The sequence below is a fragment of the Paenibacillus sp. EB106-06-01-XG199 genome, assembly GCF_058791575.1.
In genome coordinates, this window is record NZ_JBYTDQ010000003.1 from 893,783 (window position 1) to 1,009,125 (window position 115,343).

The following is a 115,343-nucleotide window of genomic DNA, read 5'->3' on the forward strand; positions in this document are numbered from 1 at the left end:
CGTTTTCCCCCGGTGTACCCAGCGCTCCCCCAGGAATTGGCTCTACCCGGGTGTCTCCTTTGTAAGCCACAATCATCGGAAAGGTCCATTCCTTGGCCTCCGGATTATCGTAGTCTACTGCTGACGACAGCAGCAGCTTATCCTCATTCTGCTCAAAAGACTTGACCTCAACGCTCTTCATTCCCTCTATGCCTAGCGGAAAGTTCTGCCGCTCCGTAGAACTGCTGTTCAGCGGCAGCTCCTGCTCCGCCTGGCTTAAAGCCCGCACAGCCGATGCAGTCAGGGTAACCTCGGCTTCATCCTTCCCGGGTGTCCAGTCACTTTCAAAGTACCCGTTGTACAGCTGTTTCTCTTCATCCCACTGCTGATAGCTGTACTCTCCCCCACTGCTGTTACCCTGCTCATCCTTAAGAGACATCCCTTTGACACCCCAAATCTCTGTATCCGCCCCTTTACCGACATCCATGCTGTACAGGATCACTGTCCGGTTATCATCTACGAGAGCTGTGTGCAGTGTCAGCGTTACTCCGTCTCTGGTTATAGATTGCTCCAACGACTGCCCGAGATTCTGGTCCAGCGCAGCCTGAACACCGTCCCTGTAACGGAGCAGATTACCCCAGTCATACTGTATTGCGGCATATACTGGAGCGGCCGCCAGCAGCGCACTGAGCGAGGCGGCAATTGTAATTCTGCGCCAGTTTCTACCGCGTTGCCCGCCCCGGAGGTCCGCTGTGCTCATCCTTACCGGAGAGGTATCTCCAGCCTGCTCCAGCCTGCTCCACATATCACCAAAATCAGGATAAGGTACAGCTTGTTCATCATTTAGTTGATGCTTCAATGTATTTTCCAGTTTGTTCATAATATTCTTTCCTCCGCTCTTCGTCTTCAAAGCCAGCTTCCTGCAGAATGTCCTTCATCAGCTTCAAGCCTTTATGCAGTCTTGATTTGGCCGTACCGACCGGAATGGACAGTGCTTCCGAAACCTCAGCCAGGCTGAAATCATGCATATATCTCAGTGTCAGCACAGCTCTGATCTTCGCAGGCAGCCCTGACATATAGCCGCCCCATTCCCGCGCCGTTTCTTTCTGCTCAATCGTCCGTTCCACCGTTGTTTCTGTCTGGTTTTTCCATAAATCCAGATTTCCGGTCACCTTCTTCTGCAGGCTGCGCGAACGCTTCAGATGATTCAGGCAGTTATTGACCGCAATTTTCATAATCCATGCCCGGGGATATTTAACATCCTCCCATTTGCTGCGGAATACGGTGATGAACACCTCCTGGCACAGGTCCTCGGCATCGGCGGCATCATGCACCATGTAATAGCAGGTACGGTACACATCCTTATTGTAGGTTTCAAATAACTCCCGATTGCTCTGCACATGTCTCCCTCCTTTCTTGTGTGATCTGTCTATTTAACAATCCGGCTCATCAAAAGGTTCATTTTCTGAGCATAAACAATAAAAGCTGCTGGCGCATCCTTTTATTGGAGAAATTGATCACAATAAAAAAGCATGAATCCCGGAAGGTCCATGCTTGCTTAAAACTATATTTACAGGCTTTGCGTCCCCAGCAGAAATTTCGCCTCCAGCTCCTCCGGCGGCAGCGGGCGGCTGTAATAATAGCCCTGCACCTTTCTGCAGCCGCTCTCCACTACAATATCCAGCTGCTCTTTGGTTTCTATACCTTCGGCAATGACCTGCATATTCAGATGCCTTGCCATAGTAATGATAGTGGACACTATGGCCCGGTCATCGCTGCTTGCGACAATATCCTTGATGAAGGAACGGTCAATCTTCACTTTATGAATGGGATATAATTTCAAATAACTGAAGGAGCTGTAGCCTGTTCCAAAGTCGTCAAGGCTGATACGAATTCCGTTCCGGGTCAGATTGTTCAGAATTCCGGCAGATGCAGAAGCATTCATCATCATACTTTCCGTAATCTCCAGTTCAAGATACTGCGGAGCAAGCCCGCTCTCCTCCAGAATCCCCATGATCTCCCCATGCAAATTGTACTGGTGGAACTGCCGGGACGATAAATTCACCGCCACAGGAATTAGCGGACCGCCTGCATCCTGCCATAGCCGCATCTGGCGGCAGGCTTCGCGCAGCACCCAGTTTCCGAGCTCAACAATCTGGCCCGTCTCCTCCGCATGCGAAATGAACAGGCCAGGCGGCAGGAGCCCTTTGTCCGGATGCTGCCACCTGATCAGCGCCTCTACTCCGATAATTTCATTGTTATCCGTCCGGATTTGCGGCTGGTAGTACAGAATAAACTCGCCGCGCTCCAGCGCTTTCCGCAAATCGCCTTCCATTTCAATCCGCTGGAGCAGCTGCTCATCCAAATCGTCTGAGAAAAACTGGTAATCATTTTTACCGTTTTTCTTAACCTCGTACATGGCAGTGTCCGCATTCTTGAGAAGCTGTACCTCATTTTGACCATGGCAGGGAAAGAAGGCGATTCCGATGCTTACCGTAACGTAAAAATCCTGCTCCTTCAGACGATACGGCTGCTCAATCGCTGCCACCATCTGCTCCGCAATGGCTGTTACATTCATGTTCTTCCGGGAGAACCGGCACAACATCGCAAACTCATCTCCCCCAATCCGGGCCAGCGTCACATTCTCGTTCACCACACTATGCCGGATACGGCTGCTCATTTCCTGGAGGAACAGATCACCGTACATATGCCCCAGTGAGTCGTTGATGATTTTAAACCGGTCAAGATCCATAACCATAACAGCAAACGGCTCCATCGTTTCACTATGCGCTTCAATGGTTTGCGACAGCAGCTCATTGAACATTCTTCTGTTCGGCAGACCGGTCAGCTCATCGTGGAAAGCAAGATAATGATTTTTCTCCTTAGCCCGCTTTTCTTCCGTCACATCTCTGGCAATTACATAGGTTCCGACCACCTGTCCGTCGACCATAACCGGAGCGTTAACCACACTGATCTCGACCCGGTGCCCGTCCTGATGGATGATCGCTGTTTCATAGCTCAGTTCCTCTCCGGCAAAAGATCTTGAGAACAGCTTCTGCATCCGCTCCTGCTCCTCCACAGCTACAATCGAGAGAATGAACATCATGTTCTGATCCTTGAAGACCTTTGAGCTGATTCCCGTGATTCTTGATGCTGCAGGATTAAATCCGATAATGCGCATGTCCAGGTCAATCGAGATAATGCCGTCCTGGTTATTTTCATATAGCGACCTGTACCATTTCTCATTAACCAGTATCTCTGTGTCCTTGTTCAAGAACCGGCGGGAAATGAACATTCCGGCACCAGATAACCACAGCGTGAACAAAGTCCCGCCTGCAATGACATAGGCAAGCCATTTCTGATCCAGGACAACGCCGGTAATCCGTGCAGCATGATGCCATGGTTCAAAGTGTACTGCCAGCATACCGGTGTAATGCATGCCTACAATTGCAGTTCCCATGATCAGGCCGCTGCCCAGCTTCCTCCAATATTTGTCTTCTTCGCCATGACCGATAATACAGGAAAATAACCCGAGCGCTGCATAGGATGCAACAAAAGCTATCACGATGGACAGGATTACATATCCGGGAGTATAGGTCACATTAATTTGCATCGCTGACATGCCGATATAATGAATCGCTGAAATTCCAATCGCAGAAAATACGCCAGCTCCAAGAAATTGAAGAATACCCGTCTTGCAGCGGCTAATCGCAACAAGGGCGATAAAAGAGGCAACGACAGAAACCCCTACTGACAACAATACAGTGTTCAGATTATAAGCAACCGGAAACGGCAATGATATGGCCAGCATTCCGATAAAATGCGTTGACCAGATCCCCATGCCCATAATTACTGCACCGCACACCAGCCATAGCCAACGTTTCTTCCCTTTGGATCTGCCTACTGCCCCTGCCAGACTTAAGACCGTATATGAAGCTGCTACCGCAATTACATATGAAAATAATACAAGTACCCTATCATGAGTACCATAGATATGCTCCACTTAAGTACCCCCTCTCTGTCTTTTCTAAGAACTCCCCTGATCTTCTCCCGATAGTAAATATTTTAAATTTGCACTATTTCACTATTATTATCGACATAAATAGACCTGAATCGACAGATCAGAGAGTGTTTTTATAAAAAAAATTTACACTATAACTGAGCCTTCTCAGACTCCTTGTTAGACGCCGTGTAGAGAGGTGCAATCCTATGAATGGAATCCTATGAAATGAAAGTTTCCCGCTCCCGGAATCCGCTCCCCGCCTCCATTTATTGTGCGTATACAAAAAAGGGCCCCGCCAGCAGCTGGCGGGGTCAAGGTATGTAATAAGGGGGGTATGTGTCTAATATACAGTCCCAAGCTTAAAACAGTATTAAGTCCTCCTAAAGTTTTACTTAAATCTTCAGAAGCTTAGGTCCTGCTCCGGATTCTTCAGCAGCACCTGTCTATTCCGCAGCAGCTCCCGCAATCTTGCCTTCATTGCGCGCCCGCAACAGGGTATGACGGTTCATCCGGATGAAATGCGCTTCCTGCAGACTGCGGCGCAGCAGATCAGCATCCACACCAAGCTCTTCCAAGGTGGAGGGTCCATGTACAGTACGCAGCAGACCTCGCAACATTTCCGGTGAAGGAAGTCCGCTAATTTCCTTAAGCACCTGCGCCCACTGCTCCTTGTCCGCCAAACCCTGCGTATCCGCCAGCTCATGGTACAGCGCGGAAATTTCCGCACAGGCCACACCGACCTTGGCGCCATGCAGCAGTTGTCTGCGTCCGGTGCGGATGTACTCCATCTCCCAATAATGGGACAGATGATGTTCTGCACCGGATGCCGAATGGGATTGCCCAAACAGCAGGATCGCCAGACCGGATTCAATCAGCGCTTCGGTCAGTACACGGATTCCCAGTTCGGTATGATTTCCTATCTCCTCTGCATGATTTACACAGGCCAACAGCGCCTTTTCGGTAATGGCGGCAACTGCCGGAGCATACGGCTCGTCAGCCGTCAGGCGGCCGAATTTCCAGTCGAACAACGAGGTGTATTTGCCCAGCATATCGCCAAAGCCTGCCGCCACCATGGGAGCCGGCGCCTTGCGCAGCAGCTCTGTATCAGCGAAGATAGCGGCTGGACCGGCCGCAGGGATCGTTATCTTATTGCCGCGGATAATCAGCGGCGAGCCGTTCGAGGTGAAGCCGTCTACCGAAGGAGCCGTTGGGACCGACACAAAGGGAATGGCAGCTGTATAAGCCGCATAACGCGCCACATCATGCAGTGTGCCCGAACCTGCCACGATGACGGAATCTGCTTTAACTTTTTGAATATCCAACAGCACCTGCACTACAGAGGCTTCATCTGCAATAACATCGCCCTGCGCATTGGGCAGCACCAAGGTGGTGTGGACCGAAATCCCGGCTTCCCTGCATGCCAGTTCCAGACTTGCTCCCGCTACTTCCAGTGTATGTTTATCTGCCACAAGCACCGGCCTTTCCCAGCTCTGTGCGGCCACATAAGGAATGACCTGCTGCAGGGCACCCGGTTCTACATGAATGACCTGCGGAAGAGCAAAAGCTGCCCCTCCTTCTATTTCAGCCGCGGCTGCCTTTATATTATCCAGTATGCTGCTCATATCGAATTCCTCCTAAAAGTTATGTTAGCAAAGGCTTCCTTATACATTTTATCAGAAGTCCAATATACAGGAAGAAACGGACGTACCGCACTCTGAGCGAGCGCGGTACCCGTTTCTTGTCATCACACGAATATAGAGAGAACTAGAGCAGCTTCCAGGCGATATCGTTCAGGCGCAGTTCATTGCGGAAGGATCGTGTATTGGTATCTTTGTCGATGACTACACATTCGATGCCGACCATTTCGGCGAAATCAATCAACTGCTCTGTAGTCACCACATACGAGAATCCGGTATGATGTGCGCCGCCGGCCAGAATCCAGGCTTCCACGCCTGCCTTCAGGCTTGGCTGCACTTTCCACAATACGCGGGCAACCGGCAGGTTCGGCATAGCTTCGGTAGGCTCAACGCCATCCACTTCGTTCACAAGCAGGCGGAAACGGTTACCCATGTCGATGATCGAAGCATTCAGTGCTGCACCAGAACGTCCGTTGAATACCATACGGGCAGGGTCTTCTTTGCCGCCGATACCGAGCGGATGCACTTCAAGCTTCGGCTTGTCGACAGCAATGGTCGGGCAGACCTCCAGCATGTGCGATCCAAGCACCAGCTCATTGGCCGGATCAAGGTGATACGTGTAATCTTCCATGAAGGAGGTGCCTTTGTTGCCGGCGATAATCTTCATCAGGCGGACAAGTGCCGCTGTCTTCCAGTCACCTTCTCCGGCAAAGCCGTAGCCCTGCTCCATCAGGCGCTGTACAGCAAGTCCCGGAAGCTGCTTCAGTCCGTGCAGATCTTCAAAAGTAGTAATGAAAGCTGTATATCCGCCTTCTTCCAGGAAAGCTTTCATCCCCAGCTCAATACGGGCCTGGTAACGGATGGATTCACGAACAGGTCCATCCTGATCTCCGCCTTGGGCAAAGTCATACGCCTTCGCGTATTCTGCCATCAAATCGTCGATCTGCGCTTCGGTAACGGCATCCACACGTTCCACAAGGTCACCTACACCATAGCCGTCAACGGTCCAGCCCAGCTTGATTTGTGCTTCTACCTTATCACCTTCAGTTACAGCCACCGAGCGCATGTTGTCGCCGAATCTGGCAACCTTCAGCGTTTGGCTCTCATTGAAGGCAGCAGCGGTGTTCATCCAGCCGCCGATGCGGCCTCTAACTTCACTGTCTTCCCAGTAGCCGACAACCACTTTACGGGCAATGCCCATGCGCGCGCCAATGAATCCGTACTCGCGGTCGCCGTGTGCCGACTGGTTCGTGTTCATGAAATCCATGTCGATGGAATCCCATGGAATATCACGGTTAAATTGGGTTGCCAGGTGCAGCAACGGCTTGCGGAGCTGCGACAAACCGGCGATCCACATTTTGGCAGGGGAGAAGGTGTGCATCCAGGTGATGATCCCTCCGCAGTTCTCATCACTGTTCGCAGCAATTGCCAGCTTGCGGATTTCGTCCGCTGTAGTCAGAACCGGTTTGAATACTATTTCAAAGGGAACCGTGTCGTCCGAGTTAAGGCCTGCGGTAATTTGGCGGGAGTGCTCCGCTACTTCCTCAATCGTTTCAGGGCCATACAAATGCTGACTTCCGGTTACGAACCAGAATTGATAAGGTTTAATGGATAACATGTAATTACCTCCTAAAAGTGTTGTAAGCATAATTTCACTGAATGATTCCGTACTATACTAACTTCGAATGTATCAACGTACTATTCCGTAACATCCTCTTTAATCGCCTTAAGATGCTTCATGACATTGTTCTCGCCCCGGCCGAAATAGTCATGCAGTCTGGAATATTCCTGATACAGCTTTTCGTAGACTGCTACGTTTTCCGGAATTGGAACATAGGATTCTTCGCGGATACGGGCCATTTTTTCTGCCGCTTCTACGATCGAATCGTAGCCGCCTTTTTGAGCACCGGCTGCAACTGCTCCGAACATTGCCGCGCCGAGCGCAGGCGTCTGCTTGCTTGCTGCCACTTTAATTTCACGGTTGGTAACGTCAGCGTAGATCTGCATCAGCAGGCGGTTCTTTTGCGGAAGTCCGCCACAGGCATAAAGTACATCAACGGCTACACCATTCCCGTGGAATGCATCCACAATCTTGCGTGTGCCGAAAGCTGTAGCTTCAAGCAGCGTGCGGTAAATTTCTTCCGGTTTGGTCAGCAGCGTGCAGCCGAGCAGCAGTCCGGTCAGGTTCGTATCCACGAGCACGGAGCGGTTGCCGTTCCACCAGTCCAGTGCGAGAAGTCCGGTTTGGCCCGGCTTGTAGGCCGCAGCCCGTGCTTCCAGCCAAGTATGGATGTTTACGCCTTCTTCCGCCGCAGCTTCTTTCGCATAGGCAGGGACCGCTTCTTCCACATACCATTCAAAAATATCGCCAACAGCGGATTGTCCAGCCTCATACCCGTAATATCCCGGAATGATTCCGTCTTCCACAACACCGCACATGCCTTCAACTTCTCGTTCGGTATCACCCAGCACCATATGGCAGATTGAGGTACCCATGGACATTACCAGTTTGCCCGGGGTAACTACACCTACAGCGGGTACAGCGGCATGCGCATCGACGTTGCCGACGGCCACGGCCGTACCTGCCACAAGGCCGATTTGCTGAGCCATTTGAGCAGTCAGTTCCCCGGCTTTCGTGCCCAGGGGAGCGATATCCCCGCGCAGCTTCGTCTCGGTCAGGTTCTCGAGGCGCGGATCAAGCGCTTTGAAGAACTCCTTATCCGGATATCCGTCCGCTTTATGCCAGATGGCCTTATAACCGGCCGTGCAGCTGTTGCGTACAATGTTGCCGGTCATTTGCGAGATTACCCAGTCGGTAGCTTCCAGGAACTGATCAGCCGCATCATAGATTTCAGGTGCTTCGTCCAGGATTTGCCAAACCTTAGCCATCATCCATTCGGAGGAGATTTTGCCGCCGTAGCGCGGCAGCCATTTCTCACCGCGTTCAGCGGCGATGCGGTTGATTTCATTCGCTTCATGCTGTGCGGCATGATGCTTCCACAGCTTCGTCCAGCTATGCGGGTTCTCCTGATATTCAGGAAGCAGGCAGAGCGGCTGTCCTTGTTCATTAACTGGAAGCATCGTACAAGCGGTAAAATCTATGCCTAGACCCACGACATCCGCAGGATCAATGCCGGACTCACGGATTACCTCTGGCACCGAACGCTTCAATACTTCAATGTAGTCTGCCGGATGCTGCAGCGCCCAGTCATATTCCAGTTTTTTGCCGGTTCCCGGCAGAATCTCGTCAATCACGTGATGCGGATAAGGCGTTACATGATCCGCGACTTCCGTTCCGTCGGCCAGATCTACCAGCACAGCGCGTCCGGATTGGGTTCCGTAGTCGACGCCGATTGCATATTTTTTACTCATGTACGAATTCTCCTTTATATATAGTAATTAGCTTTGGCCGTAATAGGCATTTGCTCCATGCTTGCGCAGGAAGTGACGGTCGAGCAGCGTCTGGCTCATCGGCTGCACATTCGGGTTCAGCTGGAAGGTCTGTGTTGCCATCTTCGCAACTTCCTCAAGCACAACGGCGTTATGAACCGCATTATGCGGATCCTTCCCCCAGTTGAAGGGAGCATGGCAATGTACAAGCACACCCGGAATCATGTCCGGATTCAGATCCTTGAATGTCTCCACGATCACATTGCCGGTCTCCAGCTCATACGCACCTTTGATTTCCTCGTCTGTCATCGGGCGGGTGCAGGGAACTTCACCGTAGTAATAGTCGGCATGGGTGGTTCCGAGAGCCGGAATGCCTCTGCCGGCCTGTGCCCAGCCTGTTGCCCATGGCGAATGGGTATGGACAATGCCGCCGATGTTCGGAAATGCCTTGTATAGCACCAAATGAGTAGCTGTATCAGAAGAAGGGCGGTAGCTGCCTTCAACAATATTGCCTTCCAGATCAAGCACAACCATGTCGTCCCGGCGCAGCTTATCATACTCCACACCGCTCGGCTTAATAACCACCAGTCCCTTGTCCCGGTCAATGCCGCTGACATTCCCCCATGTAAACGTTACCAAGTTGTAACGGGGCAGGTCAAGATTGGCTTCCAGTACCTCTTGTTTCAATTGCTCCAACATTCGTAATCCTCCCTATGGTCTTAGGTATGATCGTTCTTTTGCTTTGCCACCTCATTATACACTTGTACGTACAATTAATCTATAGTTTTTTAATAAAACGGTAAATAGGTACATACAAATAAAAAAACAGGCTTCATCATCCTAGTATCGGATGATAAGAGCCTGTTTAGCCGCAATGAACGGATCCAAGCAACGGTTTTCTTCCCCATTGTTTATTCTGACCTGGACAGCAAATACAAAAAATAAGGTGTACTCAGCATAGTGATGATGATCCCCGTCGGTATATCCGTTCCGAAACTGACCGTCCGGGTAATGGTATCCGCAATGAGCACCACCAGCATCCCGGTCAGCGCCGAGGCCGGGAGAAGAAGCTTGTGGTTCGGGCCAACCAGCTTGCGCGCCAGATGGGGGCTAATCAGACCGACAAAGAAAAAATTGCCGCCCAATGCCACACTTCCGGAGGAGAGCGCCACTGAAGCCAGAGTAAGTCCCAAAAATTCCGGTTTTACCGCAAGCCCTAAGCCCGTCGCTGTCTCATTGCCAAGATTGAGTGTATTCAGAACCCGCGACTTGTAAACCGTATAGCCCACCAGCAGCAATGTCCATGGGGCCAACACCGAAATATATTTCCAGTCATCACCCCAGAGGCTGCCCGCCATCCAGCGCTGGGCAAATTCGAACTGCGTATGATCCAGCCGGAGTGTAATCATCAGCGACAGCGCTCCATAGCCGCTTGACATGGCTACCCCCGTAAGGATTAATCCAGTAGGTGATATCTCCCTGCCCCGGCGGAAGGACAGCAAGAAGATCAGTACTGCTGCAGTCATGCCTCCGATAAAAGCCAGCACCGGCAGCGCAATCGCCGAGGAAACACCTTTAACGGAGAAAATCGCGATATAGATGAGCACAAACAACCCGGACCCGGAGCTGATACCCAGCGTTCCCGGACTAGCCATGTCGTTCCTCAGCAAACTTTGCATGATAGACCCAGCAACGCCCATTCCGATGCCAACCAGTATACAAAGCACGATCCGCGGCAGCCTGAATTCGAAGACAATCAGGTTCTGCTTGTCTGTTCCTTTCAGCAGCAGTACACGCAGCACCTCCATGGGAGACAGGTTCATTTGGCCCGAATTCATTCCTATCACCACAATCAGAATGACCAGTACTACTAGTAGAAGGCACAAACCAATTCCCCGGGAAACGGTATAAGCTCGCTGCTTCATCCTAATTCCCCCTTTTGCCGGCGTGACAGATAGAGGAAAACGGGAACGCCGATGATTGCAAAAATAATCCCTACAGGTGTTTCATTTGGGCGGTTAATGAGCCGGCCGAACAAATCAGCCCCCACCATGAAGGTCGCTCCATAAAGCCCGGACAGCGGAATAATGTAACGGTAATCTACACCCGCCATATAGCGGACTACATGCGGGATAATCAGGCCCACGAAGCTGATGGGGCCGACGATCAATACCGACAATCCGGTCAGCACCAGCACAATAAGTGTGGAAATCCCCTGGATCCGCCCGGTTGGCAGCCCCAGCCCTGACGCAACATCATCTCCCAGACTTAGCAGCGTAACCGAAGGGGCCAAAGCAATAGCAGCCAGCACGCCGACGGCAAACAGCGGCGAGATAATGCTTAGCTCTTTCCAGGTGGCACTGGCTGTGCCTCCGGCAGTCCAATATGCGAGGGCCTGTCCGATGTTGTATTTAATGGCGACAAAGCTGCTGAACGCGGCAAACAGTATGGATACCGACATTCCCGCCAGTACAAGCCGCTGCGGGGTCATCCCCCTTTTGCTTAAAGAAGCGACTCCATAGGTCAGCCCGGTTGCTGCACCTGCCCCAAGACAGGCATACAGCATAGTCTGTGCATAAGTACGGTCCGGCAAAAAAGCCATGCAAAGCGCCATTGCCAGTCCCGCTCCAGAGCTGATGCCCATCAGTCCCGAATCGGCCAGCGGATTTCTGGTAGTACCCTGCATAATCGCTCCTGTCATCGCCAGGCTGCAGCCGACGATAACATCCGCAACCGTACGTGGAAACCGGAGGTTGTGAATGATCTGGTGCTCCGTTTTAGCGGGATCAAATTTAAAAATCGCCGCCCAAGCTGTATGCAGCTGCATATCAGCAGATCCGAAGGAAATGGAAGCAGCCACAACCAGCACGAGCGCCAGGAATCCTGCGGCCATCAGCAGTGAAAAGGGCACTCCCCTTTTTTTTCCATATGTACCTGTATCCACATCTTTCATCATACCCTTCGTCCTTCATCAGTAATTTAGGCTAAGCTGTTATGACTGCGGTGAATCCAGCAGTGCATTTACAATAAAGTTAACCTGCGCCTTAGCGGAATAAATGTCGGTATAATAGCTTAAGCCGAATTCCATCTCGATCAGATGATGGTTCTGGATAGCCGGCAGAGAGCTCCATACCTGATTTTGGCTCAAATCATCCATGCCATCATAGGTATTGCGAATGATATAATCCCCTGCATATTCGGGAAGCACCTCGAGGGATACCGATTCTGAATAAGTGTTCTTATCGATAATTCCCGTTTGCACACCTTTTGGCGCTTTCAGTGAGAGCACATCGTAGACAATTCTGCCCGCTCCGAACAGCTTGCCCATGACTGTCATGGAATCATTACCGCCTTCAAATACAGAAATCGTTTTATCAACAAAGCCGGCATCCAGCAGCTTCTGGACAGATTCTTTTACATTCTGATCATAATCCGCAAGCACCTGCTCGGCTTCCTTCTCTTTATTGAGTGCTTGTCCGATCAGCCTTACTCTTTCTTCCTGGGTAATCTCCCCGTAAGGCACATAGATAGCCGGAGCGATTTTGGACATCTCCTTGGCCTGCTCCTCACCAGCCGTGATAATCAGATCAGGGTCCAGCTTCATGACGGCTTCCATATCCCACTCTGCCCAGTGCCCCAGATCGGTGCTTTCCTTTACCTCTTCCTTAAAAGCCGCACCCTCATACGCCTCAGAAATTCCAACAGGCTGCACACCCAGAGCAATCACATCACCCATCAAGTATTGGACCAGTACACGCTGCGGATTGGCAGGCACTTCTACATCACCAAGTACAGTGCTTATTGTCCGTGTTCCGGTGTCCGCCACAGCCTCAGGTGCAGAAGTAGCGGATCCGCCGCTTCCCGCCCCCTCCAGCGCGTTCCCTCCAGTTGTTGCATTACCCGTGGCTGCCGAACCGCCTGAGCAGGCGCTAAGCAGCAAGGTCATACACAGCATTGCTGTGGCAGCCATTGTTTTTTTCTTTTGTCTCATCTGAAAATGATCCCCTTCCACCTGTTGATTATGATAATCATTATCAATATAAGACCAAAACTCATCCTTTTGAATGGCATATCCTTGCTCCGGGGATGGCATATCTTCATTTACGGCTGTCTGAAGCCCTTCAGATCTATACTTGGAGGGCGAGATACCCATATGCTTTTTGAAGCTGCGGCTGAGCGTATAACCATCCGGATAACCCACACTTTCGGCAATCCCCTGCAGATTCGCTTCTGTTTTGAGCAGCAGCTGCGACGCTTTCTCTACCCTCACACGTGTTAAGAAACGCATAGGACTTTCACCCACCTTGTTTTTAAACAGCTTCGATAAATGTCCCTGACTGCATCCGAGAGCCAGAGCGGTGCTTTTCAGTGTTACCGAGTGTCTATAATGTTCAAGAATATAACGCTTGGCCTGCTCAGCCAGATCCGTTTTGGCCAAAGTGTGCTTCGTGAGTTGAAGGTGCTTCAGCAGCTCATAAACGAACCTGTAGAGCAGCGACTTTACGTACAAGCGCCCCAGACTGTCATTGGACTGCCATGCGGCCTCCATCTCCCTAGCCGTGTTGAACAGCATCAGCTTGCGGGTGTTCTGCACGCCATACTCCCGCTGAAAGGGATTGCTGTGCACCATAATTTCCTGGATATCTTTCCTCCCGGGTACGGGAATCGCGGCTTTGTATAGGATCAGATAATATTCAAACCTTGCCCCTCTTTCTGCCACGATGTCTAGACGCATACCCTTGCCTGCATGAAGAACATAAGAACTGCTGACCGCGAGGAACGTTCCTTCAATACATATTCTCGCTTCTCCTTCAATGACATAGATAAAAGCACTGGCAGGCAGGCGGTAAGAATACAGTTCTTCCTCTTCCCCTATTCTCACCCGGCGAACATCCATCACTTTGACGGACGCATGGTTCCACACCAGCAGATGTTCATTCCATTCCATTGATTCCGGCACTTCCTTTGATATGGTCATTTTAAACCATTATAGTGATAACCATTCTCAACAACAACCCGCACACATATATTCCTTAAATTCCAGATAACTAAAACGCGAAAAAAGCCCGCACCCTGTGCGGACTTCCGTTACTGTTATTCAACTGCGGTCTAACTGTTCCAGCCGTTTCGTTGAGCTTCTCAGAACCAGCTCCGGCTTATAAATCCTGTCCTTCGGCGGCTCAGCACTTTTACGCTCAATCATGTCAATCAGCATATTGGCTGCCTCTATACCCATAAGCTCTTTCGGATGTTTAAGGGTGGTCAGCTTCACTTCTGTCGCCGTCGCCAGCGTTGAATCGTCGAAGCCGATAATTGACAGATCGTCGGGCACGCTTAATCCCGTCTGGCGCGCGGCCTCCAGCAGCAGCACTGCCAGCTCGTCATTGTAGCAGACGAAGGCTGTAGGCCGCTGGCGTCCCTGCAGCATTTTTAAGGCCGCTTCATAAGGCACGCTATGCTTCTGTTCGCTCGTATAATGGGTCACGGTATCCGCTCCCAGAGGAAGGCGGTGTTTGTGCAGCGCCCGTGTAAAACCCTTTAACCGGTTGGCTCCCTGGAGATCGTCTGTCTTGAAAAATCCGGCAATCTCCCGGTGGCCCAGCTCAATCAGATGCTCCGCAGCCATAAATCCACCTGCTTCGTCATCCAGCTTCAGGCAGGGACAATGCAGCTCGGGATACCGCTCATTGATCATAATGAACGGAATGCGGTGGATTTCAAGTGCCAGAAACAGCGGCAGATTAGGATTACCCTGTGCGCTTTTGGTCGGCTCAATAATCAGTCCCTTAAACGGCTGGCCCAATAGCATCTCCAGGTTCTCCCGCTCCTTATCCTTGTCATTGTCGGTGCTCGACAGCATCATGCTGTATCCGCTGCCGCGAAGCTGCGCTTCTGCGCCGCGTACAAGATGAGGAAAGATATAATCGGAAATATGTGTCGTCATCATGCCAATCATGCTGCTGGTCTGCAGCGGCCGCGTTTCCTGCCGGGCAACAAAGGTTCCCTTCCCTTGCAGGCGGTACAGCCATCCTTCCTTCTCCAGTTGGCCAAGTGCCTGGCGAACTGTCTGTCTGCTCATGCCGAACTGTACGGCAATTTCATTCTCGGATGGAATCTGGTCATCCGGCTTCAGCCGTCCGGACTCCATCCAGGACAGCAGTTCACCCTTTAGCTGCATATATTTCGGTATCGGTTTATCCGTCATGGTACACCTCAGGCTACTTATATAGAGTAATACAAGTCATTATAACATAAGCCACTTGTATGTACATGTTATGTCTTTACTTTTTTGAATCTTCAGCCTCTCTTTTATCCATTTGGTTTAACCGGGGGATTCCGGAAAGCTGCTGTTTCACGCAAAAATGCCCCACACTGGTGGGGCATTCGAATGGAACAGTTTGGCCTTTCATTTCGCTTCATTTAATAAGCCGGTACTGCACCCCTGTCAGCTATTCCTTCTTCAAAATTTCGTGCAGCTGACGTTTATCGGCTTCCTGTGACCGCTCAAGCGCCTCCAGATCATCCTGATCCGCTTCCGCCGCCGAGAACTCCACATCCTCAAATTTAGCTTCGAAGAGCATCTTCTGCTTGTCTGTTTTAGAGAAGATCTTTGAGTTTTCTCTATCCATTGGTTGTCCATCCTCCTGATTTGTATTGATGTGTCAAGACTTAGACCATTCCGCCGGCCTCTTCAATTATGGTCAATGCCTGATTATAGGAATTCTCGTCCACGATAACTGTCAGCAAAATATTCCGGCCTGTCGGTCCGCCGTCACCGCCGTGACTCATGCCGCTGCCGCTTGTATGCGCTGCAGACAAAATACCTGCATGCGGGCTGACAGAGGTCATGGAATCCATACTTGCCAGATTGCCGGTCACCGGATTCACACCTGCCTGCAACCCATTTCCGCCAAATCTGCTGAAACGGTCAATGGACAGCTCGCTGACGCGCAGCGCCTGAAGCTTGCGGGAGACGCCCTCGGCTTCCTCAGGAGCCTTGAAGTAGGCTAATATAGATCTCTCCGACATTATATCCCTGCTCTCGCCTTTAATTTATAACTCTGGATGCTTGGTTAGGTTGTCTCAGGCAAGCCTATTTTATGCTTCTGCTGTTATTAATTCTACTATCCGGCTGGAATTTAAATGCGCTGTTAACTTCACCATAATATGGTTCAAAAGTGCTATATTCTATTTCGGATTAAACCTGTAGAATAAATGTAATTTTCATTTATATTCCATTTTTTAGAAGGAGGACAGCAATCACACGGCAGTTAAATTTATGTTTGGGAGGATGAAGCTATTTTGAAACAACCATTTAGGCATTCTATTCAAAGATTTGGTATTGGCGCAGCTAGTTTCAGCTTGGCCGCTTCTCTATTGTTTCCTGTTTCCGCCTTTGCGAACTCATCCCTTGAGTCATCCTCAGGGCTATCTGCCCAAACAACCCTAGAACAGGCCCGGAAGGTGATCCCGCAAAATTATGCGGGAGTAAATGCCGGATCAGCTCCTGTTACAGTGATTGTTGAACTGACCCATAAGCCGGTCAATGTATACGAAAGTGAAGCCAAAACCTCGGCTGCGCGTTCCTCCACCTCTCAACGAAGCAAAATTCTTACCGAACACAACTCATTCAAAACTGCAGCGAGACAGCTCGGAGCTGCTATTGAAAATGAATACAGCGACATATTTAACGGATATGCAGTGACTTTGCCGGGAAATCAGGTCGACAAACTGCTCAAGCTGCCTGGAGTGGCGGCTATCTATCCGAATGATGAAGTCCACGCGCTTGCAGACAGCACTGACTCTGCCACTCTTCCGGCAACTCGCAGCTACTCTGATACCGGAGAACTGATTGGAGCAGATAAGCTTCATGAGCTGGGTTACACCGGCAAAGGCATTCAGGTTGCCGTTGTTGATACCGGTATTGATTATAAGCACCCGCTCCTGAAGGATAATTATAAGGGCGGCTATGATGCGGTGGATAAGGATAACGATCCATACGAAACAGAGCCTGATCCCACCAAACCGCCCAAGGGCACCAGCTCTTATGATACCTCGCATGGCACACATGTATCGGGCACCATTCTTGATATAGCGCCTGAAGCGGATTTATATGTGTATCGTGTGCTTGGTCCATATGGCAGCGGCACAACAGCAGATGTCATCGCCGGCATCGAACGCGCCGTTCAGGACGGTGCGGATGTCATCAACCTTTCACTGGGCTCAAGCATGAACCAAAGTTACTCCGCCGATTCGATTGCGATTGACAATGCCGTGAAATCCGGTGTAGATGTCATAATTGCTGCCGGTAATGCCGGTCCGGACGAATCGACGCTCGGCTCCCCTGGCGGCGCACAGCTGGCGCTTACGGTCGGCGCCTCCACTGTTCCGGTCACCATTCCTTTCTTTGATATTGGTAATCTCAAAGATATCCCTGGCCTGATTTCCACATACTCCCCGGAGTTGACTGAAGACATCTCGGACTTAACGATCGTTTATGCCGGCCTGGGCACTGAAGCTGACTTTGCAAATGTCGATGTTACCGGCAAGGCAGTACTAGTGGACCGCGGACAGATCAACTTCGGCGCGAAATCGCTGAATGCCAAAGCTGCCGGTGCCAAGGTACTATTGATTGCCAACAATACCACCGGTGAATTGAACGCCACTTTAGGAGCACCCGGAGACTATATTCCTACTTTCGGCATCAATCAGGAGAACGGCAAAAAGATTAAGGATGAGCTGAACGCGAGCAGAAATTCAATTAGCTATGTTCCCGTAGCGGAGAAGAATCAGCTGGCCGATTTCAGCTCTACCGGTCCTGGATTGCCAGACTATTTGCTGAAGCCGGATGTAGTTGCTCCCGGTGTAAGTATTAATTCCACCGTACCTATTTGGGAGAGCACGGACGAGACGTATGATAACGCCTTCGGTCTGAAGCAAGGAACAAGTATGGCAACTCCGCATGTGGTTGGAGCCGTTGCCCTGTTATTGGGCAAATACCCGGATCTTGCACCGGACCAGATCAAATCACTGCTGATGAATAATGCTGATCCTATATTTGCCCGGGGCGGCAGCTCTTATTCCCTCTATCAGCAAGGAGCAGGTTTAATCAATCTGGTGAAATCAGTTGAAGCAGGCTCTATCGCCAAGGTAGGAGAGATTTTTTACAGCGGCCTTCCAGGCTCTGCCGAAATTCCATACTATGCGGGTTCCCTGTCCTTCGGCCTGCAGCCGAAAGGTGCAAGCGTGACGAAAGCCGTCTATGTGGAAAACTTCAAGGACAGCGGAAAGAGCTATAATCTTTCTCTTGAATGGCTGACCAACAAGCCTAGTGACATCTCGGTATCCACAGCACCTAATGTCATTACCTCCGGAAGCGGAGACAGCAGTTATATTCCCGTTGTGCTGGGCGTTTCCGCAACAGCACAGGACGGAGCCTATGAAGGCATTCTGAAGCTTACTTCCGGAACCGAGGTTCTGCGTCTACCGCTCAACGTTCTGGTAGGCGACAAATTCAATCTGGATCCAGTAAACCAGCTCAGCCTGGATGATGCCGAAATTTCACCAAATGGAGACGGGCTGTTCGATAAGACAGGCTTTTACTTCTCGGTGAACAAAGATCTGCAGAATATCCGGTTTGCCGTAACAGCCCAAGATGCGCCGGCTACGGTAATCGGTGATGTGTATTCCGCCCAAGGGACCCTCTACCGGGGAGCGCATGAATTCCTGGATTGGGGCGGAACGGTAACAGATCCTGCAACCTCTAAAGTAAGTGTGCTACCGGACGGACACTACAATATCACGCCTGTTTTGCAAGGAAACATTTGGCTTACCGATCAAGCCATTCCATTCACAGTAGATACTGAGAAGCCGCTCTCTTCCGGATATGCAGTCGGGGAATATGAGCTGGAGTCACCTGATGATGCAAGAGTGGCCAATATTAGTGCAACCATTGACTCCGACCTTTTGGCCGATCTGATTTCCACCTCCAGACCTGTGTCTTCTCTCTTCAGCGTGTATGCACTTGCCGAAGATGAAAACGGAGAAATATCAGCCTACCCAGGAGTTATCGCGCCTGACGGTTACTTCGAAATTGATGTGCCGGTCAGTGAAGGCGTTAATGATTACATTGTTTATGTGACCGATGCCCTGGGCAATGGTGCTGCTGAAGAGGATTACAGCCAGCATCTGGTATACAACACCAATGGCGGTGTTCTTGTTGCTCCTAAACTCTCAGCACAGACCATTGAAACCGGTCAAACGGTTACGGTAGATGTGTATTTCTCGGCAACGGATGCGGTCTATGGTGTGAACGGCGCTGGAGTCAACATCGTCTACGATGAAAAGCTGGCTGCACCGTCAATTACACCGAGCGTACAGCTCGCTACGTACCAGGAGCAAAAGTTCCCGGGGGTTCCATTATTACAAACGGATACGACTACCCCGTCTGCCGACGGACTGAAGTTGACATCTTATGCAGTTCAATTAGAAGGAGGAGCATATAGTGGTACCGGCTCACTGGTACAGTTCACCTTCACTCCAAAGACTGCCGGGATCTATTCCTTTGAACTGAATGATTTGCTTACCTGGAATGAGAAGAAACTGGATAACGTTCCGTCAAGCTATTCTACAGTGACGGTGACCGTTAACGATCCGGTTAAACCAACCGATCCGGAAACACCGACCAATCCGGAGACACCAACCAATCCAGAGACACCAACCAATCCGGAAACACCAACCAATCCGGGCTCACCAGCTAACCCGGGCTCACCTGCCTCTACACCGGCTCCGGCTGCCGGCACATCGCTTAAGTCCGGGCAGCTGGTAGAAAAGGCTGATCCTGCGGGCGGCAAGCCAACGGCTGTGCTCAGTATTTCCGAGGCAGCTTTGACTGCCGCCCTGCAAAACGCATCGGAAACAGCCGTTTCACTTGATCTCAGCGATGTGGATTTTGCGAAATATGGTCAAGTGAGTTTTACCCTTACTGCAGCTCAGGCTGAGAAGCTTAAGTCTTCAGCCAAAGCGCTAAGTCTCGCAGGTACTGGATTTACACTGCTCGTTCCGGCACCTACACTTCCCGGCTTCATTTCCGGCAGCGGGCTTACTATGAGCCTTAGTCTTGCCGAAGGCGCCGATACGGGTACCCTGGCGGGAAGCACCACAGCCATTGACCTGAGCTCTGCTACTCTGATTCTCAAAAATGGCTGGACTACCGGAAAACCTGTCATTATACAGCTTGCCCTCAATAAAGACGGCCTAAAGGATGTCCGCAAGACAGCGGTCTATCAGCAAAAGGCTGACGGAAAATGGGCTTATCTGCAGGCAGGCACACTTCCTAAAGAAGGGGTACTGCAATTTACTATTACCGGTGATGGTACCTACAGCGCTGCCGTACACAATACAAGCTTCAAAGATATCGGCGCACACTGGGCCAAGGAAGATATTGAAATTCTGGCCGCTCACGGCATCGTAGCCGGCAAAGGCACTGATGGCAGTTTCAAGCCATCCGATACCTTGAGCCGGGCCGAATTGTTGACACTCTTCGACCGCTTGCTTGGCAAGGGAGATACCTGGTCGTCCCGCAGCAAGGAGAGCGGATCTCGTGAGGTATTGACTCGTGAGGAGGCTGCAATCATCGTTGCAGAGGCCATCGGTGCAGACGGCACTTCCAGCACCGCCTTAACCTTCAAGGACACAGGCAAGATCTCTGGAGCCGCCGGCAAGGGTGCAATCGCCTTTGCGGTAGACAAGGGCTACCTGAAAGGAGTAGGGGCCAACACCTTCAATCCTGAAGGTACCCTGACCCGCGCGCAAGCAGCATCCATTCTGCAACGCGTGCTTGAGGATCTGCGCTCTTAAGATCACCATCCACTAAAAAAAAACGGCTGCACCCTCCTGAAACTTCAGGAGGTACAGCCGTTTTTGTCTGTGCAAGTGAAGTCTCAAGCACTCCATTCATTACAATAAAATAGCCCCCTAACCTCCGCACAGCGGAAACAGGGGGCTATTAAGGTTATCATGAGTGAATAAATCAGTCCCCGCGGAATGCACGTTTCACACGGTCAAAGAAGGATTGCTCCTGCTCATGTGTGTTCTCTCCATTGTAAGAAGCGAACTGGCGGAGCAGATCCTTCTGCTCTTCACTTAGTTTGCTTGGAGTGACTACGATGACACGGACATGCTGGTCACCTGTTCCGTTGCCGCGCAGGCGTGGCACACCTTTGCCCTTCAGACGGAAGAAGGTGCCGGTCTGTGTTCCGGCAGGAATCTTAAGCTTTACTTTTTCCGTCAAGGTAGGAATCTCGATCTCGTCGCCAAGCGCTGCCTGAGCGAACGTAAGCGGAACCTCGCACATGATGTCATCATTCTCACGCACGAAGAAATCATGGGTCTTCACGCGGATCACAATGTACAAATCGCCGGCAGGGCCGCCGCGTGTGCCGCCTTCGCCTTCTCCGGTCATGCGCAGCTGTGCGCCGTCATCGACACCGGCCGGAATGCGCACATGAATCTTACGCTGCTTCTTGACCTTGCCTTGACCTCCGCAAGTAGTACATTTTTCCTTAATGATCTTGCCTGTGCCGCTGCAATGGGAGCAGGGACGGCGGTTGCGCATTTGTCCAAGCGGTGTATTCTGCACGAATTCCTGCTGGCCGCTGCCGTGGCATACGGAACAGGTCTCCGGTTTGGTACCGGGTTTAGCCCCGGAGCCGAAGCAGGTATCACAGGACTCTGTGCGTGGAATGGTAATGTCGGTTTCTTTACCGAATACCGCTTCCTTGAATTCAATGGTCATCGTGTATTGCAAATCGCCGCCGCGCTGGGGAGCATTCGGATCACGCCGTCCGCCTCCGCCGCCGAAGAACATATCAAAGATATCGCCAAGTCCGCCGAAATCTCCACCTCCGCCGAAGCCGCCGCCCATTCCCTGGTTAGGATCAATATGACCATACTGGTCATAACGCGCCCGTTGCTGGCCGTCGCTCAGCACGTCATAGGCTTCCTTCACTTCCTTGAATTTCGCCTCGGCGTCACTGGCTTTGTTAACGTCAGGATGATACTGTCGCGCCATCTTGCGGTACGCTTTTTTCACTTCTTCGTCTGAAGCATCTCTACCGAGGCCCAGAACCTCATAATAATCGCGTTTGTCTGCCACTGCTTTCACCTCCGTACATCAATTTCCATAATCCCTGTAACATGTTAAAAGGAAAGCCAAAACACGGGATGCCCCGGTTTTGACCTTCCCTTCTTACAGAAATACATTTATCGTATAAGGTTACCCTTGATTCTTCTCGTCGTCAACAACCTCGTAATCGGCATCAACAACATTATCTTTCTTCGCACCCTCTGGAGCACCTTCAGCACCCTGTTCAGCCTGTGCAGCCTGCTCATACAACTTCACGGACAACTGCTGAACAATCTCTGTCAGCGCTTCTGTAGCTGCATTGATTTCTTCCAGGTTGTCAGTTTCCAGTGCCGCTTTGAGCTTATCCTTGGCTTCGTTTGCTTTCTCAACTTCGGAAGCATCCACTTTGTCGCCGAGGTCTTTGATCACTTTATCTGTGGAATACACGAGCTGGTCAGCGGAGTTCTTGGCTTCTACCAGTTCTTTACGCTTGCGGTCTTCCTCAGCGTGCAGTTCGGCATCCTTCATCATTTGTTCAACTTCCGCGTCGCTCAGGCCGCTGGAGGAAGTGATCGTGATCTTCTGGCTCTTGTTCGTGCCTTTATCTGTTGCGGATACATTTACGATACCGTTAGCGTCAATATCGAAGGTTACTTCGATTTGCGGTACGCCGCGCGGTGCCGGTGGAATCTCGTTCAGCATAAAGCGTCCCAGCGTCTTGTTGCCGTTCGCCATTTGGCGTTCGCCTTGCAGGACGTGAATTTCTACGCTCGGCTGGTTATCAGCAAAGGTCGAGAACACTTGCGATTTACTTGTAGGAATCGTAGTGTTGCGCTCGATCATCTTCGTGAACACGCCGCCTGCAGTTTCAATACCAAGGGACAGTGGAGTTACGTCGAGCAGTACAACGTCTTTCACGTCGCCGGTCAATACGCCAGCTTGAACAGCAGCGCCGAGGGCTACTACTTCATCCGGGTTAACGCCTTTGTGCGGCTCTTTGCCGGTAAGCTTCTTGATGGCATCCTGTACAGCAGGAATACGTGTGGAACCGCCGACCAATACGATACGGTTAAGATCAGCCGGAGTCATGCCAGCATCGTTCAGCGCTTGACGGGTAGGTCCCAGTGTGCGTTCTACCAGGCTGGCAGTCAGCTCATCGAATTTAGCACGGGTCAGGTTGATCTCCAAGTGCTGAGGCACTCCGTCAACGACAGTGATGAATGGAAGTGATACTGTAGTTGTCAGTACGCCGGAAAGCTCTTTTTTCGCTTTTTCCGCAGCATCCTTCAGACGTTGTACAGCAGCTTTGTCCTTGCTCAGGTCAATTCCTTGCTCTTTCTTGAATTCTGCTACGAGGTAATCCATAACCAATTGGTCGAAATCGTCACCGCCGAGACGGTTGTCACCGCTGGTTGCTTTTACTTCGAAGAAGCCATCGCCCAGCTCAAGGATGGATACGTCGAACGTACCGCCGCCAAGGTCATAGACGAGGATCGTTTGGTCTTCGGATTTCTCCAGACCGTAAGCAAGCGCCGCTGCTGTCGGCTCGTTGACGATACGCAGCACTTCCAGACCGGCGATTTTGCCCGCATCCTTCGTAGCCTGACGCTGACTGTCATTAAAATATGCAGGAACTGTAATAACCGCTTGGGTTACTGTCTGGCCCAGATATGCTTCTGCATCGGATTTCAGCTTCTGAAGAATCATCGCCGAAATCTCTTGTGCGGAGTAATCTTTGCCGTCAATGCTTTCTTTGTGGCTCGTACCCATGTGGCGTTTAATCGAAGCAATTGTACGGTCAGGGTTCGTAATCGCCTGGCGTTTCGCTGTTTCGCCGACGATGCGCTCGCCGTCTTTCTTGAAGCCTACAACCGAAGGGGTTGTACGCGCGCCTTCCGGATTCGGAATAACAACGGCTTCGCCGCCTTCCATAACGGCAACGCAAGAGTTGGTGGTTCCAAGGTCAATACCGATAACTTTACTCACTGTAATGTGCCTCCTCAAAAATGATATGGAGCCCTAGCTCCTATAATAGTTATTTATTTATTATGATCATGCAGCAGGGTGATACCCGGCTATATAGACAGGACTACATGCTGACTTTGACCATGGCGGGACGAAGAACTTTATCTTTCAGGAGATAGCCCTTTTGGACCTCCTCCGTCACGATACCTTCCTCGTGCTCGTCGCTCTCCACCTGCATAATGGCCTGATGATATTCAGGGTTAAAAGGCTGTCCTACTGTTTCCATGGCTGTAAGTCCTTCGGACTTCAATACCCCTTCAAGCTGGCGGAAAATCATGTTCACACCTTTGCCGAAGGCCTCGGATTCTGTACTTGCCGAAGCCGTGGCGAGTGCACGCTCGAAATTATCCAGTACAGGAAGCAGTTCACCGACCAGCTTGGAAGTGGCATATTGCGCCAGCTCTTCCTTCTCCTTCTGCGTACGGCGGCGGAAGTTGTCAAAATCGGCTTGCACACGCAGCGTGCGCGCTTGATATTCCTCAGCCAGCTCCTGCAGGCGCTTAGCAGCTTCACCGCCGCCCGAAGCCTCCCCGCTGGTCTCTTCCCCCGTAAACGAACCGGTCTCCTGTGCTGCTTCTGCTTCATCGGCTGCCTGGTTCTCATTTATAGCCTGATCTTTAATTTCATTTGAATCTTGCACTTGATCCTCTTTCAAGTTGTCTTCACCTCCTTAAAATCAGTCACGTTAATCTTTAACACTCTGTTCACTTATACCAGTGTGCCAGCATTGCTGTCAAATCCCGGGACAGAATCCCCAGTATGCCCATTACTCGTGCGTATTCCATCCGGGTCGGGCCAAGGATGCCAATGCTTCCCAGCGGCTTGCCGTCGAGCGAATAAGTAGCGGTAATCAGACTGCAATTGGCGAAGGCCTCATGCTTATTCTCGGTACCAATCCGCACCTGCATACCGGTTCCGCCGGATGCGGGGGCCAGCATTTTGAGCAGGGTCGGCGTTTCCTCCAGTAAATCCAGAATATTCTTGACCTTGTCAACGTCCTTGAACTCCGGCTGGGTCAGCATATTCGTCGCCCCGCTGAGATAAATGCGCTGTTCATGATCGCTTTCCAGCGCCGTGTCCAGTACCTTCATTAATTCTTCATAATGGGAGATGTGGCGCTGCATTTCCTCCCCAAGCTCGGAATAGAGCTGGCTCTTCAGCTTGTAGAGCGGTACGTTCACCAGCTTGCTGTTCAGCAGATTAACCACTTTCTCCATTTCGGAGAGGGAAATCTCCGGAGGGATCTGAACCGTACGGTTCTCGACCTGTCCGGTGCTTGTAACGATGATCGCCACGGCGTTGTTATCATCGAGCGGAAGCAGCTGAAAATGGCGCAATGATGTATGAAAAACCTCCGGTCCCAGCAGGATGGAAGTATAATTCGTCATATTGGAAAGGATCATTGCCGCATGTTGGATTACCTGCTCCGTCGCATTCAGCTTCTCAGCGAAAAAAGCGCGGATCGTGCCCATTTCTGCCGACTCGGCGGAATTCCACGGCACCAAATGATCCACATAATAGCGGTAGCCTTTATGGGAAGGAATTCTTCCTGCCGATGTATGGGGCTGCTCGAGATATCCTAAATCCTCCAGGTCGGCCATTTCGTTGCGGATAGTAGCAGGACTGTAGCCTACATCCCCCCGTTTGGAAATGCTGCGCGAGCCCACTGGCTCAGCGGAAGATATATAATCATCAACGATAGCGTTAAGTATCATTCTCTGGCGTTCGGTTAACATGTAATTCCCTCCTATCGGCTGTGGCTCCGATTCGTTAGCACTCTGGTCAGATGAGTGCTAACCACTAATACAAAAATACCAAACTGACCTTGACATTGTCAAGTCAGTTCAGCATAAGGTGTGCAATCCAGGAATGAGTACTTAATATCAGCTTCTATATTTATGTTACAGGCTGCTTGCAGCCCGGTTAATTCAGCATCTTAAGCACGGCGATTTCGTCGCAGGCATTCTGCTTCTTGCAGTTAACGCAATCGGTCCATACCTTCTCGGGGAAGATTTCTTTCTCTACGACAGTGAAGCCGTTTCTGAGGAAAAAATCAACCGCATAGGTCAAGGCCATAATCTTCGGAATTCCCTGACGCCTTGCTTCTTCCGTCAGCTTCTCCAGAATCATTGAGCCTACTCCCTTTCCCTTGCCCTCATCACGCAGACCGAGGGAACGAACCTCGACAAGATCATTGCCCAGTCTGAAAAGCGATCCGCAGCCGACAAATGTGCCGCCGATTTCAGCGATCACAAACTGATCAATCTGGCGGGCCAGCGCTTGCCTGGAACGGGGCAGCATGATACCGCTCTGAGCGTATTCTTCAATCATTAGAAACAGCGGCTCAACATCCTCCACTGTAGCATTTCTGCATATCACCTTCTGGTCTCCTGCAGGAACCGAATGGCGGATCATTTCCGTTTTGACAAGCACTTTGACTCACCCCTCGTTGTTAATATGAATAAATATACAACAGAGTGAATTACAATTCAAGGGGTATTTTAAAATTAAACCTCTGTCAAAGCACCGACAAATTCACCAAATACATCATTCCCGAACAGGATTCCCTGCTTGCTCAGACGGTAGACGTCCCCATCCTGCTCAAGCAGCCCGGCATACAGCATTTTATGCAGTGAGTCCGCAAAAACAGTCTCCAGCGATTTGCTGAACTGAGACTTAAACGCCCGGTCCGACACGCCTTCACGCATGCGCAGACCGACCATCATGAAGTCCTCCATCGCCTCCTGTTCGGAGATCGGGAAGGAATCCAGCCGCGGCAGCCCGCTGCGCGAAGCCTCGATATAAGGATTGACACCCTTAATATTCATATGCCGCTGCCGTTTCACATATCCATGCGCCCCCGCGCCCAGGCCGTAATAATCTTCATTGCGCCAGTACGTAATATTGTGGCGGCTTTCCATTCCCGGCTTGGCGAAGTTGCTGATCTCATATTGTGTGTAACCCGCAGCCTCCATCGTTGACATCAGCAGCAGGTACATCTCCAGCTCATCCTCTTCACTTGGCAGCGGAAGTTTGTTCTTGTTAAACAGCGTGTGGAACAGCGTGTTCTCCTCCACCTTCAGGCTGTAGATGGAATAATGGGGCAGGTCCAGCTCCAGCGCCTTACGGATGCTTTCTCTAAGCATATCCACCGTCTGGTTCGGCAATCCGAACATCAGGTCAACAGAGAGATTATCCAGTCCGACCGCGCGTGCGTTTTCCAGGCTGCGGTATACATCATCCACATTATGAATCCGTCCGATGCCGCTAAGCAGCTCATTCTGGAAAGCCTGGACACCAAAGCTGACCCGGTTGACCCCGCCTTCTTTCATTACCATTAGCTTATCCTTGTCCGTAGTTCCGGGATTTGCCTCCATCGTGAACTCGATATTCTCATCCCACTGCGGGAAATGCTTGCGTACTGACTTCAGAAAATAGGCCATTTCATCCGGCTTCAGCACCGTCGGTGTTCCGCCGCCGACAAAGATCGTCTTGATAACACCCGGAGGGGTGTTCTTCACCGTCAGTTCCATCTCCCGGTCCAGGGCATGCAGATAATCCATCACCGGCTGGTCCTTCAGAACATAGGAATTAAAATCACAATAAAAGCACTTGTTCGTGCAAAACGGGATATGAATATATACGGCCTCAGGGGGACGGCCATTGTTTACTGTGTTCATAGCTGTCTCCTTACTATACTAAAGTCGTCAGCAAAGCTGACTTGATTATAGAAAAATCTTGACGCCTTTATATTGGAAAGGCCTTGATCTTCCCGATATCCATACTTCACTTATCACAAAAGGGAAGCCTGACGGCTTCCCTTGCAGAGCAATCACTTGCCATTGACATCCTTTAAGACGGTTTACTCGTCAATCTTCAGCACGGCCATGAACGCTTCCTGCGGCACCTCAACGCTGCCGACCTGCTTCATGCGCTTCTTGCCTTCCTTCTGCTTCTCCAGCAGCTTCCGCTTACGCGAGATGTCCCCGCCGTAGCATTTGGCAAGAACGTTCTTGCGCATCGCCTTAACGGTCTCACGGGCAACAACCTTCGTGCCGACAGAGGCCTGAATCGGCACCTCGAACATTTGCCGCGGGATGATGCCGCGCAGCTTCTCGCAAATGATCCGCCCGCGGTTGTACGCGCGGTCGCGGTGGACGATGAACGATAGGGCATCGACCTGCTCTCCGTTCAGGACAATATCCATCTTCACAAGGTTGGACTGGCGGTAGCCGGAAATTTCATAATCGAAGGAAGCATAGCCCTTCGTGCCTGACTTAAGCTGGTCGAAGAAATCATATACGATTTCCGACAGCGGAATCTGATAAGTAATCGTCACCCGATTGGAATCGAGATACTCCATGTTAACGAATTCACCACGTTTATTCTGGCACAATTCCATTACGGTACCCACGTAATCATTCGGGACGATTATCGCGGCCTTAACGTACGGCTCTTCCACGTAATCAATAGTACCAATCTCCGGATAATGCGACGGATTATCGATCTGAAGCATTTCACCGTTGGTCAGCATAATCCGGTAAATAACGCTCGGTGCTGTCGTAATCAGCGGCAGATTGAATTCGCGCTCAATCCGCTCCTGAATAATCTCCATATGCAGCAGTCCGAGGAAGCCGCAGCGGAAGCCGAAACCGAGCGCGCTTGAGCTTTCCGGCTCAAAGCTGAGCGACGCATCATTAAGCTGGAGCTTCTCCAGCGCTTCGCGCAGGTCGTTGTAATCCGATGTTTCGATCGGATATAGACCGCAATATACCATTGGATTGATCTTACGGTAACCAGGCAGCGGTTCCGGGGTTGGATTCTTAGCATCCGTCACTGTATCCCCGACACGGGTGTCGCCTACATGTTTGATTCCGGCTACGATAAAGCCGACATCGCCGATGTTAAGCTCATCGACAATGGCCATGCGCGGCATAAACGCCCCGACTTCAATAACCTCGAATACCTTCTCGGTCGCCATCATCTTGATCTTGGAACCGGTACGGATCTTTCCGTCCATAACACGGACATAGACGATAACGCCTTTGTACGGATCATAGTGAGAGTCAAAGATCAATGCCTTCAGCGGTTCTTCAGAGTTGCCGGTTGGTGCAGGAACCTGTTTGACGACCTGCTCCAGAATTTCCTTGATGCCGATACCGGCTTTGGCAGAAGCAAGTACTGCTTCACTGGCATCCAGTCCGATCACATCCTCAATCTCCTGCTTAACCCGTTCCGGGTCGGCGCTTGGCAGATCGATTTTGTTGATAACCGGCAGAATCTCCAGGTTGTTGTCCAATGCCAGATACACATTAGCCAGCGTTTGCGCTTCAATTCCTTGCGCCGCATCCACGACCAGCAATGCGCCTTCACAGGCGGCAAGGCTGCGGGAAACCTCATAGGTGAAATCGACGTGTCCCGGTGTGTCAATCAGGTTGAGCAAGTAATCCTGGCCGTCGTCAGCACGGTAGGTGAGACGCACAGCCTGCAGTTTAATTGTAATCCCGCGTTCGCGCTCCAGATCCATCTGGTCAAGCACCTGCTCTTGCATTTCGCGCGAGCTAAGTGCACCTGTATACTCAAGAATACGGTCAGCCAGTGTCGATTTACCATGGTCTATATGTGCAATAATCGAGAAATTGCGGATTTGTTGTTGTCTTTTCTGAACGTCAGTCATTCCTTACCCCCACAGACAGCCTAATGTTAATCCACTTATTATAACAGTACGCGCTTCCCCCATCAATCCCGTCCCCCGCAGGAAAATAAAGAAAAGACATCCGGTTGATGTCTTTTCATATAAGGCCTATGTTATAAAGGCTCTTCCTGGCCTTTACAGCTGCAATGAATAAACCGGATGCATTCTTCGTGCGGGGTGCCTGTCACTCTTCGACAGAGTCAAACAGGGAGACTACCCAGCGGATGCTTTTTTGCGAAGCCTGCTGCAGCAGGCCTGCCGTCTTATCCGCCAGCACATCCACTCCCCTGTTTTGCTCCTCCGGAATCAGAATCTGCTCCGGGGTCAGCGTGCTGTAATCCTTCACTTCCTGCTGCGGGAGCTGCCCGGTGCCATTAGGTACCACGGTTTGCGTGTGGACCCCCGGAAGCACCGTGTAAGCACCTGTTGCCGGATCTATAGCAACGGGCACATAAACGTAGGCCTGCCCACCCTTAACGGCTCCCGCCCCTGTTCCAGTCATGGCGGATGCTCCTGCTGCTTGTCCGGTCTGGGGGGTCCCGGATATTCCGTTCCAGCCCGGCAGCACCGCGGAGTTCTTAGCGACGCTGCTGCCAACGCCTCCAAACTGCATACCAATTAATATGCCGATTCCCGCCCAAATTCCGACTATCGTCAGTTTTTTCCCGAACCGCGACATAGCTGTCACTCCTTTTAATACTTGCTGATACTTGCTGATACTTGCTAATGCTTGCTGTAAAACCAGCCCACTTAAATAGCACTTTATGAATTAAGAAACGCCGCCTGTGCTTTTTGCTCCCTGGACGCCCTCAGCTCCGCTTTCCTGCGTCTGAATATCGGCGCTTTTGCCCGGGACGGCAGCTTTTTCGGCGTCATGGCTGCTCCAGTACACATCGGCGATGGCATCGGCTAGAACGTCTGCTGTACGTTTCAGCTCCTCGGCAGTATTGTCAATTCCGCCCACCTCAATCAACACGCTGTTTGGTGAAAGACTCTGGTTATACTCCCCGTTGTTTCCGTTTCCGGACGACTTGCCCCAGATGCCCCGTGAGAGACCCGGATAGCTTTTCTCCAGCAGCTGATGAATCTCGTTGGCGAAAGCCTCATTTTTCTTCCAGTTCTTATTCGCATGGCCAAGAATGAAATAGACCTGGGCGTAGCTTTTGCCTCCGATTTCTGCAGTCGTTTTGCCATGGCGCTGTGAATCTCGGTGTATATCGATCAGCTCAGTCATTTCCTGATTCCCGGCAAGCGCTGACTTAATGGTCATCCGTGAATATTTATAGGAAAAATTCCAGCTGTAATCCGGTACCTTCGTCGCGTAATCCTCCTGTGCATGCACCGTTCCAATTCCCCGCTTTTCCAGCCGCTTTGTTATATATGATCCTACCAGCATTACATTTTTGGAAGGCACGCCGGAGCTTGGATTGTCGCTTTGCACCCCCAGCAGAGGATTGTAAGCCTCGCGGGGATGGGAGTGGTAGACCAGAATGCGTTTAATTGATGTATCCTGCACATTCCCCCCGTTATCACCCGGGCTGCTGTTGCCCCCGTTTTCTCCGGTCTCGGAAGAGTCAGGCATCGCCGTAGCCTCAGGCTGCGGAGACGCCTCTGTGTCCGGGTTGTCTGTGCCTTCCGCCGGAGATGGACCGTGTTCATCCACCATACCCTCTGCGCCAGTCCCTGTTCCGCCGTCCGAGGCCAGCTCATCACTGCCCGGATGATAATCAGCCGGTGCTCCCGTAGCGCCGCCTGAGCCTTTACGGAGCAGGAAAGGATCATCCGCTGCCAGCCCAGGCACCTCACGCGAGAGCAGACTCTTCGGATCACCGGGATCGACGCTTGTCAGCAGCCGGAACACGAAGGAGGTGACCTTTGGGCCCGAAAATGCCGAAGGCTCGTCCCCTTTAGGCAAATGCGGAACCTCCATGCCCAGAAGCTCCATAAAGAATCCGCTGGAAAGCGAAGCAGCCAATCCTTTCATAGAAGGAATGGGTGAAGAGTTCAGCTTCTGTCCGGCTAATCCACCGGCTCCAAGCAGCATGAAAAACACAAGTGAACCTCCGGCCAGCAGCAGCATTGTTCTCCCCAGCGACAGAACATCCAGCAGCTTTCCCCGCAGCCGGCCGATATTCCACAGCTGAAACCATTTTCTGTTCATTATTGTTATGTCCTCCTCCAGCCCTCTGTAATCTCTTATATTTCAAATCTATGAGCCAGGGAGGAATACTAGAACCGAAAAAGAGATAAGTAGAAACAGCAGCGGTGGAATCTGCCAGCCGGTAACAGAAGAAAACCCGCACAGGCTTTGCCGTTCGGCAGCCTGTACGGGCTCTATATTCAGGTGAAAATTAATGCGTGTAGGCTCCGACATTGCCTGGATCCACGGCTTCATGCAATGCAGCATTCAGCCCGCTGGCAACGATATTGGCAATTTCCTCAATAAACTCATCGATTTCCTTAGGGGTAACAATCAGATCATGTCCCAGCGGCTCAAGCACTTCCTTGACCAGCGCAAGCCGCTCCTGCTCGGAGATATCATCCAGCATACCCATGATTTCTTTCGTATGGGCTGCCCCGTCTCCAACCTGTGCAAAGTGATTCTTCATCATCTCCAGCACATTATTGACGATGGTGGACGCGTAACAAACGGTAGGAACGCCGATAGCAATGCAGGGAATCCCCAGAATCTCCCGGGTCAGTCCACGCCGTTTATTGCCGATTCCCGAACCCGGATGAATCCCGATATCGGCAATTTGAATCGTCGTATTGATCCGCTCAAGTGAACGGGAGGCCAGTGCATCAATCGCAATAATGACATCCGGCTTCGTGCGGTCTACGATCCCTTGCACAACCTCGCTCGATTCAATGCCGGTCAGTCCGAGCACACCCGGGGCAATCGCACTCACATTGCGGTAGCCGGGAGAGACCTGATCCGGAACCAGTTCATAGAACTGTCTCGTAACCAGCGCGTTCTCCACCACCAGCGGACCGAGCGAGTCCGGAGTTACATTCCAGTTGCCCAGTCCCACTATTAGCACGGAGGAGTCTTTGTTGATTCCGATCCGGTTCAGGAACTGTTCAAATTCGCGGGCAAACACGGTGGACACCTTCTGCTGCAGACCGGTATCTCCGCCGCGAAGCGCCGGAACTTCCAGCGTCACATAATTTCCGATCGCACGCCCGATAGCCTGTGATCCTGCATTATTAGCTACTCCAAGCCGGGTTACCTTGATTCCGCCCTCTTCTTCCACCTCTTCATTCACACCGGGAATCGGCGTTTTTTGCGGTCCCTGGGCCATTTCCTTTGCCTCTACCGCCAAATCCGTACGTACCGAATACAGCTGAAGATCCAGTTCCATTGATAGTTCAGCCTCCTTATAATTTAATGAGCATTAGCTTTTGCTTTTTGTCGATAGTGTGCGAGAGATAGCTATGGTTTATTCAGGGCAGCAAGGTTTAATTCAAATTCAAAATAGGTATCACATTTGAAGCTAATTCAAAAGCTTTAAGTGTTGCTTTTTGCTAACGGTCATGCTAAACTATTTTAAGTTGTGAATCATATGATGATTTCGAATGTCTTCCAGGAGGTGAATGCAATGCCAAATATCAAATCCGCGGTTAAACGTGTCAAGACGACCGAAAAACGCCGTGCACTGAACGCTTCCCAGAAGTCGGCGCTTCGTACAGCTGTGAAAACTGCTGATGTAGCACTGACAGGAACGGAAGTTGAAACTGCTCAAGCTGCTTTCCAAGCTGCTTCCAAAAAGCTGGACAAGGCCGTAAGTAAAGGTCTGGTTCATAAAAATGCGGCTGCCCGCAAAAAATCCCGCTTGGCGAAGAAATTGAACGCTCTTAAGGCAGAAGCCTAAGCCAAGGGCGACATTCATAATGAGCATTCTAAGAACCTGACCGCTATGCTGCATACGGTTAGGTTTTTTTGTGCCCATTTCCCCCTTTATAATAGTAGGAACTGCAAAAGCCTGCCCAGTGATATTACGCAACGGGGCAGGCTTTTTTGCAGTATGTTCTATGAATGGTCTTGTTCCGGTTCAAGCGCCCAGCTGCAGCATAAACATCTCCAGCCCAAGCACCTTGTCTATGGCTCCTGTCTTCATCTTGTAATCCAAATCGGCCAGGGTGCTCAGAATACTCCGCAGGCGCTGGCTTTCAAATTTACGGGCCTGCTCACCAGCCAGCTTGACGGCATAGGGATGCAGTCCAATTTGCGAAGCAATCTGCCCCTGTGAGTAGCTGAGGGCGGACAAATCCTTAACCTGCAGAATGATCCGGAACTGCCGGGCGATCAGCGCGGCAATCTTGATCGGTTCCTCGCGCTGCTTCAGCAGCTCGTAAAGTGTATTAAGCGCCTTGTCAAGGCGTAAGTTCGCTATATCCTCCACCAGGGTGAACACATTCTGCTCAGCGCCGCGGTGTACCAGACTCTCCACTGCTGCGGCATCCACGGTTCCGCCCTTACCTGCGAACAAGCACAGCTTGTCCATCTCTGCTGACAACCCCTGGAGCCCTGTCCCGGCACTGGCTACCAGCGCCTCCGCTGTTCCAGACGCTGCGCTGCAGCCACGCTCACGGAAGCCCTTCTCCACCCAGCGCAGCAGCTCTTCCGCACCCAGCGGATTGAAGGCCAGCACCGTGCCTGCGGCTTTGGCCGCTTTGACGATTTTTTTACGTTCATCCAGCTTGTCATTATTGACCATAAATACGATTACACTGAAATCAGCCGGCTGCTGCATATAATCGCTAAGCATTTCTACACGATGCTCAATCTTTGCGTTCTCTTTCCCCGCCGTGAACAGGGAAGCATCTCTCACCAGCAGCAGCTTCCGCTCCACCATAAACGGCACAGTCTCCGCTTCTTCTATAACGGCCTGCACAGGCGTCTCCGAGAGATCGAAGGGGATCACCGCAAAGTCACGGTCCTCTTTGGCAATCAGATGCTCCTCCAGAAAGGCCGCAAATTCATTCATCCGGAACTTCTCACTGCCGTACAAAACATACAGTGGTGAAATATTCCCCTGCTTGATGTCCTTGGCCGCCGTTTTGGCATCCATCCCGCCACTTCCTTTTCCATTGCATTCCTCAACGCTTAGTATGAATCCAATACATTTTTATATTTTAACAAAAAAGCAGCTATAAACATAGGCGTCTTTCTCTCTAGCCGTCCAAGTTTTTCTGCAGCATGACATGCAAAAACGGAGCAACTTCGGCAGCGTTGACCAAAGTTGCTCCGTTTCAGCGGCGCATCTATATAAACGACGGAAGGAAAAGCTCTAGAAACTTCCCTTCCGGCGGTCATACCGATGAAACTCGCAAATCCTGAAATTCCTGTCCTCTTACCATAGCATATTCCACTAGCTCTCAAAAAGTTCCACTCTGCAATTATTTATTGGACGTTGCCGCGTCCGGGGTAACAGCAGGTGAAGCTACCGGCGTAGAATCCGGTGATGCTGCGGATGATGCTGCCGAAGAGGGAGAGACACCGGCTTCAGGAACTGTATATACATTGGCTACTTCAGCGCCGTTCTGCTCGGTCACATAGGAGAACTGCAGTCCGTCAGCCGACCAGTTACCGGAAACCCACGCTCCTTCCAGTGGAAGTGAGGTCAGGACCGTCCGTTCCTGCTCTGGCCCGTTTGAAGGAAGCTTATAAATTACCAGCTGCTGTTCGGCCAGTTCAGCTGTGTAGAGGCCATCGGGTGAGGTCCACGAAGCTTGGGCTTTGAGAGCAGAAAAGCCCATATTTCTATCTTCCCCCGCCCCGGGCTCATGAGAGGCATCCAGAGACTCCTGGCTGTCGGCTGCTGCAGGATCCCCGCCTTCGTCCAATCCCATCCCCTTCATATCGTTATTGCTGCTTTTGGAGTCCATATCCGCAGCTCCGGGTGCCGGAGTTGCTGTTCCGGTAGTGCCTTTCCTACTTGAAGACCGCTTATCTGATCCAGACTTTCTCGTCATGGCAGGAGCTTTATCCGTTGCTTTTGCGGTTGGAGGAGCAGAAGTCTCTGCCGGTGCGGTACTGCCGCCGGTATTCTGGCCCCCGTCAGCGGAAGTAGGATCTACCTTCTCGGAGTTCTTCACCTCTTGCTTGTTCTCACCCGGTGCAGCATCCTGAGCGGAACCCGAAGCATCCGAGGACATTATGCTCAAGGCCTCTTTGCTGGCGTTGTTCTCAGCTGTCTGTTGCAGCGATTGCTCCACATCCGCCGTCGGCATGCTGCCCGGCATATTAAACATAGCAATAAGCAGGATAACCGCTGCCGCAGCAGCTCCTATGCCTGTCCGCGCTGCCAGGGAAGCTCCCTTGGAAGCTTTGCCATGGGTGCTTTTGCGGGAAAAAGGCACGACCTTTGATTCTTCTTCAGGGCTTACCGCATCTGCGCTTTTCCCCTGGACGTTTAGGTCCAGTTGATCAAGCTGAGGCAGGATTGAGTCAACCAGACTGAATGGGGGTTTCACGTCCGGCAGCTGCTCCAGTTGCTGGGAGAGCAGCTGAAGCCGGTCAAAGACTTCCGCGCAGGAAGAACAATCATCAATATGACGGAACATTTCAATCATCTCGTCCTGACTGAGATCATGATCCAAATAGCGGTGCATCCATTCCATCACCTCCGCGCATTTCATCCTGATACACCACCTTTCTGGTACTCCTGAAGTCTATTCTGCAGCTGCTGCCTTGCCCGGAACAGGTAAGATTTCACTGTATTCAAAGGCAAATCTAAGCAGTCTGCTATCTCGTTGTAAGAAAAATCCTGCAAATACCGCAGTACAATCACGGTGCGGTGATGCTCAGGGAGTTGGTCAATCGCTTCGCGGATATCCTCCTGCAAATAGGCGGACATCACTTCGCGCTCCACATTATGTTTATTGTCCTGAAACACCATTTCGTGTTCATCAATTGAAACTGTAGGTTTTGTTCTTCTGAATTTGTCGATGCAAATGTTGGTAACGATCCGCTGAACCCATGTTTTGAACTGTGCCTTCTCTTCATATGAACCAATTTTGGTATACACTCTGATGAGTGCCTCCTGTGATGCATCCAGAGCGTCCTGTTCATTATGCAGAATATAGAAGGCTGTTTTATATACATGTCCCTCAATTTCTCGCAATAGGGTGATTAGAGCGTCGCGATCGCCCGCTTGAGCGGCTCTGATGAGTCCCTGCTCCACCACGAAGGTTCCCCCTCTCTATGCAATCTTACTGACGCGCAAGACTGCGGATTTGTTGCAAGCCTGTAATCATTATTTTTAGGGTACCAAACTTTGTTTATTACGTCTTTCCGGACGCTAGGGTTTCAGCCCTTAGTTTCACCGGAACGGTCTATAATCCTTACTAAGCATACAGGGGAAGCACTGAATCTTCAAATACTCTTTTATAGAAGTTCGTTACAAAATTGAAACTAAATAGCCCCACGGAGTGGGGCTGACAGCTAAATCTATGTATTTGGCAATCATTCATCCTATTTATACAAGACAGTTTGGCACAGCATTAAAATGGAATAGTTGTCTTTCTGCTCATCATCCACAATATAGATTTCACCGCCCACAAAAAGCTGCGGGTTGTTGTAGTTTCGCTCCAGCCTGTAAATCTGGCCCACCGTCACCTTGCAGCCATGCTTGCTACATTTAATACATATATACTGCGCGTCATCCTCAGTAGCTGGGCTTAGCAGCTTATTGTTATAGGCAGACATCCAACTCACTCCCGGCAAACTAAATTATAACGCCGCTTTCTACTCTACAGTTTATTGTTTTTGTCCCTGTTCTATACAATGAAGCTTTGAAAAGAACGGCAAAAGCCGTCCGGCCGGCAAGTACCCGGTCGAACGGCTTCTGTCCTGTAACATTTGGGATTCAAGGTTTATACGCCCTTGATCTCCTTGAACTTGGCTACATACTGGGCAGCCAGCTCGGTGATTTGATCATAGCGGCCATGCTTGGCGGGGGCGGTAAGGTTGCCGCCAATGCCTACAGCGATGCAGCCGTTTGCAATCCACTTCTCCATATTGTTCAGATCCACGCCTCCTGTCGGCATGATGTTGACATGCGGCATCGGACCTTTGACCGCTTTGATATAATCCGGTCCAAAAGCGCTGCCCGGGAACAGCTTCAGAACATCCACACCCAGCTTGAGCGCCTCCTTCATTTCATTCAGCGTCAAGCAGCCTGGCATGTAGGGAATCCCATATAGATTACACATCTTCGCCGTCTCTTCTTCGAAGGACGGGCTGACCACAAATTCCGAACCTGCGAGAATAGCGATTCTTGCGGTAAGCGGGTCGAGCACCGTGCCTGCACCAATCACAGCACGGCCTCCAAAATCAGCTACCAGCCGTTTAATTGCCACATCGGCATCCGGTGTAGTAAAGGTTACCTCAATGTTGTTCAGTCCGCCTTCAATACAGGCGGCAGACATCCGATAAGCATCATCGGCATTGTCCGCACGGATAACGGCAACTACGCCAACGGATGTGATGTTTTGCAATACTTTTATTTTCTTCATCGGTTAACTCCCTTTCTTTATTCGAATATAGGATGTAAGAAATACTTCTTTAGATAAACTAATTTATCTAATTTACTAACATCAGCTCAAAACCTTATATGAAAATAGTAATAACAATGCTGTCTACAGTCAATATATATTTATGTGAATAACGAGTTAATTCTTAGCTTCAGTCACAAAACGCTTATAAATAAAGGATTTATGTTATATACAATATTAAATTCTCTATACAGGCTACGATGAAAGCGTAATAACTTATTGTACAAAACCGATTTATATGATAATTTCAAATTACAAATCATTATACAGGGCTTAGATCATTACCCTGAGGAGGAATTATCCATGAGCAAATCATTAAACGCAGTCACATTCGGGGAACCGATGGCGATGTTTTATGCCAATGAAGCCGGACCGCTGCATGAGGCCACTTCATTCTCCAAGGCGCTTGCCGGGGCAGAGAGCAATGTAGCGACCGGGTTGTCGCGCCTGGAACACAAGACCGGCTATGTCACCAAGCTTGGTGAAGACAACTTCGGCCAATTCATTGCCTTAGCGCTGGAGAAAGAGGGAATAGATACGGAGAGTATTACGTACACCAAGGAATTCCCGACCGGCATGCTGATCAAATCCAAGGTACTGACCGGTGATCCGAAGGTGGAGTATTTCCGCAAAAATTCCGCAGCCTCCAAGCTGAGTCTGGCCGACTTCAATGAAGAATATTTCACTTCCGCCGGTCACTTACATGTCACCAGCATCTCTTCTGCACTTTCAAAGACCTGTCATGAGTTCTCCCTGCATGCCATGGAATTTATGAAAAAGAACAGAAAAACCGTCTCTCTTGACCCTAATCTGCGCCCCACGTTATGGCCGGATAAGGAGACTATGGTTAGTACAATCAACGACTTGGCGACACGTTGTGACTGGTTCCTGCCAGGGCTTGGGGAAGGCAAGATTCTGACCGGACTGGACACACCGGAAGATATTGCCGGATACTACCTGGATCGGGGCGTATCCCTGGTCGTGATCAAGCTGGGACCTGAAGGCGCATATTATAAAACCTCCGGTGGAGAAGAAGGTTATGTCGATGGCTTTAAGGTAGAAAAGGTTGTTGATACCGTAGGTGCAGGTGACGGCTTCGCCGTCGGCGTAATCAGCGCGCTGCTGGAGCAGCTGCCGGTAGGGGAAGCAGTGAAGCGGGGCAATGCCATCGGCGCTTTGGCTGTAATGTCGCCAGGTGATATGGACGGACTGCCAACACGGGACGGGCTGGAAAAGTTTATGAACGCTAACGTGTAATTAGGCAAATACTCACTGACTGTAAAATAACTGTATGAAAAGCCCTACACAGTTTTAAAGGGACTGTGTAGGGCTTTTCATTGTGAGGCTGAACAGATCAAATTGTGATTAACAGTGCTTTATAAACCGTTTTATTTAGCCGGTGCCTGAACGGACTGCCCCTGCTGGAGTGCGGGAGGAAACCGGTAGGTGATCGGAACGGAAGTATCCTCGTTCTCAATTAAAGACAGCATGATTTTGGCTGCCTGCATCCCCATCTCATAGGCCGGCTGCCGGATGGTCGTGATATCCGGGTTATAAATCCGTGCAAACTCGGCATCGTCAATGCCGATGACGGACAACCGGCCGGGAATGGCAATGGAGTGGCGGTTGGCGTACTTGAGAATTTCCCCAAGCACAAGGTCATTGGCTGCAAGCAGCGCTGTCGGCGGCTGCGGCAGAGCGAGCAGCGCATCCAGGGCCGAAGCGATTTCATCCCTTGGGACGCTGCGCATATACTGTTCGTTCAGCGCCAGCCCGGCATCCTCCATCGCCTTCCTGAAGCCGCTCATCCGTTCCCTGCGCGGCGTAATGGCATGCTCTCCAAGCGGCAGCGAGAGCAGGGCTATCGCCTCATGGCCATGCCGCACCAGCTCCTTGACTGCGGTCTTCACCGCCATTTCGTTATCCAGCAGCAGGCTTTGCGTAGTGACCCCTTCCACCAGCCGGTCCATAAATACGAGCGGGTAATGGGCTTCGATAAGCCGGGTATAGGCGGAAGGATTGTCTCCTGTCGGGAAGATGATGAGGCCGTCCACCTGGCGGGCCACTAGCGTCTCCACGTAAGTATTCTCCTTATCGGCATTTTCGTCGGCATTACAGATAATGACTTGTATCCCGTGGCGCTGCAGCTCATTCTCAATCGCCCTGATGCATTGAATCGACAGCGAATAATCTATATTGGCCACAATGACACCGACCATAAACGTGCGGTTCTGCTTCAGGCTGCGGGCCAGCCCGTTCGGCTGATAATTCAGCTCTTCAATGACGGAAGCAATCCGGTTTTTGGTAGCTTCGCTCATATATTTAAACCGTTTATTCAAAAATTGCGAGACCGTGCTTTTCGACACTCCCGCCTTTTGGGCAACATCCTCTATGGTCAGCTTCTTCATCTTTTCCGCTCCACTCTTTCTTATAGAAAAAATACTTGTATTCACGAACAGTCAGAGAGCAGCAGCAAAAAAGCCATACTTTCTGATATTATCAAAAAGTATAGCTTTTTTTTAGTAAATTATCTAGTAACCGATTGAGCAGATAGATGAAGAAGGTATATTTTTATCTCCAGGGATCTATATTTATCCCATATTCTTGTTCCATCCAATCAAATAACCATTGTTCTCCTATCGGCAAAGTGATTTCCGTTGACCGTTTCTCACCCTGCACTTCATAATGAGCGGTCAATATCAATCTCTCCTTTAACGTATTGATGTTGCTATCCATAAAAGATGTGTTAATTTTGGCATCAGTAACTTGTTCATCCGTGCTGATGGTGCCTTCCAGAACCTGTACCTTGCCTGTCTCGATATCATAAAGCCTATTGTGGGCAGTATAACCTCCCTTTCCATCTTCAACATAATACAATAGCAGTACCTCTTCCTCCTGCGGGTTGACAGCGATAAAAGATTTGGACTCAGCAAATTCGTTTTTCAAAGTCAATAGTTCCCAAGGCTCTGCAGCCCTCCCGTCAGCCGCCTCTTTGACGTTAATTACAGACAGCTTGGCCTCGGATTGCAGCCCTGGTTCACCTACTGTGTATGTGCGGTTCACCATCAGGATATAGTCTCCGGCTCCATAGATTCCGGCCAGTTCATAATACGACTGCGCACCACCGGCGTAGAGCGGGAAAGTGTATATTCTTCGAGCTGTTGCAGCCGACAGCTCCGCGTGGCCTTTAGGCGTCAAATAGAGCGTGTACGGCTCCGTGTTGTGTGTATACTTCGGTTTAGTATAGTTCACCATTGGCGGTGGCGGTGACCAAATGATTCCCTGCGAGGTTTCGGCTGCGTAAGCCAGTGCTTTGTTCCGGTCCATCGGCAGGGGCATGTAATACTTCTGGCCGCCAATTTCAAACTCTGCAGAGCCTATAGGCGGATTAAATCCCTGTGAAGCCGCTGAAGGAGAAGCTGAAGCTACAGCTGATGGCGGCAATTCAGCAGTTGTGCTGCTGCTGAACAGAGAGGATACCTGATCTATGTATCTCCCCGTGCCCGATTCGCTGAACGGCCAAACCAAAACCCCGAGCAGCAGGATTGCAGCCAGTCCCGCCAGGCCAAGGCTTTTGCCGGAGCGGAAAATCCAATTGCCCGCTGATTGATTATCTGCCGCCTGCTGTATCCGGGCCATCAGCTCCGGTGTGAATCCGTCGTCCTGAAAGGGAATGCGCCCGGCCTTTGCGTACCAGTCCTGTGCCCCGAACATGACATTTCCCTCTTTATCTGAGTGCTGACTTTTCACAGTTCTTCCTCCTTTATCGCCGCTCTTACTTTCTCTCTGGCCCGGGACAAGCGGGATTTGACCGTTCCCTCCGCTATACCAAGCATTCTGGACATTTCAGCAATCGACAGCCCCTGCTGGATATCAAGCACCAGGACCTCTCTGTGCTTATCAGGCAATTCCATAACAATCTCCCAAATCCGGCTGACATACTGGTTGCCCATTGCTTCCTTTTCCGCAGAACGCGCCTGGCCTGGAGTATGCTGCTCGCCCAGCGGAATGAACCTTCGCCAGAAGTTATTCCTTCTCCAGCTGAACGCCGTATTTCGGGTGATGGTCAGCAGCCAGGTCTTTAGCGTCGAGTGACCGCGATATTTGCCTATATTTCGATAGGCTTTCAAGAAGACCTCCTGACTGATATCATCCGCCTGCTCGCGGCTGCGTGTCAGAAAAAAAGCATAGTGCCAGACATCGGACCCATAACTCTCCATCATTTCCCGCAGCGTCATTGACGGTGTACACGCCATTGTATAGGACAATTTCTCGCTGTGCATCTTTGTTATCACCTCTCGCCAATAAGACTCTCCAACTCGCAAAGGGTTCCATCATTTTCCTCTGAAATTAATAATTTGCTGCTGCTTGCTTTATTCCTTTATAAGCCCCCCTTAAACTCAGGAAAATCATCGTTTCTCCTTCTCCGGTGTTGGCTGTTCCTCCTGAGCTGCCCTAAGCTTATGGCGAACTGCAATCTCCTCCTGTTGCACCTTCAATTGAATTTCCCCATGCAAATCAGTCCGGTATACCGCAGTATTCGATTCCGCCAAACGTCCCAATACGTCGGCATTTGGATGCCCGTACAGATTGTTGACGCCTGCTGAAATTACAGCAAAAGCCGGCCTCCAGAATTCCAGCCATTCGGCTCCGGTCGCAGTCTTGCTTCCGTGGTGGGCAACCTTCAGTACATCGATCTTTGCACCACTGTCTAGTCCACTCTGTTCTGCTGCCAGAATTACCGCCTTCTCCGACGCTTTATCCATATCTCCGGTAAACAAAAAATTACGTCCGTTCATCTCCAGCCGAAACACCACCGATTCGTGGTTCTGGTCTTCCACTGCCGGAAGTACAGACTGCCCGTCAGTTTGCGGCGGCTCCGGCCACAGAAAAAACAGCTTCGTCTGATCATCCGGAGCCAGCGTCTGCCCCTGCTGCACAGCGTACAGCCGGGCCTTCTTCGCAATAGCGGTCCTCATGAGCTTCCGGTAAGGCTCACGCTCAGCCAGCGTGCCATTGAACAGCACAGCCGACACAGGCATTCCCTCCAGCACTGCCTGCAGTCCCCCGGCATGATCCTGATCACCATGCGTCAAAATAACGGCGTCCAGGCGGTGGATGCCGCGCTGCTTCAGCAACGGGAGCAATGTCTTCGCTCCAACCTCAAAGGGATCACGGCGGATGCGCCACTCCTCCTTGTTCCCAAAGCTCAGTGTCCCTCCTCCATCGACAAGAATATGCGCCCCTCCGGGGGTTGTAATCAGGATGCTGTCACCTTGCCCCACATCCAGATAACTGATGGCTCCCGCACCCTCAAGGCTCACTACATGGTAGCCCCTGTAGAGCAGCAGCACCAGCCCGGCAGCACATATCAGAACCGCAGATCCGGCCAGTCTAATTCCGCCCCGGGGCTGGAAGGATAACGCCAGGGCATCGCGTTCACGGCTTCTTCCTTTGCCTTTGCCGTTGCCTTCCGGGGCCAGTTCAGCCAGCGGCCTGGTTTCATCCACCATGTATTGCGGAATCTCCCGTACCTGTGCCCCTGCCCGCTGTTTCAAGGCGTACAGCAGCCCGTACAGCAGGAGGTAATAGCCGCAAATCCACAGCAGTGAAGGTGAGCGCCAGATCAGCACCCCACCGGAGAAGCCGTTAACCCATTCCACCGCTCCAAAGGTGGCATTATTCAGCAGTTCGGCAGCATCTGCGACAACACCTGCACCTGCTTCCCAGAACCAGCCCAGCAGGAGAGCCAATGTTCCCAGCGGCAGTACCAAAAAAGTGATGAAGGGCACCAGCACCAGATTTGCAGCAAAGGACAGCAGCGAAAACTGGTTAAAGTAATAAATCGTCAGGGGAAAAGAAACCAGCTGGGCGATCAGAGTTACCGATATGGAACTTCCCAGCCAGCCCGGCAGACGCTTCATCAAAGGATTGGCAAGCGGCACATAGACCATCAAACCTGCCGTCACCAGAAATGACAGCTGAAAGCTGACACTCAGCAGCAAATACGGGTTCCAGACCAGCATAATGAGTGCCGCAGCGGCTAGAATATTCAGACCGTCCTTGAGCATCCCAAGCCGCGCGGCAAGAAGCGCGATCATGCCCATCAGTCCCGCCCGTACAATTGACGGCCCTGCCCCGGATAACAACACATATACCGGAACCAGAAGTAGTGTAACAGTCAGCGCCGTTTCTCTTGTTACCCGGCAATGCCTGAGGATAAATAAAAGCACGGCGACATACACCGCCACATGCATGCCTGATATCGCCAGAATATGGGTCAATCCCAGCTGTGAGAACTGCCGGAAGGTCTCCGGGTCCAGGTCGTCCTGGATCCCGATCACCAGCCCTTTCATATATCCCGAATGCCGGTCCTGGAACAAGCGGTCCATTTCAGCCCCAAGCACAATACGCGCCGCATCATTCCAGCGCAGCAGGGTTGAAGCTCCCCAAGACTCTGGAGGCGTAGCCTCCACGCTTCCGGCCCCGCTTCCTTTCAGGAGCCAGTGGATTCTTTGGGTATGCAGATAAGCACGGTAATCGAAGCCTCCAAAATTACGCGCCTCCCCCGGCAGTACCAGTTCACCCGTCAGCACCACCCGGTCTCCTCTTGCCCAATTGGCGGCCACGGCAATTTCCGCTTCAGCTTGGAGTTTGATCTGAACGGCGACAAGTTCCCCCTTCACCTGTGCTGCAGTCTGCCCTGCTGCATTGCTCCGTATCTGTGACAGCTTCAGCGTAAAATCCACCCGGTCCCCGTCCCGTTCCACAGGAGACACAATCATGCCTTCGGCTTCCACATTACTCTCCTGCTGCTCTGCGGGTTGCGAGGCAAGCACTTCTGGCAGCTGACTGACATTGCGGCCTTCATTCCACTCCCAATACAGGGCGGCGACAGCAAGTGATATTGCGAATACTGCAAGCTGCTTCCAGCCCAATCTCCCACAGGCTGCATAGATCGCGAGCAGCAGCAGACAGCCTGCCCACAGAATCAGCAGCTTGTAGCCCGAGAACAAGCAGGCTGCAGCACTTCCTGTGATCCAGCAGACTGTAAACCCTAACAACGGCCTTCCCTTCATTTATTCCCCTCCTTCTGAAATAACCGGACAACAAAAAGAACCCCAATATACGCGTACATCCGCGCATACAGAGGTTCTTCCCCTTTACTCATTTAATTTCGCATGGATTCTGTTACTCCGAGACGGTGATCATCGTTTCTGCCGGTGGCTCATAATTCTCCAATTGGCGGAATATGATCCCTTTGGTAGTCAGCATATTCTCTACCTTCTCCATATCCTTGCGGTACGGGCGCAAATAGACAATCTCCACAATACCGCTGTTGGCCAGCATGTTGGCGCAGGTCCAGCAAGGCTCATCGGTGACGTAGACCGTACTTCCTTCCCGGTCGCTCCGGTCAGTGAACAGCAGCAGATTCTGCTCGGCATGAATTGTGCGGATGCAGCGCTGCTTCTTCACCATCGTTTCCACACCGTCTACGATCTCCCGCTCATATTGTTCGGAGACCATGCAGCCCGCCTCCGAGCAGTCAGGAACTCCCATGGGCGCTCCGTTATACGCGGTACCCAGCAGCTTCTTGCCCTGCACCAGCACAGCACCGACATGGCGGCGGTTGCAACGCGAACGCGTAGAAACCATGCAGGCAATATCCATAAAATATGTATCCCAGTTTTTGCGATAGGCCACACTCATCAGTAATCTCCGCTTTCTCTTCAATAGTTGTTCACTATTGTAGCATATTGCAGCCTGCTTTCACTAGGAGAACAGTCTCCTCATCTCCGGAAACGGCATCTCCCGTTTCAAAACAGTACCCGAGGCTCAAGCTTTTCCAGCATCCTTGGCCCAATCCCCTTCACCTCTCCTAGTTCGGACAAGCTGCGGAAAGCCCCCTTGCTGCTGCGGTAATCAATAATCGCCTGCGCCTTCTTCTCGCCGATTCCCGGCAAATCCATAAGCTCTGCGGCTCCGGCGGTGTTCACATTGATTTTCCCTTCCGTCTTCTCATTAGCTTGTGCCGTGGAAGCTGCGCCTTGTGCCGATGGGATACCCTCTCCGCCTGCCACTGCGGGGGTCCCAGCTGTTTGTGTGCCCGCCGTTGCCGCCGCCTTGCCCCCTCCGGTCCCGCTATTATCCTGAGATGCGGCCCCTCCAGCCGGGTCAGCAGCATTTGGACCGCTGTCCGCCCCGGCTCTAGTAAACGCAGTATTACCAGCCTGTGCTGCTACTCCGGCTTTTTTGGCTCCTCCGTTTACTTCAATCCCCTCTTTACTGCCTTCACTCTGCAGCGCAGCTGACTTGCTGCTCTTACCAGCGGGGAGTGTTTCCTCTGTATTCGCTCCGCCAACCGCCAGCGCCATAGAGGTGTCCATCGTCTCCCACCCGGAGATGCCGCTGTCTTCTTCCCGATCCGCAGCCCAGACCAGCCCTCCTCCCAGCAGTACTGCTACAATAACACTGACCATCATTCTCTTATTCAAGTACCTGTCCTCCTCTACAATTTGCCCTGATTATTTATGCAATCCTTATGCAAAACCAAATATGACGCAACTTCTGGAATTTTATTCAAAAATGCGGGCGAAACCTGTCATGTGTCCAAGTGTACACTGCATACATTTAACGAAGAGTATTCCTGCAAGCCCAGCAACTCAGGGAAAGGAGGTAACCACAGAATGAAAGTGGGATTTATCGGAACAGGCAGCATGGGCAGTCTGCTCATCGACGCCTTTCTTTCTTCAGGAGCACTTGATGCATGCGACGTGCTGGCCAGCAACCGCAGTTCAACCCGGCTGATTCAGCTTCAGAAGCACCACCCTGGTATCACCATATGCGGCAGCAACAGGGATACCGCGACTGGCAGCGACATTGTATTTTTATGTGTCAAACCTTTGGAATTCAAAACGCTGACGGATGAAATTGCACCCTGTCTGAATAGTGAGCAGATTGTCGTATCCATTACCAGTCCGGTCCAGCTGTACCATCTGGAATCGGTTCTGCCGTCCAAAATAGCCAAGGTCATCCCCAGCATCACCCACAGTGTCAAAAGCGGAACTTCACTATGCATTTTCGGCAGCAGAATTAATAAAAAAGACAGGCTGTTGCTCCTGAGACTGCTGTCTTTCATAAGTGTTCCGGCGGAAATCCTGGAGAACCATACCCGAATTGCTTCGGATTTCTCCAGCTGCGGTCCTGCATTTATCAGCTATTTCATCGAACGCTGGATCGCCGCAGCAGTGGAAGCCACTGGTATTGAAGAAGCCTTGGTCAGCCGTCTGGCCGGAGAAATGCTGCTCGGGACAGGCAAGCTGCTGACAGAAGCAGACTTCACCCCGCAGGAGCTGCAGGAACGTGTCGCTGTCCGCGGAGGCATTACAGCAGAAGCCTTGAATCATCTGCGCAGCAGTCTGGAAGGCGTATTCGAGCGGCTGATTACCACAACGCATGATAAATACGATGAGGATGTCGACAGGCTTAATTCACTCTTCGGCCGGGACGGTATTGTGCAAGGCCCTTTGGATCGCTAGAAGCCTGAACGGATTGAGAAAAAGCGGGCCTCCGAGCTGCATTGGAACATCCATGAATTTTGAACCTTAACAAAAAACCCGCAGCACGGAATACTCCGTAGCTGCGGGTAAAAATGCGTTCTTCGCTTAACCCACTACAATATTTACAAGCTTTCCGGGAACCGCAATGATCTTGCGTACGGTTTTGCCCTCTACAGCCGCCTTCACACTAGGAAGAGCCAATGCATGATTCTGCATGTCTTCCTGCCCCATATCCTGCGGGATCTGTGCACGCCCTACAATCTTGCCGTTAACCTGTACAACGATCTCCACTTCTGCATCCACCGTCAAAGCTTCATCATAAGCTGGCCATGATACATAGCTGATGCTGCCTTCGTGGCCCAGCAGCTGCCAGAGCTCCTCAGAAATATGCGGTGCCAGCGGCGACAGCATTTGTACGAAATGCTCTGCCGATTCACGGGACAAGCTGTCCTGCTTATAGGCATCGTTGATGAAGATCATCAGCTGGCTGATCGCCGTATTGAAGCGCAGATTCTCGAAGTCCTCGGTAACCTTCTTCAGTGTCTTGTGCCAGGTGCGTTTGAACTCGTCTGTACCGCCATCCACGGAAATCTTGGCACTGAGGCTGCCGTCCTCGTTCACGAACAGGCGCCATACGCGGGAGAGGAAGCGGTGAATGCCTTCCACACCTTTTTCATTCCAAGGCTTGGTTGCTTCCAGCGGCCCCATGAACATTTCATAGACACGGAGTGTATCTGCGCCAAAAGCTTCCACAATTTCATCCGGGTTGATGACATTGCCGCGTGATTTGCTCATTTTTTCGTTGTTGTTGCCCAGGATCATGCCCTGGTTCACCAGCTTGTGGAACGGTTCCTTGGTATCCACTACACCGATATCATACAATACTTTATGCCAGAAACGGGCGTACAGCAGGTGAAGCACTGCATGTTCAGCTCCGCCAATGTACAGATCAACCGGCAGCCATTCCTTTTGCTTCTCCGGCGAACACAGCTCCTTGTCATTATGCGGATCAATATAGCGCAGGTAATACCAGCAGCTGCCGGCCCATTGCGGCATTGTGTTCGTCTCGCGGCGGGCTTTCATCCCGGTTTCCGGATCAACGGTTTCCACCCACTCGGTGACGTTGGCCAGCGGAGATTCGCCCGTACCCGAAGGTTTGATCGCGTCCACATCAGGCAGCACCAGCGGCAGCTGATCCACCGGAACAGTCTTCATCGTGCCATCTTCCAAATGAAGAATCGGAATCGGCTCGCCCCAGTAGCGCTGGCGGCTGAAGAGCCAGTCACGCAGGCGGTAGGTTACCTTCCCTTGGCCGCTGCCCTTTTCCTCCAGCCAGGCAATCATCTTCACGATGGCTTCGCTGTTATCCAGACCGTTCAGGAAATCGGAATTCACATGCGGGCCATCGCCGCCATAGGCTTCTTCTTCCACATTACCGCCCTGTACTACTTCGACGATGTTCAAGCCAAATTGCTTGGCGAATTCCCAGTCGCGGGTATCATGTCCCGGAACCGCCATAATAGCTCCGGTTCCGTAACCGGCCAGTACATAATCGGCGATCCAGATCGGCACCTGTGCTCCGTTGACCGGGTTAATAGCGTAAGCGCCGGTGAATACGCCGCTCTTCTCCTTGGCCAAATCCGTACGCTCCAGATCGCTCTTGCGGGCAGCTTTGTCGCGGTATTCCGCGACCGCAGCACGCTGAGCTTCTGTCGTGATGGCATCTACCAGTTTATGCTCTGGTGCCAGCACACAGTAGCTTGCGCCGAACAAGGTATCCGGACGGGTTGTGAACACAGTCAATGCTGCGTCATGTCCATCAATCGCGAAATTGACTTCCGCTCCGGTTGATTTGCCGATCCAGTTGCGCTGCATATCCTTGATGCTTTCTTCCCAATCCAGCTCTTCCAAATCCTCCAGCAAGCGTTCGGCGTACTCTGTAATTTTCAGAATCCACTGGCGCATCGGTCTGCGGACGACGGGATGACCGCCGCGCTCGCTTTTGCCGTCAATAACCTCTTCGTTGGCCAGCACCGTACCCAAAGCTTCGCACCAGTTCACCGATACCTCAGCTACATATGCCAGGCCGCGGTTGTACAGCTGGATGAAGATCCATTGTGTCCATTTGTAATAGCCCGGATCGGTTGTGCTGATCTCGCGGTCCCAGTCATAGGAGAAGCCCAGCGATTTGATCTGGCGGCGGAAATTGTCAATGTTCTTGAAAGTGATGTCACGCGGATGTTGTCCGGTATCCATCGCATACTGTTCTGCCGGAAGTCCAAAGGCATCCCAGCCCATTGGATGCAGCACGTTATAACCGCGCATCCGCTTGTAACGGGAGACAATATCCGTCGCCGTGTAACCTTCCGGGTGGCCTACGTGCAGCCCTGCACCTGACGGATACGGAAACATATCAAGGGCGTAAAATTTCGGTTTACTTGAATCCTCACCTGTCTTAAACGTTTTGTTCTCATCCCAGAACTTCTGCCATTTGGGTTCAATGCTCTGGGCGCGGTAGCCGGCCCCAGCTGGGGTGCTCACTTTGTTTTCGCTCATCTTATGCTCCTCCTTGGAGTGTCGCTTACTTAGTTAAACCTGCTGTTCTTAAAAGAAAACAGGGAATAAAACTCCGCTGCAAAAAAGTTTTGGGCTTCCGCCCGCTGTTATACTCGGATTTCTGATCTCACACTAAGCGGTTGAAATCCGAGTATAAAGGCGGCCACTGACATTGCTCCAGCTCCAAAATTTTTCTCCGTTCCGCTTCCCTGTAACTCTTAAAAATCTCATCTGTTTTGCCTGACGGGCAGCAAAGTCCAAGAACCAGCTCAAGACTCGCTGCTCCGCTGGGAGATGTCTGCCTTCGATCGTCTCAGGCAGACTTGTTGTTTACCGGGGCATAAGCCCAACTCCGCAAAAAAACCTCCCATCCCTAGCGTATGATCGCTAGGGACGAGAGGTTTGAATTCCCGTGGTACCACCCTAGTTAGCGGCTGAACATGCTTTATTCTGCCACTCACTTTGACACCCTTTAACGGAGGTGAGGCGACGACGGTTCACACACTGGCCTTTCGCAGCATCTGCCCTGCGAAACCTGCGGCTTGCGCCGTTACTCGGAGGTGAGTTCATTCCGTTCCGTTAACCGGCTTGCACCAATGCACCGGCTCTCTGCTATAACGTCGCGTGAGTTAATACTCCTCTTCATCGAACTGCTATTCATCACAACATAATCGTAATATTACACAACATTATAACCAAAAACGTTGACTATAGTCAACGTGGAATTATCCGAAATATAAGCTGTAGAGCGACAGAACGCCAATCAGCCACGGTATATCTCTTCCTATCCGTACGATCTTAACCACTCCGGTGGCTATCAATAACAGACAGAAGATCAAAATAAAATGCGCTATGCCCGGAAGAAACAATAAAGCAACCGGCCAAGGGAGCAGCAGCATGGGAATACCGATCAGTACGGCAATCGGAAGTACAATATTGATTAAGAGTAGATTCATAGAACGGATGTAGCGCTGTGGCTTGGTCAACTGTTTTGTATTTTTCCATTTAATCAATGCGTACAAGGACCACACATATAAAATAACAAACAATAACAGAACAGCATTAATAGTTATGTGTATTTTATGATAATGAGGCAGTTTATCTACAGAAGCCACCTGCTTGATTTTGCCAACGAATGCTGCTCTGTTTCTGCGAGGCTAATAGGGTGAGTATTCAAGGCGGACCTCCATTATGATGTGAATGTACCGCGGTTGCATTCAGTCTATCATCCTATGCAGAGGGTGTCCGCTCCGGTACGTTCAATAAGTAACAGTGTAGGGTTGGGTGCTGTCGTTGGACGGATTACAAGCGTTGGGATTCAATGATCCACTCACTCGGATTACATCCGAACCTCTCTCGGAAGCTAGCTGCAAAATGGCTCGGGTTGGAATAGCCCACCATAAGCGCGGCTTCACACACATTGATTCGTTCCATTTCGAGCAGTTCCTTCGCCTTATCCAGCCGCTTTTCCTTTAAATATCCGAAGACGGTAGTGCCGAATAGTTCCTTGAAACCGGCTTTCAGCTTGGAATCGCTGATTCCGGCCAGCTTGGACAATTCCAGCAATGACGGCGGCTGCTCCATCCGCTTCTCCAAAATCCCGAACGCCTCGCGCACTCTCGCGATATCCTCTTTACGCAGCCGAATTCTGCCCCGCTGTGCGGGTACTTCGTCTTCAAACAAGGTTTGCTGGAGCCAGAGGGCAAGCAGCTCCAGAGCTTTTCCTTCGAGGAACATTTTTCGCATCGGTCCGGTAAAGGGATGGGAGCGTAGATCCTGCAGAATGGCCTGCACCTTGGGCAATATGGAGTGATGAAATATGAGATTCTCCCGTCCACCAAGAATCAATGAAGAGCTGTAACGCACGTGTCCAAGTTCATCCATTAATTCATCAAATAAAGCTGTAGACAAACGAATTTCACAGATGGCTATTGGCATCCCTGCCGCATATTTTAGTTCAAGCTGCTGCTCCAGGCCAAATGTAAGGTGGCCAAGACCGGGGAAATCTGCTCTTGTATTCCTGAATGAAGGATTTCAATATAGTCCTGAATCCAGAAGGTCAGATCGACCATTGGAAGAACGCTGCGAAGCTGCATGGTATGGTCGTCCTTAATCTGGAAGTCAGCCATGATAACCTCCATACCGGGTCTGAGACGTGTCCGGCTGATGCTACCGCTTCCTATGGATTCAGGCAGAAGGATCCGGTCGGTATATCGATCGTTTGAGCTGTAAGGGAGAAATGGAGACAAATACCTGTTGTAATGGGAATGAAGCTCTTCATACTGCAGGGATTGCAACGTTTGCATGCGTGTTCCCTTTCTTAATGTTGTAGTGTGGGATCCGATGGTATCTCCGGCTAAACCGGCTTTCGCTTAATATAATAAGCCATTATGTGCTGAATTACGACTTTTCCGGCTGCAAAACACGGGACCGCCAGAATAAGGCCAATCATTCCAGCCACCTCTCCGCCGACCAGCAGGGCAAAAATAATCAGCAGCGGATGCAGATGCAGCCTCCGTCCGACCACCTGGGGCGAGATCACATTGCTCTCCAGCATCTGGCATAGCGTATTCACTACTGCCACCAGCAGGACAAGGCGCAGGGACAGAGTTGAGGCCATCACAATGGCCGGAGCCGCCCCCAGGAACGGGCCCATGTACGGAACGATGTTGAACACAGCGACTACACAGGCAAACAGCAGCGCGTAAGGCATCCCGATGATGGCATAACCGATATATGCCAAAACGCCGATAATAATACAGACGAGGAACTGTCCGCGGATATAGTTTCCCAGCGCTTCATCAATATCCTTGAGCAGCTTCACAATCGTTTTGCGGCGTGAGCGGGGCAGGCAGGAAACCACGGTCCGCTCGAACACGTCAAAGTCCTTGAGAATGTAGAACACGAGAAACGGAACGATAAATGCATTAAACAGCACACCTATCGTTGTCCCGATATTGTCGAGGAAATGTGATATTCCTTTTGCCAGGCGTTCCTCCAGCTGAAAAAACCAATTGTTCATCCCCATCTCAACACCGGGCGGGATCAGCCGGGAATTCATATTCTTCATGAGGCCTTGCGCATGCAGTGTCATCTCCGGCAGATGTTCGTTCAGCTCCTCAAGCTGCTCGATAAACATCGGTATGAGATTGATGGCAATGACCGCAATTGAAGTCAGAAATACGGCGTAGATGAGAAGAACGGCAACGCTGCGCGGCATCTTCCGTCCCGCCAGCATACTGACCACCGGATTCAGTACATAAGAAATGATCATGGCCGCCAGAAACGGCGCAAGAATCGCTTTTAGAAACTGGAATATCCCCTGCAGCATCGGACGAAGCTGCCACACAAAATACAAAATGATCAGGGCGAGCAGCACTCCGATCATCCAGCGGAACCATTTACTTTGGGACCATTGCTCCATGAGTGCACCCCCTAGCGGTATTACTGGACTGGCTTCGTAAATAAGTATATGTATGCCTGCCGCAAAATAACCGCTGAACGTAAAGCCAAGCAAAAAAAGCGCCAATAACCCTCAGCAAATTGGACGCTGAAAGGAAACTGACGCTTGTTTTTAAAAATATGTACCCGCTGCTAGCCAGTGCGAGGACTTATATCAGGAGGATGCATGGATTTGGGGGAAATCCTGGGCAATTTCTTCCCCGAAGAACAGATCGTCAAGCGAACTGAGCGTGCCGTCTTCTTCAACCTGATAAACCGACATTTTCTCGCCGTTAACCGTAAGTTCGATGAAACAGCCCCAGCAATAGAACTGGTGGGAACCGATCTTGCCGATATCCTTGGAGTTGCAGTTTGGACACTTCATATAATACATTCCACCTATCCGTTAACAATATTAATGGCTTTTTGGAGCCGTTCTTCGCTCATCGCGGGAACCAGTACGGAATCCTCCCCAATGGACATTTCTTCAGAACAAGGCAGCCATTTGCGGCCTTCGATCAAATCAGTTACAAGCCCGTCACTGATTTCCAGCGCTACTATTGTGTTTCCCAACTTCTGGTCAAAATAAACATCGGATATTCGTCCAAGTATCGTTCCGGATGCAGTCAGTACCTGCAAATCCTTCAATTTCTTCTTTCCTAAAAGAAAAGTATAGGGTATATGGTCAGTGTCGGCCTTTAATATCGACTGTTTACTGCGAATCATGACAGCATCTTCGCCATAAGCGACAATATCTTCCCATGCCACAACTTTCACATGACTGGAAAAAAAAGATTTGCTTTCCAGTTCAATACCCGTAATATTCCAGTTTGAATCCAGTACAACATCGACAATTTTGCCGATTTCATTACCTTCTTCAACTTCATATACAGCCAGGCCGATCATATCTTGAAGTTTCATGGCTGCTTTAGTCCCCTCGCTTTGAGTGTACTTTCAAGTCACTTTTGGTTAAAGAGCCAAATACCGAAACGGATACGAGACCGAAAAAATTCCTAGTCTACACTACGCAACCGTCTCAGGATGGTTTCAACTTTTTCTGCAACAAGCTTTATTTCTTCATTAGTATTACCCAATCCTGTGCTAAAACGAATCGCCGAGTCCAAAACTTCTTCCGGAAGATTCATCGCTTGCAGAACATGCGAAACCTCCAGTGAACCAGAGGTGCAGGCTGAGCCGCTGGCAGCAGCAATCCGCTCCATATCCAGGTTCATCAGCATCACATCGGTCCGGGCTCCCGGAAAACTTACATTCAGTATTCCAGGTAAAAAATGCTGCCCGTTTCCGTTAATCACATAGTTCTGCCGCCCGATACGGCTGTCCAGCTCCTGCAGCAGCACATTCCGCAGCTCAAGCGCTTTATCCTGCCGCCCCGGAAGCCCCTGCACCGCCAGTTCCACCGCTTTGGCAAAACCTGCTGTGCTCGCAAGACTCTCCGTTCCGGCCCGTCTGCCGCGCTCCTGGAGTCCTCCGTGCTGTCTGGAATGCAGCGGTGCACCGCGCCGTACGTATAGTCCACCGATGCCCTGCGGGCCGTTTATTTTATGGGCAGAAAAGCTCATATAATCCACGGGAAGCTCACGAAGTGTGATGGGAATCATCCCGAGAGCCTGTACAGCATCGACGTGGAATAAAATGCCCCGCTCTGCAGCGAGACGGCCAATCTCTTCTATAGGCTCTACTGTTCCTACCTCATTATTCGCAAACATCACACTGATCAATACCGTATCATCTCGCAAAGCGGCTGCCACATCTGAAATCGAAACGAGGCCTGTCGAATCAACCGGAAGATAGGTAACATCATAGCCCTGCTTCTCCAGTTCTACGCAGGTATGTTGAACGGCATGATGCTCAATTGCTGTGGTGATGATATGTTTGCCCTTCTCCGTGGTAGCAGCTGCAGCTCCAAACAACGCCAGATTATCGCTCTCCGTGCCTCCACTGGTGAATACCCATTCATCGGGAGCACAGCCTAAAAAGCCCGCGATGGTATCGCGTGCCCCGTTCACAATCTTTTTGGCGGAACGTCCGAACGTGTGCACACTGGACGCATTGCCGTATTGTTCAAGCAGCATATTGTACATAACCTTGGCCACCTCCGGATGAACCGGGGTTGAGGCGGCGTGGTCCAAATAGATGGGTTTCATGACTAAATTCTCCGCTTCTTGAAATTTAGGATTTTCTTACAGGACTACTCGATTATACTGCTGAATGCCGCCTTTTACCACCTGTGAATAAACACAATATTGTAACAACCTTTAGGGGGCTGTTAGTGGGATTTTCCGCTAAGCCACTCACTTTCCAGCACGTGCCAAAGCTTCCAGCCTGGCAGAGAGCTGCTGCTCAGAAATCACTTCAATACCGTTTCTTCTTAGCAGAGCAGACGTTACACCTTGACCGGGAATTTTCACACCGGCAAATTGTCCGTTATAGATCATCGCACTGCCGCAAGAAGGGCTGTTTTCTTTGAGCACTACGGTGCTGGCTCCGATCTCCCGGGCTTTCTCCAGCGTTTCATAAGCCCCTTTGAGGTACATTTCGGTTACATCATTTCCTGAACGGTCCATTACCCTGGCTGTCCCCTCCAGCACCTCCTCCCCGCCGCCGCCGATAATTTCCGCCGGTTCCCTCGGTGTCGAGAATCCGCCAAGTAATTCTGGACATACAGCAACTGCCTTGTTATTATCCAGCAGTTTTTGAAGGCTTGTATCGAGACAATCCGTGCCGTTGTATCTTACTTTCAATCCTGCGAGACAGGAGCTTACAATAATCATGCGGGATCCTCTCCTTCGTTTCGCTATCGTCCGATTCTTCATTTATAATAATATAAAATACTCCGAGCATAGCATGAGGGCTACAGCGCTGTAAACAATCTCAGACCACATCATAAATGAACCGGGAGGCTAAATCAGCATGTGCGGAAGATACACAATTACCGTAACCATGGATGAGTTGATGCTGCGTTATTTTACGAATGACACCACCATTGTCCACTATGCCCCAAAATATAACGCGGCCCCGATGCAGTATATCCCGGCAGTTATTCATAATGGCAAGCATAACAAACTTGGAGAACTGCGCTGGGGACTGGTCCCGTCCTGGGCCAAGGATGACAAAAGCGGCAGCAAAATGATCAATGCCCGAGCAGAATCCCTTCTGGAAAAAGCATCCTTCAAAAACCTGGTGAGCTCACGCCGCTGCGTGATTCCTGCGGACGGCTTCTACGACTGGAAGCCGCAGGAAGGCGGCAAACAGCCGCTGAGAATTACGCTGCGTGACGGAAAACTTTTTTCCATGGCCGGCTTGTACGATATTTGGATGGATCAGAGCGGCAATAAGCTCAGCACCTGCACAATTATTACTACAGAATCCAACAGCCTGATGGCCGAGATTCACGACCGTATGCCGGTTATCCTCACCCCTGAAGCGGAGACAGCGTGGCTTGACAGGCATAATCATGACATCCCCTCTCTTATGAAGTTATTGCGGCCTTATGATACAGAGCAGATGCGGGCTTATCCCGTCTCACCGGCAGTGGGCAACGTCCGCAACGATTATAAGGAGTTAATTAAAGAAGCATAGCGAAGAACCGCAGCAATGACCCCGAAGTCCACGCTCCACCATAACCGCCGCCGTATCCATCAACATTTTCACTTCATGTTCATATCTTTACTACCGAGTTGTATCCATCCTCTATAAATAATTAGGTATCCGACCAAGCTTAACCAGCATATGGTCTATAGAGATGATAAGGAGGGATATTATGTCTGACATGTTTGTCGCTCGGTCTCTGGAAGAGATCAGTTTTTGGTCAAGAATTATGAAAGAACATTCCTTGTTTCTAGGATTGGGGTTCCGGGCGGAAGATACAGTCCTGAAACAAGAAGCTAATCACTTTTACCGGATTTTCGAAGACATTGAGAGACGGGTGCATGCTTTTTCCCTTGATACAGACCCTGCAACGATTCACCAATTTAATCAGGAGGTTCATACCGCAGTATGTCACATATGGGCGTTCAAAAGAAAAGTACTTGGCTTAATTCTATGTTGCAAGCTCCCTGGACAAACGAATTTTCCACTTTTAGTGGATCATGTAAGTAGAGAAGCAAATTATTTTAGAAATCGGCTGGAAGAGCTAAACCAGGGCAAATTAGAGCCATTATATGATGCTATTATTGATGAAAATGTATTTTTCTTAAGAATTATGGCCGACCATGCCAAATTCATAGGTCATCTATTAGATCCTTCAGAACGAAAACTTGTCGAGCAGGCCCGGGAATTCAGTCAAGATTTTGATCAATTATTATTTCAGGCTAGAGATATTGAATCCATGCGGCCTCAATCGCAAACCGGTCCTATCTTAAACCAGTTTCTTGATCAGAATAGGGTATCAGTAAAATCATTAAGGGATTTTAAGAAAACAGCCCGGGATTTAATCGAACAATGCAAAATTAAAAGCATCATACACCCGTTGCTCGCGGATCACGTTTTCCGTGAAGCAGAGAGATTCTTGGAGATTATTGATATGTTCGAAAACTCTTTAACCGGGAAAGGAAATGCATCAATGATCCACCATTAGCTCCTTTTTGGTACCAAGTACTTCAGGCTTCGATAGAGCTTTAAATTTCTTTACATACATCATGGGCTTACTGACAGTTAATGTCCCGGTTTTCCGACAATCACCACCCTCCCATTCATTAAACAAAACGTCCTGCTACCATCATGGTAGCAGGACTTTGCTATGACTAAGTTACAGCCCATCCTCCTGTCATGAGATCCATATAAGATTGGTTTTTCACCTATCATAATGAGCACTTTTAACTAAAACAACTGGGTTGATCTCACTGAATACTTTAAAGAAGCGCTTATTGATTCAAAAAGCAAAGGGTGTTAAAATAATTAAAACATCGTTTTAAACATTGTTTTAATTATCGTTTACGAAGGGAGGGAGAATAAGCAAATGGACAAAAGCAATGAGACCAAAGAAATCATTCTTCAAACTGCACTCGAGATGATCAAGCAGGAAGGATTCGAGAAGATCACAATCCGCAAAATTGCGGTACGTTCGAATACGAACGTTTCGCTGGTGAATTATTACTTCGGCTCTAAGGATAAGCTGATTAGCGAAGTGATCCGGATCATGCTGTCGGGTTTTCAGGAATCTTTTGATGTGCTGGAAGATCTGTCTCTGCCGTCGGAACAGCGCTTGAAGCTTTTTCTGCTGCATTATGTACGGAGGGTGGAGCAGTATCCGGAGCTGTTGTCGCGGATCATTACGATGGATACCGGCTTATTCGCGTCGCAGCGGGAGTACGGGGAGTTTATGCGGATCATTGGATTCGATAAAGTCAAGAGTCTGCTCATGGAACTGACGAATGAACAGGATCAAGAACTTTTAATGATGATGGTGATGCAAATCTTTGGAGCCGTGTTCATGCCTGCACTGATGAGGCCGACTCTTGAAGCCGGAGCTGGCGTCGAAATGAAGCCGGCCGAGCGTCAGATTGACCTGCTGCTGGAGCGTTACTTAAACATCCACTAAGTGCCGAGGAGAGATGATTCATGAATATTTTGCGCAAATACTGGCCTGATCTGGGGATGCTGGTCGCGGCGGTGACAGCGATCGGAATTGTAATCAATCATCGTTCCATGTCTGAACTGAATATGATTTTATGGCTCAGCTTCATCGCGATCCTGGTGCATCAATTTGAAGAATACCGCTGGCCCGGCTATTTTGGCGGTTTGTTCAATATCGTTATATTTAAGAGTGAACAGCCGGAGCATTATCCGTTGAACCCGCAATCGGCAATGATTATTAATTTGGTCATCGCCTATGTCTTTTATCTGCTTCCGGTCTTCTTCCCGAACATAATTTGGCTGGCGCTGGCTCCAATCTTTATGGGCTTTTTCCAGTTTATCTGGCATGGCATCTTCGCTAATATCAAAGCCAAAACATGGTATAATCCCGGCCTGTTCGCTGTGCTGGTTTTCCATTTCCCGATCGGAGGATGGTATCTGTACTACATCACGGCGCACCATCTGGCAAGCACGACGGACTGGATCATCGGATCCGTCTATTTTGTGATCGCAGTATACGTCCTAATTATTAAAGGAAATATGTGGCTGAGGGATATCCATTCGCCGTTTAATTTCTCAGACAAACAGATGGGGCCTTATTTGAACAAATAACTCCATAAACAAAAAACAGGACCTTCCCAACATTTCTAAAAAAAGACCTTCAGTGAAACTTCATCCTTAAAATGACCAAAGAACGACTCCTGCGGCGCATTATCCCGGCAGTTTGCTCGTCTGGGCATGAATTGCCCAAGACCCATATGTTTCACTTTCTTCTGAAAATCTGGATGGGTGTAGTGGAACCTTGATCGGAATGAATGAAGCCGTGTTTGTGCGAGACACCCTATAGAGAGACCTTTTTAAAGTGTCTGCTCTATAGGGTACAGTTTACACAAGCCCGGCGGGGTTATTTATGCAAGCTTCTAAAATCCGTTTCAAGCTACCTTTCAAGTGTTGACAGTGAAACCATTACCCATGGAGCAAATTTATTCGACAGTTCACCCTTAGGATTGTGTATCCGGAAAAGAAAGGCTTCCCCCGCTTGATTCTTCCACACCATATAATCCTCTATTCCCTTATCACCGGTAGCCTGCAGATATAAATCTGCAAAACCTAGAGGATGCTCAAACAGTTCACCGCTATGGTCGCTAGCCTTACCCATTGCGGAAAGCTCAGTTTGCCCCTGTTGCTTCAGAGCGGTGAGATCGTAACCGGATGGCAAGTGTTCAATTTCGGCATAATAGGTGGGGTCCTCAGTGAGTGTTAACCGGCCAGACTGTTCATCGAATGTGAAATCATCAAAGACATACAGGGAATATCCATCACCTTGCGCAAGTGTACCTTCTTGCCCTGAGACCCCTCCCTCCTGTTCACCAAATGCCTGGGTCTCCGGACGTTGGGATGTCTGAGGATCAGTAGCGTCCGGACTGGCGGACACCTGCGCCTCCGTGGCTGCGGCAGTAGCAGAAGGTTCAGGAGTGGCTGTAGCTTCAATAACAGGCATAGTCGCTGCACTTGACGCTGTAGGCTCTGCCTCGTCTACTGTGTCATTGTTACTGCATGCACCGAGAATTGAGGCAGACAGAAGAACACTGGTAACTGTAGCAATCAATGTTTTATTCATTTTATACCTCCTCATCTGAATAATAGTTATTACCCAAATGTCCAACACCCCCACACCATGCCTATTCATGTAACCCGTCATTTTATCTACTGTTCCACCTCCTCGATTTTGTCTATTCGCTTATGAGCCTGCTTGGTTGACTCTTCACCCCCTCGTCACTCGCTCTGTCAGCACATCAAATCTCCTTACCTGGTCCTTTAACTCAAACCGGACATCCTCAACGCCTCCCCCCGCTCTCTCCTTCAACGTAAAAACCCCCGGATCGGCTCCGAGGGCAAAATAAAAACACGTCCAATGCAGACGCGTTCTCTATGTGCTATTCAGTTCCTGCATGCCAGAGCCTAGCCTCCCTTGCTGCGCAGTATGGTCCTTATGAACTTTGAAAATTATTACTTATAGACTTCATTTGCTAAAATAATAACTTGTTCTTCATTTGAGGACTTCCCTATTTGTTTCGTATTTTCAACCAGTCGAAAAATATTATCACAACATTGCTTGGCACCCATTACTAATAAAGGAACACCAATAAAATCAATTTTTAATCCTCTTGAGAAGAACCCTCCGATTGACATCAGGATGGGTACCGTGGGTGAAGTATTAGAAAATATTATTTTTTCTTCAAAATGATGTTTACTTTCAAGTAACAAGCTTAGGTCTCTTAATGCTGGGACTACAAGCTTTGATGACTTCCTACCGATTGTATAAACGGAGTCTCCATTTTCATCAATTCCGTGAAAAATAATCTTACCAAAATCATTTTTCGTCAACTTATTGAAAAATTTAACATTCAGTATTTCCTCTGTAGTTAATTTTCTCTCAGACTGAGTAATTTGTTTTAAATGATAAGCCGCTGCCAAAGATGTTGTATGTGTCCCACCATAATCATTATAGATATAAATCATAATATCATCCTTCATATTTTTTCTATTATGATTATATCCATTTTTTTATGATGTAATTCGTCTATTTAATTTTAACCCAAATTACACCGTATGGTCCTACCTCCCTTTATAATACCCTATCTACAAAAACCTATCATCGTATGATGTCTGGTGCAAAATAAAAGCTTAATTGACTCTGACCCAACTGAAGATGCCGTAATCCCAAAAGATAAAAAAGTAGCGAGAAAAAAGGGAGAGAAAAAACAAGTCCTTCCCAAATTTCTTGAGAAGGACGAATTAAAATTTTCTTCAATTGTGCCGATTGATACTAACTACTAACCTATGGGCTTTGTTCGTCGTATCAGCCACAAAAGCAATTTCAAAGTAACCGAATTGATCCTATCTCCATGTAACAAATCAACGGAATTTCAGTTCCTGTTAAATATAGAACATGTAGTTGTCAGCCTTGCTTTCTTCCTTATAATTGATTAAGTCGGACAATGTGGTGGAATCCAGCACATCGGCAATGCTGTCGCGGATGCGCAACCAGAGGTCGCGTTTTGCCGGATCATCTTCTTCTGTAAAATCAACTGGCGATATGGGGCCTTCCAGCACACGGATAATATCGCCGGCTGTAATGGTAATGGATTCGCGTGAAAGGATATAGCCGCCGTAAGCACCACGAATACTCTTCACAAGCCCTGCGTTGCGCAGTGGGGCAATGAGCTGTTCCAGATAATGCTCGGATAGTCCGTTTTTTTCGGCGATGCTTTTAAGTGAGGTTGGACCTTCGCCAAATTTCAGGGCAAGCTCCATCATAATGGTTAATCCGTAACGTCCTTTTGTCGATATCTTCAAGGGGCACCTCTTTCGGTTTAGTTGCTGATAGAATCATAATTCATTGTTACGACATGAGATATGTCATATCAAGGTATTCCGATGTTTGCTCTCAGCTTATGTTATCATATTTATGGACATATTTGGAGCCAAAAAAGTAACTTTTCACATGAATGTTCGCCAGTGGTGGACAAATTGTCAATTTTCTCGTCTTTTCTGCTGCATTTTCCCGTCCTCACGGGCAGTTTGGGCTAGACAGGTGTGTTATAATACAAAATGAGCCGGGTGTTTGTATCAATAACCGGTATTTTTTGCATAGAAAATGGTGATTACGATGACAAAGGCAAACCAGGACACACGTGTCGTCGTCGGCATGTCCGGAGGAGTCGATTCCTCCGTTACGGCACTTCTGCTGAAGCAGCAGGGCTATGACGTCATCGGTATCTTCATGAAGAACTGGGACGACACCGATGAGTTTGGCGTATGCACGGCCGAGACTGACGCAGAGGATGTCCGCCGCGTGTGTGAGCAGATCGATATTCCTTACTATACCGTTAACTTCGAGAAGGAATACTTTGATAAAGTCTTTTCCTATTTCCTCGATGAATATAAGGCCGGACGCACACCAAATCCGGATGTGATGTGCAACCGCGAGATCAAATTCGGAGAATTCCTGAATAAGGCACTACAACTGGGCGCCGATTACGTGGCTACCGGGCATTATGCGCGGGTCATTCAGGAAGACGGCAAGTTCAAGCTGCTGCGCGGCGTGGACAGCAATAAAGACCAGACCTACTTCCTGAACGCGCTGAACCAGTACCAGCTTTCCAAAGCGATGTTCCCGATCGGACATCTGCCAAAACCTGAAGTACGGAGAATCGCCGAGGAAGCCGGATTGTACACTGCCAAGAAAAAAGACAGCACCGGTGTCTGCTTCATCGGTGAACGTAACTTCCGTGAATTCCTAAGCCAGTATCTGCCTGCCCAGTCCGGAGACATGGTCGATATCGCCACAGGCGAGGTGAAGGGCCGCCACGAGGGCCTGATGTATTATACACTGGGCCAGCGCCAGGGTCTGGGAATTGGCGGCTCCGGCAATGGTGAGCCGTGGTTTGTGGCTGAGAAGGATCTGGACCGCAACATCCTGTATGTAGTCCAAGGGGACAAGCACCACAGCCTCTACTCCACCAGTCTGATCGCCTCCGGTGTCAACTGGATAGACGGCCTTACCCTTACAGATGCACCGCTGAAGTGCACCGCCAAGTTCCGCTACCGCCAGCCTGATCAGGGCGTAACACTGAGAGCACAGGTAGACGGTACCGTGCATGTTGCCTTCAATGTGCCGCAAAAGGCGATCACACCGGGTCAAGCTGTTGTCTTCTACCTGGACGAGGAATGCCTCGGCGGAGGTACGATTGAAGCTGCAGAGAAGGTAATACCGCAGCCGCAGCAGCAATAAGAACCGAATGAACGCACCTAAAAACGGCTGCTGACCCCACCAAGGCCGGCAGCCGTTTCTATGTGGCTAAAGCGATTTAGCCCTATGAGTATACAAAAACCTCCTTGCAGCTGCAAAAGCCGCAAGGAGGTTTTGTATATTACAGGTTGCTAAATCCCGGAAAGTTACTGTGCAGCAATCCCCTTGTCGGCGGACAGTGCAAGCTCATTTCTGTAAATACCCGTTCCATCGCCAATAGCGTAATTCAGAACGCGGTTATTTACCGGAACGAGTTCTGCACGATAGAGGGTTGGGAATACAGGGATCTCGTCAACCATCAGCTGCTGCCACTCTTTGTAGATTTCCTTGCGCTTCGCTACATCAAATGCTGCTTCCGATACGCCTTCTTTCATTAGGCGGTCGCTTTCTTCACTTGCGTAACGCGGGAAGTTGTAGATAGCGTCGCGGCCATACAGTCCTTGTGGATCCACGTCAATACCGACTGTCCAAGCGCCTTGGTATACATCAACAGAAGGATCATCTTCACCATTGGAGCCTACGCGGTCATAGAAGGTGTTGAACTCCACCATTTCCAGCGTTACATTCAGACCGACGGCTTTCCACGACTGCACATAATATTGGGCCAGCGGCTCAGCGATATCCGAACCTGTCATGGAGATGAAATTGATCGTCAGCGGCGTGCCGTCCGGATTGGTACGGAATTCTCCGTTAAGCTTATAGCCTGCATCATCAAGTGTTTTCTTTGCTGCTTCCTGATCAAACGTTACTCCCGGATTGCTGGCATCGTGGAATTCGGGATGGGATGGCGGAATCAGCGTAGTCGCGTTCCAGCGCAGACCATGATAGAATTTCTTGCCGACGGCATCATTATCCACCGCCTGCCACATCGCTTTACGCAGAGCTACATTGCCCATCTTTGCCTTCGGATCTGGAGCCACCACTTTTTTGGTCGCATCCCATTTACCAAGCTTGAAGCCAATATAAGTATAGGCACGGTCAATGGCTCCAAGGTATTCAACGTTGGACAATTTAGAGTTATCAGGGAACTGGTCAATCGGGAAGCTGTCAACCAAATCGATATTTCCGGCTTTTAGCTCCTGCACAACCGTAGTCGGTGGAATTACTTTCAGGACAACCTTATCCAGCTTCGGAGCCCCGCGCCAGTAGTCGTTATTCTTGACATACACTACCGATTCACCTGGCACAATACTTTCCACTTTAAAAGGACCGAAACCAATTGGTTTTTGACGGACCTCAGGGGAAGCGGAGATTTTGGCTACATCCATATTTCCGAAAATATGCTTCGCCAGCGGATAAATCCAGATGCTTCCTGTCAGCAGGGAAGGAGTGGCTTTCACATAAGTGATTTCCAGCTTTTTCTCACTTAGTACTTTGATCCCGGAAATCGTCTTGGCTTTGCCGGCATGGTAATCTTCCATCCCTACAATGTTGGTGAAGTCAGAGCCGTAACGAGGGCCGTCATAGGCCGGATTACCGATAACTTCATGGGCAAACAGCCAATCTTCGGCAGTAACGGGCTTGCCGTCGTGCCAGTTTACATTGTCGCGGATGGTAAAAGTGAAGGTACGGCCATCTTCAGAAACTTCATATGTTGCCGCCCCGTCATTGGTATAGACATAGTTCTTATCCCAAGTCAGCAAACCTTCGTCAAACCACTCAAGAACCTGAGAATCCGGAACACCGGAGGAGAAGTTAAAATTCAAAGTTCCTTCAAAGGGAGTGTCAGATACAAGGCCAAAGTTGAGTGTGCCGCCTTCAATGGCTTCACCCTGGTTCGTCTTAACATTGCTGAAATCTGCGATGTTGTACAGCCCGTCTTCTGCTGCCGGTGCTGCAGTTGGAGCAGTTGTAGCAGCTGCATCTGTCTTGGCTGTTGCCGAAGGCTCAGCCGCTTCATTGTTGCCTGAGCCGCAGGCCGTAACCGCAAGCGTCAGGACAAGCATCAATGTGAAGAGCATGGTCTTGCCAGAGTTTCTTTTTCTCATTCTTGTTTCTTCCTCCCTTATTATCCTTTTCTTTGTCTTGCATCCGTCGCACGCTTAATCGCCTGACCGACATTATTTATACTCAACATCAACACCAGGATCAGCAGTGATGCGGGTAACCATATCCACCATCTCGATTGCAGCGTCTGCGGATTCCGGGCATAGCTGACCAGCGTCCCCAGACTAGGTGTGCTTTCAGGAAAACCGAAGCCGAGAAACGAGAGGCCCGACTCCAGACCGATGTTGGCGGCCAAATTCAGCGTCATCGTAACGATAATGATGGAGCTTAAGTTCGGCAGCACTTGTTTGAACATAATCTTAAGATGAGAGGAGCCCAGCGTTCTGGAGGCCTGGACATATTCCAGTTCCCTCTCCTGCAGTGTCTTCGAGCGTATTAGCCTCGCGATGCCCATCCATAGAAATGCCGTCATGATCAGTGAAAAGGACAAGGTATTATATTTGGGAACCGCCGTAACAAACGCGATGACAATCATCAGCATCGGCAGGATCATAAAAAAATCCACGAAACGCATAAAAATATTATCGACGAATCCACCGAAATAGCCGGAGATCAGACCTACTAGAATGCCGATAACACCCGTCATCAGAGTGACCATAATTCCGATACTCAGCGAGTTGCGGGTACCGATAATGAGCTGACCGAACACATCGCGTCCGCCGTAATCGGTGCCCAGCCAGAATTTAGCCGAAGGCTTCTCATATAAGGCGAACAGATCGACGGTTACAATCTGCTTTTGATCCAGAAACAGGGCGATGCCAAATACTCCGCATACAACTACACCTAGAAAAACCAGGGAGACCAAAGCCAGTTTATCTCTGAAAATCTCCTTCCAGAGGATTCTCCATCCGGATGGGCTCTTCTCCATATCCTGCGGGAGCGACAGCTCAGCGCTTGATTTTGCCATTACATTCACCTCAACAAGTTCTGATCATTATTTAATCCGGATACGGGGATCAACAATGCCTAATATGATATCCGAGAGCAGGGATCCGATGATTTGAGCAATCCCATACAGCAGCACAAGTGCCGTTACAACGGTGAAATCGCGGATAACGATGGAGCTCAGGAACAGCTGGCCCATGCCGGGATAGCTGAAAATACTCTCTACAAAGATGGTGCCGCCGATCAATCCCGTAAGCTCATACCCGAAAAAAGCGGCAATCGGCAGGAGGGAGTTGCGTAAGATGTGGCGGTTGTACACCCGTGATTCCGAGGCGCCTTTTGCTCTTGCCGTAAGGATAAAATCCTTCTGCTTCGTATCAATGATTTCGTTCCGCAGATATTGGACCGTCCCGACGGTAGTAATCAGCGCAATGGATATGGCCGGAAGCAGCAAATGATATAACTTGCTCAGAATGTAACTCATCGTCCCGGGGACCTCGCCCGGTGATACACTTCCTCCGGTAGGGAACCAATGAAAGTAGAAACCAAACATCCAGAGCATAACCAGGGCTACGATAAACAAGGGGGCCGCAAAACCGACATAGGTATATCCTGTAATCAGCCGGTCGCCCCAGGTGTCATTGAAACGTCCGCTAATGATGCCAAGCGGTATTGCAATTAAATAGGTAATGACCAGAGTCGTCACAGATAACCACACCGTGTTCATCAGCCGCTGGCCAATCAGCTCAGTTACCGGCATCTTAAAGCGGAAGGACTGGCCCATGTCTCCCTGCAGGGCATTAGTGATCCAATCCCAATACTGGATGTACCACGGATCATTCAGGCCGAGCCGTTCCCGCATCGCTTCAATGGCGGCCGGATCAATGTTCGGATCGAGCATACCGGTGAGCGCATCTCCGGGCATGGCTTTGGCCATAAGAAATACCAGAATGCTGAGCAGAAATACTTGAGGGATCATAATCAATATTCTTCGTACAATAATCTTCCACATACGTCTCAACCTTTCTCGGGCATGGCCACCAAATGGGTATCGGAAATGGGTTGTAAAGGATAAGCTAAACCGTCATTGTCAAAATAGTTCCGGTAGGCTCCCTCGTACTCCTCACTTACGGACTTGCGGAACCGGGTCCGTTCGTCACGCTGCAATGGGTCAATGTCCGGGATTGCGGCAATCAGACGTTTCGTATAAATATGGCGCGGATTGTCAAAAATATCCTTAGGCGTCCCCTGCTCAACATGACGTCCCTTGTACATAATGCCGATATGATCGCACATATGTCTGATGATTCCGAGATCATGACTGATAAATAGGTAGGTTAAATTCAATTCCTTTTGAATGTCCCGTAAAAAGTTAAGCACTTGTGCCTGAACCGAGACATCCAGCGCGGACACCGGCTCGTCGGCGATGATCAGCTTGGGCTTCAGCGCAATCGCCCTGGCGATTCCGATCCGCTGACGTTGTCCGCCGGAAAATTCATGCGGATATTTATAAATGTTGTCCGGACTCAGGCCGACCTGCTCCAGCAGCTCCTGAACTCTCCGTTTCTCTTCCTGGGGGGACTGTTTGTCGAAATTGCGCAGCGGTTCGGCAATGATGTCGAGCACACGCTTCTTGGGATTGAGCGATGAATAGGGGTCCTGAAAGATCATTTGAACGTCGCGGCGGACATTGTTCAGCTTGCGTGAGTTCTTCAGGGCTAAATCGGCGCCTTCAAAAAGAATGCTGCCGCCTGTAATCTCGTTCAGCCCGATAATCGCTCTTCCTGTCGTTGTCTTACCTGAGCCTGATTCACCGACTAATCCGTAAGTCTGCCCGGCCTCAATGATGAAATTGACCCGGTCGACCGCCTTTACCTCACCGACCGCTCTGCTGAATATGCCGCCTCGAATCGGGAAATGAACCTGTAAATCCTTAACTTCAAGCAGTGCCATGGCTGTCAGCCTCCTCAACGCTCTCGGGGAAATGAAAATGTCTGTAGCAGGTGCAGCGGACCAAATGACCCGGAGCAATTTCGTGCAGCTGTGGATTCTCCTCATGGGCTGATTCATCAATCCATGGGGTTCTGGCGGAGAAACGGCAACCCGTACGCGGCAAATTTTTGAGCGACGGGACGATTCCCTGAATCACATGCAGTCTGGACTTCGCTTCCTTGACCGTAGGTATCGAATTAAATAAAGATCTTGTATAAGGATGCTGCGGGTTGGAGGTCAGCGTATAAATATCAGCAATTTCGACAATTTGCCCGGCGTACATAACAGCTACGCGATCTGCCATTTCACTGACTACGCCCAAATCATGGGTAATGAGGATAATTCCCGCTTGCATATCATTTTTGAGCTTCTTGATCAGTTCAAGAATTTGCAGTTGAATCGTTACATCCAGTGCGGTTGTCGGTTCATCGGCGATTAGCAGCTGTGGTCCGTTGGCGATTGCGATGGCAATCACTACCCGCTGCCGCATGCCGCCGGATAATTCATAAGGGTATTGCTGATATGTATGCTCGGGACGGGGAATTCCAACCTTAGTCAACAAATCGATGACCTTTGCTTTTCTTTGTTTCTTGGAGAGGCCGGAATCATGAAGGAGAAGTACCTCTTCAATCTGCCGTCCGATAATCATAAGCGGATTTAGTGCAGCCAAGGGGTCCTGGAAAATCATCGACATTTCCTTGCCGCGGACCTTATTCAGCATACCTGGGGACATTTTGACAATATCCTGACCTTTGAAATACACATGTCCATCAATTTTTGCTTTGGTGTGCAGCCCTATTATTGAGAAAGCCAACGCACTTTTGCCTGATCCGGATTCTCCTACGATGGCGAGGATTTCGTTCTTCTTCACCGTGAGCGTCACATCATCGACCGCAGCGTAATAATCGTCTGCAATCTTGAAGGATGTCGTTAAATTCTCAATATGCAGCAAATCTTCACTCAAGTTCATCACCCTAACACTAGGATTTTTTTAGCAAGGAGCACTCATGTTATATACAGTAACCCTATCTATCAACTACGAATTTCCATTTAGGATTATATTGGAATTAATCCCTGAATGTTAGAGTTTATTCTAATTGACTTATGGTGAATTATCAATGATTTTTCCATAAAAATTTTTTACGGTGTTAAGTAACATGACAAATACGACAAGATTCGACGCATCTATTTGATTTTTTTGTCACATATTTTCACAGTTTCGCATATGAAATGTGATATTAATAACAAAGCCGCAAATGTCCCGGAGTATTGGGGATTTGCGGCTTTTCATTTTACCTTCTACTACACTTTTAAGGCTCTAATCCCCAGACCAGCGTTCCATTCAGGTAGAGTGGTACACGTGCCCAGTCAGTGAACGAGGTTTTGGCCGGGTCGTAAGAATAATCGCCGGTCTCGTTAAAATTGCTCCAATCGGTTTTGTTGATCCGCAGCTGAATTTCACCGGTGCTGGCTCCGGGAGCAAGGCTGCCCGCACCCGCAGTGAAGGAGATCTCCACATAATAATCTGCCTCTGTCACAGAGGGAGCCAGCTTGACGAATGTTCCCTGCACATTGCCGCTGCCTATAGCGGCATAGTCTACATTGAACTGCTGCGCCTTCTCGCCGTCTATCGTGTAGTAGTAGCGCAGCTTTACATCCTTAAGTGCAACCGAAGTATCCCCGCTGTTCACAATCCGCAGCTGCGGACGGAACTGGGCATCGCCCGGATTTGTATCATTGGTCCGATACTGCACGATCAGATCCCCCACAGGCGGCTCGGGAGCCGCTGCCGGCTTAGCGCTGACCTCGGGTGAATTCGGGCTTGTTCCTACTTTGTTAGCCGCACTGACGACATAAAAGTAGGTCGTTCCATTGACTACAGAGGTATCGCTGTAAGTGGCCTGGGTAACTACTGATACATCGCTGTAAGGACCTCCGCTGACAGTGGCCCGCTTCACCGTATAATTGTCGGCAGTAGTTACATTGTTCCAGCTAAGCTGTACAACACCGTCGCCGGCAACAACAGCCGGTTTGGAGGGCGCTTTCGGGGCAACGGGCTCGACCGGACCGCTGCTGTTGTTGATTAACCTGTCATATTCGGCATAGGCCGTGGCCATATCCACTTGGGACCAGAAGCGGTGATACGTAAATTCAGGGGCTCCATTCTCCCATTGCTTGGTGGCCGTATTATATGACGAATTATATTTGTTAAGCAGGTACTGCCAATCGGGATCATTCACAATATCCGGCCGGATGTCAGTATAGCTGGCGTAGACACCGTTTCCGCCTTTGGCAGGATCGGAAGGTACTGTGGCTGTTCCCGGAATGGTATTACCTTGTCCAAAGGTACCCGTCCAGCCGCTTGGGAAATAGACCTCCTTGGTGAAGTAACGGGCATAATCGCCACGGCTCTCCTTAGTTGCTATACCGACACCATCATTATATCCCCAAGCTGTATCCAGCAAGGATTTAGCCAGCTGCTGTGCCTTCCCGCCAAGCGCGGTATAACTGCCGTTTTCTGCCTCAGTACCTGCGGCAAAGAAGGTGAGCGCTTTGATATAGCTGCCGAGTACACCGGTATCCTGGCTCGGGCTCTTGGTGACTGACTTTAAATTGCCGTTGCCGTCACTGCTTGCAAAACCGGTCCAGGTATCCGGTTTCCCCTGCCATTCCACATTGCCCGGAATCCAGAATTCTCCCGGAGCAGCAACTGTAGCCACTTGGGGATTATCACCGCCGAGAATGCGGTTGCCCTGGCTGTCCAGATAATAGCCCTCTGCATCCGTAACCGGCCGGCTGCCTGCAAAGACATAGTCCGTGGACCAGTCCACCCAGTTCTTCACCACCTGCTTGGCCATCTGGAAGTTCTCGGAGGTTGTGTCGCCGCTTGCAGCCAGAATGTAATACAGCTCGGCCACCCGTTCAACACTCCAGGCCTGCATTCCGAACCAGTTGTTGGACGGCGGATCATGGTAGACAGGCGCGTCATCATATGCCATGCCGTAGAAGGTGCTTGTGCCGGCAGGATAAGCCTTATAAGCACCTTCGTAGCTGTTCGTTGCTCCGCCGGCAATCGCGCCTTCGGCAGATTGCAGCCAGGTGTAGAACTCCAGCTGGCGCTTCAGCGAATTGCTCCAGTCCTGCCCTGCTGTTGCTGATGCCGGAACCAGACCTCCGTCCGGATTGGAAAGCGCGTAGGCTGCCACGACATTCTGGTAACCCTGATGCGCATGGCTGGCGCCGATTCTCCAGGCCCAATTGCCGGTTGAACCAAGCCCGCCGCCCCAAGCGGTATACCAGGCAAGCAGGTATTGGCTGGAATCCTTACCGGTTCCCGCTTCCGGTGTGCCGTCAGCTGCGCTGCCGATCTTTTGGAAATACTTGTCGTACATGCCGTAACGGAGATAATCCCCCATTTTCTTGGCCTTGTTCAGATAAACTGAATTATTATAGCCAAGCTCCTGGGCCCAGTACATAGCCTGAACTGCACGTGCATCTGCATCGGTAGCATTGGTATAACGCCACTGTGCTGCAGGCGCATTGCTTTCTTTGGTGAACAGGCTCATAAAGCCCTCACCTGTTTTGCCGAATGATTTGTCGTCCTGGGACGGATGCGGGACAGCTTCCCACACCGATTCCTGTTCGCCCCTCTGGAATGTATTTACATAAGCGGCTGTATGTGTAGGATTCAGCAAGTTGCCGAAGCCGTACCAGTTGTCCACATCCACCAGCCAATGCATAAGATAGGTCTGGTTGTTGCCATAGCTTGCTTTCAGTTCGGAATCAAGCGGATCTTTGCCTGCCGTGTACTTTCCGCTAAGCTGGCTTGGATACTGATCCGGCTGCGCATACTCGGAAGCGTAGGTAGCCGGGCTGTTCGCATTGTAATAACTCATCGTCGGCTGCTCCTGCTTGCCGTCGCCTTCATTAACAGGGATAATGTATTTCTCCATGTTGTCCCAAGCTGCTTCCAGCTTGCTCCAGTCGCCAGTATGATGGCCATACAGCACCTCGAGCCACATCCAGTAGCTGTAAGCTTCCGAAGTGGTCATATGCCCGTAATCAGGCGCTTCGCTCATCAATGTCTCTACCGCATGGTAGGGAATGCCTTCAGCCGAGAAATAGCCGTTCGCCGGATCCTTTAGCTGAGCATATAATTGCAGAAATCGGGTCTCCTCCGCCGAAGCGGCCTTTGCAGTTCCGGGGTTACCAGTAAAGAAACCAGTTATGAGTGAGAGAAACAGAATCGAGGCCATTATAGCGGAAATAGGCTTCTTGCTTAAGCTCAATTTCATCATTTTGGCTAGCTCCCTCTCTGTAGATAAATTATGGTTCTAAACCCCACACAAGTGTTCCGTCACGATACAGTGTCACCTTTTCCCATTCGGCGAAGGCAAGCTGCGTTCCACTGTAGGAATAGTCATTGCCCTCGCTATAATTCGTCCAGTCCTCCTTGTTGGTGCGCACCTGAATTTCACCGCTGTTCCCTCCGGGAGCAAGGCTTCCGGCACCTTCAGCAAAAGTGATCTCCAGATAGTAGTCCGCTCCGGTTAGGGCCGGATTAAGCTTCACAAAGGAACCGCTTACATTTCCGCTGCCGGCAACGGCATAATCGCAGTGGAATTGCTGGGTTTTGTCTCCGTCCACGGTAAAATAGTAGCGGAGCTTAAGACCACTCAGCGGTACCGCAGCAGTTCCCGTGTTCACAATCCGGAATTGCGGGCGCATCTGTCCGTCCCCGGGATTGTTGTCATTAGTACGGTATTCCACCCTTAAATCACCTTTTGCCGGAGTAGGTGTTTCACGCGGCTGGGCACTAACCTGCAGAGATGGCGTACTCTCGCCAACACTGTTCGAGGCGGTGATTACATAATAATAGGTAGTACCGTTAACCAGCCCGTTGTCGGAGTACACGGCCCCTGTAGTGCTTGCAACTACAGTGTAAGGTCCGCCACTCGTTACAGCACGTTTAACTGTATAGCCCGTTGCCCCGCTGACTGTGTTCCATGACAGTTTTACGCTGGCGTTCTCAGCAACAGCCGCTACACCGGAAGGCCGTCCGGGCACCTCCGGTTCACCCGGATGTCCACCTCCAGGAGGCAGTTCACCGAACACAAGCACCCCGGCATCGTATACCGGTATATACGCCGTTTTTACCGGAAGCGCTCCTCCCGTTGCCACGCCTTTGAAGGAATAGTCATTTGTATTGTCCCAGAAGAGCGTGTTGAGCGGAGCGGCGATCCGGAACTGGACTTCCTTCCGGTAAGCGGATTGACCGCCCGGATAGATCGCAGTACCGGTAAAATCAACCTTGGTGTAATAAATATGATGTTCTTCATCATAAGGCTGAAGTGCGGATACCGTTGCTCCCTGGTTGTAGCCACCGGCAGTGACCGTAATATCCTCAGGACCGTACCCTGCGGCAATTGCTTCGCTGAGGTCCAGATAATAATGGAAGGACATCGACTTGCTGACCCGTGCCGGCCAGCCGGAACGGTTGTTGAGCAGCGCCCGGATCTCTACAAAATTGCTGCCGCTGGCATTTACGGAAGCCTCGACGAACATTTCATCCTCAGGGGTCTCTGCCGCAGGAAACTGTGGTTGCGGCTGCTGCCCTTGCCCGTGGAGCAGCATCATTTTGGCCAATGCTCCTGTAAAGGCGGAATTGTAGTCGGTTGCCACTTCATTCGAGACATAGTCGTTGATCGAATCGGTATACGTGTCCGTCTTGGATGGACCCCCGACCAGCGCTCCGTATAGAACATGACGATGATCTGCCGGAGTAGACTGGCTGTCGCTCCATGAACCATGCGAGGTCCGGTGATGCGGATGCTGCGGCGAATTGTTACCATATCCGATCACATAGCTGCTGTTCCGCGGGTTGTCGCCCAGCATATACGTAATCTGCCGTTCCGCGAAAGAACGGGCCGTTTCGCCTTTGACAGGGTCGCTTACCCAGTCCGCGTAAACAAACGCCAAAAATGCCTGGTTGGCGGCATATCTCAGGGCACCCCACTGATCCAGATGTGCCAATCCTCCAGGTGTATAGGCGACCCGGTCGCTAGTCCCGCCTACGCCGGTTGTCCAATACTGCATGTTTCGTTCTGTAGATTGAATGAACTTGGCATCCCCGGTAATCCGTGACAGCAGCAGCTGCGCACCGTAATGCTTGTCATCCCAGGATTGTGTCCACTGGTAACCCCATAATCCCGATTGGTTCGTTCCCCACAGACTGCTTGCGGCTACTGCCTTGTCCAGGTACGTCTGCTCACCGGTCGCCAAATAGAGCCATACACCGCCCCAGCTCAATTCATCGGCATAACCGCTCCATGAATTGTAATACTGCTTGACGTCGGTAATACTATCCGAATAGGCGCCGCGGTAAGTGTCCGCAAATTGATACAGCTGTTTGGCATGCAGCAGCAGCTTGTCCGCATAGACAGCATCCGAATCCCTGAAGATAATCGATGCCGAAGCCAGCGCCGCTGCGGTTTCTGCCGCCAGATCAGAGCCGGGATGAGTTGCATCAATTTTGTAGGAGGGCCGCTGCATTTGCATCACTTCCGCTGCTCCCCACCAATTATGGTCGGCCGTTCCGTTCCCTACTTGTCCCCATAGCTCATTTGGAGCTGTATGGGCTTTGACAAAATAGTCGGTAGCCCAGCGGATATTATCCAGAATCTCCTCCAGCTGGCCGGACTGGACGTAACCATCCTTGTATTCATAGACCGACCAGGCCAACATCGTAGCTGTATAAGCCATTGGAAATCCAAATTTGACATGATCACCCGCATCATACCAGCCCCCGGATAAATCGTGGCCGACATCCGCACCATCCAGAAGTCCGGAGTCCCCTCGCCACTCGACCCGGTTGTCTTCCGGCAGATCGCCTGAACGCTGAGCCTCATAGAAATAAATCGATTTTTGCAGTGCCTCCGCGTAGTTGTAGTCGGCAGCCGCTGCTGTGCCCACAGATGGATGAAATACAGCTCCGGAACATGTAACCGCTAACATAAAGCTCAAGGACAAAACCCAGCCCTTCTTGATCCCTTTGCCCATCTTAGCCCTTCTCCCTTCTTGTCCTTCTTGTCCTTCTTGTCCTTCTTGTCCTTCTTGTCCTTGTGTTCAATTTCATCTCTGCACAGACTCTTCAAACCGTGGATCCTAACTCTCTTATTCATCCCCAATAAAGTTTTCCACCTTCTTCCCGGGTATCTTTAGGATGATTTTCATCCTATGTAAATATATACCATATATAGGAATAGAATTCTATATACAAAATAGCAAATATGTAATAAAAAATAGATATTTTTGTAAAAAAATTGGAGTCTATCAGAAAAAACGCGAGTCCGTTAAACAAAAAACCGCTTCTTTTACAAAAGGAATGAAATCTCCCCCTGTAAAATAAGCGGCTGATGAATAATATGGAGAAAGTTGTATAATCGAACGCCTATATGACTACTGTCCGCGCCGAAGCGACTGGTTATGGCGGATCTTCGCTTCATTGCCTTGTTCAGTAGCCTGATAAAAGACCCGGCGTGCAATAGCCTTAGGCAGATAATCCTGTTTGACATAATGGCCCGGAAAATTATGCGGATACTGGTAGCCCTCATGGCCGAGCTTCACGGCTCCTTTATAATGCGTATCGCGCAGATGCAGTGGTACTTCAGCCGATTTCAACTCGTCGATACTGGCCATGGCATTCGAAATCGCCACGGTCACGGCATTCGATTTCGGACTTTCCACCGCAAACAGGATCGCCTGGGCAATATTCAGCTTGGCTTCCGGCCAGCCGTTATTGCGGTAGGCTTCAAGTGCGCTGACCGCCTGGACCATCGCCTGCGGATTGGCGAGGCCGATATCCTCACTGCTGGCAGCGATCAGCCGGCGGATGAATGTCATCGGGTCCATCCCCAGCTTCTCCACAGCATAGAGAAACCAGAACAGCGCCGCGTCGCTGGAGCCGCGGATGCTTTTATGAAACGCAGACAACACATCATATTGCGTCGATTCATCCGCTTTGACAATCGGGCGGCGGATGGATTCTTCAGCCACCGCAAGTGTAATATGCACACTGCCGTCCGGTTCCGGCGCAGTGGTCATGGCAGCCAGCTCAAGTGCATTAAGCGCCCGGCGGATATCGCCGTTGGCCATCGTTGCAATATGCTGTAAAGCTTCTTCATCCACCTGCAGCTGCATGAAGCCAAGCCCCCGCTGCTCATCGGTAAGCGCCCGTCTCATAGCAATCAGACTGTGCTCACTGGTCAGCGATTCCAGCTGGAACAGTGTGGAGCGGCTCAATAACGCCCCGTTCACATAGTGGAACGGGTTCTCCGTCGTCGCGCCGATAAAGGTGACGGTCCCCTTCTCCACAGCGGGAAGCAGTGCATCCTGGCGGGAGCTGTTGAAGCGGTGCACCTCATCCAGAAACAAAATGGTCTTGGAGCCGTACAATGCCTTATTGCTCTGAGCACGCTCGATTACTTCCCGCACATCCTTGACCGAGGCTTCGACCGCATTCAGGCGGACGAATTCCCCCTGTGTATGATGGGAAATAATATGGGCCAATGTTGTTTTTCCGCAGCCTGGAGGGCCGTAAAGCAGAATAGAGGAGACCTGATCTGCCTCAATAGCTCTGCGCAGCAGCTTCCCCTGGCCAACAATATGCTCTTGTCCTATATATTCATCAAGATTCGCCGGACGCATACGGTCCGCCAGCAGGCGTCCGCTACCGGTGTCTTCCCCGAGCGAAAATAAATCCATTGTTCCACTTCCTTGCTGTAATCTTGTAGGTCGGCACTATTAGGATACCTCCCACTATCATACCATACTGCGTATACACCCTTGTATTTAAAAAGAGCATGACCTCGCCTCCTCCGGCGGTGCCATGCTCTTTGTTCAAAGTTCAGGCTAGCGGTTCAGCGCCAGCCGCATTTTTGAAATAATCTTACGGATGCTTTCTTCGGATAAATGGTATCTCTTCTGCAGCTCGTTCACTGAGCAGCCGCTGCTGTGACTGCAGAATATCTCCTCGTTCCGGCTGGCAATCTCCTGCCTGGATCCGCTGTTCTCGCCCCATCTTACCCTTTGCTCGGTTTTCTTGGGGATGTATAGCAATTCACCCTGGATGTATCCCTGAAGCTCTTCGAGCAGGCCCGGGGGGAGCACATCCTTCCCATTTACATAACTCACTTTTTACTTCCTCCTTCAACAGGTGTGTCCCTTTGTGTCCGACGACTGCTTGCAATGAATTGATCACGTCACCTGCCTCCTTTCTTCAGCTCATATTTGGTAAATACCGTAAGTTCATTATATAAAAACCATTGGATAGCGTCTACATTCGGTTTTGATCACAACTTTATGTGAATTATTTATTTCTATGTTTTTTAAATAAGGAGGCCTTTCGGCCTCCTCCGGTTATGCGGATTTCCGTCTTAGACGGAAACCACCTCGTATACTGAAATCATTTCAATCAGCCTCCTTCCAGAGTAATCTGCCCGGCCGGACACTTATTATTAAGCCATACCCAGGGATAGGTTACAAGTTCAAGAACAGTTATAACTGTTCTTCACCAGATGGGAACTTATTTTTTTAAGAAAAATCTAAAAAATAAGTCGATTAGTGTCGAAATATAAAAGTAATTATCTATTAACTAATAGATATGGAAGTAATTAAAAGCAGGAGGAATATAATATGACAGCTAAAAGGCACATCCTCAAACAAGTATTCCGCATCAAGAAACTCAGAACTGAACTAATGGCTTTTATCATTACCGCCATTGCAGTTCCTTCGCTTGTACTAGCTGTCAACTCTTCAGAAACTTCTAAAACAGAGCTGCAGGGCAAAATGGAGGAAACTACAAAATCGAGCATTCATCTTCTCGATAAGACACTTGAGCAATTAATACAGCTCGAGAGCAGCAATGTGAATCAGCTTGCCTATCAAATTACTGCAGCGGATCTGACAGCGAACTCTCCACGCGTACGGAATCAGATCAACAAATTTAAAGCGGAGCATCCTGAGATCGACATCGTTGCTTTAGGCAACAGCGATGGCAAGTTTATGTTCGCGCCTGATTCCAAACCAAACGACTATGATCCCCGGGTCCGCGACTGGTATATTGACGCGCTGAAGACACCGGACCGCACATCCGTTATCAACCCGATTTTCTCCAAGGTTACAAACTCCTTCATCCTGCCGATCTCCAGAGCCTTTCAGGACGGCAAAGGGGTAGCTACAATCAGTTTGAGCATGAGTGGGCTTATGGAACTGGCGCAGAATGTCAGCCTCGGTTCCAGCGGTTATGTATATATACTGGACAGCAGCAATAAGGTTATCTACCATCCCACTCTGGAGGTAGGAAGCCCCGTTACAGGCGGGCTGCTGGATACGCTGAATGCGGCCCCGGCAGGCAAAGTGTCTTACAAAGACAGTGCCACAGACCAGGTAATGGACGGCTTTTACATTACGAATGAACTTAGCGGCTTTAAGCTGGTCGGTGTGCTGCCCGAGAGCGAGTATGCAGAGGCCGTTTATCCTATTTTGTATAACTCAGCTATCGTTTTGCTGGTTGCGCTGCTTCTGGCCGCTGCAGTAACGTTCTTCATTATCCGCCGCATTACCAAGCCGCTTGAGCAGCTGAACCGTTCGGCAAAGCGTGTCAGCGAGGGTTATCTGGACGAAGTGGTCCACACCACACGTAAAGATGAAATCGGGCAGCTTGCGGGCAACTATAATGCCATGGTAGCGTCGCTTCGAAAGATGGTGCAGGATGTGGCCGAAACATCAGGCCAGCTCGCAGCTGCCAGTGAGCAGCTGACAGCCAGCACCGGCGAGAACAGCAAGGCAGTGGAGTATGTCACCGGACTGGTGGAGGAATCCACCCGCGGTGTGGAAACCCAGGCCTATGCATCCTCCGAGGTAGCCGTAACTATGGATGAAATGTCCGAAGCCATCCACAAAATTGCTTCCGCTTCCCAGGCCATTGTAAGTGCCGCAGTACAGACTGAACAGGTTGTGAACACCGGAAGCACCAGAGTGCAGCATGTCAGCGAGCAGATGAAGACAATCCGCCAGTCCGTTCAGCAGTCCGGCGGACTGATTTCCGAACTTAACGGGCTTAGCACAAAGGTAGCAGAAGCAAGTACAGCGATCTCCGCGATCGCGAAGCAGACCAATCTATTGTCGCTCAATGCAGCTATTGAAGCTGCCCGTGCCGGAGAACAGGGCAGAGGATTCGCCGTTGTTGCCGGAGAGGTGCGGAAGCTGTCCGAAGCCTCCCATGTCAGCGCGGGTCAAATCCAGGAGACCATTACCGAAATGGTCGGCCTGATCACCAGCGCCTATGATGTAATGAAACATAAAGTGGCCGAAGACGTTGAGCAAGGCATGAACCTGGCGCTGGAAGCGAGCGATGCCTTCATCCAAATTGAGCAGTCTACCCGGCACGTGGGCGAACAAATTCATGAGGTTTCGGCGATTACCGAGCAAATGTCTGCCAGCTCGGCAGAAGTGGCTGCCTCCGTACAGGAGATGGCTGCCATCTCGCGGGCAGCGCTGGATTCCTTCCAGAGCGTAACAGCTGCAACGGAGGAACAGCTTGCTTCCATGGAGGAGATTACGGCCTCCTCTACAGCGTTGTCCGCTATGGCTTCCGATATGCAGCAGCAGGTGGAACGGTTCCATATCACGGAACAAAACGAGATGAAATAAGATGTTCTCACCCTATAGAATATAAAAAGCGGACCGCCCTGTTTATGACAGGCGGTCCGCTTTTTATAGTTGCACTACTGTGATTCAGGCCAGCCGGAGACTGTCTCTTCTCCAAGCAGCTGTACATAAGGCGGCAGCTGCCCGTCATGCAGCAGCCACAGTTCATGCAGCGCACGGGTACAGCCGACATACATCAGCTTCGCGTCCCAGGCCGCTTCCCCGTAATGTCCGCTGTCCGCGTCTGCCAAGATAACAGCGTCGAACTCCAGCCCTTTGGACAGATACACCGGCAGTACAGACAGCCCGCCCTGATATTCAGTCATGCTGCCGTCAATCAGGTGAAGATCGTCAAACTGTCCGGCAAGCGAGTCGTACAGCTCAGCAGCTTCCCGCAGGCTGCGGGTTAAGACAGCCACTGTGCGGTATTCACGCCCGGAGAGGGCCCCCAGAGCCGTTCTGACGGCACTGAGGCGCTCACTCCCGGCTGCTGTTGCCGCCGGCTGGCGATCGGCGTAAGAGATCAGCCGGACCGGGTTGCCGCTGCGGAAGACCGGAACGGCTAGCAGGGAGCTGCCAACACCGGAAGACAATATGCTGTTGGCAAATTCAATGATTTCCATGGTGGACCGGTAGCTGCGGGTCAGTGCATGATAGGCCGTATGTTCCGGTGCAAACAGCGTCTGCATCTCTTCCCAGGCATGTACGCCCTTGTAGGCATGTATCCCCTGTGACAAGTCGCCCAAAATGGTAAAGGAATGACCCTTCACATACAAATCAAGCACCGCAATCTGGAAAGGCGAGAAATCCTGCGCCTCATCAATAACGATATGGTCAAAGCGGTCCCCGCCTTCATTTCCGCTGAGCAGATAATGAATATAGAGCAGCGGCGGCAGATCCTCTTCGCGCAGGATGCCTTTTTTGAGCTCCTTGACCGTTTCCTTCAGCACACCTTGCGGAATAATCTCCGGGGCTGCAGCCGGCCAATGCTCCGGAACCTTTGCCGCCCGGAAAATCTGCTTATAGATCATAAGCGGATCATATTTGGGCCACTTGCCGCTGTAGGTCTTCTCGCGTGCCGCCGCTTTTTTCTTGCGTTCCTTCAGCGCTGCCTGCGAAGGGCTCTTCTTCAGCTCCATCTCAATCCAGCGGTGAATTCTGGCCATCACACGCTCTTTGCGTTTGGCCGGCGGATAGGGGGCGTATTCCTCGTTATGCCAGCGCAGAATCATCGAACGCCGCAGTACCGCACCTTCCCAGGGAATGAAATCCCCCTCCGGCACCGCACCGGTCTCAAGGAGCTTGATCGTGGATTCAATAATCTCCATCAGCACCGTCGAACCCTTGAAGCGGCCCGGTGTTTCTTCAGTAATCACCGGCATGCTGCCTGCCGTTTCGAACCAGCGGTTCATCGTTTCCGCTGTATCTTGCTCCGGCAGTGTGATCCCCAGCACGTCCGCAGCCCAATCCGGGAAGGTACTCTGGGCAATGTTGCCCACGCCAAGCTCCGGCAGGACATCCGAAATATAATCCAGGAACATCCGGTTCGGGGCGAAAATAATCATTTTCTCCGCGGAGACCTGTTCCTTGTATTGATACAGCAGGAAAGCCAGGCGGTGCAATGCAACCGTTGTTTTTCCACTTCCGGCCACACCCTGAATGATCAGCGCCGTATTCTTCGCGGCACGGATAATCTTGTCCTGCTCCTCCTGAATCGTCGAGACGATATCGCGGAGACGGTTGTCCTTATTCTCGCCCAGGCGGTATACGAGAAATTCATCGGATACGGCCGGGGCGTCGCTGTCGCGGTTGTAGGTATCCGCCACCCGCTCCAGGATTTGCTTGCGGATCACCACGTTGCGTTTTAAATATACCAGCCCCTCAATCAGCCCCTCCGGGGCTTCATAGGAGGCCGGCTCAGTTCCGCCTGTAAACGAATAGAACAGGCTTGCTACCGGTGCGCGCCAGTCAATGACTAGCGGACGGTCGCTTACCTGTTCTCGGTCTACGCCGATTTTGCCAATATATAGTGCCTTGCGTTCGTCCTCGTCATTGCCCTGAAAATCAAGCCGTCCGAAATAAGGCTCCTGCCTAAGCTTGGCAAGATCTTTGCGCCTCTGTTCTCTGGAATCCTCCAGCACTTGCTCGGTATACTCGCTTCCTGTGTACACCGGTATGCTGCGCAGTCTCTCCAGGACAGTGTCGATCTCTGTAAGCGCGCTGTTCAGCCTGTCTTCTTCCTCTTGATAGGCACTTTGAAAGTCGTCTTCCAATTTCAGTTACCTCCTAAAAGTAATCTTAAAGAATGATCTCGTGCAAGACTGGCTTCACTCACACAAAAAGGATACTCATCATATCACAACAGACCGGTCAAATCCACATATTTCAAATTCTAGTATACAGGCGAGTCTGGATAAGCTGCTCCACCAGGTTTAACCCATTAAAGCATGCAATACAAAATTCGCCACAAAAAGTCCGGCGATGCCGTACAGCGCAGGCGGCACTTCCTTGCCCCGGCCCATAGCGAGTTTAACGATGGGATAAGTAATGAAGCCAAATGCCATACCGTCGACAATGCTGTAGGTGAACGGAATCATCACCATGATCAGGAAGGACGGAAACAGCTCGGTCATATCGCTGAGATCCATTTCACGTACGCTTTGCACCATAAGACCGCCGATTACAATCAGGATCGGTGCGATGGCGCTGTCCGGCACATAAGCCAGCAGCGGGATGAACAGGAAGGTTGCCCCGAACAACATGCCGGTAACCAGCGAGGTAAGCCCGGACTTGCCGCCGGCCGCGATGCCTGCAGTCGATTCTGCGGCAGCGACTACCGGACTGCTGCCGAACAGGCCTGCCGCTATATTAGCGATGGACAACGCGCGCAGGCTGCTCTTGAATCGCTCCGGGCGTCCTGCCATCAGCGTCTGGGAAGAGATCAGCCCGATATTTTCAAACACGACAATCAGCAGCAGCAGGAACACGGCAATCACGAACACAAGGCTGAACCCCCGGCTCAAGTCCATTCCTGCAAATACATCACCATAGCCGGAAAACACATGGCCGGAATCCGCCTGATCCGGGGCATGCGCCGCACCTAACAGATAGGCAAGTCCTGTGCCCACAATCATGCTGGTCAGCAGTCCCCCGCGTGTTCCGCGGATGAACAGCACCAGTGCCAGAACCAGGGTTACGCAGGAGGTTATCACAGCAGGGTCGCTGAAATGTCCGATCGCGACAAATGTCGTCCGGTGGGCGATGACGATTCCGCTTTTTTGCAGGCCTATGAAGGTCAGAAACAAGCCGATTCCGACAGTAATCGCATGCTGCAGATTATGAGGAATAGCGTCACTGAGAATTCGGTACAGTGAGGTGAACGCCACAATTGCAAACAGCACCCCGGTCACAACTACAACAGCAAGCGCTTCCCGCCAATCCAGCTTCATGGAATGCACCAGCGTATAGGTGAAAAAGGCATTAATGCCCATTCCCGGCACGACGATAATCGGTGTCTTGCCGCCGAAGGCCATAAGCAGACAGCCGGTAATTGCCGTCAGCAGCGTAGCCACCATACCGGCCCGCAGCGGCATCCCCGCATCATGCAGAATAGCAGCGTTGACCATAACAATATATACAGAAGCAAAATACGATAGGATCCCAGCCGCCCATTCCTGTTTCCAGTTGTCGCCCGGCTCCAGGCCAACGCTATTTCGCCAAAAATTCGATTTCATGCAAATACCTCCACTGATGGTAAATTCCTGCGTTGTTTCCGGATTTCAAAATCACAATAAAAGGGCGTAAGCAGCCGGAATCCGGCTGCACGCCCTTTTGTCCTTTGGTTAGTTCGAGCTAAGATAAGCCTGCTTTCGTTTATACGTTTACTCCGCCAGCCTTCAAAAGGTCCTGTACGGCTACACTCACCATAATAAGTCCAACTACCGGAGGCACAAACGAGTTGCTGGCAGGCGGCAGTTGAGCCTTGCGTCTGTCCGGCGCATCTTCGGGAACGATTTGCTCGGTCACATCCACACGCGGTTTCACCGGCTTCTCGGTGGAGAAGACAACCTTGACACCTTTTTTGATTCCATCCTTGCGCAGCTTTTGGCGGATCACACGGGCAATCGGGTCCATCTCCGTCTTGGAAATGTCAGCCACCTTAAAGCGTGTCGGGTCCATTTTGTTAGCTGCGCCCATGCTGGAAACCATCGGGATTCCCCGGCTTAGGCATTCTTTAATGAGATGGATCTTGTAAATAATCGTATCCGAAGCGTCGATGACGAAATCGGGCTTGTATTTGAAGAGCTCCTCATAAGTTTCATCCGTGTAGAACATATTCAGGGCAATGGCTTCGCATTCCGGATTGATCAGCTTGACACGGTCCACCATCAAATCCGCTTTTTTCTGTCCGATGGTTGTCGTAAGCGCATGAATCTGGCGGTTGATATTGGTGATATCCACTGTGTCTTTATCAATCAGGATAATGCGGCCGATACCTGTACGGGCCAGAGCCTCAACCGACATGGCCCCTACGCCGCCAATGCCGAGCACAGCCACTGTACTGTTCTTCAAAATCTCCAGACCTTCCGGTCCGATGGCCAGCTCCGTACGCGAGAACTGATGCAGCATGATGTAGCGCCTCCTTCAAAAAGCCGGCGAAGCAGCGCTGCCGCTCCGCTTAGGCCTGGTTAGATTTAGTTCTTTACCTTCTCCGGCTTCGGAGCCAGCTTGATGTGCAGCTGTTCCAATTGTATTGCATCTACCGGTGCCGGTGCATCCATCAGCAGGTCAGTCGCACTTGCCGTCTTAGGGAAGGCAATGGTTTCGCGCAGGTTGGTACGGCCGGCAAGCAGCATTACGAGACGGTCGAAACCAAAGGCAATCCCGCCGTGCGGAGGTGTTCCGTATTCAAATGCATCCAGCAGGTAGCCGAATTTCTCGTATGCAACCTCCGTTGAGAAGCCGAGTGCATCGAACATTTTTTCCTGTACCTCACGTTTGTAGATACGCTGAGAGCCGCCGCCTACCTCGTAGCCGTTAAGCACGATATCGTAAGCCTGGGCACGGATAGCACCCGGATCAGTCTCAAAGAGGTGCAGGTCTTCATCCATCGGACGAGTGAACGGATGATGTTCTGCCACATAACGTTTCTGGTCTTCGTCGTAGCTAAGCAGCGGGAATTCAGTAACCCATGCGAACTTGAACACATTGTCGTCAATCAGGCCAAGCTGGCGTCCGATCTTCAGGCGAAGTGCACCCAGTACATCGGCTACCACCTTTTTATTATCAGCAGAGAAGAGCAGCAGGTCGCCTTCTTCGGCACCGGTACGTTCCTTCACGGCAGCAATTTCTTCCTCGGTGAAGAACTTCACGATAGGCCCCTTGAATTCGCCATCCTTCACTTGAATCCAGGCAAGTCCTTTGGCTCCGTAACGCGCGGCATAAGGTCCAAGATCGTCGATCTCTTTACGGGTCCAGGTACCGCAGCCTTTAGCGTTGAGGCATTTTACTTCTCCGCCCTTCTCGATCACAGAGGCGAATACTTTGACGCCGCTGCTGGCTACGATGTCATTCATTTCAACCAGCTCCAGGCCAAAACGCAGGTCTGGCTTATCTGAGCCGTATTTGCCGATGGCTTCGGCATAAGTCAAACGCTGGAACGGCAGGGCAATTTCGACGCCAATCGTTTCTTTAAGCAGGCGCTGCATCAGGGTCTCCATCATCGACAGCAGATCATCCTGCGGCATGAAGGAAGTCTCGATGTCGACCTGGGTGAATTCCGGCTGGCGGTCAGCGCGCAAATCTTCATCACGGAAGCAGCGGGCGATTTGATAATAGCGCTCAATACCGCCGACCATCAGCAGCTGCTTGTAGATTTGCGGCGATTGCGGAAGTCCAAAGAACTCGCCTTCATGTACCCGGCTCGGCACCAAATAATCACGGGCGCCTTCAGGTGAACTTCTGGTCAGGATTGGTGTTTCGATATCAATAAAACCTTCGTTGTCCAGGAAATCGCGGAAAATCTTCGCCGATTTGGAACGAAGCAGCATCGTTTTGTACATCTCCGGACGACGCAGGTCGAGATAGCGGTATTTCATACGCAGGGATTCATCCACTTCCACACCGTCTTCGATGAAGAACGGCGGCGTTTTCGCGGCATTGAGTACTTCAATATCCGTAATCTGCACTTCAATCTCTCCTGTAGGCAGGTTGCGGTTAATGGTTTCTTCGTCCCGCTTAACCACTTTCCCCGTAACAGCGAGCACGTACTCACTGCGCACTTTATCTGCAATTTGCAGCGCTTCGCCGGAATAGTCGGGATTGAAAACGATTTGTACGATTCCGCTGCGGTCGCGGAGATCAATAAAAAGTACGCCCCCAAGGTCGCGGCGGGTCTGCACCCATCCGTTCAGAGTTACGGTCTGGCCGATATGCTCCGGCGTCAATTGTCCACAGTGATGGCTTCTGGTCATAATATATTCTACCCCTTCATGGTTAAAAGTAACTGCGCTTATATGAATCAGTGAAGCCTTCTTCCTCTTGCAACAATACAATTACTTCATGCCAAGCTGTCTAGTCCAGCGACTGTCCCAGCTCTTCCAGCTTGATGGTCCGCTGCTCGCCAGTAGCCATTGATTTCAGCGCAATGACGCCGCTGTTCAGCTCATCTTCACCAAGAATCGCTGTGTACCGAGCCGACATGCGGTCGGCCGATTTCATCTGCGCCTTCATCTTGCGGCCCAGATAATCCCGCTCTGCAGAAAAGCCAAGACTGCGCAGAATGAACAATTGTTTCGTAATCTCCAGATCGGCCGCTTCGCCAAGTGCCACGAAGTATACATCCAGCGGCTTCACCGTCTCCAGCTCTACCCCTTGATTCTCCAGAATCAGCAGGATCCGCTCCAGCCCGATGCCAAAACCGATGCCCGGCTGATCCGGACCGCCGATTTCCTCCACCAGACCATTGTAACGGCCGCCGCCGCCGACCGTGTCGATAGATCCGATGCCGGCTGCTTTATATTCAAACGCTGTATGCGTGTAATAATCCAGTCCGCGTACCAGACGGGGATTAATGCTGTACTCCACACCCATGATATCCAAATGCATTTTGACCTTCTCAAAATGAGTTGTGCATTCTTCATCCAGGCTATCCAGAATGGAAGGCGCACCGCCGAATTTGTCCTGGTCCACCTTGCAATCCAGCACGCGCAAGGGGTTGCGGTCCATACGCCGCTGGCAGTCACTACAAAGGTTGTCCCTCATCGGTCTGAGGAAATCCAGCAGCTTCTCCCGGTACGCCGCACGGCTAGGTACGTTGCCCACGGAGTTCAGCTCTACCCTTACATCCCTCAGTCCCAGATCCTTATAGAACTGGTACCCTAGAGAAATCACTTCCGCATCAATCGCCGGATCTACTGCTCCAAATGCCTCGATGCCGAATTGGTGAAATTGGCGGTATCTTCCCGCCTGCGGACGCTCATAACGGAACATGGGACCGATATAATACAGCTTGCTTACATCCGGCTCACCGTAGAGCTTGTTCTGAACATAAGCACGGACCACTCCGGCCGTTCCTTCCGGACGGAGTGCCAGATCGCGGTCGCCCTTATCCTTGAAGGTGTACATCTCGCCTTCTACAATGTCTGTTGTTTCTCCTACACCGCGTTCGAACAGCGCAGTGTGCTCGAACATAGGAGTGCGGATCTCCCGGTAATTGAACCGGCGGCAAAGATCCCTGGCCTTCCCTTCAACATACTGCCATTTCTCAACCGCACCCGGAAGCACATCCTGCGTGCCTGTTGGTTTCTCGAATCTTTCTTTAGCCACAGCCTATCCCTCCTGAAAATAACCCTCTGCCTGTCTGTTTGTCAACTTCTAAAAAAAACAAAAAATCCCTCGCCCTGTTTATATCAAACAGGGACGAGGGATTATTATCAACCTAATAATACACCCGTGGTACCACCCACATTCCGAATCCATGCAACTGCCTGAATCCGCTCTAAGCGGTTAACGCCCGCCTACGCGCAATCGGCTACTGACTTCCGGCAATCTTCATTGCCTGCTTTCGCCGTGCGTTCTCGGGGAGGTCATTCATCCGTTCATCAACAGAATCCTTACAGCCGGGCGGAAACGGTAAGCTCATCCTACGGTAGGACGATTTCCATCTCTGCGGGGGATTCCTCTCTGGGGTTGTGGGGTACGGATTACTTGGTCCCGTCATCAAAACTATATGACAATCTGTATATTGTTAGATTCTACTGAACCACTGCGCTAAAGTCAAGGAATCCAATAAAAAAAGCTATTACAAAAAAAGTGACCTACAGCCGATTGCTGCAGGTCCATCATCATATATTATAAAAAAGGGGGTCATGCTTCTATTATAAACACGCTATATTAAGGAATCATGAATGTAATATTACGGTTGTATTACAGAAAAGAAAGCGTTTTATAAATCTGGACAATCCCTTACTGAAACACAAGGACTACTTTACACTACAACATAATTCCCTGTCCAGAGAAATCAAAGAAATATTACTATTCTTGGATTTTAAAAAGCTCCGCCAATCCCTGTAACGGATTTGGCGGAGCTGTAGTTTCGCAACTATTCATCTGCGAGAGAGCGTGCTCTCTTTTTAATCAAAGATTTCCACGTAAGCACGCTTCCGGCGCAGCGTCTCGATAATCTCATCCTGTTTGCCGTCAGCCACCTTAACTTCCATGACATAACGAAGATCGTCCAAATCCCTGTCATCAAATTCAGCATGATTCCGGACATCACCCGCACTGCGGTTATCCAAATCATCAGGACCGTCATTCGCATCGATTGCCGGTACAATAGGTGCACCAACAATCGGGCCGGAGCCTGCAACCGCACCCGTAGCGCCAAATGTGCCACCGGTCATCGCGGAGTTGTTATAAGGAACCAAGGGAATCAGGATATTATTTCTGTAATTTCCGTCTGTTTTTAAAGGATCCGTCAGCGGGGATACTTCCAGATTATCCACTCCGTAAGGAATCAATGCCGTCTTAGCGCCTTCTGCTTCATCTTCTGTTCTGAAATAAGCCTGGATTCTTCTACTCATTGTCGTTCCCTCCTTGGATTGTTGTTTAGATTTTTGGGGCCAAGCTTTTATTACAACACCTTCAACAGCTCACGCACAAATGCGGGCTCATCTTTCGGTGTGCGTGAAGTAATGTAATTGCCGTCCACGACGACCTCTTCATCCTTAAATTCCGCTCTGGCGTTAATAACATCATCCTTAAGTGGCGGATAGGAAGTCACCGTGCGGCCTTGCAGCAAGTCTGCACTGATCAGGATTTGCGGTCCGTGGCAGATGGAGGCAATCGGCTTGCCTGTTCCATCGGCTTCCTTCACAAAGCTCAGGATATCAGGGTCGAGCCGTAAATTTTCCGGGGATGAGCCTCCGGGAATAACCACAGCGTCATAGTCTGCTGCTTTCACCTCGCTGATGGCTTTATCGGCTGCATAGGACACACTGCCTTTTTTGCCAAGCAAGGTTTCGTTTTTCTTCAGACCGATGATCTCCGCCTGATGCCCTGCTTTTATGACTTCATCGTAAGGTACCTTCATTTCGGAATCTTCAAAACCGTTGGCGAGCAGAAATGCAACTTTACTCATGAGATTAATTCTCCTCTCCACTTTTCTGTTCTCGTCTTCTTATTACCCTTATTGCAGCGCTTTCTAACGAAGTGAAGCTGCTTACCTTTCTTTTCATCCCTCTACGCTATAAAAAGAGTTACGCCCAATATGCCAAAAACCGCAGCCTCCCAAGCATTTCAAGTGCGCGGCAGGAGGCTGCGGCTTCTTCCTTTCAACACGTCAGTCTCTTGTTGCTCCACGGTCCCTTTGGCCGCCGCAGCGGCTTCTGCAGCACTTCCGGCCGCATATGCCGGCAAGACGCTCCATACCCATGCTTTCTGTGATTGTCTCATGCTGGACTCCCTGCTCCTCGGCGAATTATGGCTCTACCTTAGTTTATCCAGCCCAGGACCCGCCTATCCGCAGGGAAAAAGCAAAGGATGCCTCATAGGGTCCTTAGAACAGAACCCCATGCGGCATCCTCGGGTGCACGTAAACAACTTAAATTTTGCTAAAGCGGCAATTAATTCCGCAGCTAACCCCGGCTGTCCAGAATCAGGGTGACAGGGCCCCAATTGGTCAGTGATACATCCATCATTGCGCCGAACACACCTGTTTCCACCGTAAGTCCGCTGTTTCTCAGCTCATGGTTGAAATAGTCGTAGAGCTGCTTTGCCCTAGCGGGTGCTGCGGCAGCCATAAAGTTGGGGCGCCGGCCTTTACGGCAATCTCCATACAGCGTAAACTGCGACACGGACAAGATTGCTCCGCCGGTCTCGGTGACGCTGAAGTTCATTTTGCCGGCTTCATCTTCAAAAATGCGCAATCCGGCGATCTTGTCAGCCAAATATTTAGCATCCTTCTCCGTATCCTCATGAGTAACGCCGACAAGCAGCATCAGGCCTTGGCCTACAGCTCCAGTGACTGTCCCATCCACGGTAACTTTCGCTTCCTTGCAGCGCTGCACGACCACTCTCATTGGTGTGTTCCACTCCTTGCCTTATTGCATAATGCGGTTAACCGTATATACATCCTTAACCCGTTTCAACCGATCGACCACTGACTGCAAATGGTCTGTATTGCGGATAAGGATCGTCATATGAATCATCACCATCTTGTTCTTGTCGGAGCGTCCGGTGACCGCAGAGATGTTAGTCTTGCTCTCTGACACCGCCTGCAGCACTTCATTGAGCAGGCCGTTGCGGTCATGGCCGGTAATCTCAATATCAACACTGTAGTTGGCTTCCATACTGCCTTCCCATTCCACTTCAATTACACGTGCCGACTCTTCTCCGTCACCATCGCCCGGAATGTTCGGACAATCCTCGCGGTGGACGGAAACGCCGCGCCCGCGCGTCACATAACCGATAATGTCATCGCCAGGCACCGGATTGCAACATCGTGCAAAACGGACCAGCAGATTATCAATTCCTTTTACACGTACTCCGTTGGTTGGCTGATTCCGTTTCTCTCCGCTGGACTTAATTTCCTTCATCTCAGAAGTAAGCTCCAGATGTCCCGCGGCCTCTTCCTGATCCTTGCGCAGCTTCTCCGTAAGCTTGGAGGCGATCTGCGCCGCAGTAATCCCTCCGAAACCGACTGCCGACAGCATGTCTTCCAAATCGCCAAAAGCAAATTTCTTCGATACCTCAGTCAGCTTATCTTCCGTAAGCCAATCCGATACTTCAACATTGAGGCGCTTCAGCTCACGTTCGATCGCTTCACGGCCTTTTTCAACGTTCTCCTCGCGTTTCTCCTTCTTGAACCATTGCTTGATCTTGCTCCGTGCATGCGAGGATTGTGCGATCTTCAACCAGTCCCGGCTGGGACCATACGAATTCTTCGAGGTCAGGATCTCTACAATATCCCCGGTCTTCAGCTTGTGATCCAGCGGCACGATCCGCCCGTTCACCTTGGAGCCGATGGTCCGGTTACCTACCTCCGTATGGATACGGAAAGCAAAATCAAGCGGAACGGAACCTGCCGGCAGCTCCACAACCTCGCCCTTCGGGGTAAATACGAAGACAAGGTCGGAGAAAAAATCCATTTTGAGCGATTCGACAAACTCTTCCGCATCCTTGGCTTCATGCTGCAGTTCCAGGATTTCGCGGAAGAACGGCATCCGGTTCTCCGGATTAACGTTATTGCTGTTTCCTTCTTTATAAGCCCAATGGGCGGCAATCCCGAACTCGGCGGTACGGTGCATCTCCCAGGTACGGATCTGCACTTCCGTTGGCTCTCCGCCTGGACCCACTACCGTCGTATGCAGCGATTGGTACATGTTCGCTTTGGGCATGGCTATATAATCCTTGAAACGTCCGGGCATCGGCTTCCAAAGAGTATGAATAATGCCTAATGTGGCATAACAATCCTTAATGTTGTCGACGATAATGCGGATGGCAAGCAGATCATAGATTTCATTAAACTGCTTGTTTTTGGTGCTCATTTTGTTATAGACACTGTAAATATGCTTGGGACGTCCCGACAGATCGCCTTCAATGCCCATTTCATCGAGTTTGGCACGAATGCGGCCGATTACACTCTCAATGAACATTTCACGTTCCGCCCGTTTTTTATGCACTAAATTAGCAATACGGTAGTATTGCTGCGGATTCAGGTAACGGAGAGCGATATCCTCCATTTCCCATTTAATCGCTGATATTCCCAAACGGTCTGCAATGGGACAGAAAATCTCCAGCGTTTCATAAGAAATACGGCGCTGGCTTTCTTCTGACTGGTACTTCAGAGTCCGCATATTATGCAGACGATCCGCCAGCTTGATGACAATAACGCGGATATCCTGAGCCATAGCAATGAACATTTTGCGGTAATTCTCGTTCTGCTGCTCTTCCTTGGAACGGAAACGGATGCGTTCCAGCTTTGTTAGACCATCAACCAGCATGGCACAGGTATCGCCAAAATTCCCGCGGATCTGCTCCAGTGACACCGTTGTATCTTCTACGACATCATGCAGCAGCGCTGCAATAATGGAGATGACATCCATCTGCATATTCACGACAATATCTGCGACCGCGAGCGGATGCAGAATGTATGGCTCCCCCGATTTCCGAACCTGCCCGTGATGAGCCTGATCGGCAAATTCATAAGCTTCCCGGATGCGGAGAAGATCTTTTTCTTTTATATAGGCGCTAGCCTTTTCAATTAATTGCTCTATGCCCATTCTCGTCGTATCCGTTTCCTTTCTATAAAGAAAAATTCCGTAATGGAGTTTATCTATTTAATGAATGAACCCGCAAGGTGTGTCCGGTTTGCAGGGTTATCAGCTCTTCCAGGCTGCACTACACGCAGTTTAAAGTTGTTTATAATTATGACGCTTACGATGGATTACGTCAACACTTGCCATAGGGTGGCATTCCTGCAGGCTTAGGCCTCGAAGTATGGGCAATTTCGTGGCATCTGTAAAATTGTTGTTGTAAAAAGTCGCCGTACTCTTTAATCTAGTAAAAGCGGTTTTCCGCGACCTAACCTAAAACTACATAAAGAAAGAGAAGTGAACTCCATTGCAACGCGAAATTCAAGTTAATGAGAAACTCCCCTGGGGCCCGGGATTTCTGTTAAGTCTTCAGCATTTGTTCGCCATGTTCGGTAGCACGGTGCTTGTCCCTAACCTGTTTGGGGTAGACCCTGGTATGATCCTGCTGATGAACGGTATCGGCACATTGCTCTATATCCTGATTACCCGCGGCAAAATCCCGGCTTATCTTGGATCAAGCTTTGCCTTCATCTCACCTGTAATGATTGTGCTTAACCATAACAAGAGCGATCATATGCATGGATATTCGCTTGCACTGGGAGCGTTTATTGTTACCGGTGTTATCTTTATTCTCGTCGCTTTAGTCGTCCGTTATGCCGGCACTGGCTGGATTGATGTGGTGTTCCCTCCGGCGGTTATGGGCGCAATCGTGGCGACCATTGGACTGGAGCTGGTACCGGTTGCCGCACGTATGGCCGGACTGATTGCTCCTGAAGGTGTAAGTACTGCCGACTGGACACCGGACGGAAGCGCAATTACGCTGTCTATGGTAACGCTGGGTGTAACGGTTATTGGCGCAGTACTCTTCCGGGGTTTCCCCAAAATCATTCATATTCTGATCGGGATTGTTACCGGTTATGTGCTGGCCTATATTATGCATAAGGTTAACACGGGTGCCATTTCCGACGCACAGTTCTTCTCCCACCCGACGATCGTCACCCCATCCTTTGACTGGGATGTAATCTTCACCATTATTCCTGTATCCCTTGTCGTTATCGTTGAACACATCGGCCACTTGCTCGTAACCAGCAACATTGTCGGCAGAGACCTGGCGAAAGACCCCGGTCTTGACCGCTCGCTGATGGGTAACGGGATTTCCACCATTTTCTCCGGTTTCCTGGGTTCTACTCCTAATACTACTTACGGCGAGAACATCGGTGTTATGGCCTTAACCAAAGTATATTCGGTGTATGTGATCGGCGGAGCGGCAGTCATCGCCATTCTGCTCTCGTTCTCCGGCACCTTCTCTTCTATTATTGCCAACATCCCCGCACCGGTAATGGGCGGAGTATCCCTCTTGCTGTTCGGGGTTATCGCAGCTTCCGGTTTGCGGATCTTTGTAGAGCAGAAGGTCGACTTCTCCAAAGCAACCAATATGATTCTGGCTACCTTGGTGCTTGTTGTCGGCATCAGCGGCATCTCCCTTAACATGGGCAAAGTGGAGCTTAAAGGAATGGCGCTGGCTACGATTGTTGGTATGGTTCTGTCTCTGTTCTTCAAGCTGTTCGAGGTTCTTGGCTGGTCAAACGAGCAGGAAGATGAGAAATCCGCCCATTAGACCCCGAATACTTATATTATGAAGAAAACGGATGCTCATCTGCTTCAGGGCGGCATCCGTTTATAGTAAATAGAACGAATCTATTAATAAAAGCGGATCGCTGTCTTCGTTCGACAGCGATCCGCTTTTTATTTCCCGGGAAAAGTTACCCTCTTTTAATTTAGTCCTCGTAAGTCATCAGGGATATCACTTCAATATCCGAAAGTTTGTTGCGGCCGGCAAGCTCTACAAGTTCGATGAGAAAAGCAGCGCCGACAACTTTGCCGCCGAGCTGTTCCACCAGACTAACTGATGTGGCAATGGTACCGCCGGTAGCCAGTAAGTCATCAGCAATCAGCACCTTTTGTCCCGGCTTGATGGCATCGGTATGAACGGCCAGTTTATCCTTGCCGTATTCCAGATCATAACCCACTTCAATGGTTTCGTAAGGAAGTTTGCCACTCTTGCGAATCGGTACAAATCCGACCCCCAGTGCGTAAGCCAGCGGTGCGCCGACTACAAAACCGCGCGCCTCAGGACCGGCAATTACATCAATCTGCAGATGTGACACAAGCGCTTTAAGCTCATCAATCGCCTGGCGGTATTTGTCGCCGTCTTTAAGCAATGTAGTTATATCTTTAAAGCTGATTCCCACTTGCGGAAAGTCCGGAATCACACGAATACTGTCTTTTAAATCCAACATGATCATCTCCTAAAGGTTGTGAGCAGTTCCCTCACTGAATTCTCTTCAAACAAACTTGCTACGGAAGCAAAGCCTCCAGTCCATTCCGACCTAGGATGCTCCTAAACGGCGGGACAGCATCCATTCCTGCAGCTCGCTGAGGCTGCCTTCCATGAAATATTGCTCCATTTTCGCAGTCTCACCCAGTCTGACAAAATGCCGGGAGGCCGTAAGACTCTTCGCCGCAGGCTGGGTAACAAAGGTAATGGTCCCATTGCTGCGCTTGATAAAATCAAGTTCCTCAAACACCTCAAGCATCTTGCCCAGCATGCGCACACTGAGTGAAGACTGGCGGCTAAGCCGCAGCAGCACCTCGTGCTCCGGTGTCGCCGCAGCTGCAATCGAAGCCAGCAATTTATATAACGACTTGAAATGATCACGTGTCGGTATTTGCAGCCGGTCACGGCCATCCCGAATGGAGTGCAGCAATGCGATATTCTCAGCTTGTGGAAAAGCAGTAAGCACCGCATCCAGCTGCTCCGGTGTATCCGGCATGTCCAGCAGGCAAAGCAGGGAAACCTTGCCTTCACCTGTTTCGGCTTGCCCTTGATTCAGCACGGAGATCCCGGCATTCTCATCATATACCCAAAGCGACATGCCTTTCAATTGATTCAGCGGCGTCATGCGGCTGTTGTGAAACACAGCTGCAGCGCTGAAGGAAGTTCCGCTGCTGAATTGCAGCAGCAGCTCTTTGAGGGTAGCCGCCTGCTTCACTGCATCAGCTGTCCCGCGCAAATCCAGCAGCTGCGCATTCGGGACTGCTAAATCCTGCAGCATCAGCTGAGGTTTGCGCGAACCGTTCCATTCATTCACCGAAAGCTCTGCCAGGACATCAACCATAGTGCCTCCTGGCAGCAATTGGGCTAATGCTCCTTTGCCGAAGGCTACCGCCTCAATCGTATGCTTGCCTTGCTGCAAAACCAGCTTGAGATGTTTGCCATCCTGCCCCATCTTGCGGGTCTCCTTCACCGCAGCTCCGCGAACTATAAACTTGGGCAGCGGATTGGCCATCCCGAAGGGAGCCAGCCTGTCCAGATCCAGTGCGGCCTGCAGCGTTAAATCAGAGATCGCCGTTTCACCGTCCGCTGCTGTCACAGGCATGAAATGTTCCGGCTGGAGAACGGAGGCTGCAAACTCATTAAGCGCAGCCGCGAATTCTTCCAGCTTATCACGATGCAGGCTCATCCCTGCTGCTGCTGGATGGCCGCCGAAATGATCCATCAGCCCGGCGCAGGAAGAAAGCGCTGCATAAATATCCAAACCGGGAATCGAGCGGGCAGAACCTTTACACATCCCTGTTTCCGGGTGAACATCCAGTATAATCACCGGACGGTAATACCTGTCCAGCAGCTTAGAGGCCACAATACCCACCACGCCGACATTCCAGCCTTGATCAGCAAGAACAATAATATCCGGCAGTGTTCCCTCTGCGGTCTGCTGCTCAAATTTAGCGGTGGCTTCCGTGACGATTCTTTCCACGACCAGCTGACGCTCTTTGTTAAGCAGATCCAGTTCTCCGGCAAGCTGTTCAGCTTCCCCCGAATTTGTGGTAGTGAGCAAAGCCACAGCACGGCCTGCGTGATCCAGCCGGCCGCTGGCATTAATGCGCGGCGCCATGCCAAAGGCAATATTTATAGCGCTCACTGTACTCATCGTTACACCACTGACATCAAGCAAGGCCCGGATCCCCGGGAAAGGTGAATGCCGCATACTGGAGAGTCCTCTGCGCACTAGACTGCGGTTCTCACCGAGCAGCGGCATGAGATCAGCAACTGTACCAATGGCCGCGATCTCGCTCCATTCCTCCGGTACCTCGTCCCCAAGCATGGCTTCAGCCAACTTGTAGGCAACCCCCACACCTGCCAAACCCTTAAAAGGATAAGGACAGTCAGGAAGCTTCGGATTAATCAGTGCAAAGGCCTCCGGCAGCAGTTCAGGCGGCTCGTGATGATCCGTTACGATCACATCAATTCCAAGCTCTGTCGCATAAGCGATCTGATGATAAGCGCTAATTCCGGTGTCTACGGTAATGACCAGCGATACTCCCTGCTGTACCGCCCAGTCCAGCGCATGATTGTGCAGCCCATAGCCTTCATTTGAACGATGGGGAATATAAATGTCAAAGGATGCCCCCAGATAACGCAGCAGGTAGATCATCAGCGCGGTGCTGGACACTCCATCCGCATCATAATCACCGTACACGAGAATATGTTCTTCTTCTTGTAATGCTTTTTTGATCCGCGGAACCGCCTCGGCCATTCCCTTCAACAGGAACGGATCATGTCTATCCTCCGCGCCTCCATCCATGAATTGCAAAGCATCAGCAGCCGTCCCCAAACCTCTGGTTACCAGCAGTGATGAAAGGAGCGGAGAAATAGAAAGGCTCCGGGCCAATTCCTCTACTGCAATGGGATCGGCTGCCGGAGAATGCCATCTTGTTTTTGAATGAAGCAATTGAGTTCACCTTTCTCTCACCCTGCGAACTACTGGAGCAGCGTGGGACTATCGTTGTCCACGAGCTCATAGTTGCTTTTGTAAGGATAACCCGGATCATAAGGCACAACATCCATATGAACCTCGCCCACATGGACAAAACGGTGCTGCAGCAGCTTCCTGGCGCATTCCGAAATATCCTGGGCTTCCGTCACGGTAATCCGCGGGTTGACGCTGATTTTAACTTGGAGGTTCACGTAACGCCCCTGCTCAAGTGCTTTTAAATACTCTACACGAATAACACCATGCACCCGTTCCACGGTTTCAATAAAGCTGGCCGTCTCCGCGGAAGGAAGTTCCTGATCCCTCTGGGCCAATACAGAAGTCATAATCAGTGAATACCCTTTACGGATAATTAGTGCGCTGGTTAGAAGAGCGGCAATCGGGTCCATATACAGCAGCGGATTCCAGTTGAGATATCCTCCAGCAAACGACCCGGCAATCCCGACGAATACGGTAATTGAAGTATATAGACTGAAGCGGTGGTTATCCGCGTATGCGGCATGGCTGCCATCGCCAATTTTCTTAAAATAACGATATTGATATTGAAAGATAGCCTCTTTAAACGCGATGGAGATCAGGACGGTGACAATCGCCGCCTCTCCAGTGGGTGATAAATGTCCCCGGGTTAAATCGCGAATTGCCGAGAAGGCAATTTGCAGCCCGCCCATTAGAATAAGAACTGAAAAAAGGATCGCGACAATCGGTTCCTTATTACGCTGCCCTTTCTGGGTACGCTCTGTTTCTTTATTCCTCTTAACCAGTTCTGAGCGCCACGGAAGAATATCCGCCAGCTTGGCTGCAGCGTCTGCTCCGGAATATAAAGCATCACCCAGCAGTGCTTTGCTGCCGGAGAAATAGCCAACACTTCCTTTAGCCAAAGCTAATGCAACATCGCTGACGATTCCAGTCCAGGCAACCGTCTCACTTTGCGGTGATTGTTTGTCATTCATAACGAGGCCCTCCTTGCCGGGTAGCGAGTAATCTCATGATGATTGAAGTTTGCTCATTCCACTCCAAAGATTCGAAAAGCCGCGTCGCCTTTGACGCGGCTTTTCGGGACAGGAAATTTTAAGCTTTGGCCGGATTGTTCTTCACTGGAGTCTTCTGGCGCTTCTTCAGCAGCAGCCAGAGCGGACTCGCGATAAAGATCGAGGAATAGGCTCCGAAGAGCAAACCGATAACCATCGCAAGTGAGAACATTTTGATAGACTCTCCGCCAAGGATAAGCAGGAAGAATGCAGCAATAAATACCGTAAACGCTGTGTAGAGGGAACGCATCAGGGTTTGGCTCACACTTTTGTTCACCAGTCCCTTAAGGTCCTCATACGTCTTCTGCTTGCCGAAGCGCAAATTCTCGCGAATCCGGTCAAAGATAACGATGGTATCATTGATGGAATAACCGATAATGGTCAGCACCGCGACAATGAAGGTCAAATCCACCTCCAGGCGGAAAATCGAGAAGATCGCAACAACCATAAACGCATCATGAGCCAACGCTACAATCGCAGCCAGGGCAAAACGCCATTCAAAGCGGATACTTACATAAATGATAATCCCCAAACAGGAAATTAGCACAGAATAGATCGCATTACGCGCCAGCTCTTTGGCCATTTCTGTATCTACCGTGTTAATCTCGAAGGAAGCTTTATCATCAATCTTGTTAATTGCAGCCTGCAGCTGCTCGCTCTGTTCCTCTTTAAGAACCTCATCATAACGGATATTCACCCGTTTCTCACCAATGGTGATGCTTGGTTCATGGGAGAGGCCCAGACCGCTGAGCGCAGGATTAAGCTCTTCCTGTGTAATCGTCTTGGACAGCGCCACGTCAACATTGGAGCCGGCCTTGAAATCAACGCTGTAGTTCAGTCCAAGAAAGCCCAGGAACACTAAGCCGAGTATCGTAAGGACAATGGAAAAAATATAGAAAAACTTACTCAAATGTACAAAATCAAGTTCTTTCTTAAAGCGCACGGATGTCACTCTCCTTTACCCCAAATTGCTTCGGCTTTTTCAGAACGCCGGCTTTGACCAGTGTACTGAGCAGCCAGTGGGCAAAATAGAGGTTCGTTACGATACTGAGCACAATCTCCACAATCAGTATCAGAGCAAAGCCCTTAACCGCACCCGTACCAAATGCGAACATAACGGCCGCTACGATTATAGTCGTCACATTGGCGTCCATAACGGTCCGGAAAGAGGTTTTATTCCCCGCTTTGACGGAAGACAATATGCTCTTCCCGCTGCGCATTTCTTCTCTTATCCGTTCGTTGGTAATGATATTGGCGTCAACTGCCATCCCAATACCGAGAATAAATGCGGCAATACCAGGAAGTGTCAGCGTAAAGTCGGCAACGACAAATACCAGAATCAGCAGCCATGTATGCAGAATGAGTGCAAAGCTGGCCAGCAGGCCCGGCAAGCGGTACATGCCGATCATAAAGATCAAGATAATCAGGGAACCCACAAGTCCCGCTCTGATCGTTTGATCAAGGGATTGTTTACCCAAGGTAGCGCCTACGCTTTGTGAATATTTCTCTGTCAGCTTCAGCGGAAGGGCACCGAGGTTAATCGTGTCGGCCAGTTCACGGGCCCCTTCTATAGTATAACCTCCGGAAATCGAAGCTTTTCCATCTGTAAGTACTGCTCTTACCGTTGGTGGAGGGTCGGATAACAATTGCTCATCAAGATAAATAGCGAGTTCTTTACCCAGCAGGCGCTTGGTAATTTCCGCGAATTTATCCTTATCCTTAACAGTAATCCCGATCTCAGGCTGGTTCAAGTTGTTGCTTTGAACCTCGGCAGCATTCTCAACAAAGTCACTGCCCACGAGTTCTATCTTGCTGTAAACTCCAGGAGCATCGCCTTCGGCAGCACTGCGGAAGGTCAGAACCGCAGGTTCCTTCATCTTCTTGCGTACCTCGGCCTCGTCGGTAACGCCCGCAATTTTCAGACGGATGCGGTCAGTTCCCTCAGTAGTTACTTCAGGTTCGCTTGTGCCAAGCGCATTGGCACGTTTCTCCAGACTTTCCGCTGTTTTCTGCAGCGAGGCATGGCTCAGTTCTCCTCCTGTTTCCATCGGCTCCGCGTGATACAGAATCTCGAAACCGCCCTTCAGGTCAAGCCCCAGTCGAACCTTGTCCAATAGTCCGGGAGTACTAAATGCCATGACGCCTGTTAAAACGAGCACGGTAATGATAAAGCTCAAAAGTCTCTTCATGCTCTTGCTAGTTCCCCTTTCATTACTCAATATTCCTATTATAGCTACGTGCGAAATCACCGTCAATTCGTGGAGGAACGACGGTGTTATACTCACACAAAGAAACGGCCGGCTCTGCCCAAGGCAAGCCATCCGTTTGATAGGAAAAGCAAAATTGGTCTTCTCTTACTTTACTGCTTCCTATAGCCATTTGCAAAAGAAAATCATTCCTTGTATCAGTTTAATCCCCGATAAGCGGCAATCGTTAAATAATTCATATAACTAGTGGATTTCAAGGAATAGATATCGTTCACAAGCTTGTGCAGGGGAGGGTTGCCCTCCTTGGCATAGTTGCGGCTGATGCAATCCCAGATATCCTTGCCTGTTACATACTCATAGCCGAGGAGTCGGAATTCCTCCGCTTTGCTGCGGCACATGGCTTCGATATCTTCACCAAGCTCATCATCACTCCACTCTATCGATTCCACGTGTTGACACCTCCAAAGTTCGCTCGCTTTCGCATGTTACTTTTTAGTATTCGACCAGACTCCCCCGCATTCCTTCTTCCGGGTTAAAACTTATCATTTCCAAAGCTTGTCATGGAGTAGACAGGGTACCGCATATCAATATACAAGCCTGCATCCACAAGCTTACCTTTTGGACAGACAGGAACGCCAGCGTTTTATTTCAATTCGGGAAGAAGGAGTGCCCTTTGAGTAATCTAAGGAAACAAAGCTTTATCCAAGGAACGCTTATACTGCTTGCCGCAGGCATTATTAACCGGATGCTTGGATTCATTCCGCGCATTGCATTACCCCGTATTGTCGGTGCTGAAGGCGTTGGTCTTTATCAGTTGGGTTATCCCTTTTTCATCGTGCTGATCACTGTAATCACTGGAGGGATTCCGCTGGCCATCGCCAAAATGGTAGCTGAGGCAGAGGGAGAGAACCGGCCTGAAGAGTCACGCCGTATTCTGCATACCGGACTTACCCTCAGCCTGGCGCTCGGCATCTTGTTCACCCTGGTCGCCCTGTTCAGCGCCTCATGGGTATCCAATGTGCTCCTTACGGACAGTCGTGTGTATTATACATTTGTCAGCATGACGCCGATGATCTCTATCGTTGCCGTATCTTCCATATACCGGGGCTATTTTCAGGGCAGGCAAAACATGATTCCTTCCGCACTTTCCTCCGTTCTGGAGTCAGTAATCCGTATTATCTTTATGTTGTGGTTCTCTTGGCTGCTGCTTCCGAAGGGTATTGCCTTTGCTGCGGCAGGTGCAATGTTAGGGGTGACCGTTGGCGAAATCGTCGGCATGCTGGTGCTGCTATGGCAATATTATTACATCCTAAAAAAGGACAAGAAGGATCTTCCTGACCCTGTAACCGCGGAAAATGACATTCCAGATCCGGTTATCCCTGAACCTTCAGCGGGCAAGCAAACTTCTGTACTGAAACGTCTGCTAGGCATTGCTGTTCCCGTCACAGCCGGAAGGCTCGTCGGCTCTTTTTCCTATCTTCTGGAATCTATTATTACCGCCCGCAGTCTGGCCCTTGCCGGAATTGCCACCGCAGCTGCAACCGCGCAGTACGGCTCCTTACAAGGGATGGTTATTCCACTGCTGCTGCTGCCGGGAGTGCTCAGCTCTTCCCTTGCTGTTTCGCTCGTTCCTTCCTTGTCAGAGGCGGCAGCGCGCCATGATTTGGCAACCATTCATAAAAGAATGCACCAGGCCCTGAGGCTCGCTATGGTAACCGGAGCCCCTTTTGCTGCAATTATGTATATTCTTGCCGTACCGCTATGTACGCTGATGTACGGCAATGCGGATACCGCTCCGATGCTGCGGATGATGGCACCTTTTGCACTCTTCCTCTATGTCCAAGCACCGTTGCAGGCTGCTCTTCAAGCTATGGACCGCCCCGGGAGGGCGCTTATAAATACGCTGATTGGTGCGGTAATCAAAATCCTGCTCATTCTCTTTTTAGCCTCCCAGCCCGAATACGGGATTTATGGCGCAATAATCGCAATTATCGTTAACAGCATTTTTGTAACCTTGCTGCACGGCTTCAGCGTAGTTAAGCTGATTAAATTGTCGATTAGAGTTTCCGATCCACTCAAAACGTTGACCGCGGTGATTATCATGGCCGCTGGCATGTCTTACATCTATACCTCTGTTCCCATCGCCGATGCCCAGTGGCTGCAATTTTTGCTTTCCGCCGCCAGCGGGATGGCTCTTTACCTGGGAATATGCCTGCTTTCAGGCCTGATCTCTACCCGCGACCTAGACCGTGTGCCATTCTTCAAACGCCGGCGTTAATATTTTACTCTATCTGGAGCGGTGACGGTCTACATAAATTTCACCCTTGTGATCTATCGAGCACAGAAAAACATCGCGAAAATCAGATACGCCCTTTTGGCGGATCTGGGTTCTTAGCCAGAATCTTGTTTTCCCGATCATCTCTAGATTTGTATCCTGCACCTTCCCGTCCATAATGAGCGGAATCGGCAGGCCTTCGTACCTGATTTTATGCTTCGGCAGCTTGACGCTGCCGGAGCTGTCAGCACCACTGTTTCCCTGTTCATTCCGTTCGGCATTAGAGCTGCTGTTTCCCGATTGGTTGGATGACGACACTCCCCTGTTCTTCTCAATGACGGTAAGCTGGCCGCTGGTTTCCAGAATGGCAAACTCCACATCAGCAGGGCTGTCGATGTTCTGACCCCGCAGCTGGAGCAGCAAATCATCAAGGTTGTACCTTTGCCTGCGCATTTCCCCGCGGTGTATTTTGCCATCTGAGATCAGTACGCTGGGCTTGCCGTCAATCAGCAGCCGCAGCTTTCTGTTCTTAAGGCTGAACTGGGCCACAAGCACCTGAATCAGTACCAAGGTTGCCATGGGCACGATTCCGTCATAGACCGGCCGTTCGATGTCATCAATGACAAACACGGCAATTTCAGCAATCATGATCGAAATCGTTAAATCGAATACAGACAGCTTGCCAATTTCCCGTTTCCCCATTATCCGCATGCTCAGGAAAATGAAGATATACATCAGCACGGTCAGAAAGATATGGGTAGTAATATGCTGGAACATATTCTCTTCGCTCCCCTTTCCGCTTCTCGCCCGGGCAGTTTGCCTTACGGGCGGATTAATGTACCCCTATTCTGGCCTCCCTGCCAAGGGAACATTCGGAAATGGTCTTATTAATTAATGGTAAATGAGCAGGCTTTGCCATTCTTGTACTATTGGGGCAAGCCTCCCCATACAATGAATATTAGTTAACTCAAGGTGATCGTCAAAAAACATTTAGGAGGTTTTACCATGTACTTCATTCGGCGCCTGTTCTCATGGAGAATAACGAGTCCTGTATTATCCGGTTTATGCCGATCCTTCCTGTGGATGCTGCTGGGCGCGTTTGTCCTCTCTCTTTTGCTGTGGGGCAGTGGTCTGAAGGAACAGGATCTTACAACGTATACCTACTTCGTACACGGCATCGCCGCCGCATTCGGCGGACTGACGGCAGGGCGCAGAGCAACCAGTAAGGGCTGGTATCAAGGATCACTTACGGGGGGATTCTACGGAATCATTGTGCTGCTGGTCGGATTTTTGGCGCTTGACAGTGCCCCTGCAGGCATTGATGCTGTATGGGTTATGGCTGCTGCAGCAATCGGAGCGCTCGGCGGAATGTTTGGAGTTAATTTACAAAAAAACTAAATTATTAGAATCCATAAAATTTGAAACCATTCTCTTAAAAATATGTTACACTGGTTTCATCTGAATTCGTAAGAGCTTGAGGAGGCTTCGATAGCTTTGCTTTACCAATCCATGAACCATGTTGTTTTGTACACTGTTGTAATAGTAATTCTGCTGATCTGGATCAATACCAGGCGCAACCCTTTAATGGCCTTTGTAGAACTCGGAAAGGAACTGCTGCACTCCTATAAATTTCTGTTGGTTATTGTTGGAATGATCAGTGTTCTCCTCCTGAATAAGTATGAGCTGCAGATTGAGCAGAAGATGCAGCTCGCATCGGATTATACTTCTGTATTTTTTGGACTTGAAGGACATTTTGTCCAGACCGTACAGCAAATATTCTACGCTCCCTGGCTTACACCTATTGTCGCTTTCTTCTATATCTTTATGCTCCAAGCCGTGCTGGCTGCTTCACTCGGAGTCTATTTGCTGGAGAAGAACCGCCTGATGCTGTATGCCACCTGCTACACGATCATGCTAATTTACACAGTCGCCATTCCGTTCTTTTTATATTTTCCAATCAACGAAGTTTGGTCCTATGCTCCGGCAGGTGTAAGATTCATCATGTTGGATGTCTTTCCAAACTTTGAACAGGAATACAGGCCGCTCTCCGGTCTAAACAACTGTTTCCCTAGTCTGCACACGGCCATCGCTGTAGCTACGGCGCTGCTCGCCTTTCGGTCAGGGAACAACCGCTGGAAGATTATCTCAACGATTTCAGCAGTAGCTATTGTGTTCGGAATCTTCTATCTCGGCATTCATTGGCTGATTGATATGCTGGGCGGCACTCTGCTGGCTGTTGTGTCCACCTCTGCTGCAGTACAGCTGGCCAAGCTGACACTCCGCAGCGAGGAAACATCGCTTCCAGTCCGAAGCCGCGCCACAGATGCCCGTTAATTTTTCAATTCCCTCAGGGTGATGAATACGAGATTTATGTGATAGCATGCCAAAAAGCGGCGTTCTCCCGAAGGAGATACGCCGCTTTTTATGTAGGTTGTGAAGAAATACTATTCCTTACCTTCCGTCTCCAGTGCCACAGCATGGCTGATAGAGCCCCGGTCAAAGGTTAAACGGGTCACATCATTAACGCGCAAAACGACGATGTCGTCGGAAATCTCCATGATCGTCCCGTGAAGGCCACCAATAGTGACTACCTTATCGCCCTTCTTCAGAGCTTTCAACATTCCGTTGCGTGCTTTAGTTTTCTTCTGCTGCGGACGAATGAGCAAGAAATAGAACACCACAAACATAAGTACAAACGGGCCTACGAGACCTAGAATGCTGCCAGTCCCCCCTTGATTTGCTGCAAATTGAAAATGTAACATATCCTTTCCCCCCTTTCGATACGCATTAAAGCACAATCCAGTTCTTCTGTTACAGGCGTACTAGAAGCCTTTGAGATTATCATACAATCCGTATTGTGCAAAAAACTCATCGCGAAAATCAAGCAGCCGATCCTCTCTGATGGCTTCACGCACTTTACGCATCAAATCCAGCAGGAAGTGTAAGTTATGGTATGTCGTTAACCGCAAGCCAAACGTTTCATCGGCTTTGATTAAATGGCGCAAATAAGCCCGGGAATAATTCCGGCAGGTATAGCAGCTGCATTCCGGATCAAGCGGCCCGAAATCACGTGCATACTGTGCGTTGCGTACAACGAGTCTTCCCTGACTGGTCATTGTCGTTCCATTACGGGCAATGCGGGTAGGCAGAACACAGTCGAACATGTCCACTCCGCGGATTGACCCTTCAAGCAGCGCATCCGGTGAACCGACACCCATTAAATAACGCGGTTTCCCTTGCGGCAGCAGCGGAACAGTATAATCCAGCACTTCATACATTAGCTGCTTGGACTCTCCGACGCTGAGCCCCCCAATAGCATACCCCGGGAAATCCATGGAAGTCAAATCAGCCGCACTCTGGCGGCGCAAATCCTCATGCATGCCTCCCTGTACAATAGCGAACAGCCCCTGATCCTCGGGACGGGCATGGCTTTTGAGACATCTTTCGGCCCAGCGTGAGGTACGTTCCAATGACTTTTTGACGTAATCATATTCAGCCGGGAAAGGCGGGCATTCATCAAATGCCATCATGATATCGGAGCCAAGTGCGTTTTGAACCTCCATCGCCACTTCCGGCGAAAGGAATTTCTTGTCTCCATTTAGATGGGAGCGGAAATGTACGCCTTCCTCGGTAATTTTGCGCATATCGCTCAGTGAGAATACCTGAAACCCACCGCTGTCCGTCAGAATCGGCCGGTCCCAATTCATAAACTTGTGCAGACCACCGGCCTCACGAATGATGTCATGGCCAGGCCGCAGAAATAAATGGTATGTGTTGCTCAGTATAATATGAGCGTCCATTTCTTTCAGTTCTTCGGGACTCATGGTCTTGACTGTAGCTTGTGTGCCAACAGGCATAAAGGCAGGTGTCTCGATGACACCATGCGGGGTATGGACTCTGCCGAGCCGGGCTCCGGACTGCTTGCAGGTCTTAATGTGTTCATAAGTTATTGCTGCCATTTGTTTAACCCTTCCTCTTGCTTAATAAATAAACATCGCATCACCAAAGCTGAAAAAGCGGTACTGCTGCGCTATCGCTTCCTCATAGGCGGCGAGAATCTGTTCACGTCCTGCTAAAGCACTCACCAGCATAACCAAAGTGGACTTTGGCAGGTGAAAGTTAGTAATCAATGCGTTAACAACTGTGAATGCATAACCGGGATAAATGAAGATATCCGTCCACCCGCTGCATTCTTCAATCTGTCCGCCCTGGAACTTATTGCCCACGGTCTCCAGAGTCCGGCAGGAGGTTGTACCAACAGCGATAATACGGCCGCCTCTTGCTCTCGCCTCATTCAGAAGCTCTGCAGTTTGCCGGGACAGCTCGAAATACTCGGCATGCATGACATGCTCTTCAACCTTCTCTACTGACATCGGGCGGAATGTGCCAAGTCCAACGTGAAGTGTAATGTAAGCAATATTCACACCTTTTGCAGCAATACGCTCCAGCAGTTCCTTTGTAAAATGCAGTCCAGCCGTAGGTGCCGCTGCTGAGCCTTCATGCCGGGCATACACCGTCTGATACCGTTCCCGGTCATCGAGCGTTTCTTTAATATAAGGTGGAAGGGGCATCGTCCCCAGTCTGTCCAGAATCTCCTGAAAGATTCCTTCATACATGAAGCGCAATGTCCGGCCGCCCATATCGGCCTCGTCTTCGATCACCGCACGGAGTTCATCGCTGAAAATAATGACCGCACCGGTCTTCAGCTTCTTGCCCGGCTTCACCAGCGCTTCCCACCGGTCCTCTCCCAGATTCTTCAGGAGCAGTACTTCCGCCTTGGCTCCGGTGTCTTCCTTGATCCCAAATAGTCTGGCAGGAATAACGCGCGTATCATTCAGAACAAGCGTATCCCCCGGCTGAAACTGCTCCAGTATGTCGGTAAAATGCCGATGAGCAAGCTCTCCGTTCTCCTTGTTTACCAGCAGCAGCCTTGAGGCGCTACGGTCAGAAAGTGGAGTCTGGGCAATCAGCTCCTCCGGCAAATGAAAGTCATAATCGTCTACATTCATGGTCAGTCTTCATTCCTTAACTATAGTAACGTTATTAAAATAGTGTTGCAATATTTGCTTGTAATCATACCCGTTATCGGCCATACCTTTCACGCCCCACTGCGACATGCCGAGCCCATGGCCATTGCCCCAGCCGATAAAGTAAAATCCCGGGTTAGTTGTAACCACTCTTGCCGAAGAATCGGCTCCCATTACAACCGTTCCGCTGCTCTGGGCAGTAACCTTGCCGGATGCAGAAAGCACACCCGCAGACTGTGTTCCGCCAATGGTTGCGGTAGAGCCGTCAGCGCCTAATACAGTATAACTGCCGGAAGGTACAATATCAAACAAGGTACTGGGCAGTCCATTAAAGGCGGAACGGAAAAGATCCGGGTACTTAACCTGCAGAATATTACCGTTGGCTTTGACCTGTGTGACTCTTCCTGAAGGCCCGCGCTGGGTAACCTGCAGGCTGGTAATGGATGACGGCAGTGTACTGCTTGTCTTGCCGGCTAAGCTTTTGAGCAGCTCTGCCGAGGTGTACGGTCCTTTAATCCAGCTATAGCTCCCGGATTCATAGACTTGATCCAATACGACAGCATTCTCACCGGGATTCAGTTTGCCTACCGGACTTGCACTGCTGTCGATAACAGGCAGCGGCCGAATATTCACATTACTGGTCGAAGCTGTCGCAAGGGGAAGCCCTGCCGCCGTCTTACTGCCGGTCAGTTTCATATTATCTTCACGGGCATAGCCGGAGGCACCGCTAGACAGCAGCACATAATACCACTTCTTAAATGAGGCAGCGGCCGAAGCATCCTCAGCGCTGAGCACACTGACAAAAGCAGCTCCGCCATTGCCCCAGACCTCTGACGGATCCGCTGTGCGGCCGCCGCTGTTGGAGGAGAAGACGGTTTCGACAATCTTCCCGCCACTCTTCAGCACTTCACCGGCTGTGGCATCCACCGCCTTGATAATTGTAGGTGCTTCGGCCCCGATGCCGTTATATACCTGGCTTAGTGTCGTATCAACCACATCAGCCACATCAAAACGTTTGCCCTGAAACAGCGCATAGCTGCGCGCGGCGACTGCCTGGGCCTTAAGTGCCTCTTGATTCCAGCTCGAGGAAACTTCTCCGCCGACTACAGCATACAGATATTGCTCCAGCGGAACTTCATTAATGACAGCCAGTGAACCGTTCAATCCGCTTAGCTCCAAGCTGCCGCGATACGTACGTTTGGATCTCTCCTCCAGTTGAATCCCCGATTCATTGCCTGCAGCAATAAACTTGGCACTCACTCCGGACACACTGTAATGAAACGCTTGTCCCTCCTTACTGAGGTCCAATCCTGCGTCACTGCGGATAATTAACCCGGGTGCTGAAGCAGGAGACAAGACAAGCTGGGGAAGTGCAGCCGCAACTTCGGTCTGCAGGGCGGAAAGCTCACTTTCGCCAGCAGCTTCGCCGACCCAAACCTGCGTCTTTGCACTGCCGTCCGCTCCAGCCACCATTACCTTCCAGGCATCAAAATTGGCTGCCGTCAGTGCCTGGAGAGCAGCATCTGCTTCCTCAGTGGAAGCGAACTCTCCGGCAGACAAGTGTTTAATGCCCTTTACTGCTGACGTTTGGCCCGCCGGGATGGACAGTCCCGCTTTCCCTACGCGGGTAAGACCTTCTTTGGCAGCATTTTCACTGGCGTACGGACCTGTGTACAGCTGGTATGCATTAACCCCATTCCGCGAGGTTACCAGCAACTGCGGCTTATCGGATGTAGACTGCAGCTTCTTGGCGGCATCGGCAGCTGCCTGCCAGGTGTCAGTTTCCATAACCTTAACCTTGTAGCTATCCAGACTTACGCGTATTTTGCTGTTGGCCGGAACCGGCAGCAATGAGGCTGCCCCACTCTGGCCGGAGAGAAAATTGAAGTCCTTAGCAGACTGCAGCGTCACGTATGGTACGGTTAATTTATATTTGCTGCCGATATCAGCATATATCGCAACCCGGATGTTTGCACTGGATTCAGCATGGATATCACCTGCAGGAACCAGGAAGCTGCCCGCAATCAGTGTTGCCGCCAGCAATCCCCGGCCCAGCAGTCCCATTCCTGTCCCTTTGCGCCTCGCATGATTCATCGTGAAGCCTCCTAAAAGTTTGTTGTGGGCCTAGCATTTCAACTTTAATGCTGCTCCGGAGGAAGCGGAAGACCCAGGTGATGATAAGCCGCCGGGGTTACCATTCGTCCCCGGGGAGTGCGCTGCAGGAAACCGATCTGCAGCAGATAAGGTTCATACACATCTTCAATAGTCTGGCTCTCTTCGCCTATCGTGGCGGCAATCGTATCCAGCCCGACAGGACCGCCGCGAAAGGCGGTGATCATCGAGTGCAGCATCTTATGGTCTATGCTGTCCAGCCCGCGCGGATCGACCTGCAGCATCTTCAGCGATTCACCCGCAATATCGGGGGTGATGATTCCGTCACCGCGCACCTGGGCGAAATCGCGGACCCGCTTCAGCAAGCGGTTGGCAATCCGCGGTGTTCCCCGGGCACGCAGGGCAATCTCTTCAGCGGCATCGCCCAGGATCTCAATGCCAAGCAGTTCGGCATTGCGGGAGACGATGAAGCTAAGCTCATCAATCGTATAATATTCCAAACGGCTGACCACCCCGAAGCGGTCACGCAGCGGCGCCGACAGCAACCCGGCCCGCGTGGTGGCTCCGATCAGTGTAAAGGGCGGCAGATCCAGCCGCACCGAACGGGCGCTAGGCCCTTTGCCGATCATGATATCGAGTGCGAAATCCTCCATCGCCGGATACATGACTTCTTCCACAGTCCGGTGGAGGCGATGAATTTCGTCGATAAACAGCACGTCGCCTTCCTGCAGGTTGGTCAACAGCGCTGCCAGATCCCCGGGCCGCTCAATAGCCGGCCCGGACGTCGTCCGCAGATTCACACCAAGCTCGTTGGCGATAATGTTCGCGAGCGTGGTTTTGCCAAGACCCGGAGGCCCGTACAACAACACATGATCCAGTGCCTCACTGCGCATTTTGGCTGCTTCAATATATATTTTCAGGTTCTCTTTCACCTGTGTCTGTCCGATATATTCGCCCAGATAACGGGGACGCAGACTTAATTCCACCGCCTGCTCGTCCATCATCAGATTCGCCGATATAATCCGGTCATCCATCTATTTCCTCACTCCGTTCTTCAAGGCTGTCCCTTTAGGCAGCTGCGTTATGGCTTATTTGGCGATATACAGCAGCCCCAGCGCCTTCTTCATCAGCACATCAACAGTCCCTGTATCTGTGCCTTCTTTCTTCATCGTCAGCCATACCCGGTCCAGCTCTGCTTCGGTATAACCGAGCGCTTTCAGACCGTCTCTGGCTTCCTGCCACGGCAGGGCGGCATTCTGCTCTTCCATCGGTACCGCAAATAACCCGGTCTGCATAGAGGCGGCGCTCAAACCATCCAGTTTGTCCCGCAGATCCAGAATCATCCGCTGCGCCGTCTTCTTGCCAATACCCGGCAGCTTGGTTAGGAAAGTGATATTCTCCTGATAAATCGCTGAGATCAGTTGGTCCGGTGTGCCGCCGGTCAGAATCCCCAGCGCTACGCGCGGTCCGATGCCGGACACCTCAATCAGCTTGCGGAACAGCTTCTGTTCTTCCCTTGTCGGGAATCCGAACAACAGTGTGGCATCCTCCCGTGTCTGATAATGGATGTAGATGGTCACGGGTCCTTCCGACTTGGCGAACGCATAAGGATTCGGGCAGAACACCCGGTATCCTACACCCTGGACATCCAGCACCACATATTCCGACTCCAAATGTACTACCGGTCCTCTTAAGTAATCTATCATTTTCGCAATACCTCATTTAATTTGGAATTAAGACTCACCGAATGGGCGTGGCAAACAGCCACTGCCAGCGCATCGGCCACATCGTCGGGCTTAGGAACAGCGGACAGCTTCAGCAGCAGCTTCACCATTTCCTGTACCTGCTTCTTCTCAGCCTTGCCATAACCGACCACAGCCTGCTTCACCATCATCGGTGTATATTCGGCGACGGGAAGCCCGCGCTGCACGGCAGCCAGAATCAGCACACCCCGTGCCTGGGCCACCGGGAGCGCAGTTGTCACATTGCGGGCGAAGAACAGCTTTTCCACTGCCACTGCGTCCGGCTTATATTTATCTATCAGCTGCACCATGCCCTCATAGACATGCAGCAGCCGTTCTTCCTCAGGCGTATGCGCCTCGGTCTGAATACTGCCATATTGAACCGGCGTCAATTTATTTCCTTCCTTATCTACGAAGCCAAAGCCGACAATCGCCAGCCCCGGGTCTATTCCTAAGATGCGCAAGCCCAATCTCTCCTTCTAACAGGCAGGATATTCCACCGTATTCATCCATTGCCCGCTCTTAAAGCGAACATATGTATTCCTTCTACCCATTATAGCAAAAATCCCTCTAGCAGAGAAAAAAATTTGCCTCCTCTCCAGAAATACTACAACATATAAATGTTGCCTCATTTGTAACCCTCATGCCAAAAAGCCCCCGATCATAAGATCAGGGGCCTTCCAGTACTATTCTCTGCTGCTTATTCCGACTGCATTGCCTGCTCCGCAGAATCGCGTGCATAATCGCTGAATGTCGACAACACGCTGTTGTATTCCTCAATGTCCTGCACCCGTATTCCTTCATGCAGCTGTTTCATAATCCCTTCCGGGAGCGAAGACTTCATGGAGCCTATGTCCATCTGAAAAAAAGTCTTCAGCACTTTTTCCGCTGCCGGCGGACCTTTGAACAGGCTTAAGTTCCCCTGTGCGTCTACACCGATATACGCATCCTTTTTGGTCAGCGGTGAAAGATCATTTACTCGATGCTCCAGCCACAAGTCGCCTTCCTCGCTAATCCAGCCGTTCCAGCCCGGATGTTTCTCTATCAGCACTTTAAGCTGGCCCGGATTCCGCTCTCCTGAAAGGGTCTGTACTTCTACGCCCGTCACATAGACCGTCTTCAAATGTACCTTTCTGCTGACAGCGTCTTGGCTAACCGCTTCCAGCAGCTGTTTGCTCTCTACAGCGGCACTGCCGTCTTCCCCGCTGTTTCCGATATTATTAGAAACGGCCGCCACCGCGGCCACGCTGTCACCCAGCCCTCCGGTCTGCTCCGGGCTGTAGGTTTCGCCTAACGACTCCACCGGTATCGCCCAGTCTGAATTGCTTAACAATCCGCTGATCTCCTCCGGAACCTGCATGCCGCGCCAGGCCACTACCGTCAAAGCGATACAGGCCGCTCCCACCCAAGGAGCCTTTTTCCAACGTCTCCACCGCCGCCACAGTTGTTCTTTCAAACGAAAAGCATTCATGTTAATCCCTTCATTCTGCTTTTTCCCTATTGTGACCTGTGAAGGAAGCAATTATGCGCTTTAGAGGAAAAATTGATCTTCAACGCTTCCCGCTGTCCTGCAGCAAAATAATTTAATTTCAAAACTTATCTTTCTAAGCTATCATTTGCTATACTCTATATTAGCGGAAATTAAGTTAAAAACTAAACAAAGGGGATTTCCTTGATGATTATTCAGCCCAAAACCCGCGGCTTTATTTGCACCACTGCCCATCCTGAGGGATGCGCCAAGCAAGTGGAGCAGCAAATTGACTATGTAAAAGCACAGAAGAAACTGAATGGACCGGTTAATGTTCTCGTGATCGGCGCTTCTACCGGATACGGTCTGGCATCGCGGATTACCGCCGCTTTTGGTGCAGGCGCGAATACGATTGGCGTGTTTTTTGACAAGCCTGCTGAGGGTGCCCGCACCGCCTCTGCCGGCTGGTATAACTCCGCAGCACTTGAGCAGCAGGCGGCGAAGCTTGGCCTCAAATCACACAGCATCGTCGGCGATGCTTTCTCTGATGCGATAAAAGCAAAAACGATCGAGCTCATTAAAGCCGAATACGGCACAGTGGATCTCGTGATCTACAGTGTAGCTTCCCCCCGCCGCACTCATCCGGTAACGGGAGAAACCTTCTCATCTGTAATTAAACCCGTTGGCAGCGCGTATACGAACAAAACGATGAACTTCCACTCCGGTGAAGTCTCTACCGTCAGCATTGAGCCAGCGACAGACGATGAGGTCCGCCAGACCATAGCCGTCATGGGCGGTGAAGACTGGGGCATGTGGATCGACCAGCTTCAGGAAGCAGGCGTTCTTGCAGATGGGGCTA

95 protein-coding genes and 1 pseudogene (2 of these 96 running past the window's edge) are annotated in these 115,343 nt (G+C 50.6%); 15 read left to right on the top strand and 81 right to left on the bottom strand.

What is annotated here, in order from left to right; genetic code table 11:
• The 13 genes from AC3WT9_RS14785 to AC3WT9_RS14845 all read right to left on the bottom strand — a co-directional run.
• Positions 1–859, bottom strand: the 5' portion of a protein-coding gene (locus AC3WT9_RS14785) for a DUF4179 domain-containing protein (protein ID WP_341095561.1). The gene continues 800 nt to the left of window position 1, outside the view; only the first 859 of its 1,659 coding nucleotides appear in the window; the start codon lies at positions 857–859; its stop codon lies beyond the left edge, outside the window.
• Positions 819–1,379: an RNA polymerase sigma factor gene (locus tag AC3WT9_RS14790; RefSeq protein ID WP_342480503.1), complete on the bottom strand. Its 561-nt coding sequence runs from the start codon at positions 1,377–1,379 to the stop codon at positions 819–821. The genes AC3WT9_RS14785 and AC3WT9_RS14790 overlap by 41 nt, the downstream gene beginning before the upstream one ends.
• A gap of 170 nt (positions 1,380–1,549) precedes the next feature.
• Positions 1,550–3,982: a bifunctional diguanylate cyclase/phosphodiesterase gene (locus AC3WT9_RS14795; protein ID WP_342480504.1), complete on the bottom strand. Its 2,433-nt coding sequence runs from the start codon at positions 3,980–3,982 to the stop codon at positions 1,550–1,552.
• A gap of 443 nt (positions 3,983–4,425) precedes the next feature.
• Positions 4,426–5,604, bottom strand: coding sequence for a sn-glycerol-1-phosphate dehydrogenase (locus AC3WT9_RS14800; protein ID WP_342480505.1), 1,179 nt, complete (start codon positions 5,602–5,604; stop codon positions 4,426–4,428).
• Positions 5,605–5,746: 142 nt separating this feature from the next.
• Positions 5,747–7,237, bottom strand: coding sequence for an L-arabinose isomerase (araA, locus tag AC3WT9_RS14805; protein WP_342480506.1), 1,491 nt, complete (start codon positions 7,235–7,237; stop codon positions 5,747–5,749).
• A gap of 80 nt (positions 7,238–7,317) precedes the next feature.
• Entirely contained in the window at positions 7,318–8,991 is a 1,674-nt protein-coding gene (locus AC3WT9_RS14810; protein WP_341379556.1) for a ribulokinase, read from the bottom strand.
• A gap of 27 nt (positions 8,992–9,018) precedes the next feature.
• Positions 9,019–9,708 carry an L-ribulose-5-phosphate 4-epimerase gene (araD, locus tag AC3WT9_RS14815; RefSeq protein ID WP_038595473.1) on the bottom strand — a complete coding sequence of 230 codons (690 nt, stop codon included), beginning with the start codon at positions 9,706–9,708 and terminating at the stop codon, positions 9,019–9,021.
• 212 nt (positions 9,709–9,920) lie between these two features.
• Positions 9,921–10,934 carry a FecCD family ABC transporter permease gene (locus AC3WT9_RS14820; protein WP_341095572.1) on the bottom strand — a complete coding sequence of 338 codons (1,014 nt, stop codon included), beginning with the start codon at positions 10,932–10,934 and terminating at the stop codon, positions 9,921–9,923.
• Positions 10,931–11,902, bottom strand: coding sequence for a FecCD family ABC transporter permease (locus AC3WT9_RS14825; RefSeq protein WP_445745046.1), 972 nt, complete (start codon positions 11,900–11,902; stop codon positions 10,931–10,933). Before AC3WT9_RS14825 ends, AC3WT9_RS14820 begins: the two co-directional genes overlap by 4 nt.
• A gap of 99 nt (positions 11,903–12,001) precedes the next feature.
• Positions 12,002–13,957 carry an ABC transporter substrate-binding protein gene (locus AC3WT9_RS14830; protein WP_341379557.1) on the bottom strand — a complete coding sequence of 652 codons (1,956 nt, stop codon included), beginning with the start codon at positions 13,955–13,957 and terminating at the stop codon, positions 12,002–12,004.
• A 150-nt stretch (positions 13,958–14,107) separates the two neighbouring features.
• A complete protein-coding gene (locus tag AC3WT9_RS14835) occupies positions 14,108–15,214 on the bottom strand; it encodes a GntR family transcriptional regulator (RefSeq protein ID WP_341095578.1) in 1,107 nt (368 codons plus the stop codon).
• Between the two features lie 244 nt (positions 15,215–15,458).
• On the bottom strand, positions 15,459–15,638 hold the full coding sequence (locus tag AC3WT9_RS14840) for a YfhD family protein (RefSeq protein WP_341095580.1): 180 nt from the start codon (positions 15,636–15,638) through the stop codon (positions 15,459–15,461).
• A 40-nt stretch (positions 15,639–15,678) separates the two neighbouring features.
• On the bottom strand, positions 15,679–16,038 hold the full coding sequence (locus AC3WT9_RS14845; protein WP_341095583.1) for a hypothetical protein: 360 nt from the start codon (positions 16,036–16,038) through the stop codon (positions 15,679–15,681).
• 273 nt (positions 16,039–16,311) lie between these two features.
• Here AC3WT9_RS14845 and AC3WT9_RS14850 point away from each other — a divergent pair, with 273 nt between their 5' ends.
• Positions 16,312–20,868 (top strand): S8 family serine peptidase, encoded by a 4,557-nt coding sequence (locus AC3WT9_RS14850; RefSeq protein WP_341379559.1) that lies wholly within the window; start codon positions 16,312–16,314, stop codon positions 20,866–20,868.
• Positions 20,869–21,040: 172 nt separating this feature from the next.
• On the opposite strand, the gene dnaJ is transcribed toward AC3WT9_RS14850, so the two are convergent.
• The 10 genes from dnaJ to gpr form a co-directional block, all read right to left on the bottom strand.
• On the bottom strand, positions 21,041–22,165 hold the full coding sequence (dnaJ, locus tag AC3WT9_RS14855) for a molecular chaperone DnaJ (RefSeq protein WP_038595483.1): 1,125 nt from the start codon (positions 22,163–22,165) through the stop codon (positions 21,041–21,043).
• A 120-nt stretch (positions 22,166–22,285) separates the two neighbouring features.
• A complete protein-coding gene (dnaK, locus tag AC3WT9_RS14860; protein WP_341095587.1) occupies positions 22,286–24,121 on the bottom strand; it encodes a molecular chaperone DnaK in 1,836 nt (611 codons plus the stop codon).
• Positions 24,122–24,224: 103 nt separating this feature from the next.
• Positions 24,225–24,815, bottom strand: coding sequence for a nucleotide exchange factor GrpE (grpE, locus tag AC3WT9_RS14865; protein WP_341095589.1), 591 nt, complete (start codon positions 24,813–24,815; stop codon positions 24,225–24,227).
• A gap of 49 nt (positions 24,816–24,864) precedes the next feature.
• The gene (gene hrcA / locus AC3WT9_RS14870; RefSeq protein WP_341095591.1) at positions 24,865–25,896 is read right to left on the bottom strand and encodes a heat-inducible transcriptional repressor HrcA; all 1,032 of its coding nucleotides are present in this window, start codon (positions 25,894–25,896) and stop codon (positions 24,865–24,867) included.
• A gap of 187 nt (positions 25,897–26,083) precedes the next feature.
• The gene (locus AC3WT9_RS14875) at positions 26,084–26,575 is read right to left on the bottom strand and encodes an N-acetyltransferase (RefSeq protein WP_052092669.1); all 492 of its coding nucleotides are present in this window, start codon (positions 26,573–26,575) and stop codon (positions 26,084–26,086) included.
• A 92-nt stretch (positions 26,576–26,667) separates the two neighbouring features.
• Positions 26,668–27,840 carry a radical SAM family heme chaperone HemW gene (hemW, locus tag AC3WT9_RS14880; protein WP_341095593.1) on the bottom strand — a complete coding sequence of 391 codons (1,173 nt, stop codon included), beginning with the start codon at positions 27,838–27,840 and terminating at the stop codon, positions 26,668–26,670.
• Positions 27,841–28,022: 182 nt separating this feature from the next.
• The gene (lepA, locus tag AC3WT9_RS14885) at positions 28,023–29,837 is read right to left on the bottom strand and encodes a translation elongation factor 4 (protein WP_341095595.1); all 1,815 of its coding nucleotides are present in this window, start codon (positions 29,835–29,837) and stop codon (positions 28,023–28,025) included.
• Between the two features lie 202 nt (positions 29,838–30,039).
• Complete coding sequence (locus tag AC3WT9_RS14890; RefSeq protein WP_341379561.1) at positions 30,040–30,534, bottom strand: hypothetical protein; 495 nt, start codon at positions 30,532–30,534, stop codon at positions 30,040–30,042.
• A gap of 90 nt (positions 30,535–30,624) precedes the next feature.
• The gene (locus AC3WT9_RS14895) at positions 30,625–32,016 is read right to left on the bottom strand and encodes a stage II sporulation protein P (protein ID WP_341379563.1); all 1,392 of its coding nucleotides are present in this window, start codon (positions 32,014–32,016) and stop codon (positions 30,625–30,627) included.
• 190 nt (positions 32,017–32,206) lie between these two features.
• Positions 32,207–33,217 carry a GPR endopeptidase gene (gene gpr / locus AC3WT9_RS14900; RefSeq protein ID WP_341379564.1) on the bottom strand — a complete coding sequence of 337 codons (1,011 nt, stop codon included), beginning with the start codon at positions 33,215–33,217 and terminating at the stop codon, positions 32,207–32,209.
• Positions 33,218–33,454: 237 nt separating this feature from the next.
• Between gpr and rpsT the strand changes: the two genes are divergently transcribed.
• On the top strand, positions 33,455–33,727 hold the full coding sequence (rpsT, locus tag AC3WT9_RS14905) for a 30S ribosomal protein S20 (RefSeq protein WP_038595494.1): 273 nt from the start codon (positions 33,455–33,457) through the stop codon (positions 33,725–33,727).
• Between the two features lie 180 nt (positions 33,728–33,907).
• Here the strand turns inward: rpsT and holA are convergent, their stop codons facing one another.
• From holA to AC3WT9_RS14930, 5 genes are all read right to left on the bottom strand, one after another.
• Positions 33,908–34,927 carry a DNA polymerase III subunit delta gene (gene holA / locus AC3WT9_RS14910; protein WP_341379565.1) on the bottom strand — a complete coding sequence of 340 codons (1,020 nt, stop codon included), beginning with the start codon at positions 34,925–34,927 and terminating at the stop codon, positions 33,908–33,910.
• 328 nt (positions 34,928–35,255) lie between these two features.
• Positions 35,256–36,497, bottom strand: coding sequence for a zf-HC2 domain-containing protein (locus tag AC3WT9_RS14915; RefSeq protein WP_341379566.1), 1,242 nt, complete (start codon positions 36,495–36,497; stop codon positions 35,256–35,258).
• Positions 36,494–37,045 carry an RNA polymerase sigma factor gene (locus AC3WT9_RS14920; protein WP_038595503.1) on the bottom strand — a complete coding sequence of 184 codons (552 nt, stop codon included), beginning with the start codon at positions 37,043–37,045 and terminating at the stop codon, positions 36,494–36,496. Before AC3WT9_RS14920 ends, AC3WT9_RS14915 begins: the two co-directional genes overlap by 4 nt.
• Positions 37,046–37,332: 287 nt before the next feature.
• On the bottom strand, positions 37,333–37,566 hold the full coding sequence (locus tag AC3WT9_RS14925; protein WP_341095605.1) for a hypothetical protein: 234 nt from the start codon (positions 37,564–37,566) through the stop codon (positions 37,333–37,335).
• Positions 37,567–37,733: 167 nt separating this feature from the next.
• On the bottom strand, positions 37,734–38,375 hold the full coding sequence (locus tag AC3WT9_RS14930) for a bifunctional 2-keto-4-hydroxyglutarate aldolase/2-keto-3-deoxy-6-phosphogluconate aldolase (protein ID WP_038595505.1): 642 nt from the start codon (positions 38,373–38,375) through the stop codon (positions 37,734–37,736).
• A 342-nt stretch (positions 38,376–38,717) separates the two neighbouring features.
• Here AC3WT9_RS14930 and AC3WT9_RS14935 point away from each other — a divergent pair, with 342 nt between their 5' ends.
• Positions 38,718–39,671, top strand: coding sequence for a sugar kinase (locus AC3WT9_RS14935; RefSeq protein ID WP_341379568.1), 954 nt, complete (start codon positions 38,718–38,720; stop codon positions 39,669–39,671).
• Between the two features lie 131 nt (positions 39,672–39,802).
• On the opposite strand, the gene AC3WT9_RS14940 is transcribed toward AC3WT9_RS14935, so the two are convergent.
• From AC3WT9_RS14940 to AC3WT9_RS14965, 6 genes are all read right to left on the bottom strand, one after another.
• Complete coding sequence (locus AC3WT9_RS14940; RefSeq protein ID WP_341379569.1) at positions 39,803–40,822, bottom strand: LacI family DNA-binding transcriptional regulator; 1,020 nt, start codon at positions 40,820–40,822, stop codon at positions 39,803–39,805.
• 163 nt (positions 40,823–40,985) lie between these two features.
• The gene (locus AC3WT9_RS14945; RefSeq protein WP_341379570.1) at positions 40,986–42,164 is read right to left on the bottom strand and encodes a hypothetical protein; all 1,179 of its coding nucleotides are present in this window, start codon (positions 42,162–42,164) and stop codon (positions 40,986–40,988) included.
• Positions 42,161–42,697: an RNA polymerase sigma factor gene (locus AC3WT9_RS14950; RefSeq protein WP_341379572.1), complete on the bottom strand. Its 537-nt coding sequence runs from the start codon at positions 42,695–42,697 to the stop codon at positions 42,161–42,163. The genes AC3WT9_RS14945 and AC3WT9_RS14950 overlap by 4 nt, the downstream gene beginning before the upstream one ends.
• 126 nt (positions 42,698–42,823) lie before the next feature.
• Positions 42,824–45,493: a ComEC/Rec2 family competence protein gene (locus tag AC3WT9_RS14955; RefSeq protein ID WP_341379573.1), complete on the bottom strand. Its 2,670-nt coding sequence runs from the start codon at positions 45,491–45,493 to the stop codon at positions 42,824–42,826.
• A gap of 112 nt (positions 45,494–45,605) precedes the next feature.
• The gene (locus AC3WT9_RS14960; RefSeq protein WP_038595511.1) at positions 45,606–46,124 is read right to left on the bottom strand and encodes a deoxycytidylate deaminase; all 519 of its coding nucleotides are present in this window, start codon (positions 46,122–46,124) and stop codon (positions 45,606–45,608) included.
• Positions 46,125–46,231: 107 nt separating this feature from the next.
• A complete protein-coding gene (locus AC3WT9_RS14965) occupies positions 46,232–46,909 on the bottom strand; it encodes a ComEA family DNA-binding protein (RefSeq protein WP_341095616.1) in 678 nt (225 codons plus the stop codon).
• 192 nt (positions 46,910–47,101) lie between these two features.
• Between AC3WT9_RS14965 and comER the strand changes: the two genes are divergently transcribed.
• Positions 47,102–47,953, top strand: a complete 852-nt coding sequence (comER, locus tag AC3WT9_RS14970; RefSeq protein WP_341095618.1) for a late competence protein ComER — start codon at positions 47,102–47,104, stop codon at positions 47,951–47,953.
• 126 nt (positions 47,954–48,079) lie between these two features.
• Here comER and leuS read toward each other — a convergent pair whose 3' ends face one another.
• From leuS to AC3WT9_RS15015, 9 genes are all read right to left on the bottom strand, one after another.
• Positions 48,080–50,530: a leucine--tRNA ligase gene (gene leuS / locus AC3WT9_RS14975; RefSeq protein ID WP_341095620.1), complete on the bottom strand. Its 2,451-nt coding sequence runs from the start codon at positions 50,528–50,530 to the stop codon at positions 48,080–48,082.
• A 725-nt stretch (positions 50,531–51,255) separates the two neighbouring features.
• Complete coding sequence (locus AC3WT9_RS14980) at positions 51,256–51,543, bottom strand: hypothetical protein (RefSeq protein WP_341379574.1); 288 nt, start codon at positions 51,541–51,543, stop codon at positions 51,256–51,258.
• 289 nt (positions 51,544–51,832) lie between these two features.
• Positions 51,833–52,468 (bottom strand): helix-turn-helix transcriptional regulator, encoded by a 636-nt coding sequence (locus AC3WT9_RS14985; protein ID WP_492407696.1) that lies wholly within the window; start codon positions 52,466–52,468, stop codon positions 51,833–51,835.
• A gap of 14 nt (positions 52,469–52,482) precedes the next feature.
• A complete protein-coding gene (locus AC3WT9_RS14990; RefSeq protein WP_492407697.1) occupies positions 52,483–52,836 on the bottom strand; it encodes a hypothetical protein in 354 nt (117 codons plus the stop codon).
• 50 nt (positions 52,837–52,886) lie between these two features.
• Positions 52,887–53,954, bottom strand: coding sequence for an AI-2E family transporter (locus tag AC3WT9_RS14995; RefSeq protein WP_341095623.1), 1,068 nt, complete (start codon positions 53,952–53,954; stop codon positions 52,887–52,889).
• Between the two features lie 192 nt (positions 53,955–54,146).
• Entirely contained in the window at positions 54,147–54,356 is a 210-nt protein-coding gene (locus tag AC3WT9_RS15000; RefSeq protein WP_341095624.1) for a YrzR-like zinc ribbon domain, read from the bottom strand.
• 14 nt (positions 54,357–54,370) lie between these two features.
• Entirely contained in the window at positions 54,371–54,892 is a 522-nt protein-coding gene (locus AC3WT9_RS15005; RefSeq protein WP_341095625.1) for a PRC-barrel domain-containing protein, read from the bottom strand.
• 92 nt (positions 54,893–54,984) lie between these two features.
• Positions 54,985–56,136: a cysteine desulfurase family protein gene (locus AC3WT9_RS15010; RefSeq protein WP_341379577.1), complete on the bottom strand. Its 1,152-nt coding sequence runs from the start codon at positions 56,134–56,136 to the stop codon at positions 54,985–54,987.
• 147 nt (positions 56,137–56,283) lie between these two features.
• Positions 56,284–56,763 (bottom strand): 2-thiouracil desulfurase family protein, encoded by a 480-nt coding sequence (locus AC3WT9_RS15015; RefSeq protein ID WP_341379579.1) that lies wholly within the window; start codon positions 56,761–56,763, stop codon positions 56,284–56,286.
• A 139-nt stretch (positions 56,764–56,902) separates the two neighbouring features.
• Between AC3WT9_RS15015 and AC3WT9_RS15020 the strand changes: the two genes are divergently transcribed.
• From AC3WT9_RS15020 to AC3WT9_RS15035, 4 genes are all read left to right on the top strand, one after another.
• Complete coding sequence (locus AC3WT9_RS15020; protein WP_341095628.1) at positions 56,903–57,571, top strand: SOS response-associated peptidase; 669 nt, start codon at positions 56,903–56,905, stop codon at positions 57,569–57,571.
• A gap of 181 nt (positions 57,572–57,752) precedes the next feature.
• Positions 57,753–58,568, top strand: coding sequence for a DUF2935 domain-containing protein (locus tag AC3WT9_RS15025; RefSeq protein ID WP_341095629.1), 816 nt, complete (start codon positions 57,753–57,755; stop codon positions 58,566–58,568).
• Positions 58,569–58,949: 381 nt separating this feature from the next.
• A complete protein-coding gene (locus tag AC3WT9_RS15030) occupies positions 58,950–59,531 on the top strand; it encodes a TetR/AcrR family transcriptional regulator (RefSeq protein WP_341095630.1) in 582 nt (193 codons plus the stop codon).
• A 20-nt stretch (positions 59,532–59,551) separates the two neighbouring features.
• Positions 59,552–60,178, top strand: coding sequence for an HXXEE domain-containing protein (locus AC3WT9_RS15035; protein WP_341095632.1), 627 nt, complete (start codon positions 59,552–59,554; stop codon positions 60,176–60,178).
• Between the two features lie 47 nt (positions 60,179–60,225).
• Here the strand turns inward: AC3WT9_RS15035 and AC3WT9_RS15040 are convergent.
• The 4 genes and pseudogenes from AC3WT9_RS15040 to cymR all read right to left on the bottom strand — a co-directional run.
• Positions 60,226–60,395: pseudogene (locus AC3WT9_RS15040) on the bottom strand (IS3 family transposase); the annotation flags it as partial.
• Between the two features lie 108 nt (positions 60,396–60,503).
• Entirely contained in the window at positions 60,504–61,187 is a 684-nt protein-coding gene (locus AC3WT9_RS15045; protein ID WP_341095634.1) for a DUF8580 domain-containing lipoprotein, read from the bottom strand.
• 389 nt (positions 61,188–61,576) lie between these two features.
• Complete coding sequence (locus tag AC3WT9_RS15050; protein WP_341095635.1) at positions 61,577–62,089, bottom strand: DUF3189 family protein; 513 nt, start codon at positions 62,087–62,089, stop codon at positions 61,577–61,579.
• Between the two features lie 417 nt (positions 62,090–62,506).
• The gene (gene cymR / locus AC3WT9_RS15055; RefSeq protein WP_038595549.1) at positions 62,507–62,926 is read right to left on the bottom strand and encodes a cysteine metabolism transcriptional regulator CymR; all 420 of its coding nucleotides are present in this window, start codon (positions 62,924–62,926) and stop codon (positions 62,507–62,509) included.
• Positions 62,927–63,239: 313 nt separating this feature from the next.
• Between cymR and mnmA the strand changes: the two genes are divergently transcribed.
• Positions 63,240–64,364, top strand: a complete 1,125-nt coding sequence (gene mnmA, locus AC3WT9_RS15060) for a tRNA 2-thiouridine(34) synthase MnmA (protein ID WP_341379580.1) — start codon at positions 63,240–63,242, stop codon at positions 64,362–64,364.
• A 164-nt stretch (positions 64,365–64,528) separates the two neighbouring features.
• On the opposite strand, the gene AC3WT9_RS15065 is transcribed toward mnmA, so the two are convergent.
• From AC3WT9_RS15065 to AC3WT9_RS15105, 9 genes are all read right to left on the bottom strand, one after another.
• Positions 64,529–66,370, bottom strand: a complete 1,842-nt coding sequence (locus AC3WT9_RS15065) for an oligopeptide ABC transporter substrate-binding protein (protein WP_341095638.1) — start codon at positions 66,368–66,370, stop codon at positions 64,529–64,531.
• A gap of 20 nt (positions 66,371–66,390) precedes the next feature.
• Positions 66,391–67,296, bottom strand: a complete 906-nt coding sequence (locus AC3WT9_RS15070) for an ABC transporter permease (RefSeq protein WP_341379581.1) — start codon at positions 67,294–67,296, stop codon at positions 66,391–66,393.
• A 27-nt stretch (positions 67,297–67,323) separates the two neighbouring features.
• Positions 67,324–68,286 (bottom strand): oligopeptide ABC transporter permease, encoded by a 963-nt coding sequence (gene opp4B / locus AC3WT9_RS15075; protein ID WP_341095641.1) that lies wholly within the window; start codon positions 68,284–68,286, stop codon positions 67,324–67,326.
• Between the two features lie 5 nt (positions 68,287–68,291).
• Positions 68,292–69,227, bottom strand: coding sequence for an ABC transporter ATP-binding protein (locus tag AC3WT9_RS15080; RefSeq protein WP_341379582.1), 936 nt, complete (start codon positions 69,225–69,227; stop codon positions 68,292–68,294).
• The gene (locus AC3WT9_RS15085; RefSeq protein ID WP_341379583.1) at positions 69,214–70,230 is read right to left on the bottom strand and encodes an ABC transporter ATP-binding protein; all 1,017 of its coding nucleotides are present in this window, start codon (positions 70,228–70,230) and stop codon (positions 69,214–69,216) included. The genes AC3WT9_RS15080 and AC3WT9_RS15085 overlap by 14 nt, the downstream gene beginning before the upstream one ends.
• 346 nt (positions 70,231–70,576) lie before the next feature.
• The gene (locus AC3WT9_RS15090) at positions 70,577–73,561 is read right to left on the bottom strand and encodes a glycoside hydrolase family 48 protein (protein WP_341380409.1); all 2,985 of its coding nucleotides are present in this window, start codon (positions 73,559–73,561) and stop codon (positions 70,577–70,579) included.
• Positions 73,562–73,592: 31 nt separating this feature from the next.
• Positions 73,593–76,325, bottom strand: coding sequence for a glycoside hydrolase family 9 protein (locus AC3WT9_RS15095; protein ID WP_445935353.1), 2,733 nt, complete (start codon positions 76,323–76,325; stop codon positions 73,593–73,595).
• 399 nt (positions 76,326–76,724) lie between these two features.
• On the bottom strand, positions 76,725–78,029 hold the full coding sequence (locus AC3WT9_RS15100) for a replication-associated recombination protein A (RefSeq protein ID WP_341379584.1): 1,305 nt from the start codon (positions 78,027–78,029) through the stop codon (positions 76,725–76,727).
• Between the two features lie 147 nt (positions 78,030–78,176).
• On the bottom strand, positions 78,177–78,458 hold the full coding sequence (locus AC3WT9_RS15105) for a CD3324 family protein (RefSeq protein WP_038595570.1): 282 nt from the start codon (positions 78,456–78,458) through the stop codon (positions 78,177–78,179).
• Between the two features lie 501 nt (positions 78,459–78,959).
• Between AC3WT9_RS15105 and AC3WT9_RS15110 the strand changes: the two genes are divergently transcribed.
• Entirely contained in the window at positions 78,960–80,978 is a 2,019-nt protein-coding gene (locus AC3WT9_RS15110; protein WP_341379585.1) for a methyl-accepting chemotaxis protein, read from the top strand.
• Between the two features lie 74 nt (positions 80,979–81,052).
• On the opposite strand, the gene AC3WT9_RS15115 is transcribed toward AC3WT9_RS15110, so the two are convergent.
• The 10 genes from AC3WT9_RS15115 to AC3WT9_RS15160 form a co-directional block, all read right to left on the bottom strand.
• Positions 81,053–83,248, bottom strand: coding sequence for a HelD family protein (locus tag AC3WT9_RS15115; RefSeq protein WP_341379586.1), 2,196 nt, complete (start codon positions 83,246–83,248; stop codon positions 81,053–81,055).
• A gap of 159 nt (positions 83,249–83,407) precedes the next feature.
• On the bottom strand, positions 83,408–84,709 hold the full coding sequence (locus tag AC3WT9_RS15120; protein WP_341379588.1) for an NCS2 family permease: 1,302 nt from the start codon (positions 84,707–84,709) through the stop codon (positions 83,408–83,410).
• Between the two features lie 139 nt (positions 84,710–84,848).
• Positions 84,849–85,604, bottom strand: coding sequence for a tRNA threonylcarbamoyladenosine dehydratase (locus AC3WT9_RS15125; RefSeq protein WP_341379589.1), 756 nt, complete (start codon positions 85,602–85,604; stop codon positions 84,849–84,851).
• A gap of 65 nt (positions 85,605–85,669) precedes the next feature.
• Complete coding sequence (aspS, locus tag AC3WT9_RS15130; RefSeq protein ID WP_076109154.1) at positions 85,670–87,448, bottom strand: aspartate--tRNA ligase; 1,779 nt, start codon at positions 87,446–87,448, stop codon at positions 85,670–85,672.
• 100 nt (positions 87,449–87,548) lie between these two features.
• Complete coding sequence (hisS, locus tag AC3WT9_RS15135) at positions 87,549–88,802, bottom strand: histidine--tRNA ligase (RefSeq protein ID WP_038595581.1); 1,254 nt, start codon at positions 88,800–88,802, stop codon at positions 87,549–87,551.
• A gap of 806 nt (positions 88,803–89,608) precedes the next feature.
• Complete coding sequence (locus tag AC3WT9_RS15140; protein WP_341095659.1) at positions 89,609–90,058, bottom strand: hypothetical protein; 450 nt, start codon at positions 90,056–90,058, stop codon at positions 89,609–89,611.
• 50 nt (positions 90,059–90,108) lie between these two features.
• Positions 90,109–90,615 carry a type 1 glutamine amidotransferase domain-containing protein gene (locus AC3WT9_RS15145; RefSeq protein WP_341379591.1) on the bottom strand — a complete coding sequence of 169 codons (507 nt, stop codon included), beginning with the start codon at positions 90,613–90,615 and terminating at the stop codon, positions 90,109–90,111.
• Between the two features lie 158 nt (positions 90,616–90,773).
• On the bottom strand, positions 90,774–90,929 hold the full coding sequence (locus AC3WT9_RS15150; RefSeq protein ID WP_341379592.1) for a hypothetical protein: 156 nt from the start codon (positions 90,927–90,929) through the stop codon (positions 90,774–90,776).
• Positions 90,930–91,111: 182 nt separating this feature from the next.
• The gene (dtd, locus tag AC3WT9_RS15155) at positions 91,112–91,555 is read right to left on the bottom strand and encodes a D-aminoacyl-tRNA deacylase (protein WP_341095662.1); all 444 of its coding nucleotides are present in this window, start codon (positions 91,553–91,555) and stop codon (positions 91,112–91,114) included.
• A 21-nt stretch (positions 91,556–91,576) separates the two neighbouring features.
• The gene (locus AC3WT9_RS15160; RefSeq protein WP_341095664.1) at positions 91,577–93,757 is read right to left on the bottom strand and encodes a RelA/SpoT family protein; all 2,181 of its coding nucleotides are present in this window, start codon (positions 93,755–93,757) and stop codon (positions 91,577–91,579) included.
• A 340-nt stretch (positions 93,758–94,097) separates the two neighbouring features.
• On the opposite strand from AC3WT9_RS15160, the gene uraA reads away from it, so the two are divergent.
• Complete coding sequence (uraA, locus tag AC3WT9_RS15165) at positions 94,098–95,408, top strand: uracil permease (protein ID WP_341095666.1); 1,311 nt, start codon at positions 94,098–94,100, stop codon at positions 95,406–95,408.
• A 160-nt stretch (positions 95,409–95,568) separates the two neighbouring features.
• Here uraA and AC3WT9_RS15170 read toward each other — a convergent pair whose 3' ends face one another.
• From AC3WT9_RS15170 to AC3WT9_RS15195, 6 genes are all read right to left on the bottom strand, one after another.
• The gene (locus AC3WT9_RS15170) at positions 95,569–96,087 is read right to left on the bottom strand and encodes an adenine phosphoribosyltransferase (protein ID WP_038600521.1); all 519 of its coding nucleotides are present in this window, start codon (positions 96,085–96,087) and stop codon (positions 95,569–95,571) included.
• A 93-nt stretch (positions 96,088–96,180) separates the two neighbouring features.
• The gene (recJ, locus tag AC3WT9_RS15175) at positions 96,181–98,583 is read right to left on the bottom strand and encodes a single-stranded-DNA-specific exonuclease RecJ (RefSeq protein WP_341379593.1); all 2,403 of its coding nucleotides are present in this window, start codon (positions 98,581–98,583) and stop codon (positions 96,181–96,183) included.
• A gap of 29 nt (positions 98,584–98,612) precedes the next feature.
• Positions 98,613–99,575 carry a cation diffusion facilitator family transporter gene (locus AC3WT9_RS15180; protein ID WP_341095670.1) on the bottom strand — a complete coding sequence of 321 codons (963 nt, stop codon included), beginning with the start codon at positions 99,573–99,575 and terminating at the stop codon, positions 98,613–98,615.
• 118 nt (positions 99,576–99,693) lie between these two features.
• Complete coding sequence (secF, locus tag AC3WT9_RS15185) at positions 99,694–100,596, bottom strand: protein translocase subunit SecF (protein WP_341095672.1); 903 nt, start codon at positions 100,594–100,596, stop codon at positions 99,694–99,696.
• A complete protein-coding gene (gene secD / locus AC3WT9_RS15190) occupies positions 100,586–101,842 on the bottom strand; it encodes a protein translocase subunit SecD (RefSeq protein WP_341095674.1) in 1,257 nt (418 codons plus the stop codon). Before secD ends, secF begins: the two co-directional genes overlap by 11 nt.
• A gap of 215 nt (positions 101,843–102,057) precedes the next feature.
• Positions 102,058–102,309 (bottom strand): post-transcriptional regulator, encoded by a 252-nt coding sequence (locus AC3WT9_RS15195; protein WP_341095677.1) that lies wholly within the window; start codon positions 102,307–102,309, stop codon positions 102,058–102,060.
• A gap of 224 nt (positions 102,310–102,533) precedes the next feature.
• Here AC3WT9_RS15195 and spoVB point away from each other — a divergent pair, with 224 nt between their 5' ends.
• The gene (gene spoVB / locus AC3WT9_RS15200; protein ID WP_341379596.1) at positions 102,534–104,138 is read left to right on the top strand and encodes a stage V sporulation protein B; all 1,605 of its coding nucleotides are present in this window, start codon (positions 102,534–102,536) and stop codon (positions 104,136–104,138) included.
• A gap of 9 nt (positions 104,139–104,147) precedes the next feature.
• Here spoVB and AC3WT9_RS15205 read toward each other — a convergent pair whose 3' ends face one another.
• Positions 104,148–104,912: a YetF domain-containing protein gene (locus tag AC3WT9_RS15205; RefSeq protein ID WP_341095682.1), complete on the bottom strand. Its 765-nt coding sequence runs from the start codon at positions 104,910–104,912 to the stop codon at positions 104,148–104,150.
• A 228-nt stretch (positions 104,913–105,140) separates the two neighbouring features.
• Here AC3WT9_RS15205 and AC3WT9_RS15210 point away from each other — a divergent pair, with 228 nt between their 5' ends.
• Positions 105,141–105,533: a TIGR04086 family membrane protein gene (locus AC3WT9_RS15210; protein WP_341095684.1), complete on the top strand. Its 393-nt coding sequence runs from the start codon at positions 105,141–105,143 to the stop codon at positions 105,531–105,533.
• Between the two features lie 96 nt (positions 105,534–105,629).
• A complete protein-coding gene (locus tag AC3WT9_RS15215) occupies positions 105,630–106,469 on the top strand; it encodes a phosphatase PAP2 family protein (protein ID WP_341379598.1) in 840 nt (279 codons plus the stop codon).
• Positions 106,470–106,579: 110 nt separating this feature from the next.
• Here AC3WT9_RS15215 and yajC read toward each other — a convergent pair whose 3' ends face one another.
• From yajC to AC3WT9_RS15255, 8 genes are all read right to left on the bottom strand, one after another.
• Positions 106,580–106,897 carry a preprotein translocase subunit YajC gene (gene yajC / locus AC3WT9_RS15220; RefSeq protein WP_076109166.1) on the bottom strand — a complete coding sequence of 106 codons (318 nt, stop codon included), beginning with the start codon at positions 106,895–106,897 and terminating at the stop codon, positions 106,580–106,582.
• Between the two features lie 60 nt (positions 106,898–106,957).
• Positions 106,958–108,094: a tRNA guanosine(34) transglycosylase Tgt gene (gene tgt, locus AC3WT9_RS15225; RefSeq protein WP_076109167.1), complete on the bottom strand. Its 1,137-nt coding sequence runs from the start codon at positions 108,092–108,094 to the stop codon at positions 106,958–106,960.
• A gap of 21 nt (positions 108,095–108,115) precedes the next feature.
• A complete protein-coding gene (gene queA, locus AC3WT9_RS15230; RefSeq protein WP_341095688.1) occupies positions 108,116–109,144 on the bottom strand; it encodes a tRNA preQ1(34) S-adenosylmethionine ribosyltransferase-isomerase QueA in 1,029 nt (342 codons plus the stop codon).
• Positions 109,145–109,153: 9 nt separating this feature from the next.
• Positions 109,154–111,256: a SpoIID/LytB domain-containing protein gene (locus tag AC3WT9_RS15235; protein ID WP_341379600.1), complete on the bottom strand. Its 2,103-nt coding sequence runs from the start codon at positions 111,254–111,256 to the stop codon at positions 109,154–109,156.
• Positions 111,257–111,300: 44 nt separating this feature from the next.
• A complete protein-coding gene (gene ruvB, locus AC3WT9_RS15240) occupies positions 111,301–112,308 on the bottom strand; it encodes a Holliday junction branch migration DNA helicase RuvB (protein ID WP_076109170.1) in 1,008 nt (335 codons plus the stop codon).
• Positions 112,309–112,362: 54 nt separating this feature from the next.
• Positions 112,363–112,980, bottom strand: a complete 618-nt coding sequence (ruvA, locus tag AC3WT9_RS15245; RefSeq protein WP_341095693.1) for a Holliday junction branch migration protein RuvA — start codon at positions 112,978–112,980, stop codon at positions 112,363–112,365.
• Positions 112,977–113,480, bottom strand: a complete 504-nt coding sequence (gene ruvC / locus AC3WT9_RS15250; protein ID WP_038595613.1) for a crossover junction endodeoxyribonuclease RuvC — start codon at positions 113,478–113,480, stop codon at positions 112,977–112,979. Before ruvC ends, ruvA begins: the two co-directional genes overlap by 4 nt.
• A gap of 236 nt (positions 113,481–113,716) precedes the next feature.
• The gene (locus AC3WT9_RS15255; protein WP_492407698.1) at positions 113,717–114,487 is read right to left on the bottom strand and encodes a BofC C-terminal domain-containing protein; all 771 of its coding nucleotides are present in this window, start codon (positions 114,485–114,487) and stop codon (positions 113,717–113,719) included.
• 204 nt (positions 114,488–114,691) lie between these two features.
• Between AC3WT9_RS15255 and fabV the strand changes: the two genes are divergently transcribed.
• Positions 114,692–115,343 carry the 5' portion of an enoyl-ACP reductase FabV gene (gene fabV / locus AC3WT9_RS15260; protein WP_341095696.1) on the top strand. It continues 539 nt past the right edge of the window, so 652 of the gene's 1,191 nt are visible here — the first part of the coding sequence; its start codon is at positions 114,692–114,694; the stop codon falls past the right edge of the window.

Coding starts and splice junctions, on each gene's coding strand:
- AC3WT9_RS14845 (WP_341095583.1), bottom strand. CDS start 16,038: ATGTCGGAGAGATCTATATTAGCCTACTTCAAGGCTCCTGAGGAAGCC.
- AC3WT9_RS14995 (WP_341095623.1), bottom strand. CDS start 53,954: ATGGAGCAATGGTCCCAAAGTAAATGGTTCCGCTGGATGATCGGAGTG.
- lepA (WP_341095595.1), bottom strand. CDS start 29,837: ATGACTGACGTTCAGAAAAGACAACAACAAATCCGCAATTTCTCGATT.
- AC3WT9_RS15180 (WP_341095670.1), bottom strand. CDS start 99,575: ATGAATGACAAACAATCACCGCAAAGTGAGACGGTTGCCTGGACTGGA.
- AC3WT9_RS15145 (WP_341379591.1), bottom strand. CDS start 90,615: ATGAGTAAAGTTGCATTTCTGCTCGCCAACGGTTTTGAAGATTCCGAA.
- AC3WT9_RS15210 (WP_341095684.1), top strand. CDS start 105,141: ATGTACTTCATTCGGCGCCTGTTCTCATGGAGAATAACGAGTCCTGTA.
- AC3WT9_RS14830 (WP_341379557.1), bottom strand. CDS start 13,957: ATGGAATGGAATGAACATCTGCTGGTGTGGAACCATGCGTCCGTCAAA.
- dtd (WP_341095662.1), bottom strand. CDS start 91,555: ATGAGAGTGGTCGTGCAGCGCTGCAAGGAAGCGAAAGTTACCGTGGAT.
- aspS (WP_076109154.1), bottom strand. CDS start 87,448: ATGACCAGAAGCCATCACTGTGGACAATTGACGCCGGAGCATATCGGC.
- AC3WT9_RS15255 (WP_492407698.1), bottom strand. CDS start 114,487: ATGAATGCTTTTCGTTTGAAAGAACAACTGTGGCGGCGGTGGAGACGT.
- AC3WT9_RS15050 (WP_341095635.1), bottom strand. CDS start 62,089: ATGATTTATATCTATAATGATTATGGTGGGACACATACAACATCTTTG.
- AC3WT9_RS15000 (WP_341095624.1), bottom strand. CDS start 54,356: ATGAAGTGTCCAAACTGCAACTCCAAGGATATCGGCAAGATCGGTTCC.
- AC3WT9_RS14955 (WP_341379573.1), bottom strand. CDS start 45,493: ATGAAGGGAAGGCCGTTGTTAGGGTTTACAGTCTGCTGGATCACAGGA.
- AC3WT9_RS14985 (WP_492407696.1), bottom strand. CDS start 52,468: ATGCCAATAGCCATCTGTGAAATTCGTTTGTCTACAGCTTTATTTGAT.
- AC3WT9_RS15010 (WP_341379577.1), bottom strand. CDS start 56,136: ATGAAACCCATCTATTTGGACCACGCCGCCTCAACCCCGGTTCATCCG.
- araA (WP_342480506.1), bottom strand. CDS start 7,237: ATGTTATCCATTAAACCTTATCAATTCTGGTTCGTAACCGGAAGTCAG.
- AC3WT9_RS15005 (WP_341095625.1), bottom strand. CDS start 54,892: ATGAAACTTCAAGATATGATCGGCCTGGCTGTATATGAAGTTGAAGAA.
- ruvB (WP_076109170.1), bottom strand. CDS start 112,308: ATGGATGACCGGATTATATCGGCGAATCTGATGATGGACGAGCAGGCG.
- leuS (WP_341095620.1), bottom strand. CDS start 50,530: ATGAGCGAAAACAAAGTGAGCACCCCAGCTGGGGCCGGCTACCGCGCC.
- AC3WT9_RS14835 (WP_341095578.1), bottom strand. CDS start 15,214: ATGACGGATAAACCGATACCGAAATATATGCAGCTAAAGGGTGAACTG.
- AC3WT9_RS14935 (WP_341379568.1), top strand. CDS start 38,718: ATGAGCAAATCATTAAACGCAGTCACATTCGGGGAACCGATGGCGATG.
- tgt (WP_076109167.1), bottom strand. CDS start 108,094: ATGGCAGCAATAACTTATGAACACATTAAGACCTGCAAGCAGTCCGGA.
- AC3WT9_RS15110 (WP_341379585.1), top strand. CDS start 78,960: ATGACAGCTAAAAGGCACATCCTCAAACAAGTATTCCGCATCAAGAAA.
- gpr (WP_341379564.1), bottom strand. CDS start 33,217: ATGGAACTGGATCTTCAGCTGTATTCGGTACGTACGGATTTGGCGGTA.
- AC3WT9_RS14810 (WP_341379556.1), bottom strand. CDS start 8,991: ATGAGTAAAAAATATGCAATCGGCGTCGACTACGGAACCCAATCCGGA.
- AC3WT9_RS15150 (WP_341379592.1), bottom strand. CDS start 90,929: ATGAGACAATCACAGAAAGCATGGGTATGGAGCGTCTTGCCGGCATAT.
- AC3WT9_RS15065 (WP_341095638.1), bottom strand. CDS start 66,370: ATGAGAAAAAGAAACTCTGGCAAGACCATGCTCTTCACATTGATGCTT.
- AC3WT9_RS15025 (WP_341095629.1), top strand. CDS start 57,753: ATGTCTGACATGTTTGTCGCTCGGTCTCTGGAAGAGATCAGTTTTTGG.
- AC3WT9_RS14820 (WP_341095572.1), bottom strand. CDS start 10,934: ATGAAGCAGCGAGCTTATACCGTTTCCCGGGGAATTGGTTTGTGCCTT.
- AC3WT9_RS15235 (WP_341379600.1), bottom strand. CDS start 111,256: ATGAATCATGCGAGGCGCAAAGGGACAGGAATGGGACTGCTGGGCCGG.
- holA (WP_341379565.1), bottom strand. CDS start 34,927: ATGGATGCCAAAACGGCGGCCAAGGACATCAAGCAGGGGAATATTTCA.
- araD (WP_038595473.1), bottom strand. CDS start 9,708: ATGTTGGAGCAATTGAAACAAGAGGTACTGGAAGCCAATCTTGACCTG.
- AC3WT9_RS15205 (WP_341095682.1), bottom strand. CDS start 104,912: ATGTTCCAGCATATTACTACCCATATCTTTCTGACCGTGCTGATGTAT.
- opp4B (WP_341095641.1), bottom strand. CDS start 68,286: ATGTGGAAGATTATTGTACGAAGAATATTGATTATGATCCCTCAAGTA.
- ruvA (WP_341095693.1), bottom strand. CDS start 112,980: ATGATAGATTACTTAAGAGGACCGGTAGTACATTTGGAGTCGGAATAT.
- AC3WT9_RS14875 (WP_052092669.1), bottom strand. CDS start 26,575: ATGATCCGCCATTCGGTTCCTGCAGGAGACCAGAAGGTGATATGCAGA.
- AC3WT9_RS15140 (WP_341095659.1), bottom strand. CDS start 90,058: ATGAGTAGAAGAATCCAGGCTTATTTCAGAACAGAAGATGAAGCAGAA.
- AC3WT9_RS14895 (WP_341379563.1), bottom strand. CDS start 32,016: ATGAACAGAAAATGGTTTCAGCTGTGGAATATCGGCCGGCTGCGGGGA.
- AC3WT9_RS15035 (WP_341095632.1), top strand. CDS start 59,552: ATGAATATTTTGCGCAAATACTGGCCTGATCTGGGGATGCTGGTCGCG.
- hrcA (WP_341095591.1), bottom strand. CDS start 25,896: ATGTTAACCGAACGCCAGAGAATGATACTTAACGCTATCGTTGATGAT.
- AC3WT9_RS14990 (WP_492407697.1), bottom strand. CDS start 52,836: ATGCAAACGTTGCAATCCCTGCAGTATGAAGAGCTTCATTCCCATTAC.
- AC3WT9_RS14825 (WP_445745046.1), bottom strand. CDS start 11,902: ATGGCCGCAGGATTCCTGGCGCTCGTGCTGGTTGTGGCTGCTTCCATT.
- AC3WT9_RS14925 (WP_341095605.1), bottom strand. CDS start 37,566: ATGTCTGCCTATAACAATAAGCTGCTAAGCCCAGCTACTGAGGATGAC.
- AC3WT9_RS15070 (WP_341379581.1), bottom strand. CDS start 67,296: ATGGCAAAATCAAGCGCTGAGCTGTCGCTCCCGCAGGATATGGAGAAG.
- secD (WP_341095674.1), bottom strand. CDS start 101,842: ATGAAGAGACTTTTGAGCTTTATCATTACCGTGCTCGTTTTAACAGGC.
- rpsT (WP_038595494.1), top strand. CDS start 33,455: ATGCCAAATATCAAATCCGCGGTTAAACGTGTCAAGACGACCGAAAAA.
- AC3WT9_RS14960 (WP_038595511.1), bottom strand. CDS start 46,124: ATGAGTGTGGCCTATCGCAAAAACTGGGATACATATTTTATGGATATT.
- AC3WT9_RS14800 (WP_342480505.1), bottom strand. CDS start 5,604: ATGAGCAGCATACTGGATAATATAAAGGCAGCCGCGGCTGAAATAGAA.
- AC3WT9_RS14930 (WP_038595505.1), bottom strand. CDS start 38,375: ATGAAGAAAATAAAAGTATTGCAAAACATCACATCCGTTGGCGTAGTT.
- AC3WT9_RS14915 (WP_341379566.1), bottom strand. CDS start 36,497: ATGAAATGCGCGGAGGTGATGGAATGGATGCACCGCTATTTGGATCAT.
- AC3WT9_RS15100 (WP_341379584.1), bottom strand. CDS start 78,029: ATGGATTTATTTTCGCTCGGGGAAGACACCGGTAGCGGACGCCTGCTG.
- AC3WT9_RS15080 (WP_341379582.1), bottom strand. CDS start 69,227: ATGGCACTGCTTGAAGTTAAGGATTTACAGGTTCATTTCCCGATTCGA.
- AC3WT9_RS15015 (WP_341379579.1), bottom strand. CDS start 56,763: ATGATTATTGTAAGCTCCTGTCTCGCAGGATTGAAAGTAAGATACAAC.
- yajC (WP_076109166.1), bottom strand. CDS start 106,897: ATGTTACATTTTCAATTTGCAGCAAATCAAGGGGGGACTGGCAGCATT.
- AC3WT9_RS14840 (WP_341095580.1), bottom strand. CDS start 15,638: ATGGATAGAGAAAACTCAAAGATCTTCTCTAAAACAGACAAGCAGAAG.
- AC3WT9_RS15125 (WP_341379589.1), bottom strand. CDS start 85,604: ATGCTGCATCAGTTCTCGCGTACGGAGCTGGCCATCGGACCGGAAGGT.
- AC3WT9_RS14890 (WP_341379561.1), bottom strand. CDS start 30,534: ATGTCGCGGTTCGGGAAAAAACTGACGATAGTCGGAATTTGGGCGGGA.
- comER (WP_341095618.1), top strand. CDS start 47,102: ATGAAAGTGGGATTTATCGGAACAGGCAGCATGGGCAGTCTGCTCATC.
- AC3WT9_RS15020 (WP_341095628.1), top strand. CDS start 56,903: ATGTGCGGAAGATACACAATTACCGTAACCATGGATGAGTTGATGCTG.
- AC3WT9_RS14950 (WP_341379572.1), bottom strand. CDS start 42,697: ATGCACAGCGAGAAATTGTCCTATACAATGGCGTGTACACCGTCAATG.
- AC3WT9_RS15120 (WP_341379588.1), bottom strand. CDS start 84,709: ATGAAATCGAATTTTTGGCGAAATAGCGTTGGCCTGGAGCCGGGCGAC.
- AC3WT9_RS15090 (WP_341380409.1), bottom strand. CDS start 73,561: ATGAAATTGAGCTTAAGCAAGAAGCCTATTTCCGCTATAATGGCCTCG.
- AC3WT9_RS15030 (WP_341095630.1), top strand. CDS start 58,950: ATGGACAAAAGCAATGAGACCAAAGAAATCATTCTTCAAACTGCACTC.
- AC3WT9_RS14940 (WP_341379569.1), bottom strand. CDS start 40,822: ATGAAGAAGCTGACCATAGAGGATGTTGCCCAAAAGGCGGGAGTGTCG.
- AC3WT9_RS15045 (WP_341095634.1), bottom strand. CDS start 61,187: ATGAATAAAACATTGATTGCTACAGTTACCAGTGTTCTTCTGTCTGCC.
- mnmA (WP_341379580.1), top strand. CDS start 63,240: ATGACAAAGGCAAACCAGGACACACGTGTCGTCGTCGGCATGTCCGGA.
- AC3WT9_RS15095 (WP_445935353.1), bottom strand. CDS start 76,325: ATGGGCAAAGGGATCAAGAAGGGCTGGGTTTTGTCCTTGAGCTTTATG.
- hemW (WP_341095593.1), bottom strand. CDS start 27,840: ATGAACACAGTAAACAATGGCCGTCCCCCTGAGGCCGTATATATTCAT.
- queA (WP_341095688.1), bottom strand. CDS start 109,144: ATGAATGTAGACGATTATGACTTTCATTTGCCGGAGGAGCTGATTGCC.
- AC3WT9_RS15160 (WP_341095664.1), bottom strand. CDS start 93,757: ATGGGCATAGAGCAATTAATTGAAAAGGCTAGCGCCTATATAAAAGAA.